The 115343-nt window shown below is 37.3% G+C and carries 127 protein-coding genes and 2 pseudogenes (1 of these 129 running past the window's edge); 108 read left to right on the top strand and 21 right to left on the bottom strand.

The genetic code is table 11. The features are described 5' to 3' along the window. From BAZO_RS09290 to fni, 13 genes are all read left to right on the top strand, one after another. Positions 1-674 carry the 3' portion of a D-alanine--D-alanine ligase family protein gene (locus tag BAZO_RS09290; protein ID WP_003331185.1) on the top strand. 241 nt of this gene lie to the left of the window's left edge, so the window shows 674 of its 915 coding nt (coding positions 242-915); its start codon lies beyond the left edge, outside the window; its stop codon occupies positions 672-674. Positions 675-739: 65 nt separating this feature from the next. After that, positions 740-2011 carry a Glu/Leu/Phe/Val family dehydrogenase gene (locus BAZO_RS09285; RefSeq protein ID WP_003331184.1) on the top strand — a complete coding sequence of 424 codons (1272 nt, stop codon included), beginning with the start codon at positions 740-742 and terminating at the stop codon, positions 2009-2011. A gap of 115 nt (positions 2012-2126) precedes the next feature. Then, the gene (locus BAZO_RS09280; RefSeq protein WP_003331183.1) at positions 2127-3113 is read left to right on the top strand and encodes a YpdA family putative bacillithiol disulfide reductase; all 987 of its coding nucleotides are present in this window, start codon (positions 2127-2129) and stop codon (positions 3111-3113) included. A gap of 12 nt (positions 3114-3125) precedes the next feature. Continuing rightward, on the top strand, positions 3126-4091 hold the full coding sequence (locus tag BAZO_RS09275) for an asparaginase (RefSeq protein ID WP_003331182.1): 966 nt from the start codon (positions 3126-3128) through the stop codon (positions 4089-4091). Positions 4092-4188: 97 nt separating this feature from the next. Next, positions 4189-4884 (top strand): glutamic-type intramembrane protease PrsW, encoded by a 696-nt coding sequence (gene prsW / locus BAZO_RS09270; protein WP_003331181.1) that lies wholly within the window; start codon positions 4189-4191, stop codon positions 4882-4884. Positions 4885-4996: 112 nt separating this feature from the next. Continuing rightward, complete coding sequence (sleB, locus tag BAZO_RS09265; RefSeq protein WP_003331179.1) at positions 4997-5830, top strand: spore cortex-lytic enzyme; 834 nt, start codon at positions 4997-4999, stop codon at positions 5828-5830. Between the two features lie 18 nt (positions 5831-5848). Then, positions 5849-7198, top strand: coding sequence for a germination protein YpeB (gene ypeB, locus BAZO_RS09260; RefSeq protein ID WP_003331178.1), 1350 nt, complete (start codon positions 5849-5851; stop codon positions 7196-7198). An 86-nt stretch (positions 7199-7284) separates the two neighbouring features. Beyond that, a complete protein-coding gene (locus BAZO_RS09255; protein ID WP_003331177.1) occupies positions 7285-7941 on the top strand; it encodes a flagellar brake protein in 657 nt (218 codons plus the stop codon). A 55-nt stretch (positions 7942-7996) separates the two neighbouring features. Beyond that, positions 7997-8173 carry a YpfB family protein gene (locus tag BAZO_RS22565; RefSeq protein WP_003331176.1) on the top strand — a complete coding sequence of 59 codons (177 nt, stop codon included), beginning with the start codon at positions 7997-7999 and terminating at the stop codon, positions 8171-8173. A 94-nt stretch (positions 8174-8267) separates the two neighbouring features. Then, positions 8268-8936, top strand: a complete 669-nt coding sequence (gene cmk, locus BAZO_RS09250; protein ID WP_003331175.1) for a (d)CMP kinase — start codon at positions 8268-8270, stop codon at positions 8934-8936. 4 nt (positions 8937-8940) lie between these two features. Beyond that, entirely contained in the window at positions 8941-9540 is a 600-nt protein-coding gene (locus BAZO_RS09245; protein WP_003331174.1) for a lysophospholipid acyltransferase family protein, read from the top strand. Positions 9541-9630: 90 nt separating this feature from the next. Next, positions 9631-10764, top strand: coding sequence for a 30S ribosomal protein S1 (gene rpsA / locus BAZO_RS09240; RefSeq protein WP_003331173.1), 1134 nt, complete (start codon positions 9631-9633; stop codon positions 10762-10764). A 17-nt stretch (positions 10765-10781) separates the two neighbouring features. Then, positions 10782-11840 carry a type 2 isopentenyl-diphosphate Delta-isomerase gene (gene fni, locus BAZO_RS09235; RefSeq protein WP_003331172.1) on the top strand — a complete coding sequence of 353 codons (1059 nt, stop codon included), beginning with the start codon at positions 10782-10784 and terminating at the stop codon, positions 11838-11840. Between the two features lie 45 nt (positions 11841-11885). Here the strand turns inward: fni and BAZO_RS21680 are convergent, their stop codons facing one another. Next, the gene (locus BAZO_RS21680; protein ID WP_003331171.1) at positions 11886-12017 is read right to left on the bottom strand and encodes a YpzI family protein; all 132 of its coding nucleotides are present in this window, start codon (positions 12015-12017) and stop codon (positions 11886-11888) included. 138 nt (positions 12018-12155) lie between these two features. Here BAZO_RS21680 and BAZO_RS09230 point away from each other — a divergent pair, with 138 nt between their 5' ends. From BAZO_RS09230 to BAZO_RS09050, 37 genes are all read left to right on the top strand, one after another. Next, complete coding sequence (locus BAZO_RS09230) at positions 12156-12758, top strand: YphA family membrane protein (RefSeq protein ID WP_003331170.1); 603 nt, start codon at positions 12156-12158, stop codon at positions 12756-12758. Further along, positions 12755-13651 carry a YIEGIA family protein gene (locus tag BAZO_RS09225; protein ID WP_003331168.1) on the top strand — a complete coding sequence of 299 codons (897 nt, stop codon included), beginning with the start codon at positions 12755-12757 and terminating at the stop codon, positions 13649-13651. Before BAZO_RS09230 ends, BAZO_RS09225 begins: the two co-directional genes overlap by 4 nt. After that, a complete protein-coding gene (locus BAZO_RS09220; RefSeq protein WP_003331167.1) occupies positions 13648-13833 on the top strand; it encodes a capping complex subunit for YIEGIA in 186 nt (61 codons plus the stop codon). The genes BAZO_RS09225 and BAZO_RS09220 overlap by 4 nt, the downstream gene beginning before the upstream one ends. A 165-nt stretch (positions 13834-13998) precedes the next feature. Beyond that, a complete protein-coding gene (gene der, locus BAZO_RS09215; protein WP_003331166.1) occupies positions 13999-15309 on the top strand; it encodes a ribosome biogenesis GTPase Der in 1311 nt (436 codons plus the stop codon). A 25-nt stretch (positions 15310-15334) separates the two neighbouring features. Beyond that, entirely contained in the window at positions 15335-16366 is a 1032-nt protein-coding gene (locus tag BAZO_RS09210) for an NAD(P)H-dependent glycerol-3-phosphate dehydrogenase (protein ID WP_003331165.1), read from the top strand. Between the two features lie 67 nt (positions 16367-16433). Beyond that, positions 16434-16700, top strand: a complete 267-nt coding sequence (locus BAZO_RS09205; RefSeq protein WP_003331164.1) for a stage VI sporulation protein F — start codon at positions 16434-16436, stop codon at positions 16698-16700. A gap of 245 nt (positions 16701-16945) precedes the next feature. After that, entirely contained in the window at positions 16946-17146 is a 201-nt protein-coding gene (locus BAZO_RS09200) for a DUF2768 domain-containing protein (protein ID WP_003331163.1), read from the top strand. Positions 17147-17158: 12 nt separating this feature from the next. Next, positions 17159-17887, top strand: coding sequence for a hypothetical protein (locus BAZO_RS09195; protein WP_003331162.1), 729 nt, complete (start codon positions 17159-17161; stop codon positions 17885-17887). Positions 17888-18090: 203 nt separating this feature from the next. Beyond that, entirely contained in the window at positions 18091-19569 is a 1479-nt protein-coding gene (gene spoIVA, locus BAZO_RS09190; protein ID WP_003331161.1) for a stage IV sporulation protein A, read from the top strand. Positions 19570-19932: 363 nt separating this feature from the next. Further along, the gene (locus BAZO_RS09185; protein ID WP_003331160.1) at positions 19933-20205 is read left to right on the top strand and encodes an HU family DNA-binding protein; all 273 of its coding nucleotides are present in this window, start codon (positions 19933-19935) and stop codon (positions 20203-20205) included. A 269-nt stretch (positions 20206-20474) separates the two neighbouring features. Continuing rightward, positions 20475-21038 (top strand): GTP cyclohydrolase I FolE, encoded by a 564-nt coding sequence (gene folE / locus BAZO_RS09180; RefSeq protein ID WP_003331159.1) that lies wholly within the window; start codon positions 20475-20477, stop codon positions 21036-21038. An 88-nt stretch (positions 21039-21126) separates the two neighbouring features. After that, on the top strand, positions 21127-21357 hold the full coding sequence (gene mtrB / locus BAZO_RS09175; protein WP_003331158.1) for a trp RNA-binding attenuation protein MtrB: 231 nt from the start codon (positions 21127-21129) through the stop codon (positions 21355-21357). Positions 21358-21404: 47 nt separating this feature from the next. Continuing rightward, positions 21405-22220, top strand: coding sequence for a heptaprenyl diphosphate synthase component 1 (locus BAZO_RS09170; RefSeq protein WP_003331157.1), 816 nt, complete (start codon positions 21405-21407; stop codon positions 22218-22220). A 3-nt stretch (positions 22221-22223) separates the two neighbouring features. After that, positions 22224-22937, top strand: a complete 714-nt coding sequence (locus BAZO_RS09165; RefSeq protein ID WP_003331155.1) for a demethylmenaquinone methyltransferase — start codon at positions 22224-22226, stop codon at positions 22935-22937. 22 nt (positions 22938-22959) lie between these two features. After that, complete coding sequence (hepT, locus tag BAZO_RS09160) at positions 22960-23922, top strand: heptaprenyl diphosphate synthase component II (RefSeq protein WP_003331154.1); 963 nt, start codon at positions 22960-22962, stop codon at positions 23920-23922. A gap of 212 nt (positions 23923-24134) precedes the next feature. Then, the gene (gene ndk, locus BAZO_RS09155; RefSeq protein ID WP_003331153.1) at positions 24135-24581 is read left to right on the top strand and encodes a nucleoside-diphosphate kinase; all 447 of its coding nucleotides are present in this window, start codon (positions 24135-24137) and stop codon (positions 24579-24581) included. A 209-nt stretch (positions 24582-24790) separates the two neighbouring features. Then, complete coding sequence (locus tag BAZO_RS09150) at positions 24791-25561, top strand: CheR family methyltransferase (protein ID WP_003331152.1); 771 nt, start codon at positions 24791-24793, stop codon at positions 25559-25561. A 110-nt stretch (positions 25562-25671) separates the two neighbouring features. Then, positions 25672-26847: a chorismate synthase gene (gene aroC / locus BAZO_RS09145; protein ID WP_003331151.1), complete on the top strand. Its 1176-nt coding sequence runs from the start codon at positions 25672-25674 to the stop codon at positions 26845-26847. A gap of 1 nt (position 26848) precedes the next feature. Next, positions 26849-27934 carry a 3-dehydroquinate synthase gene (aroB, locus tag BAZO_RS09140; RefSeq protein WP_003331150.1) on the top strand — a complete coding sequence of 362 codons (1086 nt, stop codon included), beginning with the start codon at positions 26849-26851 and terminating at the stop codon, positions 27932-27934. 1 nt (position 27935) lies between these two features. Then, the gene (aroH, locus tag BAZO_RS09135; RefSeq protein ID WP_003331149.1) at positions 27936-28304 is read left to right on the top strand and encodes a chorismate mutase; all 369 of its coding nucleotides are present in this window, start codon (positions 27936-27938) and stop codon (positions 28302-28304) included. 284 nt (positions 28305-28588) lie between these two features. Continuing rightward, entirely contained in the window at positions 28589-30109 is a 1521-nt protein-coding gene (gene trpE / locus BAZO_RS09130; protein ID WP_003331148.1) for an anthranilate synthase component I, read from the top strand. After that, the gene (gene trpD / locus BAZO_RS09125; RefSeq protein ID WP_003331147.1) at positions 30102-31139 is read left to right on the top strand and encodes an anthranilate phosphoribosyltransferase; all 1038 of its coding nucleotides are present in this window, start codon (positions 30102-30104) and stop codon (positions 31137-31139) included. Before trpE ends, trpD begins: the two co-directional genes overlap by 8 nt. After that, the gene (gene trpC, locus BAZO_RS09120; protein WP_003331145.1) at positions 31132-31896 is read left to right on the top strand and encodes an indole-3-glycerol phosphate synthase TrpC; all 765 of its coding nucleotides are present in this window, start codon (positions 31132-31134) and stop codon (positions 31894-31896) included. Before trpD ends, trpC begins: the two co-directional genes overlap by 8 nt. Further along, a complete protein-coding gene (locus BAZO_RS09115; protein ID WP_003331144.1) occupies positions 31893-32558 on the top strand; it encodes a phosphoribosylanthranilate isomerase in 666 nt (221 codons plus the stop codon). Before trpC ends, BAZO_RS09115 begins: the two co-directional genes overlap by 4 nt. A 99-nt stretch (positions 32559-32657) precedes the next feature. Further along, positions 32658-33749, top strand: coding sequence for a histidinol-phosphate transaminase (hisC, locus tag BAZO_RS09110; protein ID WP_039957291.1), 1092 nt, complete (start codon positions 32658-32660; stop codon positions 33747-33749). Between the two features lie 12 nt (positions 33750-33761). After that, positions 33762-34865: a prephenate dehydrogenase gene (locus BAZO_RS09105; protein ID WP_003331142.1), complete on the top strand. Its 1104-nt coding sequence runs from the start codon at positions 33762-33764 to the stop codon at positions 34863-34865. A 12-nt stretch (positions 34866-34877) separates the two neighbouring features. Further along, positions 34878-36173 (top strand): 3-phosphoshikimate 1-carboxyvinyltransferase, encoded by a 1296-nt coding sequence (gene aroA / locus BAZO_RS09100; RefSeq protein WP_003331141.1) that lies wholly within the window; start codon positions 34878-34880, stop codon positions 36171-36173. A 75-nt stretch (positions 36174-36248) separates the two neighbouring features. Further along, positions 36249-37142: a hypothetical protein gene (locus BAZO_RS09095; protein ID WP_003331140.1), complete on the top strand. Its 894-nt coding sequence runs from the start codon at positions 36249-36251 to the stop codon at positions 37140-37142. A gap of 73 nt (positions 37143-37215) precedes the next feature. After that, complete coding sequence (locus BAZO_RS09090; RefSeq protein WP_003331139.1) at positions 37216-38478, top strand: tetratricopeptide repeat protein; 1263 nt, start codon at positions 37216-37218, stop codon at positions 38476-38478. Positions 38479-38593: 115 nt separating this feature from the next. Beyond that, positions 38594-39157 carry a ReoY family proteolytic degradation factor gene (locus BAZO_RS09085; RefSeq protein WP_003331138.1) on the top strand — a complete coding sequence of 188 codons (564 nt, stop codon included), beginning with the start codon at positions 38594-38596 and terminating at the stop codon, positions 39155-39157. Between the two features lie 119 nt (positions 39158-39276). Then, positions 39277-39741 (top strand): YpiF family protein, encoded by a 465-nt coding sequence (locus tag BAZO_RS09080; RefSeq protein WP_003331136.1) that lies wholly within the window; start codon positions 39277-39279, stop codon positions 39739-39741. Positions 39742-39882: 141 nt separating this feature from the next. After that, a complete protein-coding gene (locus tag BAZO_RS09075; RefSeq protein WP_003331135.1) occupies positions 39883-40380 on the top strand; it encodes a Rieske (2Fe-2S) protein in 498 nt (165 codons plus the stop codon). 14 nt (positions 40381-40394) lie between these two features. Continuing rightward, entirely contained in the window at positions 40395-41069 is a 675-nt protein-coding gene (qcrB, locus tag BAZO_RS09070) for a menaquinol-cytochrome c reductase cytochrome b subunit (RefSeq protein WP_003331134.1), read from the top strand. Between the two features lie 31 nt (positions 41070-41100). Continuing rightward, positions 41101-41874: a menaquinol-cytochrome c reductase cytochrome b/c subunit gene (locus BAZO_RS09065; RefSeq protein WP_003331133.1), complete on the top strand. Its 774-nt coding sequence runs from the start codon at positions 41101-41103 to the stop codon at positions 41872-41874. A gap of 71 nt (positions 41875-41945) precedes the next feature. Continuing rightward, a complete protein-coding gene (gene lhaT, locus BAZO_RS09060) occupies positions 41946-42539 on the top strand; it encodes a lipoprotein heptaprenylglyceryl N-acetyltransferase LhaT (protein ID WP_003331132.1) in 594 nt (197 codons plus the stop codon). A gap of 58 nt (positions 42540-42597) precedes the next feature. Continuing rightward, the gene (gene ypjB, locus BAZO_RS09055) at positions 42598-43380 is read left to right on the top strand and encodes a sporulation protein YpjB (protein WP_003331131.1); all 783 of its coding nucleotides are present in this window, start codon (positions 42598-42600) and stop codon (positions 43378-43380) included. Positions 43381-43462: 82 nt separating this feature from the next. After that, complete coding sequence (locus tag BAZO_RS09050; RefSeq protein WP_003331130.1) at positions 43463-44143, top strand: zinc metallopeptidase; 681 nt, start codon at positions 43463-43465, stop codon at positions 44141-44143. A 31-nt stretch (positions 44144-44174) separates the two neighbouring features. On the opposite strand, the gene BAZO_RS09045 is transcribed toward BAZO_RS09050, so the two are convergent. After that, positions 44175-45050, bottom strand: a complete 876-nt coding sequence (locus BAZO_RS09045) for a YitT family protein (protein WP_003331129.1) — start codon at positions 45048-45050, stop codon at positions 44175-44177. Positions 45051-45227: 177 nt separating this feature from the next. Between BAZO_RS09045 and BAZO_RS09040 the strand changes: the two genes are divergently transcribed. The 17 genes from BAZO_RS09040 to BAZO_RS08965 all read left to right on the top strand — a co-directional run bounded on the left by BAZO_RS09040 (position 45228) and on the right by BAZO_RS08965 (position 60718). Then, on the top strand, positions 45228-45530 hold the full coding sequence (locus tag BAZO_RS09040; protein ID WP_407697166.1) for a nucleotide pyrophosphohydrolase: 303 nt from the start codon (positions 45228-45230) through the stop codon (positions 45528-45530). Positions 45531-45540: 10 nt separating this feature from the next. Continuing rightward, a complete protein-coding gene (gene dapB / locus BAZO_RS09035; protein WP_003331127.1) occupies positions 45541-46341 on the top strand; it encodes a 4-hydroxy-tetrahydrodipicolinate reductase in 801 nt (266 codons plus the stop codon). A gap of 12 nt (positions 46342-46353) precedes the next feature. Continuing rightward, positions 46354-46749: a methylglyoxal synthase gene (gene mgsA, locus BAZO_RS09030; RefSeq protein WP_003331126.1), complete on the top strand. Its 396-nt coding sequence runs from the start codon at positions 46354-46356 to the stop codon at positions 46747-46749. After that, a complete protein-coding gene (bshA, locus tag BAZO_RS09025; protein ID WP_003331124.1) occupies positions 46742-47881 on the top strand; it encodes an N-acetyl-alpha-D-glucosaminyl L-malate synthase BshA in 1140 nt (379 codons plus the stop codon). The genes mgsA and bshA overlap by 8 nt, the downstream gene beginning before the upstream one ends. 13 nt (positions 47882-47894) lie before the next feature. Next, positions 47895-49112 carry a CCA tRNA nucleotidyltransferase gene (locus tag BAZO_RS09020; RefSeq protein WP_003331123.1) on the top strand — a complete coding sequence of 406 codons (1218 nt, stop codon included), beginning with the start codon at positions 47895-47897 and terminating at the stop codon, positions 49110-49112. Continuing rightward, positions 49082-50059: a biotin--[acetyl-CoA-carboxylase] ligase gene (locus BAZO_RS09015; protein ID WP_003331122.1), complete on the top strand. Its 978-nt coding sequence runs from the start codon at positions 49082-49084 to the stop codon at positions 50057-50059. Before BAZO_RS09020 ends, BAZO_RS09015 begins: the two co-directional genes overlap by 31 nt. Before the next feature lie 289 nt (positions 50060-50348). Further along, positions 50349-51182: a 3-methyl-2-oxobutanoate hydroxymethyltransferase gene (panB, locus tag BAZO_RS09010; protein ID WP_003331121.1), complete on the top strand. Its 834-nt coding sequence runs from the start codon at positions 50349-50351 to the stop codon at positions 51180-51182. Positions 51183-51185: 3 nt separating this feature from the next. After that, the gene (gene panC / locus BAZO_RS09005) at positions 51186-52031 is read left to right on the top strand and encodes a pantoate--beta-alanine ligase (protein ID WP_003331120.1); all 846 of its coding nucleotides are present in this window, start codon (positions 51186-51188) and stop codon (positions 52029-52031) included. Positions 52032-52042: 11 nt separating this feature from the next. After that, complete coding sequence (panD, locus tag BAZO_RS09000) at positions 52043-52429, top strand: aspartate 1-decarboxylase (protein WP_003331119.1); 387 nt, start codon at positions 52043-52045, stop codon at positions 52427-52429. A 117-nt stretch (positions 52430-52546) separates the two neighbouring features. Beyond that, positions 52547-55327 (top strand): ATP-dependent DNA helicase DinG, encoded by a 2781-nt coding sequence (gene dinG / locus BAZO_RS08995; protein ID WP_003331118.1) that lies wholly within the window; start codon positions 52547-52549, stop codon positions 55325-55327. A 193-nt stretch (positions 55328-55520) separates the two neighbouring features. Next, positions 55521-55691: a YpmA family protein gene (locus BAZO_RS21675; protein ID WP_003331117.1), complete on the top strand. Its 171-nt coding sequence runs from the start codon at positions 55521-55523 to the stop codon at positions 55689-55691. A 9-nt stretch (positions 55692-55700) separates the two neighbouring features. Continuing rightward, complete coding sequence (locus tag BAZO_RS08990; protein WP_003331116.1) at positions 55701-56234, top strand: cell wall elongation regulator TseB-like domain-containing protein; 534 nt, start codon at positions 55701-55703, stop codon at positions 56232-56234. Between the two features lie 2 nt (positions 56235-56236). Further along, positions 56237-57421, top strand: coding sequence for a pyridoxal phosphate-dependent aminotransferase (locus BAZO_RS08985; protein WP_003331114.1), 1185 nt, complete (start codon positions 56237-56239; stop codon positions 57419-57421). 138 nt (positions 57422-57559) lie between these two features. Further along, a complete protein-coding gene (asnS, locus tag BAZO_RS08980) occupies positions 57560-58852 on the top strand; it encodes an asparagine--tRNA ligase (protein WP_003331113.1) in 1293 nt (430 codons plus the stop codon). Positions 58853-58938: 86 nt separating this feature from the next. After that, positions 58939-59637 carry a DnaD domain-containing protein gene (locus tag BAZO_RS08975; RefSeq protein ID WP_003331112.1) on the top strand — a complete coding sequence of 233 codons (699 nt, stop codon included), beginning with the start codon at positions 58939-58941 and terminating at the stop codon, positions 59635-59637. 53 nt (positions 59638-59690) lie between these two features. After that, positions 59691-60344: an endonuclease III gene (gene nth, locus BAZO_RS08970; RefSeq protein ID WP_003331111.1), complete on the top strand. Its 654-nt coding sequence runs from the start codon at positions 59691-59693 to the stop codon at positions 60342-60344. Then, complete coding sequence (locus BAZO_RS08965) at positions 60344-60718, top strand: YpoC family protein (protein ID WP_003331110.1); 375 nt, start codon at positions 60344-60346, stop codon at positions 60716-60718. Before nth ends, BAZO_RS08965 begins: the two co-directional genes overlap by 1 nt. A gap of 39 nt (positions 60719-60757) precedes the next feature. Here BAZO_RS08965 and BAZO_RS08960 read toward each other — a convergent pair whose 3' ends face one another. Together BAZO_RS08960 and recU are read right to left on the bottom strand one after the other, a co-directional pair. Next, positions 60758-63319: a transglycosylase domain-containing protein gene (locus tag BAZO_RS08960; RefSeq protein ID WP_003331109.1), complete on the bottom strand. Its 2562-nt coding sequence runs from the start codon at positions 63317-63319 to the stop codon at positions 60758-60760. A gap of 25 nt (positions 63320-63344) precedes the next feature. Next, the gene (gene recU, locus BAZO_RS08955) at positions 63345-63950 is read right to left on the bottom strand and encodes a Holliday junction resolvase RecU (RefSeq protein ID WP_003331108.1); all 606 of its coding nucleotides are present in this window, start codon (positions 63948-63950) and stop codon (positions 63345-63347) included. 120 nt (positions 63951-64070) lie between these two features. Here recU and BAZO_RS08950 point away from each other — a divergent pair, with 120 nt between their 5' ends. Next, complete coding sequence (locus tag BAZO_RS08950; protein ID WP_003331107.1) at positions 64071-65012, top strand: DUF2515 domain-containing protein; 942 nt, start codon at positions 64071-64073, stop codon at positions 65010-65012. Positions 65013-65382: 370 nt separating this feature from the next. Next, positions 65383-65685: a hypothetical protein gene (locus BAZO_RS08945; protein ID WP_003331106.1), complete on the top strand. Its 303-nt coding sequence runs from the start codon at positions 65383-65385 to the stop codon at positions 65683-65685. Positions 65686-65720: 35 nt separating this feature from the next. On the opposite strand, the gene BAZO_RS22040 is transcribed toward BAZO_RS08945, so the two are convergent. Together BAZO_RS22040 and BAZO_RS08940 are read right to left on the bottom strand one after the other, a co-directional pair. After that, positions 65721-65882, bottom strand: coding sequence for a hypothetical protein (locus BAZO_RS22040; RefSeq protein WP_087946156.1), 162 nt, complete (start codon positions 65880-65882; stop codon positions 65721-65723). Between the two features lie 73 nt (positions 65883-65955). After that, complete coding sequence (locus BAZO_RS08940; protein ID WP_003331105.1) at positions 65956-66318, bottom strand: hypothetical protein; 363 nt, start codon at positions 66316-66318, stop codon at positions 65956-65958. A gap of 159 nt (positions 66319-66477) precedes the next feature. Between BAZO_RS08940 and BAZO_RS08935 the strand changes: the two genes are divergently transcribed. Both BAZO_RS08935 and BAZO_RS22370 read left to right on the top strand, forming a co-directional pair. Then, positions 66478-66648 (top strand): hypothetical protein, encoded by a 171-nt coding sequence (locus BAZO_RS08935; protein WP_003331104.1) that lies wholly within the window; start codon positions 66478-66480, stop codon positions 66646-66648. Between the two features lie 67 nt (positions 66649-66715). After that, a complete protein-coding gene (locus tag BAZO_RS22370) occupies positions 66716-66877 on the top strand; it encodes a hypothetical protein (RefSeq protein ID WP_157382104.1) in 162 nt (53 codons plus the stop codon). A 32-nt stretch (positions 66878-66909) separates the two neighbouring features. Here the strand turns inward: BAZO_RS22370 and BAZO_RS22365 are convergent, their stop codons facing one another. Then, on the bottom strand, positions 66910-67071 hold the full coding sequence (locus tag BAZO_RS22365) for a hypothetical protein (protein ID WP_157382103.1): 162 nt from the start codon (positions 67069-67071) through the stop codon (positions 66910-66912). Between the two features lie 145 nt (positions 67072-67216). Here BAZO_RS22365 and BAZO_RS08930 point away from each other — a divergent pair, with 145 nt between their 5' ends. The 11 genes from BAZO_RS08930 (at position 67217) to BAZO_RS08880 (ending at position 79733) form a co-directional block, all read left to right on the top strand. After that, the gene (locus BAZO_RS08930; RefSeq protein ID WP_003331103.1) at positions 67217-69424 is read left to right on the top strand and encodes a helix-turn-helix domain-containing protein; all 2208 of its coding nucleotides are present in this window, start codon (positions 67217-67219) and stop codon (positions 69422-69424) included. Between the two features lie 99 nt (positions 69425-69523). Continuing rightward, positions 69524-70147, top strand: a complete 624-nt coding sequence (locus BAZO_RS08925) for an enoyl-CoA hydratase/isomerase family protein (protein ID WP_003331102.1) — start codon at positions 69524-69526, stop codon at positions 70145-70147. 306 nt (positions 70148-70453) lie between these two features. After that, on the top strand, positions 70454-72028 hold the full coding sequence (locus tag BAZO_RS08920; RefSeq protein ID WP_003331100.1) for a long-chain-fatty-acid--CoA ligase: 1575 nt from the start codon (positions 70454-70456) through the stop codon (positions 72026-72028). A 27-nt stretch (positions 72029-72055) separates the two neighbouring features. Continuing rightward, positions 72056-72913, top strand: a complete 858-nt coding sequence (locus BAZO_RS08915) for a 3-hydroxyacyl-CoA dehydrogenase family protein (RefSeq protein WP_003331099.1) — start codon at positions 72056-72058, stop codon at positions 72911-72913. Positions 72914-72933: 20 nt separating this feature from the next. Beyond that, positions 72934-73713, top strand: coding sequence for an enoyl-CoA hydratase-related protein (locus BAZO_RS08910; RefSeq protein ID WP_003331098.1), 780 nt, complete (start codon positions 72934-72936; stop codon positions 73711-73713). Positions 73714-73749: 36 nt separating this feature from the next. Continuing rightward, entirely contained in the window at positions 73750-74943 is a 1194-nt protein-coding gene (locus BAZO_RS08905) for an ABC transporter substrate-binding protein (RefSeq protein ID WP_003331097.1), read from the top strand. Positions 74944-75009: 66 nt separating this feature from the next. Continuing rightward, positions 75010-75882 carry a branched-chain amino acid ABC transporter permease gene (locus BAZO_RS08900; protein WP_003331096.1) on the top strand — a complete coding sequence of 291 codons (873 nt, stop codon included), beginning with the start codon at positions 75010-75012 and terminating at the stop codon, positions 75880-75882. A gap of 11 nt (positions 75883-75893) precedes the next feature. Further along, on the top strand, positions 75894-76952 hold the full coding sequence (locus tag BAZO_RS08895) for a branched-chain amino acid ABC transporter permease (RefSeq protein WP_003331095.1): 1059 nt from the start codon (positions 75894-75896) through the stop codon (positions 76950-76952). Between the two features lie 2 nt (positions 76953-76954). Then, positions 76955-77722 (top strand): ABC transporter ATP-binding protein, encoded by a 768-nt coding sequence (locus BAZO_RS22750; RefSeq protein ID WP_003331094.1) that lies wholly within the window; start codon positions 76955-76957, stop codon positions 77720-77722. Next, complete coding sequence (locus BAZO_RS22745; protein ID WP_003331093.1) at positions 77723-78445, top strand: ABC transporter ATP-binding protein; 723 nt, start codon at positions 77723-77725, stop codon at positions 78443-78445. It abuts the gene before it with no gap. Positions 78446-78584: 139 nt separating this feature from the next. Next, positions 78585-79733 (top strand): AbrB family transcriptional regulator, encoded by a 1149-nt coding sequence (locus BAZO_RS08880; protein WP_003331092.1) that lies wholly within the window; start codon positions 78585-78587, stop codon positions 79731-79733. Between the two features lie 5 nt (positions 79734-79738). Here the strand turns inward: BAZO_RS08880 and BAZO_RS08875 are convergent, their stop codons facing one another. Together BAZO_RS08875 and BAZO_RS08870 are read right to left on the bottom strand one after the other, a co-directional pair. Continuing rightward, positions 79739-80518, bottom strand: coding sequence for an IclR family transcriptional regulator (locus BAZO_RS08875; protein ID WP_003331091.1), 780 nt, complete (start codon positions 80516-80518; stop codon positions 79739-79741). Between the two features lie 151 nt (positions 80519-80669). Further along, on the bottom strand, positions 80670-81464 hold the full coding sequence (locus tag BAZO_RS08870; protein WP_003331090.1) for an IclR family transcriptional regulator: 795 nt from the start codon (positions 81462-81464) through the stop codon (positions 80670-80672). Positions 81465-81615: 151 nt separating this feature from the next. On the opposite strand from BAZO_RS08870, the gene BAZO_RS08865 reads away from it, so the two are divergent. The 7 genes from BAZO_RS08865 (at position 81616) to BAZO_RS08840 (ending at position 86365) form a co-directional block, all read left to right on the top strand. Next, positions 81616-82818, top strand: coding sequence for a 4-hydroxybenzoate 3-monooxygenase (locus BAZO_RS08865; RefSeq protein ID WP_003331089.1), 1203 nt, complete (start codon positions 81616-81618; stop codon positions 82816-82818). A gap of 133 nt (positions 82819-82951) precedes the next feature. Continuing rightward, positions 82952-83314 (top strand): GntR family transcriptional regulator, encoded by a 363-nt coding sequence (locus BAZO_RS08860; protein WP_003331087.1) that lies wholly within the window; start codon positions 82952-82954, stop codon positions 83312-83314. 2 nt (positions 83315-83316) lie between these two features. Next, a complete protein-coding gene (locus BAZO_RS08855) occupies positions 83317-84015 on the top strand; it encodes an ABC transporter ATP-binding protein (RefSeq protein ID WP_003331086.1) in 699 nt (232 codons plus the stop codon). A gap of 15 nt (positions 84016-84030) precedes the next feature. After that, positions 84031-84855, top strand: a complete 825-nt coding sequence (locus BAZO_RS08850; RefSeq protein WP_003331085.1) for a hypothetical protein — start codon at positions 84031-84033, stop codon at positions 84853-84855. A 136-nt stretch (positions 84856-84991) separates the two neighbouring features. Then, positions 84992-85699: a nucleotidyltransferase domain-containing protein gene (locus BAZO_RS08845; RefSeq protein ID WP_003331084.1), complete on the top strand. Its 708-nt coding sequence runs from the start codon at positions 84992-84994 to the stop codon at positions 85697-85699. A gap of 191 nt (positions 85700-85890) precedes the next feature. Further along, on the top strand, positions 85891-86034 hold the full coding sequence (locus BAZO_RS22360) for a hypothetical protein (RefSeq protein ID WP_157382100.1): 144 nt from the start codon (positions 85891-85893) through the stop codon (positions 86032-86034). Continuing rightward, complete coding sequence (locus BAZO_RS08840) at positions 86015-86365, top strand: calcium-binding protein (protein ID WP_081585672.1); 351 nt, start codon at positions 86015-86017, stop codon at positions 86363-86365. Before BAZO_RS22360 ends, BAZO_RS08840 begins: the two co-directional genes overlap by 20 nt. Positions 86366-86453: 88 nt before the next feature. On the opposite strand, the gene BAZO_RS08835 is transcribed toward BAZO_RS08840, so the two are convergent. After that, on the bottom strand, positions 86454-87869 hold the full coding sequence (locus tag BAZO_RS08835; RefSeq protein WP_003331082.1) for a hypothetical protein: 1416 nt from the start codon (positions 87867-87869) through the stop codon (positions 86454-86456). Between the two features lie 156 nt (positions 87870-88025). On the opposite strand from BAZO_RS08835, the gene BAZO_RS08830 reads away from it, so the two are divergent. Both BAZO_RS08830 and BAZO_RS23000 read left to right on the top strand, forming a co-directional pair. Continuing rightward, positions 88026-88217, top strand: a complete 192-nt coding sequence (locus tag BAZO_RS08830) for a hypothetical protein (protein WP_003331081.1) — start codon at positions 88026-88028, stop codon at positions 88215-88217. After that, a pseudogene (locus BAZO_RS23000) lies at positions 88217-88457 on the top strand (transcriptional regulator); the annotation flags it as partial. The gene BAZO_RS08830 and the pseudogene BAZO_RS23000, both read left to right, overlap by 1 nt. 351 nt (positions 88458-88808) lie before the next feature. Here the strand turns inward: BAZO_RS23000 and BAZO_RS21655 are convergent. Continuing rightward, a complete protein-coding gene (locus tag BAZO_RS21655) occupies positions 88809-88892 on the bottom strand; it encodes a YjcZ family sporulation protein (RefSeq protein ID WP_233276060.1) in 84 nt (27 codons plus the stop codon). Between the two features lie 375 nt (positions 88893-89267). Here BAZO_RS21655 and BAZO_RS08820 point away from each other — a divergent pair, with 375 nt between their 5' ends. The 7 genes from BAZO_RS08820 (at position 89268) to BAZO_RS08790 (ending at position 96759) form a co-directional block, all read left to right on the top strand. Beyond that, positions 89268-90890, top strand: coding sequence for an ATP-binding protein (locus tag BAZO_RS08820; RefSeq protein ID WP_003331079.1), 1623 nt, complete (start codon positions 89268-89270; stop codon positions 90888-90890). 2 nt (positions 90891-90892) lie between these two features. Beyond that, entirely contained in the window at positions 90893-92665 is a 1773-nt protein-coding gene (locus BAZO_RS22995; protein WP_003331078.1) for a thiamine pyrophosphate-binding protein, read from the top strand. Between the two features lie 261 nt (positions 92666-92926). Beyond that, a complete protein-coding gene (locus BAZO_RS08810) occupies positions 92927-93364 on the top strand; it encodes a hypothetical protein (protein ID WP_003331076.1) in 438 nt (145 codons plus the stop codon). A 29-nt stretch (positions 93365-93393) separates the two neighbouring features. Continuing rightward, positions 93394-94104, top strand: a complete 711-nt coding sequence (locus BAZO_RS08805; RefSeq protein WP_003331075.1) for a PspA/IM30 family protein — start codon at positions 93394-93396, stop codon at positions 94102-94104. A 99-nt stretch (positions 94105-94203) separates the two neighbouring features. Then, positions 94204-94971 (top strand): cell wall-active antibiotics response protein LiaF, encoded by a 768-nt coding sequence (gene liaF, locus BAZO_RS08800; protein ID WP_003331074.1) that lies wholly within the window; start codon positions 94204-94206, stop codon positions 94969-94971. A gap of 12 nt (positions 94972-94983) precedes the next feature. After that, positions 94984-96078: a HAMP domain-containing sensor histidine kinase gene (locus tag BAZO_RS08795; protein WP_003331073.1), complete on the top strand. Its 1095-nt coding sequence runs from the start codon at positions 94984-94986 to the stop codon at positions 96076-96078. Between the two features lie 36 nt (positions 96079-96114). Then, entirely contained in the window at positions 96115-96759 is a 645-nt protein-coding gene (locus BAZO_RS08790) for a response regulator (RefSeq protein WP_003331072.1), read from the top strand. A 64-nt stretch (positions 96760-96823) separates the two neighbouring features. Here BAZO_RS08790 and BAZO_RS08785 read toward each other — a convergent pair whose 3' ends face one another. Together BAZO_RS08785 and BAZO_RS08780 are read right to left on the bottom strand one after the other, a co-directional pair. Beyond that, on the bottom strand, positions 96824-97024 hold the full coding sequence (locus tag BAZO_RS08785; protein ID WP_003331071.1) for a hypothetical protein: 201 nt from the start codon (positions 97022-97024) through the stop codon (positions 96824-96826). Positions 97025-97040: 16 nt separating this feature from the next. Further along, entirely contained in the window at positions 97041-97289 is a 249-nt protein-coding gene (locus BAZO_RS08780; protein ID WP_003331070.1) for a hypothetical protein, read from the bottom strand. A gap of 107 nt (positions 97290-97396) precedes the next feature. Between BAZO_RS08780 and BAZO_RS08775 the strand changes: the two genes are divergently transcribed. Then, positions 97397-98266, top strand: coding sequence for a 5'-3' exonuclease (locus BAZO_RS08775; RefSeq protein WP_003331069.1), 870 nt, complete (start codon positions 97397-97399; stop codon positions 98264-98266). A gap of 69 nt (positions 98267-98335) precedes the next feature. Here the strand turns inward: BAZO_RS08775 and motB are convergent, their stop codons facing one another. Together motB and motA are read right to left on the bottom strand one after the other, a co-directional pair. Next, positions 98336-99106: a flagellar motor protein MotB gene (motB, locus tag BAZO_RS08770; protein WP_003331067.1), complete on the bottom strand. Its 771-nt coding sequence runs from the start codon at positions 99104-99106 to the stop codon at positions 98336-98338. Further along, on the bottom strand, positions 99093-99890 hold the full coding sequence (motA, locus tag BAZO_RS08765; protein ID WP_003331066.1) for a flagellar motor stator protein MotA: 798 nt from the start codon (positions 99888-99890) through the stop codon (positions 99093-99095). The genes motB and motA overlap by 14 nt, the downstream gene beginning before the upstream one ends. 139 nt (positions 99891-100029) lie before the next feature. On the opposite strand from motA, the gene BAZO_RS08760 reads away from it, so the two are divergent. After that, positions 100030-100233, top strand: coding sequence for a 2-hydroxymuconate tautomerase family protein (locus tag BAZO_RS08760; RefSeq protein ID WP_003331065.1), 204 nt, complete (start codon positions 100030-100032; stop codon positions 100231-100233). A gap of 63 nt (positions 100234-100296) precedes the next feature. On the opposite strand, the gene fdhF is transcribed toward BAZO_RS08760, so the two are convergent. Further along, positions 100297-102222 carry a formate dehydrogenase subunit alpha gene (gene fdhF / locus BAZO_RS23300; RefSeq protein WP_338054608.1) on the bottom strand — a complete coding sequence of 642 codons (1926 nt, stop codon included), beginning with the start codon at positions 102220-102222 and terminating at the stop codon, positions 100297-100299. After that, positions 102202-102360: pseudogene (locus BAZO_RS23295) on the bottom strand (hypothetical protein); the annotation flags it as partial. The gene fdhF and the pseudogene BAZO_RS23295, both read right to left, overlap by 21 nt. A gap of 242 nt (positions 102361-102602) precedes the next feature. On the opposite strand from BAZO_RS23295, the gene BAZO_RS08745 reads away from it, so the two are divergent. From BAZO_RS08745 to BAZO_RS08735, 3 genes are all read left to right on the top strand, one after another. After that, positions 102603-104966 (top strand): nitric-oxide reductase large subunit, encoded by a 2364-nt coding sequence (locus BAZO_RS08745; protein ID WP_003331062.1) that lies wholly within the window; start codon positions 102603-102605, stop codon positions 104964-104966. A 136-nt stretch (positions 104967-105102) separates the two neighbouring features. Beyond that, the gene (locus BAZO_RS08740; RefSeq protein WP_003331061.1) at positions 105103-105333 is read left to right on the top strand and encodes a DUF2249 domain-containing protein; all 231 of its coding nucleotides are present in this window, start codon (positions 105103-105105) and stop codon (positions 105331-105333) included. 64 nt (positions 105334-105397) lie between these two features. Further along, positions 105398-105880, top strand: coding sequence for a hypothetical protein (locus tag BAZO_RS08735; protein WP_003331060.1), 483 nt, complete (start codon positions 105398-105400; stop codon positions 105878-105880). Between the two features lie 43 nt (positions 105881-105923). Here BAZO_RS08735 and BAZO_RS22345 read toward each other — a convergent pair whose 3' ends face one another. Both BAZO_RS22345 and BAZO_RS08730 read right to left on the bottom strand, forming a co-directional pair. Beyond that, positions 105924-106205 (bottom strand): hypothetical protein, encoded by a 282-nt coding sequence (locus BAZO_RS22345; protein WP_003331059.1) that lies wholly within the window; start codon positions 106203-106205, stop codon positions 105924-105926. Beyond that, positions 106190-106450 (bottom strand): CGCGG family putative rSAM-modified RiPP protein, encoded by a 261-nt coding sequence (locus tag BAZO_RS08730; RefSeq protein ID WP_003331057.1) that lies wholly within the window; start codon positions 106448-106450, stop codon positions 106190-106192. The genes BAZO_RS22345 and BAZO_RS08730 overlap by 16 nt, the downstream gene beginning before the upstream one ends. A gap of 235 nt (positions 106451-106685) precedes the next feature. On the opposite strand from BAZO_RS08730, the gene BAZO_RS08725 reads away from it, so the two are divergent. Genes BAZO_RS08725 through narI form a run of 4 tightly spaced genes read left to right on the top strand, consistent with a single transcriptional unit; the run spans position 106686 to position 113204 of the window. After that, a complete protein-coding gene (locus BAZO_RS08725) occupies positions 106686-110369 on the top strand; it encodes a nitrate reductase subunit alpha (protein WP_003331056.1) in 3684 nt (1227 codons plus the stop codon). Further along, the gene (gene narH / locus BAZO_RS08720; protein ID WP_003331055.1) at positions 110359-111909 is read left to right on the top strand and encodes a nitrate reductase subunit beta; all 1551 of its coding nucleotides are present in this window, start codon (positions 110359-110361) and stop codon (positions 111907-111909) included. Before BAZO_RS08725 ends, narH begins: the two co-directional genes overlap by 11 nt. Beyond that, positions 111881-112444 carry a nitrate reductase molybdenum cofactor assembly chaperone gene (gene narJ, locus BAZO_RS08715; protein ID WP_003331054.1) on the top strand — a complete coding sequence of 188 codons (564 nt, stop codon included), beginning with the start codon at positions 111881-111883 and terminating at the stop codon, positions 112442-112444. Before narH ends, narJ begins: the two co-directional genes overlap by 29 nt. A 43-nt stretch (positions 112445-112487) precedes the next feature. Next, a complete protein-coding gene (gene narI, locus BAZO_RS08710) occupies positions 112488-113204 on the top strand; it encodes a respiratory nitrate reductase subunit gamma (protein ID WP_003331053.1) in 717 nt (238 codons plus the stop codon). A gap of 30 nt (positions 113205-113234) precedes the next feature. Here the strand turns inward: narI and BAZO_RS08705 are convergent, their stop codons facing one another. Then, positions 113235-113654 (bottom strand): hemerythrin domain-containing protein, encoded by a 420-nt coding sequence (locus BAZO_RS08705; protein ID WP_003331052.1) that lies wholly within the window; start codon positions 113652-113654, stop codon positions 113235-113237. Positions 113655-113786: 132 nt separating this feature from the next. Here BAZO_RS08705 and BAZO_RS08700 point away from each other — a divergent pair, with 132 nt between their 5' ends. Then, complete coding sequence (locus BAZO_RS08700) at positions 113787-114098, top strand: DUF3892 domain-containing protein (RefSeq protein ID WP_003331051.1); 312 nt, start codon at positions 113787-113789, stop codon at positions 114096-114098. 244 nt (positions 114099-114342) lie between these two features. Here the strand turns inward: BAZO_RS08700 and BAZO_RS08690 are convergent, their stop codons facing one another. Continuing rightward, positions 114343-114846, bottom strand: a complete 504-nt coding sequence (locus BAZO_RS08690) for a hypothetical protein (protein WP_003331049.1) — start codon at positions 114844-114846, stop codon at positions 114343-114345. Positions 114847-115343 lie beyond the last annotated feature (497 nt).

The raw sequence follows: 115343 nt of genomic DNA, 5'->3' as shown, positions 1-115343 counted from the left end.
ATGTTGGCTCCGGTGTTTTGGGATCAGCGCTAGCGATGAATAAAGTTAAAGCCAAAAGAATAATGGAAAGTGTTGGCATTCGTGTTGCTAAGGACCAAGCAATAAACGCTGAAACGTTTAGTCGTGAAAGTTTTGTTTTGGAAATCGATTATCCTGTTGTTGTCAAACCTGCTAGTGAAGGCTCAACAATCGGCATCACGATTGCAAATAATGAACAAGAATTACTAGCTGGAATTGAAGAAGCCTTCAAACATGATGAGGATGTATTAATTGAAGAGTTTATTGCCGGAATGGAAGTTACTGTATCTGTTTTAGGAAAAAAAGGTGTAGAACAGGCGCTACCAGTCATTGAAATTGTGCCAAAAAATAAATTTTACGACTATGAGGCTAAATATGCTCCAGGTGGTAGTGATCATATTATTCCTGCAAGAGTCAGCGATGAAATAACGGTATACCTTCAGAAAAATGCTGTTTTGGCACATCAATCATTAAACTGTAAAACATATTCACGGACCGACTTTATTGTCCCATTTGATGGCAGTTTACCAGTAGTATTAGAGGTCAATACCTTACCGGGAATGACTCCAACCAGTCTGTTTCCTGATGCAGCCAAGGAAATTGGCTTATCCTACGAGGATATGATTGAAAGGCTTATAGAATTATCGCTAAAATAAAAGAACACCCATTGCTTCATAGTAGGGTATGAATACTATAGTGAATCTTTAGGAGGTAAAATTCCATGGCAGCCGATAAACCAGGAATCGAAAATAATGATAAACTAGATATCCTGAAATCAACGCAAATTATTATAAAAAATGCATTGGATAAACTTGGTTATTCTGATGAAGTATATGAGTTGCTAAAAGAACCGTTACGAATCATGACCGTTCGTATCCCCGTACGGATGGATAACGGATCAATCAAAATATTTACAGGGTACCGTGCACAACATAATGATGCAGTAGGGCCTACTAAAGGCGGTGTTCGTTTCCACCCAAGTGTCACTGAAAAAGAAGTTAAAGCTCTTTCAATATGGATGAGTTTAAAGTGCGGAATTGTCGACTTGCCATATGGTGGCGGAAAAGGTGGGATCATTTGCGATCCACGTGATATGTCGTTTAGGGAACTGGAGAACTTAAGCCGTGGCTATGTTCGTGCAGTCAGTCAAATTGTCGGTCCTACAAAAGATATTCCGGCCCCGGATGTATTTACTAATTCACAAATTATGGCCTGGATGATGGATGAATACAGTCGTATGGATGAATTTAATAATCCGGGCTTTATTACGGGAAAACCGCTCGTGCTTGGAGGTTCCCATGGCCGTGAATCCGCAACTGCGAAAGGTGTAACCATTTGTATTTATGAGGCTTTAAAGAAACGGAATATTGATATTAAAGATGCAAAAGTCGTTGTTCAAGGGTTTGGCAACGCTGGCAGTTTTTTAGCTAAATTTATGCACGATGCTGGTGCAAAGGTGATTGGAATTTCTGATGCATACGGAGCATTGTTTGACCCGAACGGACTTGATATTGATTATCTACTAGATCGACGTGATAGCTTCGGTACAGTAACGAAGCTATTTAAAAACAAAATTACTAATAAAGATCTTCTTGAACTGGATTGCGATATTTTAGTCCCAGCAGCAATTGAAAATCAAATTACAGAAGAAAATGCAAATAAGATTAAAGCGAAGGTTATTGTGGAAGCAGCTAATGGCCCAACTACATTGGAAGCCACGAAAATATTAACGGACCGCGGAATATTACTTGTGCCTGATGTCCTTGCTAGTGCTGGTGGAGTCACTGTATCCTACTTTGAATGGGTTCAAAATAACCAAGGTTATTACTGGTCAGAAGAAGAAGTTGAAGAAAAGCTCCAAAAAGTAATGGTTAAGGCCTTTAATAATGTATATGAAACAGCACAAACCCGAAAAGTTGATATGAGATTAGCAGCTTACATGGTAGGTGTGCGTAAAATGGCAGAAGCATCAAGATTTAGAGGCTGGATATAACGAAAAGCGGAAGCGCCCGTTTAGCGAAGTTTACGAGTCGCTGGAGCTAGACATATAAAACACATGAGTCCTCGTAAAATCTACGGGGACTTCTGTATTTAAGGAGGAATATCAAATGAACAAAGAAGATGTCATCATTGTTGGTGGTGGACCTTGCGGTTTAGCGGCGGCAATTGCACTCGAAAACCAAGGATTTCAACCACTTGTTATAGAAAAAGGAAATATCGTTAATGCTGTTTATAGATATCCCACCCACCAAACATTTTTTAGTACAAGTGAAAAATTGGAAATTGGAGATGTTCCATTCGTATCTGAAAGTAGAAAGCCAACTAGAAATCAAGCATTATGTTATTACCGCGAGGTTGTGAAACGGAAACAGTTGCGCATTCATACATTTGAGCGTGTTCTTCGTGTCGAAAAGAAAAGTGAGCAACAATTTATTGTTTATACCCAATTGAAAAATGGGGAGAAAACTACATATGAAAGTAAACACATCGTTATTGCCACAGGATATTATGATAATCCGAACTATATGAATATTCCCGGCGAGAATTTGCATAAGGTAATGCATTATTTTAAGGAAGCACATCCATACTTTAATACAGAGGTTGCCATCATCGGTGGAAAAAATTCTGCAGTTGATGCGGCACTCGAACTACATAAAGCGGGAGCAAAAAGCATTACCGTATTATATCGCGGCAGTGAATTTTCTGGAAGCATCAAACCGTGGATTTTACCTGAGTTTGAGTCATTGATTCGCCATGGCCAGATCAATATGGAGTTTAATGCGATTGTAAACGAAATTACTGATGCCACGATTATCTATACTGTTAATGGACAGGAAAAAGTACTGCCAAATGATTTTGTCTTTGCAATGACTGGATATAAACCAGACCATGCTTTTTTAAGAGAAATGGGCGTGGGTGTCGATGTGGAAACAGGCCGTCCCTCATTTAATCCAGATACGATGGAAACGAATATCACCGGGATCTTTATTGCTGGAGTAATTGCAGCAGGAAACAATGCAAATGAAATTTTTATTGAAAACGGCCGTTTTCATGGCGGCCTTATAGCAAACTATCTTAGTGGACAACAGCAGTAAAGGGTGAAGATTTTGAAAAAAAAAGTTGCCTTAATCACAACTGGTGGAACGATTGCAAGTAAGGAAATTTCAAAAGGCCTATTAAATTCAGGAGCGATGTCCGGCGAAGAATTAGCAGAACTATGCCAACTGCCTGAAGATATAGAAGTGAAAATTATTGATGTTATGCAAAAACCAAGCATGCATATCGATTTTGGCCAAATGTTAAAAGTTCGTCGTGCAATTTTAACTGAATTAAACGATCCAACAGTTTGTGGTATTGTTGTAACACACGGAACCGATTCAATGGAAGAGACTGCCTACTTTCTTGATTTAACTATTAACGATTCGAGACCTATCGTTGTTACAGGGTCACAAAGGGCGCCACAGGATATAGGTACAGATGTATATTCCAATCTTCGAAATTCTATCTATGTTGCCGTTAATGAAGAACTAAAAAATGTTGGGGTTGTTGTCGTCTTTAATGAGCGGATCTATTCAGCAAAATATGTTAAAAAAGTTCATGCCTCCAACGTTCAAGGCTTTGAATCATTCGGATATGGCTATCTTGGCATCATTGACAATAATATCGTCAGTATTTATCAAAAACCAATAACAAAAGATAACTATCAAATTAAAAAACAAATACCAAGAGTGGATATAATTAAGTGCTATTCGGGGGCGGACGGGGTATTCATCGAAGCTGCCATTAAAGCAGGTGCCAAAGGAATTGTATTGGAAGGGGTTGGCAGAGGCCAGGTTTCACCCTATATGATGGATGCGATTAAAAAAGCAATTGCGGCAAAAATTACTGTAATGGTTACGACAAGTGCGGAAGAAGGCAAAGTCTACCCAGCCTATGGATATGTAGGAAGTGCCTATGATCTAAAGCAAAATGGGGTCCTGTTAGGAGAAGATTACGACAGTAAAAAAGCGAGAATAAAATTAGCGGTTCTATTAGCCTCAGTTGACAAAATTGTGCAAGCAAATTTCAAGTGAAAATTCCAAAATTTTTTAGTTCTTCCTCTATACCATGTCTCATGTTACCATTAAAGATGTAAAAATAATGGTATAAAGAAAGGATTATTTTATCCCAATGTTAGCTATTATATCAAGTGGAGTGGCACCTGGGCTTGCACTTTTAGCTTATTTTTATTTAAAAGATAAATTTGATGCGGAACCTATTAGTATGGTTTTTCGGACCTTTATATTTGGCGCTTTACTCGTTTTTCCAATTATGTTTATTCAATATGCCTTTTCGACTGAAGGGGTTTTACAAAGCAATTGGAATAATGCCTTTTTATTATCAGGATTTTTAGAAGAATTTTTTAAATGGTTTATTCTTTATTTCGCCGTGTTTCAACATACAGAATTTAATGAACGCTATGATGGAATTGTCTATGGGGTATCTGTATCCCTTGGTTTTGCAACGGTTGAAAATATTCTTTATTTATTTGCTAATGGAATCGAATTTGCTTTTGGCAGAGCCCTTTTGCCGGTTTCAAGTCACGCTTTATTCGGTGTTGTAATGGGTTTTTATTTAGGAAAAGGGAAATTTACCACGATCGAAAAAAAGAAACTGTGGATTGCCTTGTCTTTATTTCTACCCGTTTTTCTTCACGGAGCGTACGATTTTATTTTATTAACGGTTAAAGAATATTGGGGATACATTATCGGTCCATTTATGATCTTACTTTGGATCAATGCTTTAAGAAAGGTTAAGGAAGCAAATCAGCTTGATGAATCAAATGTGATCCAGTTATTCGAAGAAACAAATAATATTTCCAAATAAAAACACGACATCTGCCATAATTGGTAATTGTCGTGTTTTTTCATGCATAAAATGTCAATCTCTACAGAAAATACTTATAGGTAACATTCCTATAAGGAGGTTTCTTGGAAACATGTATTATAAACATTTAGTAAAATATTTGCTTATGCTTACACTGCTTGTCGGAATTGCTGCCTCTACTTCAAATGAAGAAAAGGCCAGCGCTTTTTCAAATCAGGTCATTCAAATAGGGGCGGTTGGTGATGATGTTATTGAATTGCAGGCTAGGCTTCAATACTTGGGATTTTACCATGGGAAAATAGATGGTGTATTTGGATGGGGGACTTACTGGGCATTGCGAAATTTTCAATCTGAATTTGGAATGCCAATCGATGGCTTGGCCGGAGCTGCTACAAAACAAAAACTAGTTAACGCTTCAAAATATGATAAAGCACTTGTTAAAAAAAATGTAGATCAAGGTAAAAGTTTTACATACTATGGTGGAACACCAAAGGAACAACAAGTAAAAAATGATCAACCTAAACAACAACAAACTGCACAAAAACAAGCATCTCCGTCAAAGCCATCAGCTGTTAATATGCCAAATGGATATTCCCAAAATGATATTCAGTTAATGGCAAACGCAGTATATGGTGAGGCAAGAGGCGAGCCGTATGTCGGGCAGGTTGCTGTTGCTGCGGTCATTTTGAATCGTGTCAATAGCCCCTCCTTTCCTAATACCATTTCGGGAGTTATTTTTGAACCAAGGGCTTTTACCGCTGTGGCGGATGGGCAAATCTGGTTGACACCAAATGAAACAGCCAAAAAGGCTGTTATTGACGCCATCAATGGATGGGATCCTACGGGAAATGCAATTTATTATTTTAATCCTAATACTGCCACTTCTGCGTGGATTTGGAGTAGGCCGCAAGTTAAACAAATTGGAAAACATATATTCTGTATGTGAAAATTGAGGTGATTGTCTTTGCTTCGAGTCATATTAATCATATTTTTCGCAATTATAGTCGTTGGTACAGGATTCTGGGGTTATCAAGAACACCAGGAAAAAAATGCGATTCTAATTCATGCGGAGAACAATTATCAACGGGCATTCCATGATTTAACTTATCAAATTGATTTATTACAAGATAAAATTGGGACAACTTTAGCGATGAACTCAAGGTCACAGCTATCACCGGCATTGGCTGATGTTTGGAGAATTACATCTGAAGCACATTCGGATGTGGGGCAATTGCCGCTAACGTTAATGCCATTTAATAAAACTGAGGAATTTTTATCTAATATTGGTGATTTCTCTTATAGAACTGCTGTTCGTGATTTGGGAAAGGAGCCGTTAACAGATGGTGAATATAAAACATTACAGCAATTATATTCTCATGCAACTGAAATTCAACAGGAGTTAAGAAAAGTACAGCATCAGGTTATTGAAAATAATTTAAGATGGATGGACGTTGAGCTTGCTCTAGCATCGGAAAAGGAAAATCTTGATAATACAATTATCGATGGTTTTAAAACTGTAGAAAAAAATGTTGAAGAATATTCAGAGAGTAATTTTGGTCCTGAATTTACCCAAATGAATGCAAAAAACGATAATAGCTTCAAATATTTAAGTGGAAAAGAAATAACAAAAGAAGAGGCAATGAATGAAGCAAGGAAGTTTTTGCAAATTGAAGAACCTGTAAATATGAATGTTACAGAAAATGGGGAAGGTTCGGATATCGGCTTTTACAGTATTACGATCAATAGTCCAAAACAAAATTCTGAAATATATATGGATATTACCAAAAAGGGCGGTTATCCCATTTGGGTATTAAACCATCGAGAGATAGGTCAATCGAATATTAGTTTAAATGAGGCTGCTGAAAAAGCTAAAAAATATTTAAATGATCAAAACTTTAAAGATTTACAGCTTTTTGAAAGTGCTCAATATGATCATGTCGGTGTCTTTACCTTTGTAGCAGTGCAGGATGGCGTGAGAGTCTATCCAGATTCGATTAGAGTAAAGGTTGCTCTTGATGAAGGAGATATTATCGGATTTTCGGCCAATGATTATTTAATCGCTCATCATAAGCGTAAGATTCCAAAGCCAGAAATATCATTGGAACAAGCCCGCGGGAAAGTGAATCCGTCTGTAAAAGTGATGGAACACCGATTAGCGATCATCAATGATGACTTAGGGAAAGAAGCATTATGCTATGAAATACTAGGGATCATCAATAATGATACGTATCGTATTTACGTTAATGCTATTGATGGTTCAGAGGAAAAGGTCGAAAAATTAAAGAATGCTGAACCAATATATGAACAGGTTTAAGGAAAAGTCACGATTAGACTTTTCCTTTTTTTTGTTCCATGAGATAATAATGGAATGAGTAGTGTTGGATATACGGAGGGACGAACATGCTGAATATTGGGGATACGTTAAATATAGAAATTAAATATTCAGATAGTCGTGAAAAATTCAAATGCAAGATTGTTGATAAAAGGGGGCATCAACTTCTAATCGATTACCCAGTCAGTGAAAAAACAGGAAGAACAGCCTTTTTTTTAGATGGTACACAAATTAAAGTTTCTTTTTTTGCAAAAGATAATGCTGCCTATATGTTTGAATCCGAGATTATCGGCCGAATAAAGGAAAATATTCCGATGATCATCATTAGTTATCCAGGTCAAGATAAATTGATCCGTGTACAAAGAAGAGAGTTTGTTCGAATTGATGCAACCGTTGATATTGCTGTCCATCCGATAAACGATGAATTTAAGCCTTTTACAACCGTTACAGTTGATCTAAGTGCGGGAGGAGCTGCTATCATCCTACCTCCAAATCATAATTTTAAACCGCAAACGCAAATATTTTGCTATTTGGTGCTACCTTTGTCTAATGGTGAATACAATTATATAAAAGCCCATAGTAAGATAATTAGAATTATTTATGGAACTAAGGGCACGAGAGATAAAGCACCAATTCAATTTATCGATTTAAAAGAAGCCCAAATTCAACAAATTATACGCTATTGTTTTGAGCGGCAATTAAGTGAAAGAAAAAGAGGAATGTAACGCATAGTTCCCGTAAACTGTGAAATACTAACCAAAAAATGGTTGGTGTTGGGAAATGAAAACAGTTGAAAAATACATATATAAATTCGTGATCCTGCATCTAATATTTTTAATTATTGGTCAATATTTGATTTCTAAAGAAACTCTGGCACCTTATTTAAACAAAATTGTTTATTATGAGGGTGTTATGAAAGATCAGTACTCAGAGATAATTGAAACGATGAATAGATAATAGCAGGGCTTACCTGCTTTTTTTTGTTTTAGATTACAAAGTAATAAACTTAACTTATACTTAATTACGACTACATCAACTTGGGGTGATTTTTTTGAAAAAGATTAATGTTGCAATTGACGGTCCCGCTGCGGCAGGAAAGAGTACTGTGGCCAAGCGTGTAGCTGAGAAGTGTTCTTTCATATACATAGATACTGGTGCAATGTACCGAGCCCTTACATATAAAGCTCTCGAACAAAAGATTGATTTAGAGGACGGTCCGAAACTTGTTGACCTATTGTTGCAGACGAAGATTGAGCTGGAACCGGCAGATAAAGGCGGAAAAGTATTGGTTAACGGTGAAGATGTTACAAAGGAAATACGCGAAAATGATGTAACCAATCATGTATCGATTGTTTCTAAGCATAGCGGGGTCAGAAAATTACTCGTTGAAAGGCAGCAACAGTTGAGCCGTCAAGGCGGCGTTGTGATGGATGGCCGTGATATTGGAACGCATGTCCTACCCAATGCAGAAGTAAAGGTTTTTATGGTTGCCTCTGTGGAAGAAAGGGCTAAAAGAAGGTTTGAAGAGAATTTACAAAAAGGAATTCAAACAGATTTAGAGAAATTAAAAGAAGAGATTTCTCTTAGAGATAAATTAGATTCAGAGAGAGAAGTGGCTCCTTTACAAAAAGCAATCGACGCTGTAGAGATTGATACGACTTCCTTATCAATTGATGAAGTCATTGCAAAGATTATTGAGTTAATAGAAGAGAGGAGTTGAGACCATGTGGCTATATAAGTTTGGGAAAGCTCTTTGCAGCATTTACTTTAAATCGCAATACAAAATAGAGGTAGTAGGTACAGAGAATATTCCTAAAGATGGGGGCGTTTTGCTCTGCAGCAATCATATATCTAATAATGATCCACCCCTTGTCGGCGTTACATGTCCGAGGGATATAAGCTTTATGGCTAAGGAAGAGCTTTTTAGAATGCCTGTCATAAAAACAATCATGCATGGAATCCGAGCTTTTCCAGTAAAGCGGGGGATGAGCGATCGAAATGCCCTGAAAGCGGGACTATCCTTATTGAAGGAAGGAAACGTTCTAGGGTTATTTCCGGAAGGAACAAGAAGCAAGACAGGTGAATTGGGGACAGGTCTTGCTGGGGCTGGTTTTTTCGCACTTAGATCAAATGCTGCTGTCGTCCCTTGTGCTGTTATTGGTCCTTATAAACGGTTTAACAAGATGAAGGTTGTATATGGAAAACCGATTGATTTTGAACCAATTCGCGCAGGTAAATTATCTGCACAGGATGCGACAGATATCATCATGAAAGAGATCGGACTATTGATTGAAAATAACACTCTCGATAGGCATTCTACTTGACAAATTGGTCCGTTTATTAGAAGTTAGAAAAAAGCACAAAAAATACATTGAAAAGCAGACTGTTGTTTGTGGATTGAGGAGGGTATTTTTATGTCAGAAGAAATGAATCAAAATTTGGAAGTTAAATCATTTGCCATAGGGGATACTGTTGGTGGCAAAGTAACAAAAGTTGAAGATAAGCATGTCTTAGTTGATATTGGTTTTAAAGTAGAGGGAATTGTTCCAATTAGTGAGCTATCTTCTTTACATATCGAGAAAGCTGGCGATGTTGTAAAGGTTAACGATGATTTAACATTAAAAGTAATAAAAGTGGAAGAAGAAGAAATCATCCTGTCTAAAAAAGCAGTAGATGCAGAAAATGCATGGGATGAGCTTGTGAATAAGTTTGAAACTGGGGAAGTTTTTGAAGCTGAAGTAAAGGATGTCGTTAAAGGCGGCTTAGTCGTTGATATTGGTGTACGCGGCTTTATTCCAGCTTCCTTAGTTGAAAGACATTTTGTAGAGGATTTTTCCGAATATAAAGGAAGAAATATAAGCCTAAAGGTCGTTGAGATTGACCGCGAAAAAAATCGTGTTATTCTTTCACATCGTGCTGTTCTTGATGATGAGATTGCGTCTCAAAAACAACAGACTATTGATGCTTTAAAAGTTGGCCAGGTTTTAGAAGGTACGGTTCAAAGATTAGCTGATTTTGGGGTTTTTGTTGATATCGGGGGAATTGATGGATTAGTACATATATCTCAACTTGCACACCAACATGTAGATAAGCCTGCTGATGTTGTAGCAGAAGGACAGAAAGTAAAAGTTAAAGTACTTTCCATTGATAAAGATAATGAAAGAATTTCATTGTCTATTAAGGAAACATTACCCGGACCATGGGATCTTATTGAATACAAACGAGGTGATGAAGTCTCGGGAACAGTGAAACGTTTAGTTAACTTTGGTGCATTCGTTGAGGTAGCTCCAAATGTTGAAGGGCTTGTTCATATTTCACAAATTTCTAATCGCCACATTGCAACTCCACACGAAGTATTAAAAGAAGGCGAAAAGGTAAAAGTAAAAATTCTTGATATTAATAAAGAGAATCAAAGAATCTCGCTTAGTATCAAAGAATTACTCGAAGAAGATCCAAAGGAAGATTATAAAGCCTATCAACCAACAGAAGAATCCTCTGGTTTCTCTTTAGGTGATAGACTAGGCGACCAATTAAAAAAATTAAAATAGTAAAGTAGTGATGTTACGTGAAGAGATCAGAACGAAAAATACAGCACCTTAATTCCGCCTTATCTCTTAACAGAGAATTCGATAATGGGTTAGACGACGTTCGATTTGTTCACCATAGCATTCCAGACCTTTCTATTGATGAAGTGTCGATAAACACTAAAATAGGCGAACTTAATTTAAGTTCGCCTATTTTTATCAATGCGATGACTGGAGGCGGCGGTGAGAGAACGGCTCAGATTAACCGACGGCTTGCAATGGTAGCCAAAGAATGTCATATTGCAATGGCAGTTGGCTCACAGATGGCCGCATTAAAGGACTGGGATGAAGAACATTCATATCGCGTTGTTCGCGAAGAAAACCCAGACGGAATTGTAATTGCCAATCTTGGTAGTGAGGCAAGCGTTGATCAGGCCAAAAAGGCGATTGAAATGATTAGAGCTGATGCGATTCAAATTCATTTGAACGTCATTCAAGAATTAACAATGCCAGAAGGAGATCGGAATTTTCGCGGTGCATTAACAAGAATCGAGAGAATCGTGACAGAGTTGAATGTACCGATCATCATTAAAGAAGTGGGATTTGGCATCAGCCGTGAAACGGCAAGGCAACTATCTGATATCGGTGTTTCGATCATAGATGTTGGTGGCGTTGGTGGAACAAATTTCGCTGAAATAGAAAATGACAGACGTGACCCAAAATTGCTCTTCTTTAATGATTGGGGGATCACTACGGCAGCTTCAATTATAGAAACCTCACAGGCACCAACAGTTTCTATTATTTCCTCTGGTGGATTAAGAGATTCTATTGATATCGCTAAATCAATTACATTAGGTGCATCTGCCACTGCATTTGCTGGTAGGTTTTTACAGATTTTAGTATCCGAAGGCGAAGAAGCTTTGATTAAAGAAATAGAGCAGCTCGAACATCATTTGAAATTCATTATGACGGCGCTTGGTGCTAAAACAATCAAGGACCTGCAAAAAGCCCCGGTTGTTATAAGTGGAAATACTCATCATTGGTTACATCAACGAGGGATTGAAACAAAGGCATTTAGTAACCGTACAATTAATAGTTGAAAAAAGAAGGATCGTGCTGATCCTTCTTTTTTATTTTCGCTTTTCTTATTTATTCAATTCTCTTGATGCATCAGGGCTTTCAAGAATTGTAGCACCTTTATTGTGGATTTCTTGGTCTCTGTCTGAACTAACTTTACCAGATTCCCTTAGTTTCTTTTCCTGGCGATCTCGTCCCATTCTAATTGCTCCTTTCTATGTATAATTCTTTATTAATATTTTCCTTTTCACAAACTTTATACTGAGGTAACTTGAAAAATTGGCAAAAGAATGAAATTCTCCCATTTGAGTCATAATGGTTAGTGGTGGTGATTTTTTGTGGAAGGAATATATTTTTATTGGTTTAGTTGGATTGGCTGGGTCATTACAACTTTTTTTATGAAAAAGGGCAAGGTTAGAACAACATTAAGCTTCTTTATATTATTCATGATTATTGGTGGCGATATTACCTATCATCTAACCGGGTATTCCATTCATGCCCCGTTTATCCTACTATTCTTTTTTTCTTTAGTTTTTATAGCGAAAACAAAAGGTTTTATGCAATTATACTATCTTATTTGCTCGCTTATTATTTCGATTGGCTATGTTTGTTTCCACTTATTTGAGTTATTCGACCCTGTTTGGCTTATATTTGACCGAAAGTGGATGCTCTCTTTTGTTATTCTTTATTTGATTTTGATGTTGGTAAAAGATCCTAACCATCGTCTTGCCGTAGCTTTGATGGGTATTTGCAACGGAGAATTATTGTATTCAATGATACTGACAAAATTTTTCGGCGGAATTGAAATTGGCAATTTTGTCTTTTTGGATGCGCTTGCCTTTAATATTCTTTTTATTTTAATTTGGAATTCATTTGAAAAAATTGTGCATGTATTTGAAGCAAACATTTATAAAGGAAAAGCAGGGAGGGTTCAGCGATGAGCGAGTATACATATCCAATTCTTTTTGGTGTTATTATTGGAACTTTTACAAGGCTTTATATGTTACGAACAGACTACCGCCAATATCCAACATATCTGCATGGAAAGGTGATCCATATTGCGTTAGGCTTTATTGCTGCCGCTTTAGGGACTGTAGCTATTCCGTCAATTATGGAGGAGGAGTTTACGGCGATTACATTTTTAACGCTTGCCGCTTCGCAATTCCGTGAAGTACGCAACATGGAGCGGAATACCTTAACTGAGCTTGATGAATTTGAACTTGTACCAAGGGGGAAGACGTATATTGAGGGGATTGCTGTTGCGTTTGAAGGTCGAAATTATCTTGTAATTTTTACATCCTTTATTACAACACTTGCTTATATCGTAGTCGGATGGTGGGCCGGTATTATAGCGGGGGTCATTTGCTTATTCATTTCGAAAAAATTAATGTCTGGGAACAAACTAAATGAGATTGTTGACATTGAACACCATGAACTTCATTTTGATGGTGCCGGTCTTTATATTGATAATATCTATATTATGAATATTGGTTTGCCTGCACGTCAGGAAGAAGTATTGAAATATGGGATGGGTTTTATCTTAAAACCAAAAAATTTTAATGTAAGATCAACGATTGCAAATCTTGGGCAACGTCAAGCCATATTGCACGATGTATCTGTTGCGTTGGGGGTGTTTCGCGACTCCGGAACACCTGCGTTAGTTCCACTTGCCAAAAGAGACCTCGATGATGGCCGGGTCGGTGTGTTTATATTGCCGCAGGAAAAAGATATTGAGAAAGCAATAACTGTAATTGGACAAGTTCCTGTATTGGAGAATGCGATCAGAATGCCAACTGAATCAAAAGCCCATAAGAAGGGACGGGAACTATCATGAATTTAGAAAAATATATATTGGCAATTATTACAACAAATCCCAAAAAGGCGACCGGTTCAACAGCTATATTTCCTTGCGAAACCAATGAGGAAATGGAGTTTGTTGCAGCTAACTTGGAAGCAATATTGGATGGAATTGCCCATCGGTTAACAGATGAGCTATATATAATTGTAAAACATTAACTGTACTGAACAGAAACTTGGTGGAATATTCCGCCTTTTGAAAAGGTTGTTTGAAATGTGTTTATTTGGTAGTATTATTTAGTTAATACGGTAAAATTATTTTCCCTTCTTAACATAGAAGGGTTTTTATACGTAATCAGTGATTTATTGGAAAGGAAGATAGATATGGCAAAACCGGTAGTAGCAATCGTCGGTCGTCCTAATGTTGGCAAGTCAACGATCTTTAATCGTATTGTTGGGGAAAGAATTTCAATTGTAGAGGATGTTCCAGGAGTAACGAGAGACCGTATTTATAGTTCAGGAGAATGGCTGAATGTAACATTTAATATTATTGATACAGGCGGTATTGAAGTGGGGGACGAGCCTTTATTAGTCCAAATGAGACAGCAGGCTGAAATCGCCATTGAGGAAGCGGATGTTATTGTTTTTATGGTTAATGGTCGGGAAGGGATTACGGCGGCCGATGAAGAGGTTGCCAAGCTTTTGTTCCGATCTCAAAAACCAATCGTTCTAGCTGTTAACAAAATTGATAATCATGAAATGAAAGATCAAATTTATGAGTTTTATTCATTAGGCTTTGGTGAACCATTTCCGATTTCTGGATCCCATGGCTTGGGATTGGGTGATTTATTGGATGAAGTGGTAAAAAATTTTCCGAAAAGCAGTGACGAAGAGTATGACGATTCCGTCATTCAATTTTGTTTAATTGGACGGCCGAATGTAGGGAAATCCTCATTAGTTAATGCTATTTTGGGCGAGGATCGAGTAATTGTAAGCGATATTGAAGGAACAACAAGAGATGCTATCGATACAAAACTGACACGCGAAGGTCAGGAATATGTCATCATCGATACGGCAGGAATGAGAAAAAGGGGGAAGGTCTACGAAAATTTAGAAAAGTACAGTGTATTACGTGCATTAAAAGCAATTGAGCGATCAGATGTTGTTTTAGTAGTTATAGATGGTGAAAAAGGAATTATCGAGCAGGATAAGAAAATTGCCGGATATGCCCATGAGGCCGGTCGTGCCGTTGTTATTGTCGTTAACAAATGGGATGCAGTAGAAAAAGATGAGAAAACGATGAAAGAATTTGAACAGAATATTCGTGACCATTTCCTATTTTTGGATTATGCTCCGATTGTATTCTTATCAGCTAAAACAAAAAAGCGAATCCATACGCTGTTGCCAATGATCAATTTAGCTTCGGATAGCCATAATATGCGTGTTCAAACGAATATTTTGAATGATGTGATTATGGATGCCGTAGCGATGAATCCTACACCGACTGATCGTGGAACAAGATTAAAAATTTATTATGCTACCCAAGTAGCGGTAAAACCACCGACATTTGTAATCTTTGTTAATGATCCTGAATTATTGCACTTTTCCTATGCACGTTTCTTAGAAAATAGAATTCGTGAGGCGTTTGAGTTTACGGGAACACCGATAAAAATTATTGCAAGAGCAAGAAATTAACTTTTGCATAAAGGAGTTGATTAATATGGGGAGATGTACTGTTATCGGTGCTGGAAGCTGGGGGACAGCATTGGCAATTGTTCTTGCTGATAACGGGCACGAAGTAAGGCTTTGGGGGCATCGGGAGGATCAGATCAATGAAATAAATTCTAGGCATACGAACGAAAAATATCTGCCTGATGTAGAACTACCAACTTCCATTGCCGGCTATTTTGATTTAGAAGCAGCAATCAAAGATATTGATACAGTTATATTAGCTGTTCCAACAAAAGCAATTCGCGAGGTATTAAGAAGCTTAGTTTCATTCCTAACAGGTAAGGTTTTAATTTGCCATGTTAGCAAAGGAATTGAACCTGATACATTAAAGCGTATTTCAGAAATGATCTTGGAAGAAGTCCCTGGTCATTTAGTAGAGGATGTAGTCGTTTTATCCGGACCTTCCCATGCGGAGGAAGTAAGCAGAAGACAGCCCACAACAGTAACCGCATCCTCAACTAATATCGAGGCAGCGGAAAAAATTCAAGATTTATTTATTAATCAACATTTTAGAGTTTACACAAACCCTGATATTATTGGCGTTGAAATTGGTGGGGCTTTAAAGAATATTATTGCCCTTGGTGCAGGAATTTCCGATGGATTAGGGTTCGGTGATAATGCTAAAGCAGCGTTAATTACGCGAGGTCTAGCAGAGATTTCCCGCCTCGGAATGAAAATGGGAGCAAACCCATTGACATTTGCTGGTTTAGCAGGAATTGGTGATCTTATAGTTACATGTACAAGCGTTCATAGTCGTAATTGGCGCGCTGGAAATTTGCTTGGAAAAGGACATAATCTTGATGAGGTTTTAAATAATATGGGAATGGTCGTTGAGGGCGTTAGGACGACAAAGGCTGCCTATCAACTCGCAAAGAAGGAAAATATTGAGATGCCGATCACAAATGCGATTTACGATATTCTTTTTAATAACTGTCCGCCTAAGGATGCGGTCGAAGGATTAATGGGGAGAGGTAAAACCCACGAAATGGAGGACTTTTACCTAACTTATAAAAAAGATTAGGGCAAACACCCATTTTGTACTCCTTGCATAGAGTATATTGAGTGCTATCGACAAGGAGGATTCTATAGTGGACGAATTCATTCATAAAGAGTTATTCGAAAAAATAGAAAATAAAACGAAAATAAAATCAGAAGATATTTTAGCTGTTGCAGATTCTGTAAAGGATGCAAATTTCAAAGATGAGGAAACCATTCGGTATCTTGTAAGACAGCTGTCATCTCTTGCGAATGTACCTGTGTCCGAGGGTATTGAAGATTCGATTGTAGATTCAATTATTAATCATAATGGAATATTAGACTTTCGCCATCTTGGTGAAATAACGGATAAAAAATAAAATAAAGCAGGATAGGCACTTTTAGGAGGCGTCCTGTCAATATTTTGCATAGTATAAAGTGTATCACATTTGTTGAGCTGTGATTTAAAGGAATATTTTAGTCATAAATTGCTAAAGCATTACCCCGTGCTTTAGCTTTTTTTAATTTTTGTCTAGTTCCAGCACCCAGCGCTTTCACTTTTCTACTAGGACCTGTGGGACAAGGTATGATATAATATCTCCGATTTGAAAAGGAGCGATTGACAATGACCCCAGGGATGTTAAAAATGTACATATCATTTTTCGGAATTGGTTTTATGTTTTTATCTGTTGTATTAATTTATTTAAGTCGATACAAGTTAAAAGGGATTTTTAAGATGATTACGGCAGTCATTGCTTATATATTAATGATCTTAGCTGGCCTCATCATCTTTTTTGTTGTATTTAGCGGCCCGGTTGCCGATTAAGGAGGACTTTCGTTGTTTAAGAAATTTTTATTGTTTTCAAGTTTATTCGTGATGATATCGTTCCTTTCCGGTTGTCTCTATCCGGAAGATAGATTGGCCCAGAATCGAGTACCGTATAAAGACCAAATCGCAATGGTCCAAAGTGCGGTTGATCAGTTTCAAGAAGCAGAGGGTGGTATCCTTCCCCTTAAAACAAAAGAAAATGAAACACCTATTTTTCAAAAATATTTAATTGATTTTAAAAAACTGAGCCCCCGCTTTATCGCTGAACCTCCCGGCAGTGCCTTTGAAAGCGGCGGAATTTTCCAATATGTATTAGTTGATGTCGAAACAGATCCAACTGTTAAATTAATAGATTTAACGATGGTGGATGCCATTCGTGATCTGAAACTCCGTATTAAATTTTTTGCTGAAAGGAATGGGTATCCTCCTTACAAAGAACCATTAGATCAGGAAAAAGGTTATTTTTCACTAGATTATGACAAATTAGGTTACAATAATACATCGCCATTTGTCGTAAGTCCTTATAGCGGAAAAAATTTATCTTTATTCATAGATACGAAAGGGGAAATATTGGTTGATTACAGCCCGGATTTGTATGATGCCTTAAAAAAATTCAAACATAATTATAAAACCGGCGATGATATCCGCTATTTATTGGTCGAAAATTATGATTTTGTTCCTGCTTTTTCCGTGCCCTACACAGTTAAAGATAATGACCCAATTTTTTTAAAAGAATAACAGAAAATTAGTCATGAACCCTGCTCTTATTTAATACTTTTTTATAGAGCAGGGTTTTTTTTGATGATCCAGTTCTTCTTTCTTTAATAAAAATAAAAATTCATAAAAATTTATTTTTGGTCATAATTAATTGGGACAACATCATACATTAATACTGTCTAACATAGTATGGTACCCAGAACCAAAGAGCGGGAGGGGTTCAAATGGAAAAAGTAGATATTTTTAAGGATATTGCAGAACGCACAGGCGGCGATATTTACCTAGGAGTCGTAGGTGCAGTTAGAACTGGGAAGTCTACCTTTATTAAGAAATTCATGGAATTAGTAGTTTTACCAAGTATCAAAAATGAAGCAGATAAGGTTCGTGCACAGGATGAACTGCCGCAAAGTGCTGCAGGCCGTACAATAATGACAACTGAACCAAAATTCGTCCCGAATCAAGCTGTGGCAGTGGCAGTTGATGAAGGATTAGAAGTTAATATTAGATTAGTTGATTGCGTGGGTTACACTGTACCTGGTGCAAAGGGTTATGAGGATGAGAACGGCCCAAGGATGATTAATACACCTTGGTATGAAGAACCAATTCCATTCCATGAAGCAGCTGAAATTGGAACAAGAAAGGTCATTCAGGAACACTCAACACTTGGTGTTGTAATCACTACAGATGGATCAATTGGTGAAATTCCGCGCTCAGATTATATTAACTCGGAAGAACGCGTTATTGAAGAACTTAAAGAGGTTGGTAAACCGTTTATTATGATTATTAATACGGTTCACCCGCATCATCCGGAAACAGAGCGTTTACGGCTGGAATTAAATGAAAAGTATGATATTCCAGTGTTGGCGATGAGTGTTGAGAGCATGCGAGAACAGGATGTAATCAATGTTCTGCGTGAAACATTATATGAATTCCCAGTCTTGGAAGTGAACGTTAATTTGCCTAGCTGGGTGATGGTTTTGAAAGAGGATCATTGGCTGCGCCAAAGCTATCAAGAGGCTGTAAAAGAAACGGTGAAGGATATTAAGCGGTTAAGAGACGTTGATCGTGTTGTCGGTCATTTCGGGGAATATGATTTTATCGACCAGGCAAGTTTGGCGGGAATTGAAATGGGCCAAGGGATTGCGGAAATTGATTTATATGCTCCGGATGATCTGTATGATCAAATCTTAAAAGAGGTTGTAGGTGTTGAAATCAGAGGTAAAGACCATCTTTTACAGCTTATGCAGGAATTTGCGCATGCTAAATCTGAATATGATCAGGTTGCTGATGCATTAAAGATGGTTAAGCAAACGGGGTACGGTATCGCAGCTCCTTCCTTGCAAGATATGAGCCTGGATGAACCTGAAATCATACGTCAAGGTTCTCGATTTGGTGTCCGTTTAAAGGCAGTTGCTCCATCCATTCATATGGTGAAGGTAGATGTTGAGTCCGAGTTTGCTCCAATCATCGGTACGGAAAAGCAAAGTGAGGAACTTGTTCGATACTTAATGCAAGATTTTGAAGATGATCCGCTTTCTATTTGGAATTCTGATATTTTTGGTCGCTCATTAAGTTCAATCGTTAGAGAAGGGATCCAGGCAAAATTATCATTAATGCCAGAAAATGCACGCTATAAGCTTAAAGAAACATTGGAAAGAATTATCAATGAGGGTTCCGGTGGGCTAATAGCAATAATACTATAAAAAAAAGCCAATTTACTTGGCTTTTTTTTATTGCCAATAAATAATCATTATGATATTATTTTCCCACTATAAGTATTGTGAATTTCGTAAATTTACCATAATTATATGAAAAACTACTGAAAAATATTGAATTATCTTCAATTGTCGGTTAATATTAGCATGTTAATAAATAGTTGTTAATATGTATAGAATCTGGCAATACTGTAAACATTGGTAATAACAGCTATTTATTTCTATCAAAAACTATTTATAATAGTAGTCATGATAGTTTTCTTTTCTTTATTGAAATGGAATTTACAACTCAGGTAATCTATTTTTAAGAAAGTATTACCTAAACCTTTAATTTGGGAGGAGGTGAATAGCATGAACAAAACAGATTTAATTAATGCAGTAGCTGAAGGTACTGAATTATCAAAGAAAGATGCTACTAAAGCTGTTGATGCTGTTTTCGACGCTATTATGGGCGCACTACAACAAGGTGACAAGGTTCAATTAATCGGATTTGGTAACTTTGAAGTACGTGAGCGTGCAGCACGTAAAGGACGCAATCCACAAACAGGCGATGAAATTGAAATCCCAGCAAGTAAAGTACCTGCTTTCAAACCAGGTAAAGCCCTTAAAGACGCTGTTAAGTAATTATACATAGGAAAGCGTAAGCCGATTGGTCAGCCCCGACAAGCAAATGTTCTTCCGACGAAGAAGTCGTAGACTTCCCGAGGAGGAAGGTTATTTGACCTCGAGGGGCTATCGGCTGAAGCTGGACATATGGGCTTTTGGAGGGTCGCACAATTGTTGTGCGACCCTTCTTTTTCGCTGAAATTTTTATCTACGAATTACAATTAAAGTTCGGGATAAACTATCTTCATGAACCCCTATGAGGTGTTTTGTCATTAGGAGGAAAAATTGTGAACATAAACCATGAACAGATCGAACATGCGGTTCGTTTAATACTAGAGGCTGTTGGAGAAGACCCGAATAGGGAAGGGCTTTTAGATACGCCGAAAAGAGTTGCTAAAATGTATGCGGAAGTATTCGCCGGACTTAGAAAAGACCCGAAGGAGTACTTTGATACAATTTTCAGTGAGAATCATGAAGAATTAGTGCTTGTAAAGGATATTCCATTTTATTCGATGTGCGAGCACCATCTAGTTCCTTTCTTTGGTAAAGCTCATGTTGCCTACATACCTAAAGGCGGGAAAGTGGTAGGTTTAAGTAAATTAGCTCGTTCGGTCGAAGCGGTAGCTGGCAGGCCACAACTGCAAGAACGGATTACTACTACTGTCGCGGAGACAATAGTCGATAAGCTTACGCCATACGGTGTAATGGTGGTTGTTGAAGCTGAACATATGTGTATGACAATGCGAGGGGTTAAAAAACCAGGCTCGAAAACTGTTACATCTGCTGTAAGAGGGATTTTTGAAAAGGATGCAGCAGCAAGGGCAGAGGTTTTATCTTTAATAAAAGAATAACGGCTGTTTCTAATTTTGGATTGACAATACAAGGTAGTGAATGAGATATTATTATGAGATATGGATTGGAGTTTAGGAGGATTTGCAGGTGAAAAGTCAATCTTCTACAAATAATGATTTTATAGTAATCAAAGCAAAAAGTGATGGAGTCACAGTAATTGGTCTTACACGTGGAACGGACACAAAATTCCACCATACAGAGAAATTGGATAAAGGTGAGGTTATGATTGCTCAGTTTACAGAGCATACATCTGCGATCAAAATTCGCGGAAAAGCCGTTATTCAAACAGCGCATGGTGAAATGGATACTGAGGTTTAACAGAGAGAAGGCTAACCTCTCATTTTAGAAAGACAAGGGTGATGAGCGTGAAAGGCATCTATGATGAAATTAAACAGATTAAAGCGGACATAGACGAGCGGGCCAAACATCCTTACCTAATGAAGTTTATTGATGTCCCTGTTATAGATGAACAGAAATTATTATTATTGTACAGTATTTTAAGTGAATCAAAAATTTCATCCGACAAAATAAAGCAATCTATTATTGCCACGATGCTCATTCAAATCGCATTGGATACACATGAACTTGTAGGAATCAATCAAATTGAAGAAGATCATCCATATATGAAAAAACGACAATTAACGGTGTTGGGCGGAGATTATTATAGCGGTCTTTATTATTATTTATTAGCACAGATTGATAATATACCAATGCTAGAAGTATTATCAATTGCTATTAAAGAGATTAATGAATACAAAGTTGCTATCTATCAGAGGGACCAAAATAATATCGGAGATTTTATAGAAAGTGTTGCTATGATTGAATCTCTTCTAGTACAAAAGATTGCACAATACGTTGGAAAAAGTGACATGCTAGATCTGTCAAAACAATTATTGCTACTAAACAAGTTGAATAACGAAAAAAGAAGCTACTTATCAAGTGGGTATTCAGCTTTTTTTGATGGAATCTATACGATTCAAGAAAAAACTCGTGGATTGTCAAAAAATATTGATCGAAAACAAGCACTCATTTTAGTTGATAATCAAATCATAACATCAATTCACTATATAGAAGCGTTCCTGCAAAAGCATTCCGGAACTTATCGGTTTCTTTGTGAAAAAATAAGAGGTTTTATTAACAATATCGATATTGCGATGGAAAAAGCTGTGAAAGAAGGGTGAAGAGTGGGGTATTCAAAAGAAGAACGTGTCCACAACGTATTTGAAAAAATCTCAGACAAGTATGATGTTATGAACTCTATTATTAGTTTTCAACGTCATAAAGCTTGGCGTAAAGACACAATGAAAAGGATGAACGTTCAGCCCGGTTCAGCAGCCCTTGATGTTTGTTGCGGAACAGCTGATTGGACGGTTGCGTTATCTCATGCTGTTGGCTCAAAAGGCAAAGTAGTCGGACTTGATTTTAGTAGAAATATGCTGAAAATCGGCGAACAAAAGGTTGCCAATCTACAGCTTAAAAATATAGAGCTTGTCCATGGGAATGCCATGGAATTACCATTTGCGGATAACACATTTGATTATGTTACGATCGGATTTGGATTACGAAATGTACCGGACTATTTGCAAGTATTGCGCGAAATGTGTCGAGTTGTGAAGCCTGGAGGAAAGGTTGTCTGCCTTGAAACCTCGCAACCAACGATGTTTGGATTCAGGCAAATTTATTACTTGTATTTCCAATATATAATGCCTTTCTTAGGTAAACTATTTGCTAAAAGCTATAAGGAATATTCTTGGTTACAAGAGTCTGCGAAAGATTTTCCGGGCCGAAAAGAATTGGTGCAAATGTTTGAACAAGCAGGGCTCGAAAATATCAAAGTGAAGGCCTATACTGGCGGCGTAGCTGCAATGCATCTAGGCTATAAACCCATTTCTAAATAAGCTGTTAATTAAGGTGAAATAAATGAAACTTAAAAGGCTCTACACATTTATCAACTCTGATTTAGATATAATTGAAAAAGCATTGGAAGAGACAATTCAGGCTGAGCATCCAGTGCTGAAAGAAGCCTCTATGCATTTATTACAGGCTGGTGGGAAACGAATTCGACCAGTCTTTGTTTTATTGTCTGGAAAATTTGGGAATTATAATATAGACGAAATAAAAAATGTAGCTGTAGCCCTGGAATTAATACATACTGCTTCCTTAGTACATGATGATGTCATTGACAATGCTGAACTGCGTAGGGGAGGACTCACGGTTAAGGCGAAATGGGATAATCGAATTGCTATGTATACAGGCGATTATATCTTTGCAAGAGCCGTTGAATTAATGACTAATATAAACAAGATAGAGGCTCATCAGGTCTTATCGAAAACAATGGTAGAGCTTGTCATTGGTGAAATTGAACAAATTAAAGATAAGTATGACTGGGACCAAAATCTTCGTACATATTTTAGAAGAATTAAGCGGAAAACTGCTATTCTCATAGCCGTCAGTTGTGGGCTTGGTGCAATCGTATCCGAAGCACCTATTCAGGTTCAGAGGCAATTGTATCGATTTGGATATAATGTCGGAATGGCCTTTCAAATAACAGATGACATTTTGGATTTCACGGGGACTGAAAAAGAATTAGGGAAACCTGCTGGAAGTGATTTGCAGCAAGGAAACATAACCTTACCAGCCCTTTATGCTTTACGAAATGAAAATTTGAGAAAAGAAATAGTGACTACTTTTGATCCGAATAACGAGGAAAAAATGCGTTATATTATCTCATTGGTGAAAACATCAGGTGGAATTGAGTATTCTAAGGAAATCAGCGAACGCTACTTGAAAAAAGCGCATGGGATCATTAAAGAGTTGCCGAACTGCAAAGAAAAAACGGCTCTTCTAAATATTGCGAAATATATTGGAAAACGGAAATTCTAACTTTATACAGCATCCTGCTGAATAAAGTTAAAGCCTCCGGCGGATGCCTCAGATTTTCAATGGTAGTTTTTCGAGCAAACTCGAAAAAATCTGGGCACAAATACGCCAAGGCGTATTTGATTATGATTGCCATTGATTACATATTTTGATAAAATTTGAAATGATTTTAACTTTAAAAGTGATACTATACATAATGACTGGAGAGATGAAACATGGAAAGATCTTTTATCATGGTTAAGCCTGACGGCGTACAACGAAATTTAGTAGGGGAGATCGTATCTCGCTTTGAAAACAAAGGCTTCAAATTAGTTGGTGCAAAGTTAATGACTGTATCAAAGGAATTAGCTGAAGAGCATTACGGCGAGCATAAAGAACGCCCATTTTTCGGTGAACTAGTTGACTTCATTACATCAAGCCCTGTATTTGCAATGGTTTGGGAAGGCGAAAATGTAATCGCAACTGCACGTCAAATGATGGGTAAAACCAATCCTGCTGACGCTCTTCCTGGAACTATCCGTGGCGATTTCGGTGTAACAATGGGTAAAAACGTTATTCACGGATCAGATTCACCAGAAAGCGCTGGGCGTGAAATCAGCCTATGGTTTAAAGAAGATGAAGTTAGTGAATACAATAAGCAAGTTGACGAGTGGGTATACTAATTGTAAATCTACGAAAACAACCAGCCATATCTGGCTGGTTGTTTTTTTCTAATAGAAATACATGGGACCATTTGTTATACTTTAAGAAGTTTAAACTTTATAGGATTAAAGTATAAGAAAAGACATCGTAATTTGCCATTATGGGCAAACTACGTGTTTTTCTAATGATAAAAATCAAGGGAGTCTAGTAGAAGAGGAGAAAGATAATGATGAATGACTACCAGGATTTTATAACAAAAGTACATAGAAAAACCGGTATCGATTTGTCTTGCTACAAAGAAGCGCAAATGAAGCGGAGATTAACCTCTCTTTATGAAAAAAAAGGATTCAAGAGCTTTCAGGAATTTTTTAATGTCATGTCTACGGATAAAGATCTATTAGATGAATTTTTAGACCGAATGACAATTAACGTCTCTGAATTTTATCGGAATGCAAAACGATGGGAGGTTTTGCAAAAAAAAATAATTCCTAAATTGCTAGAGAAGAACAAACAGTTAAAAGTATGGAGTGCGGCTTGTTCTACAGGGGAGGAGCCGTACACGATCGCTATGATTTTGTCTCACTTTATGCCACTTTCTCAAATTCAGATTCTAGCAACTGATTTAGATGAAACAGTCATTGCACGTGCTGAAAATGGTATTTACCCGGATCGCTCTTTAGTTGAGGTACCAGACGATATCAAAAGGAAGTTCTTTACGAAAGATGGTATTTTCTATAAAGTGAATGATGATATTAAAAGGACAGTTACTTTCAAAAAACATAATTTATTAGCAGATCCATTCGACAATAATTTTGATTTAATTGTATGTCGGAATGTGTTGATTTACTTTACAGAAGATGCAAAGGAAGTTCTGTATCGGAAGTTTAGTGCAGCTTTAAAAAACGGTGGTATTCTTTTTGTAGGCAGTACTGAACAAATATTTAATCCGCAAAGCTTTGGATTTGAAACAGAAGATACATTTTTTTATCGAAAAGTCTAACTTTATTACGCCAAGGCGCATTTGATAAATAAGAATTCAAAATATACTGACGACAAATAGTCACTATTATGATATATTAATACATAAAAGCTTTAAAGAGGTGAAGAGTGATGAGATATATAACTGCTGGAGAATCACATGGACCACAATTAACAACAATTTTAGAAGGAATACCTGCACAATTATCATTAGTCGCTGAGGATATAAATGAGGAACTTGCCCGTCGTCAAAAAGGACACGGTAGAGGCCGTCGGATGCAAATTGAAAAGGACCAGGTTCAAATTTTAAGCGGGGTCCGTCATGGGAAAACATTAGGTTCTCCTGTAACACTTGTAGTAAAGAATGATGATTGGACACATTGGACGAAAGTAATGGGAATTGAGCCGCTTGAAAGTGAACAAGATGAGGAAGATATCAAGCGCAAAATCACACGCCCACGTCCAGGCCATGCTGATCTTGTAGGGGCTATTAAATATGGACATCGCGATATGAGAAACGTACTTGAACGCTCTTCCGCAAGGGAGACAACTGTACGTGTAGCAGCAGGGGCTGTAGCGAAAAAGCTATTGTCTGAATTGGGAATTACTGTTGCAGGTCATGTATTGGAAATAGGCGGGGTAAAAGCCGAGAATATTTCTTATAATAGCTTAGAAGAACTAAAAGAACGCAGCGAAAACTCACCTGTTCGTTGTCTGGATGAAGCTGCAGCACAAAAAATGATGGCAGCGATTGATCAAGCAAAAGAAGACGGAGATTCCATCGGTGGTGTTGTTGAGGTTATTGTTGATGGACTTCCTGCCGGTATAGGTAGCTATACCCATTACGATCTAAAACTGGATGCCAAAATTGCGGCAGCGATTGTAAGCATCAACGCTTTCAAGGGTGTGGAATTTGGGATTGGTTTTGAAGCCGCAAGAAGACCGGGCAGCCAGGTTCACGATGAAATCATTTGGAACGAAGAAGATGGATATTCAAGAAAAACAAATAATTTAGGTGGTTTTGAAGGCGGTATGACCACAGGTATGCCAATTGTCGTCCGCGGTGTGATGAAGCCAATTCCTACTTTATATAAACCATTACAAAGTGTTGATATTGATACGAAAGAAGTATTTGAGGCGAGCATCGAGCGTTCTGATAGCTGTGCTGTTCCGGCAGCAAGTGTTGTTGCGGAGGCTGTTGTTGCATGGGAAATTGCGCAGGCGATTGTTGACCAGTTTGGAAAGGATCGCATTGATCAAATTAAAGAGAATATCGCTAGCTGGAACGAAAGAGCGAGGAATTATTAAGATGGAGACGTTAACGATATCAACTGCATCGAAGACGTACCCTCTATACATTGGTGACCGTATCCGTTTTGAAATTCAATCGTTTCTTAATAATCTTAATGGTAATTTTTCAAGCATTTTGATTATTACGGATTCAAATGTTGAACCGCTCTTTTTAAATGATATTAAAACTTCATTGACTGACTTTGAAAATATTTATTCTTATGTAGTTCCCGGTGGAGAAGGAGCAAAGTCATTCTCTGTATTTTACGATCTCTTAACCTATGCTCTCGAGAATGAACTTGATCGTAAATCCCTTGTGATTGCTTTAGGCGGAGGGGTGATTGGCGATTTAGCAGGATTTGTTGCGGCGACCTATATGAGAGGAATTCCTTTTATTCAAATGCCAACAACCTTGCTTGCCCATGATAGTTCTGTTGGCGGCAAGGTAGCCATTAACCATCCACTTGGGAAAAATATGATCGGTGCTTTTTATCAGCCTGAAGCCGTTATTTACGATACAGATATGCTACTAACCCTTCCGGAGGAACAGTGGCGTTCAGGTTTTGCAGAAGTTATTAAGCATGCTTTAATTTGGGATGCAGATTTTTACAATTGGCTACATTCTGAAATTCATACATTGGCAGATTTACGTGCTGAAAAACTCCAATATGCCTTGGCAAAAGGGATCTCTGTAAAAGCGCAGGTTGTTGCACAGGATGAAAAGGAAAGCGGTATTCGTGCCTATTTGAATTTTGGCCACACACTTGCACACGCGATTGAAGCAGGCTTGGGCTATGGCAAAATGAGCCATGGTGATGCTGTTGCTATTGGAATGCTATTTGCCATTAGAGTAAGTGAAGAATATTACGGAATAAATTTAAATCTATCTAAATTTAAAGAGTGGTTTAAGCAATACAATTTTCCTCAAATACCAAAGGAATTAGGAGCAGATCTTCTACTTCAATTAATGAAAAAAGATAAAAAAGCACAAAACGGCTCACTGCGAATGGTATTAATGAAAACTATCGGTGAGGTTGAAACCGTAAAGGTAAACGATGAATTTATCTTAAATACTTTAATAAAGGAATTAGAGGAGGTGCAATAGGTTGATTCGTGGGATTAGAGGAGCAATAACAGTAAAAGAAAATAATGCAAATGAAATGGTTGCCAATACAAAAATTCTTCTTGATGAGATGATTGAGAAAAATGAAATCGTTCCAGAAAATGTGGTGCAAGTGCTAATAACTACAACAGAAGATTTGGATGCTGTTTTTCCGGCGAGGGCGATGCGTATGTTAGATGGCTGGACTTACGTTCCTGTCATGTGTATGCGTGAAATTCCGGTTGTGAATTCACTTGAAAAATGTATCCGCATTATGATGACTGTTGAAACGGATATTCCGCAGGATCAAATCGACCATATTTATTTAGAAGGTGCCATTGTACTTAGACCTGATTTATCAATGAATAAATAATTTTTGAAATTTATTGACAAAAAAAGCTGGTTTGTAATAAAATGACATATAAGTTTAGTTTAACTTTTAGAGTTGAGTTTTTAGAGCAGAGTTGAGAATGACAAATTAATTTGTCAAGGGTAGAATGAGTAGAGCAGAGTTGAGACGAGATCTTTTAAATTAAAATTTTAAACCACTACCCTAAGAAAAGTGTGCCTATTTTTTATCAGGCCTCTTCTTAGGGTTGTTTTTTTCTCATCAATTTACTCCTCATTCTCCATTACTAAAAGAATGGAGAGGTGTTTATGAATAATTATAATTTTTCCTCGTTTTGTGAAGATACAAAAGAGTATCTGACTATTCCGATCGTCAAACGATATTTCGTTGATACGATTACTCCCATCCAAATTTTTCGAAATTTAAAAGAAGAAGCGAGCTTTCTCTTAGAAAGTAAGGATGATGCATCACCATGGTCTCGTTATTCATTTATTGGTTTAAATCCATTTTTATATGTTGAGGAATGTGAAGGGTCTTTTTATTTAAAAAATGAAAATAAGGAAACTATTATGTCGGCCCGACATTTTCGCGAAGCGTTCCGTCTTTGTATGGAAATGCTGAAGGTAAAAAACCCGGATGTGTCACTCCCTTTTTGGGGTGGTGCTGTTGGAGTTATGGGTTATGATTCAATTACGGCTTTTGAGAAGGTTCCTGAACATACAACGAATGATTTAAATCTTAAACGGTTTTCATTCATGTTTTGTGAAACGATGATCGCGTTTGACCATGAGCAAAAGGAATTAGATATCATTCAGCTTGTTCGTCTCGAGGGGAATGAATCGAGAAATATACTGGAGTTATTATATAAAGAGGTTCATAAAAAAATAGATTTAATTTTTGACCAAATCTTTAATTCGAAAATAAAGAATGAAGGATTACAAGCGATGGAGCAAATGTCTGAAGTTGATTTTAGTGATGTTGCCTCCAACTATAAAAAGCATGAATTCATAAGAGACGTTAACAAAATAAAAGATTATATAAAGGCTGGGGACATTTTCCAAGCAGTATTATCGCAACGATTTGAAATCCCAATAACCATAAAAGGATTCGATTTATATCGAGTACTCAGGATGGTCAATCCTTCACCATATTTATTTTATTTAAAGCTTGATGACTATGAATTAATCGGGAGCTCTCCAGAGCGGTTAATTCAGATCGAAAATGGTCATCTTGAAATTCATCCGATTGCCGGAACGAGAAGAAGAGGTCGATCGAAGGAAGAGGATCAGACTCTAGCTGAAGAATTATTGGCGGATGAAAAGGAGCGCGCCGAGCATTATATGCTTGTAGATCTGGCGCGAAATGATATCGGCAGGGTTGCTGAATTTGGTTCTGTCCAAACACCGGTGTTGATGGAATTAAGTAAGTTCTCGCATGTCATGCATTTAATCTCGAAAGTTACCGGACAACTAAAAAATGACGTTGATCCGATTGATGCGTTAATATCTGCCTTTCCGGCCGGGACAGTATCTGGTGCACCGAAAATCCGTGCTATGCAAATCTTGCAGGAAATGGAGCCGACAGCACGTAATGTATATGCCGGGACAGTGGCCTATCTTGGATTTGACGGAAATATAGATTCTTGTATTGCGATTCGAACTATTTTAGTAAAAGACAACAAAGCGTATGTTCAAGCTGGTGCTGGAATTGTGGCAGATTCAGTTCCTGAACTTGAATATAAAGAAACGATAAATAAAGCGAGTGCGCTAATCAAGAGTATCAAGCTTGCTGAAAAGATGTTCCAAAGGGAGGAAATTTCATATGTTTAAAGAAATTTTAAATAAATGTGTACTAGGAGAAACATTAACGGAGCAGGAAGCAGAAATGATTATGGATGATATTATGTCCGGGATTGCCTCGCAAAGCCAAATTGCCAGTCTTATATCCATTTTGCGTTTTAGAGGAGAAACAGCTGATGAATTGGTAGGTTTTACAAGAGCGATGCGTTCTCATATGACGCAGCTAGATTACGAGGATGAGGCAGTGATTGATACATGCGGTACTGGCGGTGATGGTGCGTCAACTTTTAATATATCAACAACAGCTTCTATTATTCTCTCGGGACTTGGTGTAAAAGTTGCAAAACATGGAAATCGTGCCTTTACGTCTAAAAGCGGGAGCGCAGATGTGCTTGAGCAGTTAGGAATTAATATTCAAAGTACACCTGAGGAGGCTAAGGACTCGCTTAATAAATATAATATGAGTTTTTTATTTGCGCCTGCGTACCATTCATCCATGAAACACGCCGCTGTACCGCGTAAAGATGTAGGCTTTCGGACCATTTTTAATTTGTTAGGTCCGATTTCAAATCCTGCCAATTGTAAATATCAATTGATCGGTGTGTACGATACTAGACTGGCTGAAAAAATGGCGGAAACTTTAAAGCGCCTTGGCTCTAAAAAAGTTTTGCTTGTGACAGGCAGGGATGGATTGGATGAATGTTCAATTACAACTGAAACAGATGTTGTGGAATTAAATAATGGTACCATTACAAGAAAGACAATTTCTCCTGAAGAATTTGGACTGGAACGGGGAACGCTAGATGAAATTCGTGTTTCCTCAGTTGAAGAAAGCGCCGCTGTCCTTGAAAATGTTCTAGCAGGAAGCGGCAACCGCTCTCAAACGAACATTGTTTTATTAAATGCGGGGGCAGGCCTTTATGCTGCTGAAAAATGCACGTCAATTAAAGAAGGAATAGAAATGGCTAAGGCGGCAATAGAAGAAGGTGTCGCAATAGCCCAACTAAACAAGCTACGAACTAAGAATTTTGTAATAAAGGAGAAACAGCAGTATGCTTAATAAAATTATCGAAACAAAAAAGGAAGAGGTAGCACAGTTAGTGTTGCCTCCTAAAGAATCTGTAAAGCCAGTATCTTTTTTTAATGCATTACAAAATACAAAAAATGAAGTGGCCTTAATAGCCGAAGTAAAAAAAGCGTCACCTTCAAAAGGAATTATAAAAGGAAACTTTGATCCAATTCAGATCGCAAAAGAATACGAAAGCGGCGGTGCCGATGCGATTTCCGTTTTAACAGACAGCCGCTATTTTCAAGGAAAGCGGGAGTATATCCCGGCCATAAAAAAGGCGGTCTCGTTACCTATCCTTCGTAAAGATTTTATTATCGATGAAAACCAGGTATTAGAAAGTAAACTAATTGGTGCTGATGCCATTTTATTAATAGCGGAGGTATTAGAAGCTAGTAAACTATATGAATTCTATCAATTTGCAACTGAATTAGGGTTGGATTGTTTAGTAGAGATTCATTCCAGCGAAGCATTAGAAGGGATTCTATCCATTTTTACTCCGAAAATTATTGGTGTGAACAATCGTAATCTAAAAACCTTCGAAGTTACTCTCGAACAAACGGAGACTATCACATCGTATATACCGGAAGAAAGCTTGTTTATAAGTGAGAGCGGTATTTTTACCCATGATGATATTCTAAGAGTAAAAAAAGCAGGTGCAAAGGCCGTACTAGTCGGAGAGTCACTTATGAGGGCTGAAACACCTGCACAAGGAATTTTAACGTTATTCGGAGCGGGAGCGGCGCAATGAAAGCAACAGTCTTAAAACTATGTGGAAATCATTCTTTACAAGATTTACAACTATCGGTTAATAGTGGTGCACCTTATATCGGCATTGTGTTCGCTGAAAGCAAGCGTAAGGTAGACCCCGCCCTATGCGGAGAGTGGCTTAAACAAATCGAAAAAGGCGAAGAACAAAAATATGTCGGAGTTTTTGTAAATCCAACTTTACAAGAAATTTCACATGTACTCTCCCATGTGCCGCTTGATATTATCCAGTTTCATGGAAACGAGTCGCCTGAAGAAATAATTGAAATTAAACTCTCAACAGGCCTGACCGTTTGGAAAGCGATCCATCATAATCAAAATGGGTTAAAGAAAATGAAAAGCTATAACCGCGTAGCAGATGGCTATGTGATCGATTCCACAGTGAAAGGTGCATGGGGAGGAACTGGCACAAGCTTTGACTGGGAGTCTATACCAGCCTACAATAAAGAAGCGGAAGCTCAGGGGGGGCAGTGTCTCATTGCTGGGGGGATTACTCCTCTTAATATAGACGAAATTTTGGTCTATTCACCAGAAGGGATTGATATTTCAAGCGGCATTGAAACGAATGGTAGTAAAGATGGAAACAAAATCCAGGTGATTATGGAAAGGTTAAAAAAATCCGGTCATAGTCTTTACCAATTCTAATCCTGTGATACAATGAAAAGAAGAATCCTTTTTCGCTTTAATGCGAGAAAATAAACTAATCATACTAAAAGATACAGGAATGGTGGGTCTGAGATGAAAATTAAAGTAAATGAGCAGCTCATTGGGTTAACACCGTATCAGCCTGGTAAGCCAATCGAAGATGTAAAAAGGGAGCTTGGGTTAGATAAAATCACGAAGCTTGCTTCTAATGAAAATCCATTTGGTAGCTCCGAAAAAGCTAAAGAAGCAATCCGAAACAGTTTAGATGAACTGGCACTTTATCCTGATGGATACGCACGAAATATGCGTGAAAAAGTGGCTCAGTTTATTGGTGTTGATGAAAACCAACTAATTTTCGGAAATGGTTCGGACGAATTGATTGCCATCCTTTGTACAGCACTTTTATCACCTGCAAAAAATACGGTAATGGCCAATCCATCGTTTTCCCAATATAGCCATAATGCAACGCTTCAAGGAGCAGAAATTCGTATGGTTGAAAATATTAATGGAGAACATGATTTAGATGGAATGCTAAAAGCAATTGATGAAAATACAGCAATCGTATGGGTATGCAATCCAAATAATCCAACAGGAACATATATTAGCGAAGAAAAAATCGTTAACTTTATTAAAAACGTTCCTGAACATATTCTGATCGTAATGGATGAAGCCTATAATGAATATTCTGTCGCGGAGGATTACCCAAATACATTATCATACTTAAAAGATTATCCAAATATGATTATTCTTCGTACATTTTCGAAAGCATATGGACTTGCCGCTCTTCGTGTTGGTTATGGGGTTGGTGATCCTGAACTAATCACGGCACTTGATCCGGCAAGAGGACCTTTTAACACTTCCCGAATTGCCCATGCAGCTATTGTAGCAGCAGTGGATGACCAAGAGTTCATTCAAACATGTGTAAAAGCAAATCGTGAAGGATTAGAGCAATTTTATCAATTTTGTAAAGAAAACAGATTAGATTATTTCCCTTCTCAAGCGAATTTTATTTTGATTGATTTTAATCGCTCTGGACAAGAAGTATTTGATTATTTATTAAGAAAAGGCTTTATTGTTCGTTCAGGCACTGCTCTAGGTTATCCAACCTCTGTAAGAATTACAGTTGGTAGCAAAGAACAAAATGAGGAAATCATTCAAGCTTTAACTGAAATGCTTGGGGAGTCTCGTTAGGGGGACATTTCCTTGGAAAAAAGAGTTTTTGTAATCGGGCTTGGTCTAATCGGTGGTTCGATTGCGTTAGCGATTAGACGTGCTCAAGAGGATGTAACGATTGTAGGTTTTGAGATCAATGAAGAACGGCTCGGTTTGGCGAAAACGCTAAATGTTATTGACGAAGGTGCTGTATCAATTGAGCAAGGGGCAAAAGACGCTGACCTGATCATCATCTCTGCTCCTGTCGGGCAAGCCGAGGAAATAATGGAGACGCTTGTGAATATTGAGATGAAACCTACTGTAATCATCACTGATGTTGGGAGCACGAAACAACAAATTATGAGTAAGGCAATTCATTTACACAAAAAGGGTGTTACTTTTATTGGTGGTCATCCAATGGCGGGCTCCCACAAAAGTGGTGTAAGTGCTGCAAGACCTCATCTGTTCGAAAATGCGTTTTATATTTTAACACCGGAAAAAAACACTCCGGCTGCCAAAATCGAAGAATTAAAAGATTGGCTCAGTGGGACAAAAGCAAACTTTTTAATTATGTCTCCAAAAGAGCATGATGAACTGACTGGGGCGGTCAGTCATTTTCCGCATATCGTTGCGGCAAGCCTTGTTCATCAGGTTGCTGCTATCGATGAGAAAAATTCGACGATATCAAGTATTGCGGCTGGTGGTTTTAGGGATATCACAAGAATTGCATCGAGCAGCCCTACAATGTGGCGGGATATTCTTCTTCATAATAAAGATACTCTGCTTGCCCTTCTAGAGAAGTGGCGGATAGAGATGGACCGCGTTAAAGATATGATTGATACGATGGATAGTGATGCGATTTACTCCTATTTTAATTCAGCAAAAGAGTTCCGTGATGGATTACCGGTTAAGCAAAAGGGTGCGATTCCGTCTTTTTATGATTTATATGTTGATGTACCGGACCATCCGGGTAGTATTTCCGAGGTTACTAGTATACTTGCTAAAGAGGAAATTAGCATCACCAATATTAGAATCATTGAGGTTCGGGAAGATATAATGGGGGTCTTAAGACTAAGCTTCCGCAATGAGGATGATCGCAAGAGGGCACAAATCTGTCTTGCCAAACATCAATTTGAATCATTTATTGAAATGTAAGGATGTGGTTATTTGTCATCTAAACAATTAGTAACGAACGTATCAAGTCTTAAAGGAACAATTCAAGTACCAGGCGATAAATCAATATCACATCGTGCTGTCATGTTCGGATCGATTGCAAAAGGAAAAACTACGGTTACCGGCTTTTTGCCAGGTGAGGATTGCTTAAGCACCATCAACTGCTTTCGAAAAATGGGTGTGAGGATCACACAAACGGGTGAATATGTTGAAATTGAATCAGATGGTATTAATGGCCTAAAAGAACCTAAGGATATTCTGGATGTTGGTAATTCGGGAACAACAACAAGATTAATGCTTGGTATTTTAGCAACTAGACCGTTTCATTCTGTATTAATTGGCGACGAATCGATCGCGAAACGACCGATGGGCAGGGTAACAAATCCGTTAAGACAAATGGGGGCGGTTATCGATGGACGTGAAAACGGCATGTACACTCCCCTATCTATTAGAGGTGGAGATACAGTTGGAATACAGTATCATTCCCCAGTAGCAAGCGCCCAAGTCAAATCTGCGATATTACTTGCTGGCCTTGGCTCAAAAGGAGTAACAACTGTTACGGAACCAGCATTATCAAGGGATCATACTGAAAGGATGCTTGAAGCATTTGGTGCTGCAGTTATACGTGACGGTTTATCCGTCTCGATTGAAGGCGGCCAAACACTAACTGCAACGGAAATTAAGGTACCTGGAGACATATCCTCTGCTGCGTTTTTCTTAGCAGCTGGGGCGATTGTTCCGAATAGTCGAATCATCCTTAAAAATGTAGGGATGAATCCAACCCGAACAGGTATTGTAACAGTTTTACAAAAAATGGGTGCGGAATTAGAGATCACAAATGAACGAATTGTCAACGGCGAACCAGTTGCTGATTTAACGATTTCAACTTCAAATCTTACAGCAACGGAAATAAGCGGTGATATTATCCCTGCATTAATTGACGAAATCCCTATTATTGCGCTTCTAGCGACACAGGCTGATGGCCAAACGGTGATCCGTAATGCTGAGGAGTTAAAAGTAAAAGAAACGAACCGGATTGACACGGTAGTAACAGAGCTTAAAAAAATGGGTGCGATGATTGAAGCTACAGACGATGGAATGATTATTCATGGAAAATCGCCTTTACATGGGGCAGAAGTTAATAGCTATGGTGACCATCGAATCGGAATGATGTTAGCCATTGCTGCCCTTCTGTCAAAATCTGACACAATCCTTCAGGATGCAGATGCGATTGCAGTATCCTATCCGAATTTCTTTGATCATTTAACTGAACTTGTTAAAGAAGACTAGTTCTAATATGTCCTTTCCTATCATAACTTGTGTTAAGAAAAATTGTACAAGCATGATAAGGAGGGGCATTTTATTTTGAGCTATATTATTGAAGATGCGAATGTCGTTTCAGACCAGGGCATCCTGAATCGATCCTTTTTAATTCAGGAAAATAAAATCAGTCATTTTGGCAGATCATTAAGAAAATATCAAGGTATGAGGATGAATGTTTCTACTTATTTTATGACACCTGGTCACACTTTCATTGATTTTGATTTAATCAAGTGTGATAACTTGAAGGATTTCAAACAAAGGTTAATAAACTTAATTTCTAAAGGCTGTACAACAGTTTTAGCTCCTTGCTATATTCCTTATGAACTTGATTTTGAAAAAAATATTCGCGGAGCAAGGCATAGAATGATAAATAGTACAATTGATTTTACTATTGGTGTGCACATGACAGCTGAAAAATTGACCCCATCCCTTGTTAGGTTGTGTAAACGTCATAAACTCCCCTACATTATTGCTGAGATAAGTGAGCATACCGATATCCATTCAATTCCATGGGGGTGGATTAGGGATGCCGGGTTTCAATTTCAAGTCCCAATCTATCCTTTATGGAAAGTAGAGGACGAAAAAGTGTTAAAAACGCAGATGGATAGATGGGAATACGTAACATCCCTCAACAAAATCCCAACATATCTTCAGTTTCCGATAGATTTAAGACCAATACCAAGAGTTATTCGTAAGCAAATCGGACTTTTTCCGAAAAAAGGAGAGCTCTTAATCGGGAATGATCTCGATTATAATTTATATCAATATCCAGAGTTTGTGTTGAAAGTTGAAGATACAACCAAACTTGATTATGATAAAATTGATCCGATTATTACAGTTCATAAGGGCAGATTATTAAAGACCAAGCTTGAGACGAATTTTTTTCCGGGATATGGGGAAGAATTAAAAATTAAAGCACCAGGTCTTTTTAGTTGAATCAAGTGGCTATAGCCCCACCTTTAGCGCTGGCTGTGGTGGGTTTTTATTTTTAAATTTAAGGAGTTTGGATATGGACGAAAAGTTACTTAAAGCCATTCAATTAGTTGAAAATGGAAATATAAATGAAGGTCTTCAGTATTTACATAGTCTCATAGATATATCAAATCATGAGGAAAAATTAATGATTGCCGATCTTTATTTACAATGGGGTTTTTTAGACGAAGCTAAAGAAATTGTGAATGAACTACTGGAATTGTATCCTGATGAAGGTCAATTATATATTTATGCTGCGGAAATAGCGATTGAACAGGATTACGAAGGCGATGCACTGGACTACTTGGAAGAAATAAAAGAAGATGATCCGGCCTATCTTCAAGCTCTGATTTTGATGGCTGATATGTTTCAAATGCAGGGCCTTGATGAGGCGGCTGAACAAAAGCTTTTAAAAGCGAAACGATTAGCGCCTGAGGAAGCATTGATTGACCTTGGATTGGGCCAATTTTATTCAGATATTGGCGAATATCAAAAGGCGATTCCATTTTTTCGAAATTTAATAGATACAAATGTAGAGATTGAACATGCAAATGTCCATTTATTGTTAGCGGATGCTTTTGTTCATACAGGGTGTTTCGAGGAGGCTCTTGCAAGCTATGAAAAAGGGCTTACGAATAAAATTGAAATTAATGGGCTTTTTAACTACGGTTTAATGGCTTATCAACTTGAACGATATGAGCTTGCTGTAGCAAAATGGAATGAACTTAAACTGATGGATCCAGACTATGTACCAGTATACCTTTATTTGGCGAAAGCCTACGAACAAATGGGGGCATTAAATGAAAGCTATCAAACGACGCAAGAAGGACTGCAAATAGATCCGGAGTATAAGGAACTGCTTGTGTTTGCTGCAAAGATCGCTATGAAGATACAAAATGATAAAGACGTGGAGGCCCACCTTGTAAAGGCAATCGAGATTGATTCTGGTTTTGTTGAGGCCATTCATTTATTATCAAGCTATTATCTTTTTCATGAGCAATATGAAGAAGTTGTTAGTCTCCTTGAAACAGCAGTTGCAGGGGACGAATATGACCCACAATTTGACTGGGATTTAGCCGTTGCAAAAAATAATTTAGATAGATATAAAGATGCATTAAACCACTATGAGAATGCATATACTTCTTTTAAAGACAATATACAGTTTCTTCAGGATTTTGGTTATTTTCTTCTAGAAGATGGAGACCAGAAAAGAGCGAAGGATATGTTTGAACGAATTCTTGAAATTGACCCGCAGTGTATGGAAATTGAAGAAGAGTTGTTGCGTTTGGAAGGAAAGTAGTTTTTTGTAGAAAACGTGTAGAAATTTGTCATGAATTTTAAGCAGGATTTTGTATATTTCTTAAAGAATTATATTATTAAAACGGAGAGAAGAAAACGCAGAGGAGGGATTTTTTTTGGCAACCCCTGTATCTGTCAATGAAAAGAAAGAATTCGTGCGCTGGTTTTTAAATCATTATCAGTTAAAAAGACGGGAATGTGTTTGGATTTTGAATTATTTAATGAGCCATGACCAATTGATGAAGAATGTTCATTTCGTCGAACAGGCTGCATATTGTCCAAGAGGAATTATCATGTCAACCCATTGTGTGGATGATGTACCGTTTCGATTTTATAAAGATAATGTAATGACAACCGATGCAGAAAAATCCTTTCATGACATTCGCTTAAATCGTGATCAAGACATCTACATGCAACTAAATTTCAAATCATCTTTTTCTTGCTCAAATTATGTTGCAGTACTGGAGGAAAATAAGTTTATCCCAAACCATCTTCAGATTAATGAAAAAGATCAGCAACTAGCTCAAAAATTTCTGGATGAATCTTTACGATCTTTCCAAAGAGATAAGCTTCTCGCGCAAATCGATGAGGCTTTAGACAAATTAGATTTTGATAAGTTTATGCATCTTTCCGCACGTTTAAATTCATTGCTGGAATGCCAAAATACTTCCTCGATTTAGAGGAAGGTTTTTTTTTGCCTAAAAAAATGTTTTAATATAAGAAAAGCGGAAGCGACCGGTTAGCGAAGTCAACTAGCCGCTGGGAGCTGGAGCTAGACATTTAAAAGGGGAGAATATGCATGAAATGGGTTAGTGCAGATATTGAAATGTACATGAAAGCAAGAGAATATGTAGATACTGTTATTGTACCACTTATACCGATTACCTTTAAGGGAGACATGATTCCAACTGTCGAGATGGGTGAATTTATTTCAATTCTAGCTTCAGAGCTTGAAAGAGAATATAAAGGCAGACTCATTGTCCTACCTGCTTTTACATATTTAAGAGAAGAGGAGCCATCCACTTTAATTAACAGAGTCAATCTATGGAATAATAATCTACTTCAAGATGGTATTAAAAATGTAGTGTTATTAACTTCAGATTCTGATTGGAAGCTCAATGAAAAAGATGTACAAGCTACCTTGCTTTGGGTGCCTTCCATATCCTTTAAAGATCTAGATAAAAAATACATAGAGCAAATGGTAAAATCACAGATGAAGTCAATCCATTCACTGGTTATCAATCTGTGGAAAAAAGAGAGTTGATGCTAATTTTACCCTTGTTTTTTCGACAGATTTTATTGACCAAAGGACAAGTTTGCGCTATCATGAGTATGTCCTAGTAATATGTGTGTTTATTAATGATTTGTCCGGATGGACTATCCTGTTAATAGAGGGGGGAAAAGAATGAGTAAGGGAAATAAAGTAACTAGACGTCAATTTCTTAGCTACACACTAACAGGTGTTGGTGGATTTATGGCAGCGGGCATGCTTACTCCAATGGTACGTTTTGCGATTGATCCGGTGTTAAAGCCAGCTACTAAAGGTGAATTTGTTGCAGTAGTTGAGGAATCTAAGCTTACATCTGAACCACAACGTTTTGACTTTACAGTACATCAGGTTGATGCTTGGTATGAGTCAGATGTAACAATGTCAGCATGGGTTTATAAGAAAGATGATGGCAGCATTCAAGCAATGTCACCAGTATGTAAACATTTGGGCTGTACTGTAACTTGGAATGATCCAAAGTTTGCAAACGAATTCTACTGTCCATGTCATGATGGAAGGTATGAAAAGGATGGCACTAATATACCTGGTACACCACCGCTTGCACCATTAGACCTTTATGACCACAAACTTGAAGGCGGAACTTTATATCTTGGTAAAGCTAGACCACGAGCATAGGAGGGGCGTAATAAATGCTTAATAAAATTTATGATTGGGTAGATGAGCGTTTAGATATTACGCCGGTATGGCGTGATATTGCTGACCATGAAGTACCTGAGCATGTTAACCCTGAACATCACTTTTCAGCATTTGTATACTGTTTTGGCGGACTTACATTCTTCATAACTGTCATCCAAGTTTTATCTGGAATGTTTTTAACAATGTACTATGTTCCAGATATTAAAAATGCTTGGGAATCAGTATACTATTTGCAAAATGAAGTGGCATTTGGTGTAATTGTGCGCGGAATGCATCACTGGGGAGCAAGTTTAGTTATTGTTATGTTATTTTTACACGTTTTACGTGTGTTTTTCCAAGGAGCTTATAAAAAGCCACGTGAATTAAACTGGGTAGTAGGCGTATTAATTTTCTTCATTATGTTAGGACTTGGTTTTACAGGATACCTATTACCATGGGATATGAAAGCATTATTTGCAACAAAGGTAGGTTTACAGATTGCAGAGGCTGTTCCATTACTTGGACCTTCAATTAAAACATTATTAGCAGGTAGCCCTGAAATTGTTGGTGCACAAACATTAACGCGTTTCTTCGCAATCCATGTATTCTTCCTGCCAGCAGCATTATTTGGTTTACTGGCTGCCCATTTCATTATGATTCGAAAACAAGGTATTTCGGGTCCATTGTAAAATACATATGTAACATAAGGGAGGGAAGACGATGCATCGCGGAAAAGGTATGAAATTCGTTGGGGATTCTCGTATATCTGCTGAAAGAAAACCCAATGTACCGAAGGATTATTCCGAATATCCAGGAAAAACGGAGGCATTTTGGCCGAATTTCCTTTTAAAAGAATGGTTGATCGGGTCTGTATTCTTAGTTGGATACCTTTGTTTAACCATTGCGCATCCATCACCATTAGAGCGTATAGCTGATCCGACTGATACAAGCTATATTCCATTACCAGACTGGTATTTCTTATTCTTATATCAATTACTTAAATATGAGTATGCATCAGGTCCATATACAGTAATCGGTGCGATGATCATTCCTGGTCTTGCATTTGGTTCGTTACTATTAGCACCTTGGTTAGACAGAGGTCCTGAGCGCCGCCCATCAAAACGACCAATTGCAACTGGTTTAATGTTATTGGCACTAGCTGCAACAATCTTCTTAACTTGGCAATCAGTAGTTAACCATGACTGGGAAGCTGCTGCAAAACAAGGTGAAATCAAGCAAACTGTTGAATTTGATAAAGAAGATCCAGGCTACAAAGCACTTGAAGCTAGCGGCTGTTTAAACTGTCACGGTACAGATTTGACTGGTGGACCAGCAGCACCTGCTTTAACAGAGACTGGCGCAACTTTATCCGCTGAGGAAATTGCTGATATCGCTGTTAACGGCCGTGCAACAATGCCACCAGGTATGTTCAAAGGTTCTGATGAGGAACTAAAAGCACTTTCTGAGTTTATACACGGTCTTAGTGCAAAATAATTTTACAAATTAAAAGCTGACTTTCAGTAGAAGGTCAGCTTTTTTATTAATTTTAATCCGGAGTTGAGTAGATGAAGCTATTAATCCACTTTTTAGGTATGCGCCCAATTTTATGGCTACTGCTAGTTATTAATATATTTGGTACGATTTGGGGTTACATCTGGTACGGTTGGCAATTAGCGGAAACACCTCCCCGATTTCTACTCTTTGTTCCAGATAGCCCTACGGCAAGTTTATTTTTCGTGATTGTTTTAATTGCATTTTTATTAAGGAAAAATTGGCCAATAATAGAAGCATTAGCAATTGTAACCCTCTTTAAGTATGGGATTTGGGCCGTTGTGATGAATTTATTAGTTTTAAAAGTTGAAGGTAGCCTGCCATGGGAGGGATACATGTTAATCGCCTCTCATTTTGCGATGGCTGCCCAGGGTCTGTTATACGCACCATATTACCGCCTAAAAGCTTGGCATTTAATAGTCGCAGCTGTTTGGACTTTACATAATGATGTAATCGATTATGTGTTTGGAATGATGCCAAGATACGGTGTACTCAGTGATTTTACCCCGCAAATCGGTTATTTTACATTTTGGTTAAGTATCGCATCAATTTTAATTACATATTGGCTATGTATCCGCGATAAACATTATCAAGCTGAGTTGCAATAAAGTTCTACTCTTGTCCCTTCTTTCATACACTCATACAAAGTATATGGGGGGACAAGTGATGACTAAAAAGATTGTAATGGTTTTTGTATTTTTGTTATTTGTAATTCCTCAACAAATGATATACGCCAACAATAATAATAGTTGGACATACTTAGATAATATGGCTGACAAAGCACTTATACTTACGAAACAAGAAAAATTCGATCAGGCTAAACAGGTATTGGAACAATTTTCGGAACAGTTTTTGAAAACCTACCCGAAAGAAGATCATATTACCATGAATGCTTTACGTGTTATTTCTATAAGTAATGATGAGGCTGTTAAGGCGTTAACAGCGGTGTCATTAGAACATAAAGAGAGAGTTCGAAAAGTTACGCAGCTCAGGCTTGCTTTAGATGCATTGCATTCCGAACATCAGCCTTTATGGATGGAGATGGAAAAGCCGGTTTTGGATAGTTTTAAACAAATGAAAGAAGCTGCTTTAGATGAAGACAAAGGAAAATTCAAGCTGCAATTTAATGTTTTTACTACAAATATAGATACGATCTACCCTAGTTTAGTAATCAGTCTTGACCCAGAAGCTATTTCACGCTTAGACTCCCATATCCGCTTTCTTAGTGATTATGAACGTGTAGATGAAAAAAACAAAGAGAATCACCTTAAAATAATGGAAAAGGATATGTATAAACTATTTGGCAAAACTATTACAGACGAGACTGACCCATCTTTAATTTGGGTTATGATGACAACAGGCAGTATTATTCTTTCTGTTCTATTATATGTCGGCTTAAAAAAATTCAAGGCTGAGCATATTACAACGATTAAATACAGAAATCGGTAAGGAAAAAGGGTTATTAATTGACTAAATATTAAGCATTCAATAAAATTAAAGTATAAAAAATTTTCATGGAGGAATCGAAAGAATGGGCTTTTTAGTTTATTTTGCAATCATCATCCTCATCCCATTATGGGCACAAATGAAAGTGAAGGGTGCATATCGCAAATATTCTCAAGTTCCTGCATCTTCTGGGATGACTGGTGCTCAAGTAGCGAGGACAATTTTGGATAATAACGGTTTATACAATGTAAGAGTTGAAGAGACACATGGGGTTTTGTCAGATCATTATGATCCTCGTTCTAAAACCGTCCGCTTATCTTCTGGAAATTACCATGGGGTTTCCGTTGCTGGTGCAGCAGTTGCCGCCCATGAAGTCGGGCATGCGATTCAGGATGCACAAGACTATGCATTTTTACGTTTTAGACATGCTTTAGTGCCAGTAGCAAATCTTGGTTCAAATCTTTCTTGGATTCTCATTATGATTGGGATTTTTGCTCAAATATCAGGATTCTTGTTGTTAGGTATTGGCTGTATGGCAGCTGCAGTTCTTTTCCAAATTGTAACATTACCGGTTGAATTCAATGCATCAAGCCGGGCGATGGATGAAATTGTTTCCGCCGGTGTAATTCGCAATGATGAAGAAAGAGAAACTAGAAAGGTATTAAATGCGGCGGCATTAACCTACGTAGCAGCTGCACTTGTAGCTGTTCTAGAACTTGTACGTTTATTGTTAGTTTACACAGGTATGGTTGGAAATGAAGATTAAGATAGGGGGCTGATCATGTTCAGCCCCTTTTCTAACGTTCTATTGGTTTTTTGTTTTCATCTAATGTAAAACCTTCACCTAACACATCATGTACATCAGTGACAGTTACAAAGGCGTGGGGGTCAACGGAATGAATTAGGCTTTTTAGTTTTACAATTTCATTTCGCCCAACAACACAATATAGAACATTACGTTCTTGACCTGTAAAACTGCCCATTCCTTTTAAGATCGTTACACCACGGTCCATATCTTGCATTATTAGTTTTGCAATTTCGTTGCTTTTCTCAGATATAATAGTGGCACCTCTGGCAGAATAGGCCCCCTCTTGCATGAAATCAATAACCCTAGCACCAACAAAAACGAGAACAAGGGTATACATAGCTTCCCGGTATGACAAATAGAAAATTAAAGAAGCGGTGATCACACAAGCATCAAACAAAAACATCGTCCTTCCCATACTCCAGCCGATATATTTGTTAACCAATCTCGCAATGATATCGACACCACCTGTTGTACCCCCATATCGAAAAATGATTCCCAATCCAACCCCAATAAAGACACCTGAGAATAAGGCAGCAAGAAGTAAGTCCTCATGGAGAGGAATATGGAAAGGGCTAAAACGTTGGAATATCCATAAAAATATCGATACAGATACCGTTCCAATTATGGTATAAATAAAGGTTGTTCGACCCAAATACTTCCAGCCAATAAAAAACAGCGGAATATTAAGAACAAGGTTGGTGATGGAAGGATCAAGCCTAAATAAGAAATATAAAAGCAAGGTTATACCGGTAAAGCCGCCCTCTGCTAAATTATTTTCCATATTAAAATGGACTAATCCAAAGGAAAAAATAGCAGCCCCAAAAAGAATAAAGAGAATATTTGTTAGTTTTATACCTATCTTCATAACGAGGCCTCCTAATTAAGAAAAACAATATCATTATAAATTAGTTTGGAAAAAATGTTAAGAATTACTCTAAAAAGAAAAGGAATGGTTTGTCAAAAGACCTAAATTTAGCTAACATTAATATCAACAGACGAAATAGAGGTGAAGAATTAATTGAGTCAAAAGTCAATCGATGAGATGCAGAAAGAAGTTCATGAATATATAAATCAATTTAAAGAAGGTTATTTCAGCCCATTAGCAATGTTAGCGAGAATGACGGAGGAACTTGGTGAACTTGCCAGGGAAATCAATCACTTTTACGGAGAAAAACCAAAAAAAAGTGATGAAGAAGAAAAAACGGTAGAACAAGAGCTTGGGGATCTTCTTTTTGTGTTAATTTGCTTTGCAAATTCATTAAATATCAGCTTAGAGGAATCGTTTAATTTAGTTATGAATAAATTTAATACTCGAGATAAGGACCGCTGGACAAGGAAGGAATAGGAGGAGAACAATGGAGAAAATTACAATTATTTTAGCAGGACCACGTGGAAAGATGGGGATGGAGGCTTTAAAGCTCATTAAAGAAACGGAACATTTTGAACTAGCCGCGGCAATTGACCGAAAAAATGGGGGTAAACTAATTTCAAATATCGAGGGTTTGCCAGCCCTGGATGCTCCAATCTATGAGGATGTTGAACAATGCTTCCGAGAGATCAAAGCAGATGTATTATTAGACTTAACAACTCCGGAAATCGGCAGAAAACATACTGAGGCGGCCTTAAGGCATGGAATTCGACCTGTAGTTGGGACAACGGGCTTCAATGAGGAAGAATTGGAGGATTTAGCAAAAACAGCTGAGGAAAAAGGGGTTGGGGTTATTATTGCACCGAACTTTGCGGTTGGTGCTGTATTAATGATGAAATTTGCACAGATGGCAGCGAAGTATTTCCCGGATGTTGAAATTATTGAACAGCACCATGACCAAAAGCTCGATGCTCCTTCAGGTACAGCCATTAAAACAGCTGAATTAATTTCAAAAAGCCGAAAAGAAAAACAGCAAGGTCATCCAAATGAAAAAGAAACGTTACAAGGTGCAAGAGGGGCAAATATGAACGGCATGCGTATTCATAGCGTTCGACTTCCTGGTTTAGTTGCTCATCAAGAAGTTCTTTTTGGGGGAAATGGACAAATCTTAACGCTTCGCCACGATTCATTGCACCGCTCTTCCTTTATGTCGGGTGTTAAACTAGCTATAGAGACCGTAATGAATATTGATATTTTAGTTTACGGGTTAGAAAACATCATTGAGTAGGGGGGGATTGTGATGAATATTGCTTTAATTGCTCATGACAGAAAAAAAGAAGCGTTGATTCAATTTGTTTCAGCGTATACTCCAATTTTTGAAGACCATATATTATTTGCAACAGGTACAACAGGGAAAAAAATAATAGAGGCAACCGGGCTCCCTGTGCATCGCTTTCAATCAGGACCACTAGGTGGAGATCAGCAAATCGGGGCTATGATTGCCAATAATGAGATTGACTTAGTTATCTTTTTTAGGGATCCGTTAACGGCACAGCCGCATGAACCGGATGTCAGTGCACTACTCCGGCTATGTGATGTATATGATATTCCGCTTGCATCCAATATGGGGACTGCTGAAGTGTTGATCCACGGATTGGAACGCGGCGATTTTAATTGGAGAACTCTAGATGAATGAAAAACTAAAAATTGGCATAACATGTTATCCAACGGTTGGCGGTTCAGGTGTTGTTGCGACAGAACTAGGAATGTTGTTAGCTGAAAGGGGTCATGAAATTCATTTTATTGCATCAAGCATCCCTTTTCGGTTAAATAAATGGTATCCGAATCTGTATTTTCATGAGGTTGATGTGAATCAATACTCAGTTTTTAAATACCCGCCTTATGATTTATCTTTAGCAAGCAAAATGGCCGAGGTGGCAAGGCGGGAAAATTTAGATTTGCTTCACGTACATTATGCAATTCCACATGCGATAAGTGCCTACTTGGCAAAGCAGATGGTCGGAGGTGATCGTCTGAAAATTATCACGACCTTACATGGAACTGATATTACAGTGTTAGGGCATGATCCTTCCCTGCAGGAGTTAATTCGTTTTGGAATTGAACAGTCAGATAGAGTAACAGCCGTATCAAAAAATCTTGCCCGGGAAACTTATCAATTAGTAGAAACGAATAAAGAGATAGAAACAGTTTATAATTTTATAGATGATCGTGTTTATTATCGACGTGAGCGCCCTACTATTAGACATAGCTATGGGATTCAAGAGGATGAAAAGGTCATCATTCATATATCAAATTTCCGGCAGGTCAAACGAGTTCCGGATGTAATTGAGGCCTTTGCCCTTATTGAAAAGCATGTGAAGGCAAAACTACTTTTGGTAGGAGATGGCCCTGAATTTACAGTTGTTTGTAAAAAGGTAAAACAGCTTGGACTGCAAAATCGTGTTCATTTTCTTGGGAAGCAGGAAAATGTAGAAGAGATTCTATCATGCAGTGATCTCTTGCTATTACTTTCGGAAAAAGAAAGCTTTGGGCTTACTCTCTTAGAAGCAATGGCCTGCCGTGTACCTTGTATTGGCACAAACATTGGAGGAATTCCAGAAGTGATCGAAGATGGGATTAGTGGCTTTATTTGTGAATTAGGAGATACGAGTGCAGTGGCTGACAAAGCTATAACACTCCTATCTGACCGTGAATTACATAATAAGATGAGTCGACAAGCGTTTTTACGCACGAAAAATATTTTTAACCCGAAAAAAATAGTAGATCAATATGAAAAAATTTACTACGAAACCGTTTGTCCGGTATAAAGAGAGGGATAACATGGAAGAACCGTTTATAAAAGCAAAACCAATTATTGAAACTTTAATAGAGGCTGGATTTGAAGCCTATTTTGTCGGCGGTTCTGTCCGTGATCATCTTTTAGGGCGTTCAAGAGGTGATATTGATATCGCAACCTCTGCATTACCAGAAGATGTTCAAGCGTTATTTGATAGAACGATACCAGTAGGAATAAAACATGGAACGGTTGTCGTTTTACATAATCAAGAAATGTATGAAGTAACAACATTTAGAATAGATGGTGATTATCAAGATTTTAGACGCCCCTCGAAAGTTGAGTTTGTTACCTCACTTGAAGAGGATTTAAGTCGCCGTGATTTTACCATTAATGCCATTGCAATGGATATTCATGGCACCATTATCGATCCATTCGAAGGACAAAAGGATTTAAAAAATAAATTGATCCAAACAGTGGGAAATCCGGATGATCGTTTCTTAGAAGATCCGTTAAGAATAATGCGAGCGATTCGTTTTGTGAGCCAATTAGATTTTGAACTCAGTCCGGAAACGAAGAAATCGATTAAGAGGCATGCTCATTTACTAACTAAAATCTCAGTGGAACGGGTACTAGTCGAATTTGAAAAGCTTTTAACAGGGCAAACGGCAAATAAAAAGGCAATCATGCTCATCGCTGAACTGCAAATACAAAATTACCTGCCACTGTTAGACAATAAAGCGGAGGAATTAAGACAATTTGCAGTCCTTTGTTCGCAACAAGCACTAACCTTAGAGGAACAGTGGGCATTATTAATTCATATTCTTAAGATAGAGGACATTGAGTTCTTTTTTAGACAATGGAAAAGTTCAAATGAAAGAATAAAAACATGTAGGCTTTATTTAAATGTGATTGCAGAGCTTAAGAATTGCACGAACCTTTCGCGTTATACAGTGTATACATATGGGCCGGAAGCAGTAAAATCCGGCATCAGGTTATATTGTTTACTAGAAAATAAACAGTCTGATGCAGTGTTAACAGAATTGCAGACCATCACCCAAAGCCTCCCAATAGTAGCTAGAAAAGAAATGGCAATCACTGGAAATGATTTAATCGAATGGTATAGCAAAAAGGGAGGACCTTGGCTTTCGAAAACTATTGAGATTGTTGAAAGAGCCGTTGTTAACGGAGAGGTAGAAAATAATAAAGAAAACATAAAGGAGTGGCTTCTTACATGCAATCCTCCATCCGAAAACAATTATTAAAATTATTCTCAGATCATGAAGGGGAATTTTTATCGGGACAATTGATTAGTGACAAACTAGGTTGCTCTAGAACTGCAGTTTGGAAACATATTGAGGATTTACGGAAGGACGGCTTTGAGTTGGAGGCTGTTCAACGTAAGGGCTATCGTATCATAAAAAAACCTGATAGGATCAGCGGAAATGAAATACAGCTAGGTCTACAAACAAACTTTATTGGTCGTGAAGTTCATTATGAAGAATCGGTTACTTCAACGAATACACTGGCATTAAAGGATGCTTATGATGGTGCCCCGGAAGGCGCTATTGTTGTCAGCGAAGAACAAGTATCCGGTAAAGGGAGGCTTGGCCGTTCTTGGTATTCTCCTAAATTTACGGGGATATGGTTCAGTGTAATCCTAAAGCCCAATATTCCACCGCAACAAGCACCCCAGCTTACGCTTCTAGCGGCTGTAAGTGTCGTAAGGGGGATTGAAGCGGCCATCGGGTGTAAATGTGAGATAAAATGGCCGAATGATATCTTAATAAATGGAAAGAAAACCGTAGGGATATTAACCGAACTACAAGCGGAAGCAGATCGGATTAATGCGGTTATAATCGGCATTGGCATTAACGTGAATCAGCAGCTTGAACATTTCCCGGACGACCTAAAAGAAACAGCTACGTCTTTATCCATTGAGACAGGAAAAAAGCTAAATCGTTCAATGGTTTTGCAAGCAATTTTAAAAGAGCTAGAAGACTTATATGTGGATTATTTGGAAAATGGGTTTCAAGTTGTAAAAGTACTATGGGAAAACTATGCTGTTAGCATTGGAAAACAAATCAAAGCCAGAACTTTAACAGAAACTATCGAAGGAAAAGCAATAGGGATTACCGATGATGGTGTTTTATTACTAGAAGATAAAAATGGCACTATTCACCATATATATTCAGCAGATATTGAAATTTAGGAGAAAGATTAATTAATATAATATTCCGACTAGTTGAAAATATCCCCTGTTTTCTGTTATACTTGCAATGTTACATGGGTAGTATCTGTAAGAACTACACCGCTGAATGCAAGTACTGCAGATTAATTGAAATTTATACTGCCTTGATCCATAAAACGGACTAGGACAGGGGATGAATTAGCCACATTGCTTACCCGTCTTTCCGTATGGAAAGACTTTTTTGTTTTATTTCTATTTGGGTAAAAAAATGGCGGTCTTCATTCCCTCATCTACTTGAGGAGGGAAACAATTGAAAACAACTACTGATTTCCAAAAAATGAAAACAAATGGCGAACCGATCGTGATGCTGACGGCCTATGATTTTCCATCAGCAAAGCTTGCTGAAGAAGCAAATGTTGATGTAATCCTTGTTGGGGATTCACTTGGAATGGTCGTACTAGGGTATGAGTCAACCATTCCAGTAACGGTGGAGGATATGGTTCATCATACAAAAGCAGTGCGGCGGGGCGCAAAAAATACATTCATCGTAACGGATATGCCATTTATGAGCTATCATACATCAATAGAAGACACAATGAAAAATGCAATGAAATTAATGCAGGATGGCGGAGCACATGCCCTAAAGCTTGAAGGGGCTGGGGATGTTTGTTTCACTATTTCACGGTTGGTGGCTGCGGGAGTGCCTGTTGTCGCTCATCTTGGACTGACACCGCAATCCGTCGGGGTATTAGGCGGCTATAAAGTGCAAGGCAAGGATTCAGAAACAGCTAAAAAATTGATTGAGGATGCCAAGGAAGCTGAAAAAGCCGGAGCGATGATGCTTGTCCTAGAATGTGTGCCCAAACAATTGGCAGAGGTAATTACCTCGGAGATTTCAATTCCAACGATCGGAATTGGAGCGGGAAACAAAACAGATGGACAAGTATTGGTTTATCATGATGTCATTCAAAATGGTTTTGGCCATATTCCTAAATTTGTTAAACCATATGCCGATGCAAATTCAGTTATTCAAAATGCGATTCAACAATATAGAAGTGAAGTAAAGACACGTGAATTTCCAGATGATCTTCATTCTTTTACGATGAAAGAAGAACAACTTGTGTCTTTATACGGAGGAAAATAAGACATGCAGGTAATACGTTCTATTAAAGAAATGCAACAAATGGCAAAAGAGCTTCACAGGGAAGGAAACAGAATAGGTTATGTTCCCACAATGGGCTTTCTGCATGAGGGCCACTTAACATTAATTAACGAAGCAAAAAAGAATAACGACAAAGTCGTTATCAGTATTTTTGTCAATCCATTGCAATTTGGACCAAATGAAGATTTTGATGCTTATCCCCGTGACATTGAACGCGACGAAACTTTAGCTAATAATGCCGGTGTAGATTTTATTTTTTACCCAGAAGTTGGAGAAATGTACCCGGTTGATCTTTCCACTAAAATAAACGTTACTAAACGTGTAAACGTCCTTTGCGGAAAATCAAGAGAAGGTCATTTTGATGGTGTCGCTACAGTTTTAATGAAACTATTTAATATTATCATGCCTGACCGTGCCTATTTTGGTTTGAAGGATGCCCAACAGGTTGCTGTAGTTGATGGGTTAATAAATGATTATAATATTCCGGTTGAACTTGTCGCTGTTGGAACCGTTCGGGAGGAAGACGGTTTGGCGAAAAGCTCTCGAAATGTTTATCTAACTGAACAAGAGCGTAGTGTTGCGCCTGAACTGTATAGAAGTTTACAAAAAGCAGTTCAACGTATTTTAGATGGAGAAAAAAATCTTGATCAAGTTAAAACTGAAGTCATAAATGCTGTTCATGAAAAAACGTCCGGGATCATTGACTATGTAGAAATTTATTCTTATCCGGATTTAGTGGAATTAAATGAACCTAATGGCAAGATGATTATTGCACTTGCTGTGAAATTTTCAAAGGCACGTTTAATAGATAATATTACGTTTTCGATTTAGGGGGAAATATTTTGTTTAGAACATTAATGAATGCCAAAATACATCGGGCAAGAGTAACAGAAGCGAACTTAAATTATGTTGGCAGTATTACGATTGATGAAGATCTCTTGGATGCAGTTGGAATCGTTGAAAATGAAAAAGTCGCGATCGTCAACAACAACAATGGTGCAAGACTCGAAACCTACGTCATTGCAGGTCCACGAGGCAGCGGTGTTATTTGTTTAAATGGTGCTGCTGCACGTTTAGTTCAACCAAATGATATTGTCATTATTATTTCGTATGCGATTGTCCCAGAAGATAAAATTGCTCAGCATAAACCAAGAGTGGCCATTATGGATGAAAAAGATAACTCAATTAAACAATTAATTTATGCTGAACCTGCTTCAACTGTATTATAATGATATAGAGACGAATAAAAAGGCTTTCGCTTAATTTTAGCGAAAGCCTTTTTATACTATCAAAGTTTATACTATAATTTGTAGATAGTAAAAGAAAACGGGTTTGAGGGTGTAAGGATGAAAAATCGTTTTTTTGTTATAGATGTGGAGACGACCGGAAATAAAATTGGTACAGATAAAATCATTCAAATTGGTGCTATTCTAATTGAAAATGGTGAGATTATTGAGCAATTTGCCAGTTTTGTCAATCCAAATATGAAACTTTCTTCTTTCATTAAACAATTTACCGGGATTGAAGATGAAATGCTCAGCAAGGCCCCTACCTTCGATTTAATTGCACCAATGCTATCAGAAATGCTGGAAGACTCTTATTTTGTTGCTCATAATGTTCCGTTTGACATTGCTTTTTTAAAGGCTGAGTTTCGAAAATGTGGGGCAAAATGGAGGAATTGCCCGACTTTAGATACGGTTGAACTTTCAAGATTATTGTTTCCAACTTTAAATAGTTACAAATTAAATCAGCTTGCTACCGAATTGTCGATTGAACATGATCAGCCCCATCGTGCAGATAGCGATGCTGAGGCAACCGCACAATTATTGGTGAATTTATTAATAAAGCTTAAAAGCCTGCCATTAGTTACATTGAAAAAAATGCAATCCTATGCAGCTTCTTTCCAAAGCAGCCTAAAGAACCTGCTTAAAGATATAATCAATGAAAAAAAACAATTATTACTGACCGATACAGAAGATTATGATATTCACCGTAATATTGCATTGAAAGTACAGAGAAGACAAAGCCAAATTGAAAATGAAAGACTTAATTTTGATGACTTTGAAACCAAATCAATCATCCCCCTGCTTAAAAAAGTAGATCCAAAATTTGAGATTCGGGATGGCCAAATTGAAATGATTGAAACGATTGAAGAGGCATTTAAAACCCGAGTGCATGGATTGCTTGAAGCGGGAACCGGAACCGGTAAAACAATTGGCTACCTACTTCCATCAATTCTTCACGCCAAAAAAACAGGAAAGAGAATTGTGATTAGCACGTATACCACCCATCTGCAGGAACAAATAATGGGGCAGGAGATCAAAATCCTTAAAAAAGCTCTTCCATTTTCATTCGAAGCCACTATATTAAAGGGGAGGCATCATTATCTTTGTTTAAGGAAATTTGAAGAGTGCATGGAAACGGATAGTGATGATACGTATGATACTATATTTACAAAATCCCAAATACTAGTATGGCTAACAGAAACAAGTAATGGGGACGTTGATGAAATTAACTTATCATCTGGGGGAAGACTTTTTTGGAATAAAGTAAAAAGTGATTCTTCCTGTTGTAGCAGCAAAGAATGCCCATGGTTTTCAAGATGTTATTACCGTCAAAAACGGAACGCAGCTGAAGTTTCCGATCTTATCATTACGAATCATGCCCTTCTTCTTTCAGATATGAAAAGTGACTTTTCATTAATACCAGCTTACAGTGAGCTTGTGATTGATGAGGCCCATCATCTTGATGATGTTGCCAGTGACCATTTAGGGATAAAGTTGGATTATACATCTATTCAAATATTGCTAAATCAAATTGGTCTTTCTGATGGAATAGAGCTGCTTCATAAAATTAAGTTGGCAACAAAAAGCATGAACATTGGCCTTTCATCCGAAATTGATAAGGTTGAGGAGCAATATATTGAAACTAAAAATATGATTGACGAGTTATTTAGAACAATCCGAACTTATACTTTAGCCCAGAAACAGCAAAGCAAGAATGAGATAGGCCGGATCACATATCGTTTTGATTCATCAAGTGAAGAAGGTCCATTATGGAAGAGTGTGAAAAGCTATGCATTTTTAGCAATTGAAATGCTCGAGGATATAAAATTTAATATTTTATCGATAGGTGAAAAGCTTGAAGCTCCATTCGGACTAATAACGGACATTAAATCGCTTGGAAAGGCTTTGGGGGATATTAGCAATGGTCTTTCCAAACTGTTATTTGAACATGAATCTAATAATGTAACATGGGTCGAAATTGAACCTAAGGGTGCACAGAACTCTGCCTTCCTATATTGTCAACCGATCGATATAAGTGAATTATTGGCTGACCGCTTGTTCGCTAAAAAGGAAAGCGTAATACTGACATCGGCAACCCTAGCAATAAATGATTCTTTTCAATATATAAAATCCAGCTTAGGTCTTTTGGATTTTGAAGTAATTACAAAAAAAATAGCTTCTCCTTTTTCTTATAAGGATCAGGTTCAGCTTATGCTACCTATTGATGTTCCGGAAATTAAGGATGTAGAGCAAACGGAATTTACCTGTGAAATCGCAAGTAAGATTATTGAAATTGCCAGGGTAACCCGAGGAAGAATGCTCGTTTTATTTACATCCTATGATATGCTTGAAAAAACTTTTTACAATGTTAAGGCTGCTGCTGGATTAGACGGATTTGTTTTAATTGGCCAAGGGATTTCAAGTGGAAGCCGCGACCGATTAACAAAAAGCTTTAAACAGCATGAACAGGCAATCCTTTTTGGAACAAGCAGCTTTTGGGAGGGGATCGATATCCCCGGGGAGGATTTAAGCTGTATTGTCATTGTAAGACTGCCATTTTCTTCGCCAGATAATGCAATCATGGCAAGAAAGTCAGAATTGATGAAACAGGAAGGAAAAAATGCTTTCATGGATCTGTTCTTACCTCAAGCCATATTAAGATTTAAACAAGGTTTTGGACGCCTGATTCGTGCGAAAAATGATCGTGGGGTTGTTTTTGTACTAGATCGCCGCCTCTCAACAAAAAGCTATGGAAAAAAATTCATTCATGCGTTGCCTCCGATTGAAATATATGAAGAAAAAACCGACGTATTATTAAAAAAGTTATCCGATTGGCTATGAGACATTTTTTCAAAAGAAAAAAGGGGCTACCTTAAGCCCCAAATTATGGTGTTGGAAGGAGATAGTTTTTATTAAATATTGTATAATGGGAAAAGAGACGAAGTAAAAAACTTATTTCTTAATACTATATTTCACTTTTACGGTTAACGATATGTGTAACAAAATTTGTTTATCTTGATCTTAGGGGGAGCGTATGAATAGTAAAGTGGAGGTCTTGGCGACAGTACGGATTCAAAATTCACCGGATCTTTATAAAATTGTTGATATTTTGAATCGAACACTGAAGGAAAGGGATGTAATGTTTGGGTTGGCTCTTGACCAAGAAGACCCGAATAAAGCAATTTTTACTATATATCAAACTTAGAGGTTTACTATGAAAAAATGGTTGTATATAATACCCTTATTAATGATTATCATAATTTGGCAGGCTTCCCACATTTATCATGAAAGTATGAGCTTCCAAAAAAAAGGTGAGAAAAAAGCAATTGCTTTTGCTGAAGAAAATGTAAAAGGATTGTCATCTATTTATGATGCAGAGTACTACCATGGAAGATTGGCTTATACCGTACTTTATGGAACAAACGATAAAGATGAGGATATCATCGTTTGGGTACCAGATTCAAAACAGGGGAAGTTGATTACAAAAAAGGCCAGTGAAGGGTGGTCAATAGAAAAAGTAAAAAAATATGTGATTGCGAATCAAAATCCTTTAAAATTAATTGATATAAGACTTGGTGCTGAAGTAATGAAGGATAATCGGACAAATAGAACTGAGACAACGCCGCTTTGGGAAGTCACTTATTTAGACCAAGAAAAGCGTTATACATATTATTTTATGAAATTTGAAGATGGATCATTTGTGAAAAGGTACAGTCTTAAAAAAGACCGCTTTGAGGAGGAAATTTAGCAATGGAATTAGCAAATCGTGTATCATCCTTAACACCATCTACAACACTTGAAATTACTGCAAAGGCTAAAGCATTAAAGGATGCGGGCCATGATGTTATAGGTCTTGGTGCTGGGGAACCAGATTTTAACACACCACAGCACATTATTGAGGCCGCCGTTAAAGCAATGAATGAAGGTCAAACAAAATACACACCTTCTGGTGGTTTAGTGGCATTAAAGGATGCAATTATTGAGAAGTTTAAAAAAGATCAAAACCTTACTTATGCCGGGAATGAGATTATTGTTTGTGTGGGAGCAAAGCACGCCTTATATACATTATTCCAAGTTATTCTTAACCAAGGTGATGAAGTAATTATCCCAACACCATATTGGGTTAGCTATCCTGAATTCGTAAAATTAGCTGAAGGTACTCCTGTCTTAGTTGAAGGTAAAGAAGCAAATGATTTTAAAATTACACCAGAACAATTTAAGGCTGCGATTACACCAAAGACAAAAGCTGTTGTAATTAACTCTCCTAGTAACCCTACGGGGATGATCTATACTGCTGAGGAGTTAAAAGCATTAGGTGAAATTGCCCTTGAACATAATATTCTCATTGTTTCCGATGAAATATATGAGAAGTTAGTTTATGGTGATAATGTGCATGTATCAATTGCAACGCTATCACCTGAGCTTAAGAAACAAACCATCATTATTAACGGAGTTTCAAAGTCACATTCCATGACAGGCTGGCGTATTGGATATGCAGCTGGTGACAGCACAATCATAAAAGCGATGACTAACTTAGCAAGTCACAGTACATCCAATCCAACATCAATTTCACAATATGCTGCCATCGCTGCCTATACTGGACCGCAAGAGCCCGTTCATGAAATGAAAAAGGCATTTGAAGAGCGCTTAAATAAAATCTATGAACAGCTAATGGAAATTCCAGGATTCCAATGTGTGAAGCCGCAAGGTGCTTTCTATTTATTCCCGAATGCAAGTGAGGCAGCTAGATTGGCTGGTTACGACGATGTTGATTCATTAGTAAAAGCGTTATTAGATGAAGAAAAGGTTGCTATAATTCCTGGTTCTGGATTCGGTGCACCTGAAAACGTACGTCTATCTTATGCAACATCATTAGATCTTCTTGAAAAAGCGGTAGCTAGAATTAAACGTTTTATGGAAAACAAAATCAAATAAAATCGGGAGAGTAAGGCGGTGTAAGTTTACCCCGCCTCTTTTCTGTATAAAATGAATAGGTAAATAATACAATGATAACCAAGTACTATTAACTATTACTTTAACTTTATTGCTTCGGTATAGTAGGAGGTAAAAAGAATGAAAACAACGATTTCAAAAGTAAGCAATTTTGTTGGACAAGAGGTAACGATTGGAGCTTGGCTGGCAAATAAACGCTCGAGCGGGAAAATTGCCTTTCTACAACTTCGCGATGGAACAGGGTTCATCCAAGGAGTTGTTGTTAAAGAAGAAGTGGAAGAAGACGTTTTTGCAAAAGCAAGAGCAATTACCCAAGAAACATCACTGTGGGTAACAGGGACAGTTCGAGAAGATGACCGCTCGCCATTTGGCTATGAGCTAGCTGTGAAAAATATTGAAGTCATACATGAATCTGTAGATTATCCGATTACTCCAAAAGAGCATGGCGTTGAATTTTTAATGGATCATCGTCATCTTTGGCTTCGTTCAAAGCGCCAGCATGCCATTATGAAAATTAGAAATGAAATTATCCGCTCTACGTATCAATTTTTTAATGATAACGGATTTGTTAAGGTTGACCCACCAATTTTAACCGGTACTTCTGCAGAAGGTGGCAGTGAATTATTCCATACTAAGTATTTTGATGATGATGCCTATTTATCGCAAAGCGGACAACTTTATTTGGAAGCGGCAGCGATGGCTTTAGGTAGAGTATTCTCTTTTGGTCCAACATTTCGTGCCGAGAAATCAAAGACAAAAAGACATTTAATTGAATTTTGGATGATTGAACCGGAGGCGGCTTTTGTTGAACATGATGAAAGCTTAGAAATTCAAGAGCAATATGTCAGCTTTATCGTTCAGTCTGTTTTAAAGAATTGTAAATTAGAGTTGAACACATTGGGACGTGACTTATCTAAGCTTGAGAATATTAAGGCTCCTTTTCCTCGGATTACTTATGATGAGGCAATTGAAATATTAAAGAAAAAGGGAATAAATGATATCGAGTGGGGAGAAGATTTTGGTGCTCCACACGAAGTTGCGATTGCGGAAGAATTTGATAAACCAGTATTTATTACACATTATCCGGCAAAAATAAAGGCCTTCTATATGAAACCAGACCCGAAACGTCCTGAGGTCGTATTATGTGCTGATTTAATTGCACCTGAAGGTTATGGTGAAATCATTGGCGGTTCACAAAGAATTGATGATTTAGAATTGATGCAAAAACGCTATGAAGAGCATCATTTAACAGGTGGCTCCTATGAATGGTACTTAGACCTGCGTAAATATGGTTCCGTTCCTCATTCCGGCTTTGGACTAGGACTAGAGCGGACTGTAGCCTGGATTACAGGGGCCGAGCATGTTCGGGAAACTATTCCATTCCCACGACTTTTGAATCGTTTGTATCCGTAAATAGCAAATTATATGAAAAGGCTGACCGCTTTTTGGTCAGCCTTTTTCGACAGTACATGTTATAATATCCTAGAGGTGTTAGCCAGATGAAAAAAGAAACAGTGATTGATTGGTTGGCTGAAGGGAGCGTTGCAATACCAAAGCTTCTGTTGAAATATTATAAAAGCATTGGCTTAAATGAAGAGGAGTTTGTACTGCTCCTGCACGTTTATTCATCAATTGAAAGCGGAAATTCATTTCCAACTCCTGACGAGCTATCAGAAAGAATGAGCTGTCATAAGGAGCACTGTATGGAAATTATTAAATATTTAATTCAACACAGTTTCTTGCAAATTGAGGGTGCAACCGGCATGGACGGTATAATACATGAAAGTTATACATTACGTCCATTATGGGAGAAACTTCTGCATTTTTTATCAGAGCTTGAGAACAAACAGGTTAAGCGTGAAAATGAGCAAGTTGAAATTAATGTTTATACTATGTTTGAGCAGGAATTTGGACGTCCATTATCACCAATGGAATGTGAATCGTTGACGATGTGGCTTGATCAAGAAAATCATAGCCCTTTATTAATAAAAGCTGCCTTACGAGAAGCTGTAATGAGTGGGAAGTTAAACTTCCGTTATATTGACCGGATTTTATTTGAATGGAAAAAGAAAGGAATTGAAACACTTGAACAAGCACAGGATCAAGGGATGAAATTTAGAAGCCATCAACGGGTCAAATCCCAGCAAATAAAGCAAGAAACAACTTCGATTCCTTTCTATAATTGGTTAGAATCTTAAAGCGGGAATCTATAGTCTCGCTTTTTTTTGAGGGGAAGGGAGGAGCTATATCCATGCTCAATAAAAAACAAATTGGACTAGTGTTAGATACGATGGGAGAAATGTTTCCGGATGCCCATTGTGAATTAAACTATTCTAACCCATTTGAACTTGTAATCGCTGTTTCTTTATCGGCGCAATGTACGGATGCACTTGTCAATAAAGTAACAAAATCATTATTTGAAAAATACAAAAAACCGGAAGACTATTTAGCTGTATCGTTAGAAGAGCTGCAAAATGATATTCGCTCGATCGGTTTATTTCGTAATAAAGCTAAAAATATCCAAAAGTTATGTAACATGCTACTTGAAGAATATGGTGGGGTAGTTCCAAAAGATCGCCTGTCATTAATGAAGCTTCCTGGAGTTGGCAGAAAAACAGCTAATGTCGTGATGTCAGTTGCCTATGGAATTCCGGCTATTGCTGTTGATACACATGTTGAACGAGTTTCCAAAAGGCTGGGTATTTGCAGGTGGAAGGATTCTGTTTTAGAGGTAGAAGAAACACTTATGAAGAAAGTACCGGAGGAGCTATGGAGCCAAACTCATCATCGACTAATTTTCTTCGGTCGTTATCATTGTAAAGCGCAAAGACCACAATGTGAGATTTGTCCTTTATTGGATATTTGTCGTGAAGGGCACAAGCGAATGAAAGGAAGTAAAAAATAATGTCTGAAAGACATTTCCCATTAGATACAGTCTTTAATCAATGGTATAGTGAAAAGGATGGGATTGCAAAGTTTTTTAGAGATCGCAATACACAAGCAGCACGAGCTCCGATGAAAAAACATATAGCGAATTTCTTTGCTGTTTTGTTTGAAATCAATAATCTTCAATTAAATAACAGTGACGAGGTTATTGAGCAAGTTGACAAACTAAAGATTAAACCTATTAACAGTAAAGAAAGATTATCATTTTTGATAGAAAGTCCAACTCATTATCATTCTTTTATACAGTTATCTGAGATGTTTGAGGAACTTGAGAAGCAATATAGAAAACTTCTTGCGATAGAACAAAATAAAACCCGCATCACCGATCAGTAATTGGGATGCGGGTTTTATCATAAACTTTACTTTCACTTACTATTGTCTAATAAGGTTAATTAGCTCCTCAATATCTTCTTCGCTGATTCCATTATTATTTCCGGTGTCACCATTACCCGGATTAGGTTTTTTGTTATTATTTTGGCCATTTCCGTTACTATTGCCGTTACTAGGTGAACCTGGCTCCGTTGGTTCTGTCGGGTTTTCAGGATCAGTTGGATTGACAGGAGCCAATGGGTCAAAGATACTTGTCTCTATATTCGCTACCACAGGTTCACTTACATTTTCTCCGTTAGTATCATCAACAACAACGATTTTAAAGGCATATAAGCTTTCAGGATATGGGTCAGTAATTGTGACAGTCATTTCTTTTCCGGACCAATATGGGATAAAGTTACTGTTATTTATTGCTGTACTAACAACAAAGGAAACGCGTTCTAGCAATTTCTCATCATACTGCCATTTAAGGACAATTTTATTTGCTTCATTATCATAATTAACTTCAACATTTTGAACCGGTGGAATTGTATCAAACTGATCCGATGTTTCCGTCGGTTCTGTCCCTTTAACAAAGTATTCGTATACTACCTGGTCGCTAGGGGTAAAAACACTTGGCAGTTTAGGAGGGTTTGATCCTTTTACAACCGGTGATTTGACAACACTATTAGGAACTGTAAAATCCCTTTGTTTTTCACCTTTTGTGATTTCACTCATAACAACTTTGAATACTTGCTTAGCGATGCCTGAAGACTTGCTGGAAATATAATTTCCCTTTCCATGTTCACTATATCCGGTCCAAACCGAAATTGTATAGTCGGGGGAATAACCCGTAAACCATACATCCGGAATACCACCTTTAGGTATATCGTATTTTTTCTTTGTTTCATCATCAAAGTTTGTTGAACCTGTTTTTCCGGCAATATGGACTCCTGATACATTGGCAGAACGTCCTGTTCCAGATTTAACAACTGATTTAAGCATATCTGTGACCATAAACGCTGTATAGTCTTTCATGACAACCTCTTGTTTCGGCTGCATATCAATTTCACGGCCATCAGGGAAGACAACTTTTCTAATCGTATGCGGCTTCGTATAGATCCCGTTGTTTCCAAAAGCACTATAGGCACCGGCCTGGTCCATCGGTGACATACCGTTAAAACCACCGATACTATATGCTTCATTGATTCGGTCCTCTACTCTAACCCCAAGTTTTGCTGCAAACTCACGCGATTTTGAAGGTCCAATCTCCTGAAACGTTTTAAGAGCCGGAATATTCCTTGAATCAGCCAAAGCGTCGCGAATAGACATTTGTCCTTTGTAACGGCCATCCCAGTTTTTAACGGCTGGGCCATTTGTGTAGGTATGCGGTTCATCCACGATTTGGTGATAGGTCGACCATTGTAAATGTTCAATTGCCGGACCGTAATCAAAAATTGGTTTTGCCGTAGATCCAGGCTGACGTTTCATATCTGTGGCGAAATAGGATGTACTTTGATGTCTGCCGCCACCAATCGCTAACAATTCACCTGTTTTTGTATCTAGAACAACAAGCCCAGCTTGGAAGCGATCATCAGGATATTTAATATATTCATTCGTATCCAACACTTTTTCCACGAACTTTTGAGCATTAGGATCTAATGTTGTATAAATACTGACACCACTTGATAAAACATCTAGATCTTTCACCTGTTCTATTTCCTCTAAAACTTGATCAATAAAGGCATCATGTGGGTTTGTTTTTTCTTCTTTTTTAACAATGTAGTCGGTAACATGGGTTGCCTTTGCTGCGTCCGCTTGTTCTTTTGTTATTTTTCCATGCATTTCCATGTAGGATAGAACGGTATTGCGTCTTTTTTCAGCCAAGTCAGGATATTTATATGGGTCATACCCGGATGGTCTTTGCGGTAATCCGGCTAATAACGCTGCCTCCGGTAGTTCAAGGTCCTTAAGATCCTTTCCAAAGTAGGTTTCGGCTGCTTTTGCAACACCATACGATTTATTCCCATAATTAATTTTATTTAAATACATTGTAAGAATTTGCTGTTTTGAATATTTTGCATCAAGCTGAATGGCCAACCACTGTTCTTGAACCTTCCGCTTAACTGTTTTTTCCGGTGATAAAAATGAAAGCTTAACGACTTGCTGTGTGATTGTACTTGCCCCTTGTGAACCGAAGCCGTTTTTTACGTTCGCGATAATGGCACCGCCGATTCGGAATAAATCAATTCCAAAATGATCGTAAAAGCGCACATCCTCTGTGGCGAGGACAGCATCCTCCAACACTTTAGGAATCTCATCATAGGTAATATTCGTTCGCTTTTCATTACCAAGTTCAGCAATTAAATTTTTATCACGGTCATAAACCTTCGTTGATTGAGGAATTTCCAAAGCCGCTGCATCTAATTTTGGAGCATCCAAAATAAAGGCCACAGCCGTGATTCCTCCTGCAACTACTCCAATGACACCAATCATAAAGATAATAAATACGATACGTTTAAATAATTTGCGAGCACTTGATTTACTTTTTACATTCACTTTCTTTTCAGTTTTATTTTCTTTTAAGGCTCGCCTTTCTTGTCGTGTACGATAGTTTTCAGACACCGTAATAACCTGCCTTTCAAACTTCCTATAGATTAAAATAGATGCAATCAATGACTTTTAAATAATCAATTCTTGGATTGAGACTGATTGAAATCGGGTACCCACGTTCTTCAATATATTTTTTAGGAATTGATTTTCTGCCTCCTTTTGATTGTTCATCCCAATAAGAAAAAAGATGCTGTGCTTCCAAAAAAAACACTTCATCAGTAATGGAGAACCGTAAAAGAATAAAGCAAATCCCATTTTGCTTATACACAGCCTTCATGTGATTAATCTGATGTTCATGGAAATTATGCAAAGGAAATGACGTTTTATTTTGTGTTTCCTTTGCTTCGAAGTCAACATATTTTCCTCGGTAAACACCATTATAATCTGTAGTCGATTGCTGTTTGAAATATGCTTCTTTTATTACGGCTGCACTTCTTTTTGGATAATCAACAGATACAATTTGTACGGGTGTGGGTTTTTTATGAATGACAGCCAAACCCTGGACTAAGTAATACTGATTGCTTGCGTTAATATCCTCTTCAAGAGTCATACCGCGATTACTATAAGTCAATTTTTTTATATCTGTTGTTAGCTTTTTTTGTGGTGGCACAAAAGCTTGTCCATTCGGATATCGAATCGTCATCTTTTTCAGACCCTCTCAGGAAATTGCTCCTCTAAAATACTAAATATAGCATATTTTGTTGAATTTCGCACATGTTATTTGTGTACTCTAAACGTTAATACAATAAAGGAGATAATTATTTTGAATTTGATTTCCTACATCAATCGGATTGTCGCTAAGGGCAATGTAGATAACATCTCACGGACTCAGTATTATTATAGATATTATGTTCGAAATCCTGAAATAGAATGGTCCTTTTTAGCTAGTATCGTTTCAAGAAATGCCGGTTGGAATATGACTGATCTTAAGGGCATCTACCTCCCGCAGGTACTGCCCAAAAGCTTGCGAGAGCAAATGTTTCATACCTATGAACGGGCAAATTGGCTCATTTTTTTAGACGCATTTCCGCAATTAATGTTACATGAATTATCAAAACGATATAATACCTCGTTTTTTCATTTGTTAAAATACTTTCATGTTTCAGAGTTTATGCAAAAGGAATGGCGAACTTTTTGGGAGACGAAGGACCGGAAGCGGTTAATGGCTGCTCTAATTATTAATGAACAAAATGTTATTCAAAAGCCTGTTATTTCCCACCCATATTATAAAAGAAAGGTCTTTCATTCTTTCCCATTTTTAGTTCAGGATTGGCTACATTATAGTTCGGTTTTGTTTCCGACGATAGCAGGAAAATTGTATGGATTTTCTGTTCATGATTTTACAGATGTCGATGAAAGAATTCGATTAGGGAAAAAATTAGCATGGCTATTGTTCCATCCGGACTATTATCATGATTTCAAACAGTTTTCTGAGCGAACAGAGCATACGGGCTCGAGGCAGGATTATGAACAGTATATCGGTATGGGAAAAAGAAGGGACACCCCGTTTTTAAGAATGGCTTTTCCAATTATTCAACATCATCGTGGTGATTTTTCAGATTGGTACAAACCTATCAAAAGAACAGAGAAATGGTTTAAGCCGATTCGAACCCCAAAAAAATATCAGATTACAAATTGGTATTTAAACAAACAAAATCATCTACATAATGCGATTTCTATTTTAACTACAAAAAACGCTTGGTGATCCAAGCGTTTGATTGCACTTTTCTATTGTCTAGCTCGCCCCCGATTTTCCTATTCAGCCGGTCTGTTTGGCCCCTCAAGTTTTTTATTTCCATAGCCTGTTTTTGTTTCTTCATGTATAGCGCCGGAATTTTTCTTTTGCTTTTGTTCTTTAGCCATGATTTGATTATTCCTCCTTTTGTAGATAAGCCTCCTCTTTATTATTGATTTAGATGAAAAATATATACAAACTGATAGTGGTTGTCGAATCTATACTATTTTTAAGGATTTGCACTTCTTTTGCCGAATAAAAACTAGTTTTGTCAACCGTGAAGGGACTTTGAAAAATTTCTAGAATTAAACTAAAAACAAGGAAATCGGGAGGGATTTAAATGGGTGTTAACGGTCAATTTGATAATGCAGCCCAGAAAGCATGGGAGGAACGGTTTGATAAGCTTTTATCAAGATTAGATGATATCGAAAGGCAGCTATCTCTAAAAGCGGATGATGTTGTTTCGATGCAGGTCTTGCAGCATCGAAATGAATTGGAACAACTGGAATCTCGCCTAGAATTAATCGAAATGAGAATGGAACTCTTAGCGCAAATTGATGAAACGAAAATAGAAGTTGTTGAAAGTTATAAATTAAAAAAGCAACCATTTATGAATAAAATAGCAAGTATTTTTACTCTATAGGAAAAGAGAAAAGAGGCTGCATGACAGCCTCTTTTCTAATACTCAATTTCATCATAATCCTTTGGTTGTGGAACTGGCTGCATATTTGCAAAATCTAAATTCGTTTCTGTTAATTCCTCAGAAAACTCCAATTCACTGTGTATTTTGCGTGGATGCAGCCTCTTTTTTTGCTGCTTTTGATACCGTGGATATGGCATTAACAATGCACCTCTTAGTTATAATCTTCGTACATTATTAATATTTGATTTTGCAATGATTTCATTCATCGATTTATCGCATTGTTGTTGAAGCCCCTTGTAAAGTAAAACGGATGATTGTGCGTAATACACGTCTCATTTGATTCGTCGAAAAACGATAGGCTCTGAAAAGATAAGTTAACCATTGAATTTGTTGGATCATGCTTTCGTATATATTATTTGTTTTATTGTTTATAGTTCCGCTGACTTGATGTGCATGGGACAGTGTGAATTGAATAACAGTCCAAATGATGTATGTGATCATTTCTTGATCCATCCCAGCAGTTTCAAGTTCATGTATTAGGTGGGCATGTTCCTGCCGAAAGGCATTGTAAATATGATTAGCTGTATTTTGTTGGCGGTAAAAATAGTCGTAATCTATTTGATAATAGTACATCCTTAATTCCTCCAATAAACAAAAGTCATTACTTTATTCTATGAGGGAATCAGAATTATGTTATTTGTACTAAAAAATATCCCTTTTTTGTTTGTGTGAATGAAATGTAATAAGGAAATTCAAACTATGAAGGAATAACGAAAAAGGAGTGGGTCAAAAATGACGACAAATCGAAATAGTAAACATGGTAGTAAAAATCAAAGTTCCCCGGAGCTTGGAACAAATGATGTAATGCATGGGGTCGAGATGGAAAGCGGGAATAATAATAAAGGCAAGGAATATCGTTCAAGAATTGGAAGTAAGTCAAAGAAACTCCATCATGAATCGTAACGTGTATGAATGAATAATTTAATGCCTAAGCTATAAAGAAATTGTCTTTAAAGGGGAGTGGTGATATATGGATGATAAATTATTAGCTTGGCAAACACAGCTCGAAAGCGAAAGAACGTCACTTTTACAACTTCAAAGTAGTGGTAATTTTACCGATGAACAGGCCGGAAGATTATTGAATATTGAATCTATGCTTGAGCAAATCGCAATTAATCAATTTTTAAGTTAAGAAAAGCCGCCCATTATCCAGGCGGCTTTTCTTTATTGATCGTAACGCTCTCGTGCAGCATGCTCGGAAGCATCGACTTCTTTGCTGAAGGTTGCCTCAGCATACTCATTGCCAAATTCCTCTGCCAAAACATCTAATGGAGCAGCACTTTTCTTTTTATCAAATACTTCACGTTTCTTTTTTTGATTCGTCATTCATAAAACCTCCTAAAACTATAATTCATTACTTCATATCATATCGTCACCAAAAAAAGATAAAAAAATGTAAAAGATTAAAAGGTGTAAAATTTCAAATATTATAAAAAGTTGTTAAAATATGTTATGGAAGGGAGAGATTAAAGTGAAGCTTTCTAAACGAGATATTTTAGTAAAAAGAATTGAAAATCATCTTCGGCTTACATCAAGACAACTGGTGAAATTCGACACAGAGGAAGAGACTTTACAATATTTAATTAATTCATTTAGATCAGAACTTCATTGTGATTTTGTTGGTATTTTTTTGAAAGAGGAACATCAGTTATTTCCTAAGGCGATAAGTGGTGGTTCGGAGTCATTCGCAAATTCATTTCCGTTAAAAATTTCAGATTGTTCAAATGAGTTATTGATAAAAAGCTTGACGATAGAAAATTCTAACATTCCAGATTGTCAATTTTCAAGGTTATTGATGATGGAAAGAATTACAACCTGGTTCACTCTCCCTTTAAAAGAAGCGAATCATATTTCGGGATTTTGTGTTATAGGTTTTACGACAGCCGTCCCTTTATTTGTTGAGATGGATGATATATTTAATGAGTTTAGTAAAGATGTGGCCGTCGCTATCTCACTTGCTAAAGGGAAGGAAAAACAAAAAGAAAAAATTATTGGTATCGAGTGGTTTAGCCAAAATCTCCTGATTGATTCCACAATAGAACAGTTAGTAGAGAGAATTGTTGAACGTGCTGCCAAAGGCACTAAAGCAAAAGTAGCATGCATTTATCTATTTGATGAGAAAGAAGATTGTTTTGTTTTGCAATCACCTGCATATGGTGTCGTCAAACAACCGGAAATCATTGCAATTGCAGATGATTATATTTTAAAGCATCATTTTCCATGTTTAGAAACACCAGGCGGTGGACAGCTTACAGTTCCTTTAGTTATCAATTTGAAAACAATCGGTGTTTTACATGTAGAGGACAAGCGTAAAGGTGTTTTTACAAGTGATGATTTTGAAGTCTTGGAATTAATGTCCACCCATGTTGCTTCAATGCTCGAGAATGCAAGATTATATAAGAATGAAAAAGAACATAAACAACAGCTCCATTCCTTATTGGACTACCACCAGGAGCTTATTAAAAAAACAGTGGACCAAGAAGGGTTTGAAGGAATTACAGATGCTTTAAGCAAGCTGTTATTAAAATCAGTAATATTATTTGATCGGTTTTTGCGTCCGCTCAGCTTTAACTTAATGAATCTAAAGGAAAGCGACTTACAGATAATTGGTGAATTTGCTGAGAAAATAATATTGAATAATAGAAAAAATGAAATGATGATTCCGATTGCTAATGACCGAAGTGAAAATTTTCATTTTTGGCCAGTGAACGGCGCGGGAGATTTATTAGGCTATTTAGCTGTCAACATACCATCTGATGAGTTTGATGATATAGCCAGAATAAGTATTGAACTAGCATTGAATGTTTATTCTGTTCAATTTGTTAAGCAAAAGATCGTTTTAGATACAAAAGAACAGGTCAAGGATAGCTTTATTAATAAATTATTAGCAAAAAAGGTGGAAGATCCGAAAAGTATTATGCAATACGCAAATCTATTTAATTGGGATTTGCGGAAGGAATATAGAATTTCTGTGTTATCTATCATTCTTGATGACGATGAAATAAAAAAAGGTAATTTACTAGAACAACAAGCAAAGAAGTCATCCATCTGGGAACGATTAAGAGCAAGTTTGCAGCTGTTTGATCCGGATTTTATCTTTTCAAATAAAGGTGATGATTTTATTTTATTTGTTGAATCGGCAAAAGAGCGGAAAAATCCTGAGAAATATTGGGATACTCTATATGAATATTTAAACAATAGAATGAAAAGGGAGAAAATATCAGGTCAGTTATTTATTGGTGTTGGCGGAAAAACAAATGATATACATGAATATTACAATTGTTATCTACAGGGACTACAAGCTATCCATGTAATTAATCAGCGTATTCCCAGGACCGGATTTGCATTATTTGAAAAGCTCGGTGCCTATACTTTACTTTATCATTTAAAGAATAACGACTTTGCCTCAGATTTTATTAATCGACATTTAAAGCCCTTATTACAATATTCAGATCAAAAAAATGTGGATTTGTTTCAAACGCTCCGAGTTTATCTTTTTCAAAATGGTAATTTAAAAGAAACGGCAGATACTCTTTTTATACACAGAAGTACATTACAATATCGAATCGAAAAGATCCAAACCTTATTGAAGGTTGATATTAATGATTCAGAAGAGCGTTTGAATTTAATGATGGCTTATAAACTTTATGACTTACAACGGGTTGCTCCTAATAATTAAGGAAATTGAATGGGATGTTTCGTACACGGCATACATATGAAAATATGAAAATCGGTCTTACAATGTAGAAAATATACTTTGTTGTTTGGAGGAACAGACATGGTTGATTCATTAAAATATGAAATTATGAATAATGTGGCATATGTTTCTATTGATCTTATTCCTTATAGTCCATTAAACAATGAATTATATAAAGAACTTGCTTTTGTGATGATGGAAATAGATAGAGATGATGACGTTAATGTTGCAGTAATTTCGATTGAAAATGATAAGATATTTGATTCAAAAGAGAAAATAAGAAGGATAATTAATTTCAATGAAAATAGAAGCATTAACCCCTCACAAATATCTAACTATGCTTATCGTGTTATAAAAAAAATGACCAAGCCCGTTTTGGGAGCTATTAATGGGTTGGCCATTGGGGGAGTGTTTGAATTAGCCCTATCATGTGATCTCCTTATTTGTTCTGATCGGGCTAAATTTGCATTTCCAGAAGTCAACTTGGCCATTCTGCCAAGTGGCGGAGGTACACAACGTTTACAACAAATAGTCGGACAATCAAAAGCGAAGGAACTTCTCTACTTTGGTACGATGATTGATGCCCAAAAGGCAATGGAGATTAACCTGGTAAATTCAGTTGTCCCATATGAACAATTAATGCGAACAACAAAAGAATGGGCTGAAAAGTTAGCTAAAAAAACAATCCATGGTGGAAAGTATTAACATCAATATATATATAGGCAGTCCCAAACATAGGGGAGTGCTTTTTTTTTATTTCTATACTTTTTAAATCTATTAATATAATAAATCCGTATAATTGCTGAAAAAGAGGTGTGCTTTTCATATACCGTGTAGGTGTTTTTATAAAGTGTAATTATTTATAATCAAGTTACAGAAAATAGAAAAATATCTGAATTATCAATCGCTGTTTATCTTTGTACTAGAGTTACAACTTTGCTAGATACATACGGATATCATTTGGAAGCGGTTGCAATGTGTGAATTTTTTCGATTGAGGGGGAAAGAGAACTTGTTTAAATTACGCTATGAAATGTCAGTTTCACAATTGTTACGGACTGCCATTGAAAAATGCCCTGACAGTGAAGTCATTGTTGATGAGATTAGAAGAATGAAATATTCCGAACTTGATAAGGAGTCAACTGAATTAGCGGCCGGATTAACTACTTTAGGCGTAAAAAAGGGTGATCGTGTTGCGGTTAGCCTGCCCAATTGGCATGAATTTATCGTAATTAAATTTGCGCTAGGAAAGATTGGAGCTATTCTAGTCCCGTTTAACACGCGCTTTAAAATTGGTGAAGTGGCCTACATTCTTCAAAAATCGGGAGCAAAAGCGGTTTTCTTCCCACGTGAGTTTGACGATATCAATCATTATGGACAGTACCTTGAATTGAAAGAAAGCATCCCCACCCTCCAACATTTAATTGGGGTCCGTTTCAAAGCCGAATCAGTTCAAAGTTTTGAAGATTTGCTTGAATTAGGAAAGGGAGTTCCATTTACAGAAGTAGAAATTGACTCCAAGGAAGATGTTTCCGCAATCTTATTTACTTCTGGAACGACAGGAAAACCGAAGGGCGCCATGCTTACCCATAAAAATTTAGTACATACAGCGGTAGCTGGCGGGGAGTGGATGAGATGTACACCAGATGATGTATTTTTAATGCCTACACCAGTTTTTCATGTTATGGGGCTTATGTTTATTCTTAGAACGGTCGCTTCAGAAGCACGAATGGTGTTAATGGAGGTATTTAAGCCAGAAAAAGCGCTTGCCCTGATAGAAAAGGAAAAGGTAACCATCCATCCTGGTGTTCCAACGATGTTTATTCTTGAATTAAATCACCCTAATTTTAAGAAGTACGATCTTTCATCATTAAGAACTGGAGAAATGGCGGCGGCACCTTGTCCAGTAGAAATCATTCATCGTATTCGAAAAGAAATGGGAATGAATGTACTGGTAGGTTATGGAATGACCGAAACATCACCGACCTTAACAGCAACAGGATTTGACGACGACAATATCACACGGGCTGAAACAGTTGGACGTCCATTGCCAGGTGTAGAAATTAAGATCGTGGATGAGAACAGAAATGTGGTCGAACTAAATACAATTGGTGAATTAGCTTGTCGCAGCTTTGGCCTAATGAAAGGCTATTATAAGGATCCAGAAAAAACAGCGGAGGCAATGGATGAAAATGGTTGGTATTATAGCGGTGATCTAGCCACTCAAGATGAAAAAGGCTATATTCGCATCGTTGGGCGCAAGAAGGAAATGATCATACGCGGTGGATACAATATTTATCCAAGGGAGGTAGAAGAATATTTCTATACCCATCCAGGGGTAATGGAAGTGGCGATTGTCGGATTGCCAGATTCAGTTTTGGGTGAGGTCTCGTGTGCATGTATAAAACCGAAGCCCAATGTAGTTCTCACGGAGGCTGAAATGAAAGATTTTATTAGTGAGAGAGTGGCAGATTATAAGGTTCCAGACCGAATTGTATTTGTTGATAGCTTTCCAATGACCGCATCTGGAAAAATTAGAAAGCTAGATCTCAAAAGTCAATTACAGTCTGAGTACCAAGCAAAATAATAGATCATAAAAATATGGAGGTTTGTAATGAATATCAAAACAGTTGGAGTCGTCGGCGCAGGTTCAATGGGCGGAGGTATCGCTAATTTAGCAGCAATCAATGGCTATAATGTGATTTTAAGAGATATTAGTGATGAATATCTCCAAAGAGCATTAAATAATATGGATAAGTTCATGAGTAAAAGTGTTGAACGAGGGAAAATGACGCCTGAACAAAAAACAGAGGCATTAGCTCGAATTCAAACGACAACAAATCTTGAAGATATGAAGGATGCCGATATCGTTATCGAAGCAGTTATTGAAGATTTAGATTTGAAAAAAGAGGTTTTTACACAGCTTGATGAGATCGTCCGAGAAGGAGTAATTTTGGCAACAAATACATCATCAATGTCAATTACACTTATTGCTGAAGCAACAAAGCGCCCAGAACGTGTTGCAGGAATGCACTTCTTTAATCCTGCTCAAATTATGAAGCTTGTTGAGGTTGTTAGAGGCTATAAAACTAGTGATGAAACAGTAGCAGAGCTTAAAGAATTTTCATTAAGTTTGAAAAAAGAGCCGATCGAAGTGAAGAAGGATGTACCCGGTTTTATTGTGAACCGGATTATGACACCGCAATTTATTGAAGCAATTAAGCTATTAGAAGAAGGTGTTGCATCAGCCGAAGACATCGATAAGGCTGTTACTTTAGGTTTAAATTACCCAATGGGGCCATTCACACTACAAGACTATGCCGGTGTTGATATTGGTTATTACGTCATGGAATACTTTGCTAAGGAATTTAACGATAATAAATGGGCACCGCCATTATTATTAAAACAATTAGTACGAGCTGGCAGATTAGGTAAAAAGACAGGCGCTGGCTTTTACGATTACAATAACTAAAAATTTGGAGGAATTACAAAATGAATTACGATTTTTTACAATGTGAAATTGAAGATAATATTGCGATTGTTACGATCAATCGACCACCGCTAAATCCTTTAAATACGGCTGTTTTTAATGAGTTGGGTTCCTTAATGTCAGAATTGGATATGGACCCTGAAGTGAAGGTTGTGATTATCACTGGCAGTGGCGAAAAAGCGTTTGTTGCAGGGGCGGATTTACATCAAATGATGAACCTCTCCCATGTCGGTATGATGGAAATGAATAAAATTTCTAGAAATGTATTTAGTCAAATCGAAAATATATCAAAACCTGTTATTGCAGCCATTAATGGCTTGGCTCTAGGTGGAGGTTTGGAGCTTGCATTAGTTTGTGATTTCCGCATCAGTTCTGAAAAAGCAAAATACGCCTTCCCAGAAGTTGGACTAGGAATTATTCCTGGTGGCGGGGGTACTCAGCGTCTGCAAAGAATCGTTGGACAGGGAGTAGCAAAAGAACTTCTTTACTTTGGAGACATGTTTAATGCCGATAAAGCCTTGGATATTCATTTAGTTCATAAGGTAGTGCCAGCCGATGAAGTATTACAAACAGCAAAGGAATGGGCAGGAAGATTAGCGGAAAAGCCGATCATGGCTTTGCGCATGATTAAAACAGCGGTGAATACTGGTGCGAATGTTGACATTGAATCTGGGTTAACAATCGAAAGCGCCTGCTTCAGTAATGCCTTTGCGACAGAGGACCGTAAAGAAGGCATGCAAGCGTTTGTTGAGAAAAGAAAGCCTGTCTATACTGGCCAATAATCATCTATCTAGGGTAAAAATAGGAGGAATTAGGATATGAAAAAGCTGTTTAAAAGGAAGTCTTTACTCATAACTTTAATGTTATCTTTGCTATTAGTTTTTACAGCTTGTGGAAATACACAAACGAATTCTAGCAGTAGTACTGGTGAAAGCAGTCAAGGAGAAGCAGGTGGCGCGGGTGATGTGATCAAGATTGGGGCTATCTTTTCTGAAACTGGACCAGCATCAACATTAGGTAAAACACAGGCTAATCTAGTGAAGCTATTACAAAAACAGCTTGATGAGCAAGGTGGAATTGATGGTAAGAAGATCCAAATTATTATGCAAGACTATGAAACGGATGATACAAAAGCCGTCGTCGCAGCGGATAAGTTAATTTCCGAAGGTGTTGTCGCAATTGTAGGAGCAACACAATCTAGTACAACAATGGCAATTGTTCCCAAAATTACAGGTGCAGGTATTCCATTGATGACAACTGCACCAATTAACCCAGATACTAAAGGTGTTTTCCAAATGGCACCAAGCAATGTAACCGCAGGTGAATTAATTAAAGACTTCCTACAAGAAAGAAATATTTCAAAAATAGCTTGGATTAATGCACGTGATGGGTATGGTGTTGATGGATTGCCATCATTTGAAAAAGTAGCTGCAGAAAATAATATTGAAATTGTTGCTCATGAAGAATTTGATGCCAATGCTACGGATATGACTATTCAATTAACAAATATTCGTAAAGCCAATCCAGAGGCGATTATCGTTTGGTCAAGAACACCTGGAGCAGGTATTGTTGCAAGAAACTTCAAGTCTTTAGGTTTTGATATCCCAATGATTCAAGCAAATGCAGCAGCAAACCAAGGATTTTTAGACCAAGTGAAAGATGATAATGAAGAAATCTTTATTGTAGGTGCCAAATTAAGTGTTGTTGATCAATTACCAGCTGGTCCGCAAAAAGACAACTTAATGAAATTGCGCGATGATTACAAAGCAATGTTCAATAGTGAGCCGGATAACTTTACTGCACATGCAGCCGATGGATTTAATTTAATTTTTGAAGCGATTAAGGCTGGAAATACAACGTCTGAACAAATTGCAGAATACCTGCAAAACAATGTTAACGATTACCTCGGCCTATCAGGCACATTTAATACAAAGTCTTATGTTGGACCAAACGAAGATGGATTCTCAATGTTAGCCATTGAGAACAACACTTGGAAATTTAGTGAGCAATAAATAGAAAAAAGCACAATGGCAGAATAATTTTTCTGCCATTGCCTTTTAAGAAGGGAGTTAATTGATATGGATTTAATCATGCAATATATTGTAACCGGGTTAACGGTTGGTAGTATCTACGCCCTTATTGCGATCGGATTTGTAACGATTTATAACATCACCGGTGTTTTAAATTTTGCCCAAGGTGAATTCGCAATGATCGGCGCTTTAACATGTATTACTTTTGTTAATGCCGGATTACCGATGTTTATTTCTATTGTTTTGGCCATTGTCGCAACCGCTATCATTGGATTCGCCATCGAAAGAACAGCTATTTCCCAGGCTCGTAACAGCTCAGTCATGAACCTCATCGTAATCACTGTAGGATTGTCTATCTTTTTAAAAGGGCTAGGGCTAATCATTTGGGGTACTTATCCAAAACAATTGGCTCCCATTATTAGGATGGACCCTATTAATTTTATGGGGGCGGTTATCAATCCACAAAGTATCGTCATTTTTATTGTTTTAGCTATTCTTCTATTTGTATTATATGTCTTTTTTGATAAAACCTATATTGGTTCTGCCTTAAAGGCGAGTGAAAAAAATCCTCGTGCAGCAAGACTAATGGGGATTAATACGAAAACAATGTCGGCTTTAGCCTTTACTTTAGCCGCTGCATTAGGTGCGATTGCCGGTATCATGATTTCTCCATTAACAGATGCAACTTATGAAATGGGATTTTTAATTGGTATTAAAGGATTTGTTGGCATGGTGATTGGCGGGATGAATAATATTTCTGGTGCTGTCATGGGTGCATTATTAGTAGGGTTATTAGAAGCATTTTCCGGTGGGTTTGTTTCAACCTTTTATAGTGATGCGATCACATTCTTAGTTTTAATCGTCGTTCTTTTCCTTAAGCCAAATGGCCTATTTGCAAGAGCAACCGGAGAAAGAGTATAGGAGGGAGCCAGATGACAAAGCTTGAAAATATATTATACGGGAATCGTCTAAAGCCTCTTCTTGTACTAGCAGCGATTATATTACTATTACCGACCTTTGTTAAGTCACAATATATTTTTACAATCCTTATTTTAATTGGGATTTATGCGATCGTTACGGTTGGTTTAAGCTTATTGATTGGGTATGCCGGACAGATATCCCTCGGTCATGCTGCTTTCTTTGGCATTGGCGCGTATGCTTCAGCGATTTTAAGTGGTACCCACCAAATGTCTCCTTGGCTTGCAATGCTAATTGGAATGGTGGCGACGTTTATTCTTGCCTATATCATTGGTATTCCAATCCTAAAGCTTAAAGGTCATTTTCTTGCACTTGCTACAATCGGGATCAATATTATCGTCTATATCTTATTGTTAGGGCTTAATAATATTACCGGGGGAGCAGCCGGGTTTGTTGGTATTCCAATCTTAACCTTATTTGGTTTCTCGTTAAACGATAAATTATTTTTCTATTTTTTCGTTTGGATTGTCGCTTTCCTTATTATCATTTTATCCACGAACATCGTTCGTTCCCATGTTGGGAGATTGTTAAGAAGTATCCATGATAGTGAAATTGCAACGGAAACATTAGGTGTGCAAGTTTCAAAATATAAAGTAGCGATTTTTGCATTGAGTGCGGCATTTGCTTCGATTGCAGGAAGTATTTACGCCCATTATATTACCTTCATTTCGCCACCGACCTTTTATATTACAAAATCCATTTTGTTCTTGATTATGGTCATGGTTGGAGGAGCAAGTTCTGTATGGGGTGCTGTTTTAGGTACAGCCATCATCATGTTTTTAAATGAGTTGATTCGTTTTGTTGGTCATACGTATTTTGGCATTAGCGGTGAAGTTGAAATCGTTGTATATGGGTTAATCATTATTTTAATCATGATGTATTTGCCCAAGGGACTACTGCCATTATTTTCGCAAATATTTCAGAAAAAACGAAAAAATGAGCCAATCCCAGCAATCGATGAAAACCATGTGACTAGCTCTACATCAAAAGTATCGTCACAGGAAGGAGTCTAATTATGTCAAATTTACTAACTGTAAACGGTTTAACGAAGCAATTTGGTGGTGTTCTGGCAGTATCAGACGTCAGCTTTGAGGTTAATAAAGGGGAAATTGTCGCTGTTATTGGGCCAAATGGTGCCGGCAAAACAACATTATTTAATATGATCTCCTGCTTCATGCCACCTACAAAAGGTGAAGTACATTATAAAGGTACAAGATTAACGGGACAAAAAATACCTAATTTAGCACCTCTCGGGATATCGAGGACATTTCAAAATCTACAAATCTTTGAGAATATGACTGTCCTTGAAAATGTGATGATGGGTACGCATGTAAAATTGAAAACGAATGTTTTAAGTGCAGCTTTTAAGCTTCCAAGGGTAAAAAAAGATGAAAAAATGGCCTTTGAAATGGCGATGGAAGTATTGAAGTTCGTTGAACTGGAAGACTTGATGTTTGAAAAGGCAGGACAGCTTTCCTACGGTATGCAGAAGCAATTGGAATTTGCTAGAGCGATTGTTTATAACCCAGAGTTTATCATGCTCGACGAACCGATGGCAGGATTAAACGATACCGAGACAAATAGAATGGCAGGATACATTCAAAGATTGAAAAATAAAGGTACATCCTTCTTATTCGTTGAGCACAAAATGGCAACCGTCATGGAACTGGCAGATCGCATCGTTGTGATTGATTTTGGAAAGAAAATTGCCGAAGGAACACCAGATGAAATACAAAGAAATGAAAAGGTAATTGCAGCATACTTGGGAGAGGAGGCGGTCTAAATGCTCAATGTTCAAGGACTAAGCACTCACATTGGTAAAATACAAATCCTCCACGATATTGATTTTCATGTCAATAAAGGGGAAATAGTTGCGATTATTGGTGCCAATGGGGCAGGGAAAAGCACGCTGTTAAATACATTGGCGGGTTTAATTCAACCATCGGCAGGTACTGTCACACTGGAGGATGAAGTTATTAGCGGCTTCCCTGCTAATAAGGTTGTTGGTAAAGGTTTAAGCCTTGTACCTGAGGGACGCCAAGTCTTTTCGAATTTAACTGTAAAAGAAAATCTATTATTAGGGATGTTTTCTAAATACTATAAGAATAAAAATCTAGCTTATGAAAACTTAAATAAAATGATTGAAATGTTTCCTAACTTGAATAAGCATCTTCACAACTTAGGCGGTAATCTTAGTGGAGGAGAACAGCAAATGCTAGCAGTTGCCAGAGGGTTAATGTCAAACCCAAAAATTATTTTGCTTGATGAACCTTCCATGGGACTTGCACCTTTAGTTGTTAAAGAAATATTAGATGCCTTGGTAGTTATTAAAGAGCAGCTTGGAACGATGGTGATTTTAGTCGAACAAAATGTTAAAGCTGCACTTAAAGTTGCCGACCGTGCCTATGTCATTGACCAAGGCAGGATTCTTTTAAATGGAACTAGAGAAGAAATTAGTTCAAATCCACAAGTGATGTCAGCCTACTTGGGAGTGAAAATGGCTTAAACATAATCATGTAGAAGCCAAAGGCAAAATTACTGAAATTTTCTGTGAAAAGGAATATAATCATTTTTAGGAACTGTCCTTCTGGGGCAGTTTCTTTTAAATTTGTTATATGAATTGATGGTAAAAGGAAGGAAAAAGTATGAAAGCAACGACATCTGATTTATTATATCAAATCTGGTTTATCATATTATGTGGATTGGGAGGACTATTGCTTTCGTTAATGGGTCTACCAATTGGGTGGATGATTGGTTCATTAATATTTGCCTGCTTACTATCTTTATGGCCACCAAAAAAGTCGGGGGTAAATGTAAAAAAAGGACTTAACCGATTTTGGTTTCTAATCGGACAATATTTGCTTGGAATTGAATTGGGGAGAAATGTCAACACGTCTGTTATGACGATCTTCCAAGAAAATTGGATTACGGTTATTCTTGTCATTTCAACTTCGATCCTTTTTTCATTCGGTACGGGTCTTTTCTTATACCGCTTTAGCAGGGCCGATAAGCTAACGGGCTTATTAGCGACATCTCCAGGTGGAATTGCAACAATGCCTACGATCGCTGAAGAAGTAGGGGCCAATATCGGAGTTGTTACCGCTGTTCAGGCTATGCGAGTATTCTTGGTTGTTACGATAATCCCAGTCGTTTTGTTTTGCATTGTTAATGGCAGTGGGACAGAAGGTCTTACAAGCAATCCTGTTGTTGAAAGCCCGATTCAAGCTGCCGGATATCCGCTGTTCGTTTGGACAATTCCAATCATGCTTGCGGCGTTTGCTGGTGCCTTTATTGGGAAACGCATTAAATTACCGGCACCATGGTTAATCGGAAGCTTGCTTGGCGTGATTATTTTTGAATCAGCTTCTACTACTTTTGTTGACAGCACTCTAACATTCTTTTGGCCACACTCAATCGTTGTGATTGGCCAAATTTTAATAGGAACAAGCATTGGTTCACGGTTCCGGAAAAGTATGTTTATTGGTTTGAAACGTATCATGATCGTGAGTACGTTAGGGACCTTATTATTAATTGGCGCCATGTATTTCTGTGCTTATATTGTCTCAAGCTTCACTGGAATTTCACTAATTACTTCTGTTCTGGCATTTGCACCAGGTGGTGTAGTTGAAATGTCAACAGCGGCGGTATCTTTACATGCTGATTCGACCTTTGTTGTTGCTGTCCAAACATTGAGAATTATTATGGTTATTTTACTGCTGCCATCCTTTATTAAGTTCATTCACAAAAGAGAAGTAGCGAAAAAAGAAAATGCCGGCACAAGTATTGTTGGCTAAGGGAATTATCTTTTGGAGAAAATGAGTTGTTCCGAAACCTTGTCAGCGGCCTGTTTTACAATTTTCACCAATCTAGGTAAAGTATCTTGATTAATGCGTGAAATGGGTCCCGCAATGCTGATCGAGGCAATGACATGACCGCTGATATCTTTCACTGGAACTGCAATCGAAGAGACGCCTTCATGGAGTTCCTCTTCACTGATTGAATAGCCTTGACTCTGAATTTTGAGTAACAGCTGTTTGAATTTATCTGCGGTTGTTATTGTATTGGCTGTATATTGCTGCAATCCACAAGCAATCACCTGCTCAATCATGGTTTCAGATTGAAAAGCAAGAATGACCTGCCCTGAACTTGTACAGTGGATTGGATTTTGTTTACCGGCATGTGAAAGCAGGTGGACAGGGTGTTTGCTGTCCATTCTGATAAGATAGATAGCTTGATAATCTTTTAGAATCGCAATATGGGCAGATTCTCCTGTATTGATGGCGAGGTTTTCCAATACAGGAATGGAAATACGACAAAGCTGATTTTGCGTAATGATCGTATTTCCCATTCCTAATATGGAAGCACCGAGTCGAAATTTCTTTGATTGCGAATCTTTTGTAAGGAAACCTTCAACTATTAAAGTATAGGTTAAGCGGTGGGCTGTGCTTATGCCAACTTGTAATTTATCAGCTATTTGACTTAATGAGAGCTCAGGCTCATCCATCGTGAATAAATTTAAAAGTTGTAGTGCGTTTCTCAGTGATGATCTGGATTCTTTATTAATAGAAGGGTATCTCATCTTAAATTCCCCATTCTTTTATCGTGTCTAGCTTCAGCGCCCAGCGACTCGTAAACTTCACACGCCTCCCTACGATAAGTCAACATCGTCTCGCTTCACTCGTCGCCGGATATCCTTTATCTCAGTCACCGTGCTCCAGTTTATACGTCGCTTAACGGGCGCTTCCGCTTTTCTCGTCTAATGCTTTTATATATCCTAGTTTTTCGGATATTTCCTCAGCAGCTTTGATGACCTCGGCAATGTAGTGTAATCTGTCCCTGCCTATTCCACGTTCCTTGGGCCCGACAATACTTACTGCCGCCACTACTTCATTTGTGTAATCACGAATTGCTGCTCCGATGCTGATAATCCCCTCCTGCATTTCATCAATACATAAGGAATATCCATTTTTCCGAACGTTTTGTAATTCCGTCATTAATTTTTGAGGGTCTGTTATGCTTTTTGGTCCCATCATCGGTAAACCTCTGTCAATCAGTTCTCGTAAGGCAGTTTCGGGCTGATAGGCTAATAATATTTTTCCGCAACCCGTACATGTTGGCGGATTCTTTTTACCGATATTCGTGAATAGCCGAACTGGGTTTTGGCATTCAATTTTATGTAAATAGGTGATCTCTAAATCTTCAAGAATAGCAATGTGAGCAGTTTCTCCTAATTTATGGACAAGTGACTTCAATGTATCGCTTGACTCTTTATGAATTTCTAAGTGGGATGTAATGACACCGCTCAGGGCTAAAAGCGAAAAGCCTAATCGGTATTTGTTGCGAGTTTTTTCCAAATAGCCTTCCTCCACTAAATCGCTGGTGATGCGGCTAACTGTACTTTTACTTAATTTTAGAGTAGTTGCAATATCCGTAATGCCCCAAACTGGCTTGGCTGGGGAGAATAATTTAAGAATTTGCAAACCTCTTTGGACGGACTGAAGAATCGAATTATTTGGTTCCGACAAATTCAAAAAAATCACCTCGAAAATTTCAATTTGTTCCGTATATAAGAAAGATAGCATAATATTCTAAATATTTCTATTATATTATTCTAATTAAAAGAAGTAAACGTTTACAAATAGGTTTATCAAATAATGAGAAAAGGAATGATTGAATATGCGTACACAAGTAGGAATTATTGGAGCAGGACCAGCTGGATTAATGCTAGCTCAACTTTTACATTTACAAGGAATTGATTCTATCATCATAGAACGTAAACCAAGAGAAGATATTGAGGGAACTGTTAAGGCTGGAGTACTAGAGCAATTCACAGTTGATTTATTAAATGAAATCGGTGTTGGCGACCGAATGATGCGGGAAGGCCACTTCCATGATGGCATTGAGCTGCAATTTAGCGGCAAAAGACACCGCATCGATTTAAGAGGATTAACGGGGGGCCAAAGAATTACAGTCTACCCGCAGCATGAAGTAATCATCGATTTAGTAAATGCTCGCTTTAATACAGGTCGCGACATCATTTTCAATGTATCGGAAGTTAGTCTACATGATGTTGATACAAAAGAGCCAAAAATTCGTTTTAAACAAAATGGAGAAACACATGAAATTCAATGTGATTTCATTGCAGGTTGTGACGGCTTCCATGGACCTAGTAGACTGGCTATCCCTGACAGCATCAGAAAGGAACATTTACATTTATATGCTCATGGCTGGCTTGGCATTTTAACAGATGCCAAACAAGCAAACCCGGAGTTAATTTACTCAAACCATGACCGCGGTTTCGCATTGTTAAGTACGCGAACATCAACATTACAACGTCATTATATTTCAGTAGACTATCATGATGATATTGCCAATTGGTCAGATGATCGAATCTGGAGCGAGCTGCATGCTAGAACGGCAATGGACGGCTGGACATTACCGGACGGCCCTATTAATTCAAAAAATATTGTACAAATGCGCAGCTATGTTCTAGAAACAATGAATTATGGTAGACTATTTATCGCTGGAGATGCGGCCCATACAGTACCGCCAACGGGTGCTAAAGGCTTGAATCTAGCAGCCTCTGACATCAAGATTCTAGCAACAGGGCTTGCTGAATTCTATAAATCTGGTTCAGAGGATATCTTGGACCGCTATGCTGAGATAGCACTTCGTCGCATTTGGAAGGCAGAGCGCTTCTCTTATTGGATGACAAGCATGCTTCATCGTAACCCGAACCATGATTCATTTGAACGCAACATCCAATTAACAGAATTGGATTATGTATGTACTTCCGTTGCTGGATCAAAAACATTGGCAGAAAACTATGTAGGTTTGCCAATTCAGTGGGAAAACAAATCGTTGATTGAGACGAAATAATTGACTATCAATACCGGACGTGCTTTTAGAGGTAAATCTAAAAGTACGTTCTTTTTTGTTAGTTGACAGTATTTGGGTATTAGTGTACTATACAACTAGTACACAGATACATATTGCTGCTGGAGGTGAGAAGATGAATTTCGAAAGCAATCTTCCAATCTATATACAAATCATGAATTTAATTAAAACGAAAATTGTTTCAGGAGAACTTAAAAGAGGTGATAAATTGCCATCGGTAAGAGAACTTTCTAAAGAATTAAAAGTAAATCCCAACACAATTCAAAGAGCATATCAAGAATTAGAACGTGAAGAATTTGTGTACACACAAAGAGGAATGGGTACATTCGTAACAGAAAATACTGATACGATACAAAATGTGAAAAAAAGTATGGCAACTGGTTTAATTGATCAGTTTTTCAGCGAGATGAAAAATCTCGGGTTCAAGAATGATGAAATTAAAGAAATGGTATCACACTGGTTGGCGAAGGAGGAATGAAAATGAACCACATTTTGGAAGTGAAAAATCTCACGAAGAAGTATTTAAATAAAACCGTTTTAGATCAATTAAGTTTGAACATAGAAGAGGGGAAAATAGTTGGAATACTTGGCTCTAACGGTAGTGGAAAAACTACGCTAATCAAGATATTAACAGGACTATTAAGACAAACAAGCGGTGAAGTTCTTATTGACGGTCGTAGTGTTGGAGTAGGTACAAAAGCTGTTGTTTCCTATTTGCCTGATCGTAATTTTTTATACAAATGGATGAAGATCGATGATGCTTGTAATTTGTATAAAGATTTCTATTCTGACTTTGATGAAAATAAGTTCGGAGAATTACTTGATTTCATGAAATTGGAAAAAATCATGAAAATAGACACTCTTTCAAAGGGTATGCACGAAAAGCTGAACCTATCTCTTGTCCTATCTAGAAATGCCAAACTATATATTTTAGATGAACCGATAGCAGGTGTAGATCCAGTTGCTAGAGATCAAATCTTAAATGCGATTATAAACAATTTTAATGAAAAAAGTTCGATGATAATCACAACCCATTTAGTAAGGGACATGGAAAATATGCTTGATGATGTTGTCTTTTTAAAGGATGGCAATATTGTTTTAACTGGAAACGCAGAGGCCTTAAGGGAAGAAAAAGGAATGCAAATAGATGATATTTACAAAGTAGTTTTTGGTGAATAGGAGGGATTTTCGGATATGCTGAAATATATGAAATATGAGGTTAAAGGCACCTATAAATATATATTGAGCGTTTTAACGCTGGTGCTAATACTGATTACAGGTTTATATGCCTCGCAGGAGCAAATAGCAAGAGGTTCTTTTGGTGGCGGCCTTTTTATGGGGCTATCGATAATGATTCTTTTTGGAACAGCTTTGGTAACATTCTTATATATAGTAGGCTCTTTTAGAAAAGAACTATATGAAGATAGAGGCTTTTTAACTTTTACATTGCCTTTAAAAGGAATTGAAATTGTCGGTGCGAAATTAATAGTAGCTTTAATGTGGTTTTTCATTTTAGGTATTGCTATTGCCTTCTACAATTTAGTAATGGCGTTAAGTTTTACTCCATTTGAATTGAATATTTCTGAACTTTTCGCTGAGATCATAAATTTGGTGTCGATAAAAATTGCGCTTTTTAGCATAATCGCTACCGTTTATAGTGGAGTATATATGTTGATTCTTATTTACTTCTCAATGGCACTTGGAAAGGTTACGTTTCGGAATAAACGGATCGGTGGTTTGTGGTTTATCATTTTCTTAATCCTAAACGGAGTACTCTCTTTTGGTCAGTTCGGATTAGAGGTATTTTTCCCATATTATTTAGATATTGAATCATTTACAGTGGGAACGAAAGAGATCTTGAATTCGGGATATAATTTTGTATTGGGAAGTGGCGGCTTTCATGGCCAAGGTACAGGAATGTTTAATATAAATATAATTTCTAGCGTCTATAGCATCATAACAGTGGTAGCTCTTTTCTTAGGAACAGGCTATTTAATCGAAAAGAAAATTGATTTATAAATATAACAAATGTATTTAATGAAACCCATGTGTGGCCACACACTCAATACATTATGTTCCCTCGGACTAACGGTTCGGGGGATTTTTTGGAACACTTATCATTTACGTTAATATCCTAATATGGGAGGTGTTCCATATGAGACACTCGATCAAGCGAATAGCTCAACAGTTTATCGTTTCCCACTATCCTGAATCAGATATAGTCTGGATAGGTGGAAGTGCTGTTTATGGAAATTTAACAACAGAATCTGATATTGACTTAATTATTATTGATGAAACAGAAACACCAAGACTGGAGTGTTATCACTTTCTTGGATGGAAAATTGAAGCATTTATTTATACGGCTTTGTCTCTAGAGTTTGAATTTCAAACAGCTAGATATAGAGGGATGCCCACCATCATTAAAATGTGTGCCGAAGGTCTACTTATAGAAGATAAGCAAGGGGATGGAAGGGAATTCCAAAGAGAGGCAAAAATACTTTATGAGCAGGGTCCACAACTTTGGAATGAGGACAAAATAAATGAAGCAAGGTATCAAATTACAGATCTTTTGTCAGACTTTAGGAGTTCAGAAGACTTTGAAGAAAGTTTATTTATTTTAAATAAGTTAATAGATACGTTAACTGAACTGATTTTAAGGGCAGATGGAAAGTGGGTTGGTGTAGGAAAGTGGGTTGCTAGAAACCTTAAATCATATGATATAGATATGTGTGATAAACTAGTTAAATATACAAAAAAATACATGATTACAAAAGATAAAACTGAACTAATTTCATTCATTCAATCTACTCTAGATAATTATGGTGGAGAATTGTTTGTTGGTTATAAAGAATTCTTTCTGTAGATAAAAAATTACTTATGTACGAAGCTATTAAGAAAGAGATTATTAATACCCAAAAATGCATCAGCAGAGTACTAAACTCTAATCTGATGCATTTTTCAATGTTTAATCTTTTATAGATGACTCGAACAATGTAAAATTAATGTGAAGGCAGGTCACTAAAATTGAGGGACATATATTAAAGGATGTGTACTATGACTGGAACAAAAGAAAAAGTAGAGGAAAAGAAAGCGGAATTACTAAAGTTAACAATTGAGTTTAGTAAGAAATTTTTGAATGAAGAATATGAGTTTGTCATTGAAAAATTAACTCGGAGTAATGGGGTTAGAGAGAGGTAAAAAATATACAGAAGGTTATCTGTACGAATTACTCAAAGTAAAAGAGGAAAGTTTAATGAGTTTTTATGAATATCTATTACAACATATAACATTTCCTTTTTCTGCGTTATATACAGAGGAAATTGGTCCTTTAGAAATCGCAGAATTTGAAGTATACTGTATTCGATTAGATCAAGAGATGAAAGTAGACGAATATTATGGAATTCTTGTCGAGTGTAAGGTAGGGAGAAAAAAAGTAATACTGCCATTAGCTGGCATCAATTTGGATGAAGGACATAAAAATTTTAAATGGATAGATTTATATCAAGGTTGGTTTTGGTCATACCATTAATGTTAAAGCAAAAATATTACAAAAAATGCATCAGTTGAGTTAAAATCACTCATCTGATGCATTTTTGATTTTATAAATTCAAATAAAGTTATATCAAAAACATCGCTACAATAGTAGTAACAACCAAGCCAATCACTACCGGTACCAAATTCCGCCTCGCCAGCTCAAACGGATCGACACCACAAATCGCGGCGGCTGGAATTAATGCCCAGGGGACTAAAGTTCCCCCTCCAACCCAAATTGCTGCAATTTGCCCAAGAGCTGTTAAGGTTGCCGCACCTGCACCAATCGCTGTAGCAAACAAATTAGCAAGCGATCCCGCCAATGATATCCCCGAGAAACCGGAACCATCCAAGCCAGTGATGGTACCAACTGTAGTTAATGTGATTGCGGCAATTTGTCCATTTAACGGTACGGTATGGGCAAGTGCTACCCCTAAATCATTGACTATTCCTGAAGAATGAGCAGGGAGAAATTCTCCAATAATCTTTATAAAACCTGAATCACCAAGGTAGAAAAAGGCGGCAATAGGAATAACAGGCCCAAATACTCTAAAACCAAATTGGAATCCTTCGATTAAATATGAAGTTGTTTCTTCTAATCCGTTGTTTTTGTGCGCGAGTAGACTGATAAGAAGCAGAATGAAAATGGCTGTACCTCCAATTAATGCGGTTGCGTCCCCACCAGAAAGATTTAATACCGACATAGCAACTACGTCTAAAATAAATAGAATTGGAATAAGGAAGGCTATTAATTTTTTTGCTCCGGGAGTAAGAAGATTTTTTAATTGATCCATTTCTTTTTTAGAGAAATGCTTTTCAGAATGATCACCTACCACTGTTGTTTCAACTTTAAGCATGCCATTTTTCATATCACGTTTTAAAAAGATAAAGGCCACAATCGTTGTCACAATACCCATTACGAAAACTAGAGGTATACTCGCTTGGACAACATCCAGCACGGGAATTCCGGCTGCATCCGCGGTTAGTTTCGGTGCACCTTGAATGATGAAATCCCCAGAAAGGGCAATCCCATGCCCAAATAAGTTCATGGCCATGGCAGCTCCCAAAGCTGGCAAACCGACACGAAGTGCAACCGGCAAAAGTACAGCCCCTAATAATGCCACTGCTGGTGAAGGCCAGAAGAACCACGAAATAACCATCATGAGAATACCAATGGTCCAATAGGCTAAAGCCGGAGTTCTTATTAATTTAGTAAAAGGTGAGATCATGACATCATTGACACCCGTTCTTGTTAGCGCTTTAGACATTGAAACAATAATGGAGATGATTAGGATAGTACCAAGGAGTTCCGTAATCGCGAAAATAAAGCTATTAAAAATGCTGCTAATGGAGGCACTTAAAGATTGTGTTGACGTAAAAGCCAGTAAGAATATCCCGATGATACAAACTAACGATGTATCCCTTCGCATGACCATGAAGCCAATTATTATCAAAATAAAAGCGACATATATCCAATGAAGGGCAGTTAATTCAACTACCATTGTCTTTCCCCCTAAATTAAGCTAATACCTAAAACCGTAATATAGGATATGGCGAAGCCGTTAAGGTGTGATTTGAAAATTTTGTAAAAGTATTTCCAATTTCATATACACTAGTGATAATATTTAAATCGTCAACTAAATCAAAAGGGGGATTTTATGGAGACTTCTGAAAAAGATATTTTTTTAGAAAAAAATGCCTTGCTAAAAAATATATATAAAATTAAATCTGTTATTTCTTATAGTGATTTATCTATCGTATATTTAGTAGATAATCAAAAAAATAATAAAGTTCAAGTAATGAAAGAATATTACCCAAAATTGTTGGCTATACGTGATTTAGATCAATAGATGGGAATACGATGAAATCACTTTTGATGCTCCTCGATGTTATGAAGGATGGCAAGTTTCAAATATTCTTCAGTTTCATGGCTATCGAAGAGACAACCTTTAATAGTTGCTACATCAGGAACCGATAAGTTTATTGATAAATGTACAATACTAACAAGAAAAGATTATAGTGAGTTCGCAATACCATATGTACCGAATTTTACAATTATTCAAAAAGATAAATCTGGTGTTGTTATTGATATGAACATATATCTTGAAATAATCGAAGATGCCATACTTAATTTAGTATGGCATTCAGGAAATTCAGCAATAAAAAGGACGTCTATGCTCAACAATAACATTTTTTCTAATAGGTTTAAAAATGTGTCGAGGCACATTTACTACATTTAAACGATTTACATGAACTACTGGATGGACAATAGGATGAACACACGGAACAAAACGATCTCGAACTACGTATTTTGGTGGACAAAAAATGGGTCGTGTATACATGACTTTACACCTCCGGTAATGAGCTTTAATAATAGGAAGCACGTTTAGAAAAGTACTTCCTATTATGGGAATAGAGGTTGGATTAGCCTTTAAATAGTACTAATAACCTCCGCCAACAAAAGCTGTTCCAACAATAATCAATAAAATGAAAAGAACAACAATTAAAACAAAGCTGTTACCCATTCCACCACCGCAATAAGCTTCCATCAGTATCACCACCTTTTTATAAGATAGTACATGTTATGAAATTCTCGTCTTACCAGATTCGGACAAATACGGAAAATATTTTAGACTAAAAATTCATTTTTGCTGTTCCGCATTTCGAAAATTAAGCGCAAGAGACTTATTGTGCAGCAAGTGAGGTGAAAAGCTATTTGTTGCATATAAAATGGATTTATCACTCCTGTTGTAGTGTATACCTCCTATAAATATACAAAAAGCGAAATATTTCCACCTTATTTAATAAATTATTCATTTTTCGACAGTATTTTTGGGAAAATTCTGTTAATCTTGGTTTTGCATGGCAATATTTAGTAAAAAAGGAGGCTGTGGGAAGTTATGATTACGGAATCTTGGTATACTCTGCATTCAAAATACAATTGTGAACATCATTATGGTTTTGACCCCAAAACTTTACCTAAGTTAATACAAACGATTACTCCAGATGAACTTGAAAAGAAGAACGACAAATACAGTGAGTTCATCTATCTAACTAAATACTTTGTAAAAAAATTATTTTACTTTTTAAATGATATTCCAGCAATGATTATTATTACTGATGATAGCTGCAATGTTTTAAAAGTTATGGGGAATGAGGATCTACAATACAAAATGGGAATTAAGGAAGGAGATTCTTTTGATGAGAAATACGCCGGTACAAATTCAATTTATCTTTGTCTAAATCACAATCTACCTATTCAGGTAAAAGGAAATGAGCATTTCCATAAGGTATTTTATGATATGTCCTGTTCAAGCTGTAAGTTTACATTGAATAATGGGTTGAAAGGCACGATAACACTTGCAACTACACTAGACAAATCCTCTTCCTTTCATTTAGGACTCGTTTCGTCAGCGGTTGATTCAATTGAACGAGAGATTGAATTGAATAAAATGAATAAGCAATTAAATCTTTTTAATCAAATCATTATAAAGTCAACAAAAAATGGAATTATTATTACGGATCAAAATGGTATGATAACCGATTATAATGTAGCAGCCGAAAAATACACAGGAATTAAAAAGACTGACATTATTGGGCGAAACATTAATACCTTTAATGATGAGTTAAAAGTTTTTTCGAGATACATTGAAAGGACTTTGAGTTTGAACGAGAAGTTTGAAAATATTGAGATTCATTTTTCAAATAATAAATTAGAGAAAATATTCTTATTTGACACTATTCCCATTTATGATGGTGTTCAATTTATCGGTACATACTCCCAATTTAGGGATATCACCGACCGTTATGATTTAGAACAACAAGTTATTACCAACGAAAAACTTTCTATTATTGGGAAAATGAGTACTAGTCTTGCTCATGAGATTAGAAATCCATTAACGCCAATTAGCGGATTTTTGAAATTATTAGAAAACAACTTTGATAAAGCAAAATCAAAGGAATACTTTAAAATCATCAACGATGAATTACATAGAATGAAAGATTTAATAAATAATTTTGTTATGATTTCTAAACCCGAGGCTCCTCGCAAGAAAGATGTCAATATTCAAACATTACTACTAGAAACCATTCACCTAATGAACAGTCATGGAAATTTGCATAACATATCGATAGAATTTACTGACAATATCAAGCATGATTTATCCATCTATGTCGATAAAAATCAAATAAAGCAAGTATTAATTAACTTAATTCAAAATGCAATTGAAGAAATGAATGCTGGTGGAGAAATAAATGTTGTTTTAAATAAAAATCGTGAACTTAATCAAATAGAAATTTCCGTGATTGATCAGGGCTGTGGGATTGATCCCAAAATATTGAGTGATTTATTTACACCATTTGTTACAACAAAACCAGATGGAACTGGTTTAGGATTATCAATAAGTCAACGTATTGTTAAAAATCATTATGGTGAGATTGTCGTTGATTCCAATAAAAATAGGGGGACAACTATTACAGTTACATTACCCATTTCTATAAAAAATGATAGGAGAGATGATTAAAAATGACAACGGTATTAACTTTGCTAATGAGTAATTTAAAAAAATGGAACGTTACCCATATTTTTGGAATACCTGGTCGGCCAATAGCTCCATTAATTAAGGAAATGATAGAACAAGATATAACCTATGTACTAACCCGTCATGAAACTGGTGCAGGCTATGCTGCAGGAGGATTTGCATTGCAAAAGAAAAATTTAGGTGTCGCATTTGCTACAGCTGGTCCGGGAGGAGTAAACATGTTAACTGCAGCTGGACAAGCCCAGGCACATAATGTGCCGGTGTTATTTATAACGGGGCAAACTTCTGCAGGGAAAATAGGTAAATCTTATAGCCAAGATTCCTCTTCATTCGGTGCAGATTTAGTTAAAATGTTTGAACCTGTTACAAAATACAGTGCAAGAGTCGAACGAGGCGATTCTTTTGAGAGTCATTTTAGACATGCGATTGAACGTGCTTTTTCAGGGGTGATGGGTCCTGTACACCTTTCGATACCTCTAGATGTATTATATGAAGAAATTACGCCATTTGAATTCGAACTTCCACAAATACAGCATACAATTGCCGCAAATATTGAAGAGGCCTTCATGCTTATAAAAGATGCAAAAAGACCTGTATTTCTATTGGGCAAAGGTGTTCGCTCCTCAAATAGCTATGAAGAAGTTTTTGAGATTGCAACGAAGTGGAATATTCCTGTAATAACAACAGGTGGAGGTAAAGGCACATTTCCTACAAACCATCCGATTTCATTGGGGGTATATGGCTTAGGAGGTACGATTGAAGCCGATCAATATCTGCAGTCAGGAATTGATGTCATGATTGTAGCAGGCTCGTCATTAAACGATATGGCTTTGGCTGGATTCAAACAAGACTTTTACCCTGAAAAGGTTATTCATTTTGACTATGATCCAACCTTTGTTGGCAAAACAATTTCAAGACCTACCCTATTTGTTCCAGGGGATCTAAAAAGAAATTTGGGTAAGATTTTAGAGCTAACATTGGAACAAGGGGTTGTGGGACATGATGAAAGACTTATTGTACGTGAACTAGTAGCAGCGTCAAGTGAATATACTTCCCTTAACCAGGAACGAACAGAAAATGTTTATGAAAACCTGTTGTTTTCCTCGGATTTTGTAGCGACGGCACTAGATGACAAAACTATTATGCTAAAAGAAATGGAAGACTTTCATAATCAAAGGTCAAAAAGCCTTGTTATATCTTCTGCTTCAGCAATTCGTACGATCCGTAGGAATTTACCTGAGTATACGAAAGTTTTTGCGGATGTAGGAAGTCATGCTTATTATGCTGTAAAGCACTTTGATGTTTATCAACCTGAAACATTTTTCTTTGACGACCGCTTTATAGCCATGGGAAACGGAATTGGTTATGCGATTGGTGCCAAAATTGCGATGAATGAAGACAGCCAACCTGTTGCTTGTATTACGGGAGATGGTTGCATGCTAATGCATGGAACTGAAATAGCAACAGCGGTTGAGCATCAAGCTCCAATTCTTTTCTTTGTATTCAATAATGGAAGCCTGGATATGGTTGAAACGGGAATGAAGATTTGGCAGGACTGCCCGGGACATAACGTATATAAGAAACCAGTTGATTTTGTTTCGTTTGCAGAAGCACTAGGCTGTAAAGGATTTCGTTGTTTAAGTGAAGATGACATTCAAATGGCAATCCAATTTGGTTTGCAAAGTAATCAACCTACCATAATTGAAATTATGGTTGATCCTGAAGAAATACCTCCAACCTTAAAAAGAGATGAGTAGAGAATTAATCAACCTGTTAGAAGTTAATAAACATGGTAAATTGAATATAAAAAAATATGGAATCAGCTTTAGTAAAACCCTACTTAATAATATAAGTAGGGTTTTTAAGCGTATGTGACCTACAACAGTTCTAAATTCTCCATTCAGCCTAAAGTCTGAATTCAAAATCAACCCTAGGCTGGTTATGGGAGGATTGTATTTAGGATAAGATTAGGACAAGCAAGAAAACAACAAAAAATACTTGAAAAGGAGGATATAAAATTGAAAAAGAAAGGCTCATATAAACTAGGTATAGCTGTGATGGCTATAGGAATATTAATGCTCCTTGGTTTCTTAGGAATTAACATTGGCTGGATCATCGCCTTAGTCATTCCATCCTATTTTGTATATCAAGGTTGGAAGCTATTCACGACACGTGATAGCAAATGCAAGAAGGGCTTTGGTATAGCTTTGATGATCGTTGGCTTGCTTTGGTTAACAGGGATGCTTCATGTACTGATTGGATTAGCTATAGCTGCACTATTAATCTACTATGGTATGAAAATAATTCAAAATAATAAGATGCTATCAATTGCTCCGGAAATTGAGGCAGCAATGGGTGAAAGTTCTAACGCTAGTCCATTCGCGAATGAGTTTTCTTATAAAGATTATGATTTCCTTGATGAATGGGAAAACGAAATGAATAAAAATCAAAAATAATAATATGGATTATTTAGGAGGAATTAAATATGGCAATTTTTAAAAGAGTTAGAGATATTACAGTAGCATCAATTCACGAGATGTTAGACAAGGTTGAAGATCCAGTTGCAATGCTGAATCAATATTTAAGAGATTTGGAAAGTGAGATTTCAAAGGCTGAACTTGCTGTTTCACGCCAAGTAGCAATCGAGAAGAAATGGAAAGCATTAGTAGAGGAATTCGAACTACGTGTAGCAAAACGAGGTCGCCAGGCAGAATTAGCCATTGATCACGGTGACGAAAAAATTGCTAGACAAGCGATTGAAGATAAACAATTTTCAGAGGCAAAAGTTCAAGAATATCGCGCTTTATATGAGAGTACAAAAGAACAAGTAGCTGTTCTTTTAGGCCAATTAAAAGAATTAAAGGACAAATTCTATGAGCTTCGTAATAAAAAATTTCATTTAGTTTCTAGGGCGAATGTTGCAAAAGCTGTAAAAGACATTAATCAAGCATTAGTAACGATTGATACGGAAAGTGCAGCAAAAGGTTTTGCTCGAATTGAGGAAAAATTAATGATGATGGAAGCTGATTCACAAGCTCTTCAACATATTCGCAGAGTATACGGAGAAACAAACTTTGAAAATCTCCATAATGCTGAGAAAAATGAAAAGGTAGAACTAGAGTTGGAAAAACTAAAAGCGGCCCGAAATAACGACCTGACTGTAGAACAAGAAACAAGGATTGCGAATGAAAATTAAACAATATATGATAAGAAAGACACGGGGATGTAGAACTTCTACATGCCCAACGTCTTTCTTTTCTTTATATATTACAATGGAAAGGCAGGAGGTGGGAATATGAAAAATGTGCGAATTTTTCCACTTATATTTGGAGTCTTTATCCTTTTTATTGGCGTCATTATTTTATTAAACATTGTAGGAATTCATGTTCATGGCGGCGGTATATTTGCGGTATTTATTCTTTTTATTGGTTATTATTTGTTGAAGAGGCAAAAGAAGGTCATTGGATATATTTTTATTGCTTTCGGAAGTTTAATTCTTTTAAGTATTTTTGATGTAATTGGTTTTATTATTTCTATTGCACTTATTTATTATGGGTATCGGATCATTCGCAGTAAGCAAAAAGAAGAGCCAAACTTTGAAAGCGATATTGATAACGAAGGAATAACGAACACAGACCAAGGTGCTGAAGAAGGCAGCACGGAAGAAATAAGTTATTCGTATCGTATTCTTACTCCTCAAAAAAAACATACATTAATAGGCAGCTGTCTATTAACGGGATCGCGATGGGAATTAAGAGATTTAGATATATGGCATGGCATTGGTGAAGTGAAAATTGACTTGTCACGAGCCAATATTCCGGATAATAAATCCACAATTATCATTAATGGCTGGATTGGGGATGTTGATATTTTTGTTCCTTATGATTTAGATGTTTCTATCATTGCGCGCGTTGGCGTGGGGGAAATAAAAATATTTGGCAATAAGGAAAGCGGTGTGAACCAAAGCACAGCTGTTGAAACAAACGGATATCGTAAGGAAATAAAACGCGTTGAAATAGTGATTAATCTTTTTGTAGGTGATATAGATGTTAATTATTTGTAAAGGATGTCGATCATGCCAGATCGTAAATTGACAAATCTACAATGGCAATTTATCAGGCAATATTCGCAAGCGTCTGTAGCTGCCATTTTTTTTAGCTCGATTGTTTTCTTTATATTATGGAATTTCGTATATACACTTGATCGATTACAAAGCTGGTCACAACAATATTTAAATTTTACAATCCCTGCCTACCCGGGTTTATTGTTTGCCATTTTTATGATTACAGCGATGTGTCTGGTTGCCGCATTAGTTGGATTGGTTTGGGGTTATATCCAAGGGAACGCGCTGAAAAAGAGAATGGAAGTATTACTGCAGTCGATAATTAAGCTTGAGCGGGGGAATTTGGCAGTTCGTATTCCAGATTTAGGGGAGGATGAACTTGGTCAGTTGGCTACCCATTTAAATGAAATGACAAAAAGATTTCAGGACCAGGTCAGTTCACTTCAACGATTATCCACACATAATGCAGAATTAACAGATCAAGTAAAAGAAACAGCCATAATCGAAGAAAGACAAAGACTTGCGAGAGAATTACATGATGCAGTCAGTCAACAATTGTTTGCGATTTCAATGACAATGGCGGCACTTAAAAGAACAATTGAATTAGATCCGTTAAAAGCATCGCGTCAAGCGGAGTTAGTAGAAGAAATGGCTGCTGCCGCACAATCAGAAATGCGGGCATTATTACTGCATTTACGGCCTGCACATTTAGAAGGGAAGACCTTAAATGAAGGCATTGAGGATTTGTTAGCCGAATTCTCGAAAAAGCATTATCAAATTGATTTTAATTGGAAGCTTGATAAACTTCCTGTTTCCATTTCTAAAGCGATTGAGGATCATTTATTTCGTATTGTTCAAGAGGCATTGTCCAATATTTTACGGCATGCAAAGGCTTCATTAGTTGAACTTCGATTAACAGTTACTACCGAACATATTCGATTGAAAATCACTGATAATGGAGTTGGTTTTAATGAGGAGGAAACGAAAACATCTTCCTACGGGATGTCCTTAATGCGGGAAAGGGTAGCTGAAATTGGCGGTGTGATGACATTGTCGACGGCTCCAGGACAAGGAACAATGATTGAGGTTACGGTTCCTATTATTTAATTTTGTCCTAGAGCATTTTAAAGTGAGGTGACAGTAATGGAAGAAATCATTAAAGTGCTGCTCGTAGATGACCACGAGATGGTCAGAATGGGGTTAGCGGCATACTTATCGACTGAAGCAAATATTGAGGTTGTAGGAGAAGCTTCAAATGGAGAAGAAGGAGTTAGACTCGCTGAGCAATTTAAACCTGACGTGATATTAATGGATTTAGTAATGGCAGGAATGGACGGGATTGAAGCAACAAGGAGAATACGAAAAGTCCAGCCAGAAGCTAAAGTGATTGTGTTAACGAGCTTTATTGATGATGAGAAGGTATACCCTGTGATCGAAGCAGGGGCATTCAGTTATTTGTTAAAAACATCAAGAGCACCGGAAATTGTCCAAGCCATTCAGCAAGCTTATAGGGGCCAAGCGGTCTTTGAATCACAAATCACGGATAAGATCATGTCAAGGATGAAGGGAGTAAATAAAGAAGGGCTGCCCCATTTACAATGTACACCAAGAGAGATGGAGGTATTAAAGCTGATTGCTGAAGGGAAATCGAATCAAGATATTGCAGATGAATTATTCATTGGCATCAAAACGGTAAAAACGCATGTAAGTAATGTACTCAGTAAGCTAGATGTTGACGATCGCACACAAGCGGCTATTTATGCTTATAAACATGGGATTTGTAAGTAATGTATAGCCCCAACAAGTCAAACAGTGACATGTTGGGGCTGAATGCTGCACTTTATTTTTCTATTTAACGAGGCCCATTTACATTTTTGCTACGTGCGTCTCTTGGTTCATCGGCACGTTCACGGCCTTGTTTGGCTCGTTTTTTAGCAATTTGATTTTCCTCTTTGACATCTGTTACAAATTCCGAAGCGATCTCCTGCTTCGTGTTACGAGCCATTTGTTGCTGGGCATTATGGTGGCTTTCTGAATTATGAGTTCTGGCCATTTCTTAATATCCTCCTTTAACGACGAGAGTTTTTTGCAAAGCTTTCAAATCGAATTTCATCCTCGATTAAACCGCACACACCACATTGCACCTTTGTCGAAGGTCCGCGATATGGAGTATGAAAAGGATCTAGAGCTTGATTTGAATATTCTTGAACGATTTCGCCTGATTGTGGATCCATTTTCACAGATTTAGGGACTTGCTCAATAAGATTAAACCTTGAGCGGTTTGTACCACAATTTGGACAACAATATGGACCTGCCATGCTTCATCCCTCCAAAATTTGTTCCCTTTTATATCCTGTGCAGTTTTCGGAAAAATATGAGAGACTTTATGCTATAATAGAAGTTGTTTTTGAAGGGAGAGAAAAAAGTGGACAATAATCATAAAGTTCTACTTGTTGATGGCATGGCCTTATTATTTCGTGCTTTCTATTCAACTGCGATGAGCGGTTATTTTATGATAAATAGTAAAGGGGTTCCAACAAATGGCGTCCATGGATTTGTTCGCCATCTATTAACAGCAGTAAATCATTTTGAACCTAGTCATGTTGTCTGCTGCTGGGATATGGGCAGTAAGACATTTAGAACAGATTTATACCCTGATTATAAAGGGAATCGCGGGGAGCCGCCAATTGAACTGATTCCACAATTTGATCTAGTAAAGGATGTTGTTGCTTCTTTTGACATTCCCAATATCGGTTTAAAAGGCTTTGAGGCCGATGATTGTATTGGGACATTAGCAAATCAATATAAGAATGAGCAAGAGGTTATTATTTTAACCGGTGATCAGGATATTCTACAGTTGGTTGATCCGGCTATAAAAGTTGTGATTTTACGAAATGGGTACGGCAATTATGAAATCTATCATCCTGAAATGTTATTGGAGCGAAAAGGTATTAGACCAGAGCAAATGGTCGATTTAAAAGCATTGATGGGGGATAGCAGTGATAATTATCCGGGAGTAAAAGGTATCGGTGAAAAAACGGCCGTTAAGCTTTTAAGTCAGTTCGAGTCGATTGAAGGAATTTTAGCGAATTTAGATTCATTATCAAAGGGACACCGCTCTAAAATCGAACAAGATTTAGCGATGCTTCACCTCTCACGCAAATTGGCCAAAATACATTGTGAAGTGCCTGTAAGTTGTTCTCTTGAAGAGGCGTTATTTACCATTGACCGTGCAAAGGTTCTTGGTAAATTCAGAGAATTAGAGTTTAAAGGTCTAGAGAAATTGATAGGATGACCTTTTCAAAAGGGCTGACATTAAATGATGTCAGCCCCTTGTATTTTTAGTACTATCAGAATTTATATTCTAATTTTGAACCTCGCCTGAGGTTGGCTCCGGATCGACAGACTTGATTAATATTTCTACACGACGATTAGAGAGACGGCCTTCTGGAGTATCGTTTGTTGCTACAGGTTTAAACTCTCCAAAGCCTTTTGCACTAAAATTTTGTGCATCTAAATTTTGATTTTCTAATAAGATTTTCATAAAGTTAACGGCCCGCATAACACTTAAGTGCCAATTCGAGTCAAATTGTGCATTATGGATAGGTACGTTATCAGTATGACCACTTATCACAACTTCCCTAGGGTGGTCCATCACAAGTAATTGCGAAATTTCTTTAGCCATCTCATAATCCTGCGCGCGGACTTGCGCTGTTCCAGAATCAAATAGAATATCATTTCTTAATGTTAGCATTAAACCTTCAGGAGTAAGGGATGTCATCAATTGAACATTAAGATTATTAGCATTAATGTATGAATCCATTTTATCTTTTATTTCCAGCATTTCTTGTTTTTCTTGCTCAGCTTGGCTATTTTGCTTATTTTTAACCCTATCGGTTGTTACTCCTTCATTGGTAGTCTGTTGGAATGGGCTTGGGTATTTCATAACCCCGGTTCCCCCTTGGAAGGTGCTGTTAAACGAACGGGCCATTTGTGAAAATTTAACAGCATCAATAGAACTCATCGCAAAAAGTACAATAAAAAGCGCTAAAAGTAAAGTCAACAAATCAGAATATGGAACAAGCCAAGTTTCATCTGCATGCTCTTCTTCGTGCTTCTTTTTATTTTTCCGCATCTTGTTTTTCTCCTTGTGCTAGAAACTGAATTCTTTGATTTATAGGTAAATAGGATGCTAGTTTTTGCTGAATAATTCCTGGAGCTTGTCCCTCTTGCACGGAAAGTACCCCTTCAACAATTAACTGTTTGATTTTCACTTCTTGTTTTGACTTCCTTTTCAATTTGTTAGAAAATGGATGCCAAAGAACATAACCAGTGAAGATACCAAATAGTGTTGCAACGAAGGCAGCGGCAATGGCGTGTCCTAAAGCTTCGATATCCTCCATATTTCCCAATGCTGCTATTAGTCCTAGAACGGCTCCGAGTACCCCAAGTGTGGGAGCATACATTCCAGCTTGAGAGAAAATCCCTGCATTTGCCAGATGTCTTTCTTCCATTGCTTCTATTTCTTCCATCATGACATCACGGATGAATTCAGGACTTTGACCATCGATTGCTAAATTTAAGCCATTTTTTAAAAAAAGATCATCAATTTCATTAACTTTAGCCTCCAATGATAACAAGCCTTCTTTGCGGGCTAATGTTGCAAATTCAACAAACATTTTAATATACTCTTCCTGCGATTGTAGCTTTTGTTCAGTGAAAAGTACTTTAAACAATTTGGGTACATTTTTTATTTCATTTGTAGGGAAGGCAATTGTTACCGCTGCTGCAGTTCCGGCAAAGATAATTAAAAGCGCTGCTGGATTAAGAAGTACGCTTGGATCCACTCCCTTAAAGTACATACCAACTCCAACTGCTACTATACCCAAAATAATACCGATTATTGAGGTTTTGTCCATTATTGTTCCTCCTAATACGAAGTGTAGCGTGACATAAACTACGAAATGTACTATTATATGAGTTAATCATAATTGTACAATATATTAACTATTCATCTAAATATGATATCAATTTATTGATAGGAAAGGAAGACGTTTTATGCCTTATGTAAATATTAAAATAACAAATGAGGGAGTAACCTCAGAACAAAAGAAGCAACTAATTGAAGGTGCTACTAATTTATTAAGAGATGTGTTGGGAAAAAATCCACAAACAACAGTTGTCGTTATTGATGAGGTGGAAACAGATAATTGGGGAATTGGGGGAGAACAAGTTACTGATCGTAGAAAAAGAGGACAGTAATAAATGACTTTTTTATAAACATAAGAAAACCGCTAAAAGACAAACTTTTAGCGGTTTTTCAAATTAATGCAAGGCTTTTATTTTTACTGCACAAGCTTTAAATTCTGCTGTACCTGAGATAGGGTCAAATTCATTGATGGTAAGGATGTTTGTTGGAACATCACTCCAATGGAAGCTCATAAACACTAAGCCGGGTACGACTTGTTCGGTAATTTTAGCTTTTACCGTTAAAGAGCCGCGACGGGAAGAAACTTCGACAACTTCACCATCAACAATGCCCAGTTTAGCAGCATCCTCCGGATGGATATCCACCGTTTCTTCGGTTTGCTTAATTTTTACATTATCAGGATAATATCTAGTCTGTGTATGTGTATTGTAAGATTCATAACGGCGTCCAGTTGTTAGTGTAAATGGATAGTCCTCATCTGGAATTTCAATAGGTGCTGTATAACCAACTGGAACAAATGGTGCTTTTTTGGCATCCGTAATATTTTCATCATGTAAATGCTCGTGTAAAATGAATGTTCCCGGATGGTCCTCTGTCGGACAAGGATAGTGCAAGAAATATTCCCGATCAAGGCGGGCGTAGGACATGCCGCCATATTTCTCATGGGCTAAAATCCGCAATTCATCCCAAATTTGTTCGCTGGATTCATAGCTCATTTCGTATCCCATTAAAGTCGATAATTCACAAAGAATCTGCCAATCTTCCTTAACATTTGGATGAGATTCCACGGCTGTTCGAACTCTTTGAATACGGCGGTCCGTATTCGTATAAGTGCCGTCAACCTCCCCCCATGACCGCGCAGGAAGTACAACATCTGCTAACTGAGCTGTTTCAGTAAGGAAAATATCCTGAACAACTAATAAATCTAATTTCTTTAAGAGCTTTTCTGTGTGTGACATATGAACATCAGCCATTAATGGGTTTTCACCGATCACATATAATGCTTTTACATCGCCATTTTCCATTCTTTCAAATGTACGTGTCTGCGTATCACCTGACTTCCCATCAATCGTAACATTCCAAGCTTCTTCATAACGTCTGCGGTATTCATCATTTGTAATCGGAAATGGTCCAGGAAGCTGATTTGGCAAGCAACCCATGTCACCTGCTCCTTGGACATTATTTTGTCCGCGAAGCGGCATAATGCCATTTCCTTTCTTACCGATGTGACCTGTTAAAAGGGCCAAGTTGGCAATATCAAATACGTTATTGACCCCACAATGATGCTCTGTTATTCCTAATGTATACGCTATCATTGCATTCCCAGCAGTCGCATAAATTCTGGCTGTTTCCTCAATTTCCTCTGGTGTAAGACCTGTTATCGCTGCAGCATATGCAGGGGTATACAGCTCGACTTGTTTTTGTAATTTATCTAGATCAAGTGTAACTCTCTTGATATAAGCCTCATCGAATAGCTTTTCTTTTAAAATGATATGAATCATGGCGTTCATTAAGGCGATATCTGATCCAACATTGATTTGCAAGTGACGGTCTGCCACTTTCGCCATGTCAATTTTTCGAGGGTCGATCACAATAATTTTTAATCCATTTTTAGCTGCTTTTTTCATCCGGTTTGAAATAATAGGATGGGCTTCGGTAGTGTTAGAGCCCATTAGTAGCAATACATCTGCTTCCTCAAAATCTTCCAATGTACTTGTTGGAGATCCGTCACCAAATACAGTTGCCAGACCGGCAACGCTCGGAGCGTGTCAAGTACGGTTGCAGCCATCGATATTATTGCTGCCAATCACTGCTCTCATAAATTTCTGTGTTACATAATTTGATTCATTTGTTGTGCGTGCACAAGCAAACATAGATACAGCTGTTGGTCCAAATTGCTTTTTAATACTTGAGAGTTTATCAGCGATAAATTGAAGTGCTTCCTCCCATGTTGCCTCTACTAGTTTACCAGCTTTACGAATGAGAGGAGTAGTTAGTCTATCTTCCGCATGTACATATTTATAGGCAAAAGCTCCCTTCACGCATGTTTGCCCTTTATTTACCGGGGCATCTTTGTCACCGCGTACTTTAATGATTTGATTATCCTTAACTTCAAGAATTAATCCACATCCTGTTCCACAGTAACCGCAAATCGAACGGACTTCTTTTACATTCTCCATGATTTCCCTCCTATTCTCTTATGTTAATTTAATCTTAACAGATTGTGGAACAGGCTACGAGAGTATATTTGTGCAAAATTTTAAAAGGTTTTTACAATTAACACTATGTGTATAGTGCTAAGTGATTAAAAACACACCCTACTGTTGTTTTAAATCACACCTTAATATTATTTAAGATTGTATGATGTTCATTGTGAAAGGCGCGCCGTAGGACTAATATCGAAAAAATGGAGTGAAAATAAATGGGTGTAAGAAAACTAGATACAGATTCGGCATCTAAACCAACTTCAAAGAATGCCCTTATGAAATCAATTTTAGTTTTCACATTATTAATTAGTTTTACAGTTTTATTAGTAGGGGGCTATGGGATTTTTAAAGGCAATGCACCTAGACCTACTGAGATTACGAGCCCTAGTGGTGATGTTGTAATTACAAAGGCATCCATTATGGGTGGTCAGGCTGTATTCCAAAAGTACGGCTTAATGGATTATGGTACTGTATTAGGTCATGGTTCTTATATGGGCCCTGATTATACAGCTCAAGCATTAAAAGTGTATACAGAAGGTATGCAGGATTTTCGAGCTGAAGAAAAATTTGGAGCACCGTATAAAGAGTTATCAGCTGATGAACAAGCAGCTATTAAAGATCAAGTCATCAAAGAAATGCGTGAAAATCGCTATGATGCAGAGTCTGATACATTACCTTTAACAGATGCGCAAGTATATGGTTTAGAACAAGTTAGAGCTTATTACCAAGATGTATTTACAAATGGCGATAATTGGGGATTAAAACCAGGTTTAATTAAAGAAGAGCATATGCCTGCTACAGACCGTGCTTATGTAGCTGAAGGTGATCAAATCACACAAATTTCCGATTTCTTCTTCTGGACTGCTTGGTTATCAAGTACATTGCGCCAAGGCGACGAAATTACTTATACAAACAACTGGCCTTATTATGAAGATGCTGGCAATACACTGGGACTATCCGCTGTTTGGTGGTCTGGTGTTAGTGTAACTTTATTAATTCTATTTATTGGTATCATTTTATTCGTATTCTATCGCTATCATTTAGATATGCATCCGGCTTATGAGGATGGTAAGTTTCCGAAAATTGATTTACGTAAACAACCAGTAACAAATTCACAAGTTAAAGTAGGTAAATATTTCGCAGTTGTGGCTGTTCTTTTCTTTGTGCAGTCCATGTTTGGTGCGCTTCTTGCTCACTATTATATTGAACCAGATAGCTTCTTTGGAATTACTTGGATTCATGATATTTTACCTTTCTCAATTACTAAAGGATACCACCTTCAATTGGCAATTTTCTGGATTGCCACAGCATGGTTAGGTATGGGTCTGTATATCGCTCCATTAGTTGGCGGACATGAACCAAAGAAACAAGGTTTATTAGTGGACGTTTTATTCTGGGCACTAGTTGTTCTAGTATTCGGTTCAATGATCGGTGAATGGTTAGGTGCAAACGGTAAATTAGGTAACCTTTGGTTCTTATTAGGACATAATGGTTGGGAATATATCGAACTTGGCCGTATTTGGCAGCTTATTTTAATCGCAGGTATGGGTATTTGGTTATTCCTTGTATTTAGAGGGATTAAGGCTGGCTTGAAACGTGAAACTGATAAGGGTGGATTGATTCACTTATTATTCTATTCAGCAATCGCTGTTCCAGCTTTCTACGTATTCGCATTATTAATTAACCCTGATACACATTTTACAATGGCCGATTACTGGCGTTGGTGGATTATCCACTTATGGGTAGAAGGTATCTTTGAAGTATTTGCTGTAGTCGTTATTGGTTTCTTATTAGTACAGCTTGGATTAGTTACAAAAAATTCAACGATCAAAGCGTTATATTTCCAAATTACATTATTATTAGGCAGCGGTGTGATTGGCATCGGTCACCACTTCTACTATAATGGTTCTGCTGAAGTTTGGATTGCCTTAGGTGCTGTTTTCTCAGCATTAGAAGTAATTCCACTAACACTATTGATTTTAGAAGCATATGAGCATTATAAAATCGTCAAAGATGGCGGGATTGATTTCCCTTACAAATCAACTTTCTGGTTCTTAATTTCAGTAGGTATTTGGAACTTAGTTGGTGCAGGGGTATTAGGATTCCTAATCAACTTACCGGCAGTAAGCTATTTTGAACACGGTCAATTCTTAACACCAGCACATGGTCATGGATCAATGATGGGTGTTTATGGATTCTTCGCACTTGCTGTTCTAGTGTTCTCTTTACGTAATATTGTTAAACCAGAAAAATGGGATGATAAAATTATTAAAATTTCTTGCTGGTTAATGAACATCGGTTTAGCAGGAATGATTGCTATTTCATTACTTCCAGTTGGTTGGTTACAATTAAAAGAGGCATTCATGAAAGGTTACTGGGTGTCACGTTCACCAGAGTTTTTACAGCAAGATGTTGTAGTAAACTTAATTACTATTCGTGCGATTCCAGATACAATTTTCTTAATTGGTGTACTATTAATTATGTATGTGGCTGTAAAAGCAATCTTCAACCTACGTAAGCCAACACATCAAGAAGGCGAGCCATTACCAGTTAAAGATTTAGCAATTGACGAAGATTAATAAATTTCAAGGGATACTTTTATAAAAAAAGTGACAAAATAGTGTCGAATTAGTGACATAAAACACACCCTATGTTTAATTAATCAGACATAATGGAATTATAATAAAAATAAACCATCAATAGGGGGAACACAAAATGGAATTTGCAGCAAAAGTAAATGCACCTGATTATCCACCAAGAGAGAAGCATCCAGTAATTTTCAAAACATTTGATGGCCTACAACCTGGTGAATTTATGGAGTTAACGAATGACCATGATCCACGTCCATTACAATATCAATTTATGATGGAAAGACCCGAGCAATTTACTTGGGAATACCTTGAAGAAGGTCCTGATGTATGGCGTGTAGCTATCGGTAAAAAATAATAGAATTAAAGGCTGGCATCCAAAATGTCAGCCTTTTTTATACTATAAGAAAAGGGGGGATTTGGTGAAAGGGTGGTTAATCAGTAATGCACTCTTTATTTTACTTGTTATCTTTTGGAGTTTTTGGCATAGAGAATATTCCTCACCAGCTATTGTTGTTGGGAAAACCTTTGCTGTAATCGCGGTAATTTTATTTATTATTAATGTCAATATGTATTTTATCTTTTTAATTATTCGTAAAAGTAAAACAAAGGGGATTAAGAAGACTTTAGCGCTTTTCTCAAGAAAAATGATGAAGTTTCATGTTCCGATTGCCATTACAGCAACGGCGTTAATATGTATTCACGCGATTATTATGATTTCTTTTCATCCGCTAGAAATAATCGATATCAAAAAACTGAGTGGAATATTGGCGATTCTGATATTATCGGTTCATTTATTTAGTGGGTGGCTAAGGAGAAAAAAAGCATCTGGTTTTAGGCGATTGTTTCATCTGCGGATGGCATTTATATTTTTAACATTCTTTCTAATTCATATTTTTATATAAGAAGGAAGTGAGGAAAACAGGAAGTGGGTGTCTTCCTGTTTTTTTATGGGAAATAAATGCGAAGAATATTGACTCCGTTTTTAAGTTCGAAATAATTCTTGAAAAACTCATTGGAGCGCTCAAACGTTTTATATTTTGATAAATCAATAGCTTCCTTAATTTTGTCGCCAATTAAAAATTGTATTTCAGCGTCAGTTACATGAATGATTTCAAAATCAAGCCCATCTCTTTGAACTAACTCTTCATCCTCATAATAATTTAGAACAGCTTGACGATTCTTGTATTGATTTAAACTCTCTTGAATAATCTTTATTTCAGTTTCCATACTCGTAAAACATACCCTCCACAACCACATTGATCGATAAATTTTGTTTTAATAGCATCACCAAATTTTTCGTGTAATAGTGGCGTAAGATATTCTTCAGGATCTCCAAAATTGTTAGAAGTTACTAAATTGACATAATATCCTGGTGCTGTCTCTTCCACAGCTTTTATACCATCTTCGATAATGAGGTCTTTATCAAATTCATATTCATTATGCTCCAAATCCATTGACCAGTCTTTTTCCATCGTTACATTTTCCTCCTCTACAACAAAATCGAAAAATTATTTCTAAATTTATTTTATTCAATACCATTCTATCGAAACCTTAATACTTAAAAAGTGAGTCTTATCACTTTTTCCAATAAAAATTCCTTCTTCATTAGTATAAATTGTTTTTTTGGAAACACTATGATTATTGTCTAAAAATTGCCAAGCATCCTTTTTGTAAAAAATAGACAAAAATAATGAAGGGAGTAAAGAGATGAAGAAAAAAGTTCCTCCGTTACTAAAAAAGATGACCTTTTTTGGTAAAACAACCGATATAACGAATCATAGTACATTGTCTCACGCCGACCGTGAGTCAGAAAAATATTATCGAAGGCGATGGCAGCATGATAAGGTCGTACGCACGACACATGGTGTCAATTGTACGGGTTCTTGCAGCTGGAAAGTTCATGTAAAAGATGGAATTATTACATGGGAAACTCAGCAAACGGACTATCCTACAACAGGACCCAATATGCCTGAATACGAACCTAGGGGTTGCCCTCGTGGTGCAACTTTTTCTTGGTATACATATAGCCCATTACGAGTTCGTTTCCCATATATTAGAAGTGCATTGTTAAAGGTATGGAAGGAAGCACTTGGAAAAACAGGTGATCCTGTAGAGGCATGGGGGTTAATTTCAGAAAACCCGGATACAAAGAAATCCTATAAATCTGCCCGCGGAAAAGGGGGATTTGTACGTGCATCCTGGGATGAGATCAATACCTTGATTGCATCCCAACTCATTTATACCCTAAAGAAATATGGACCGGACCGGATCTTTGGGTTTTCCCCGATTCCTGCGATGTCGATGGTCAGTTATGCATCGGGTGCACGCTTTTTAAATTTAATTGGAGCTCCCCTTTTAAGCTTTTATGATTGGTATGCTGATCTTCCAGCTGCTTCACCGCAAATTTGGGGAGAGCAGACAGATGTTCCGGAAAGCTCTGACTGGTATAACTCAAGCTATATTATTGCTTGGGGTTCCAATATTCCACAAACGAGAACACCAGATGCCCATTTCTATGCTGAAGGGCGTTATAACGGAACGAAGGTTGTAGCGGTTAGTCCTGATTATGCTATTTTTGTTAAGTTTGCTGACAATTGGATGGCAGTGAATCCAGGTACTGATGCAGCGCTTGCGATGGCAATGACCCATGTTGTGTTAAAGGAGTTTTATGTTGATAAACAGACTCCATATTTCGAGGATTATGTAAAACAATACACTGATTTACCATTTTTAGTGAAACTAAAAAAACGTGGAGAATATTATACAGCTGACCGTTTCGTTCGCGCCTCTGATCTTAGCATGAATATTAATAAGGCCGAATGGAAAACGATTGTTTTTGATAAAAAATCAAATAATTATGCAGCTCCACACGGTTCAATTGGCCATCGTTGGTCAGAGGGCGGAAATTGGAATTTGCACTTAAAAGATACCGACAATCAGCTTGGTGATATTGATCCAGTGTTAACGATGTTAGGGATTGAGGATAAACAGGTCATCTGTCAGTTTCCTTATTTTAGTCAAGATGAAAGATATATTATCGAACGCGGCGTGCCTGTCAAAGAAATTGAACAAAATGGTGAAACCATATACGTAACAACAGTTCTTGATTTAATGCTGGCGCAATCTGGGGTTCATCGTGGGGACTTACCAGGCGATTTTCCTAAAGATTATGATGATCCAAAACCATTCACACCTGCCTGGCAAGAGGGGATTACCAGTGTTGATCGAAAATTGGCAGCCCAAATTGCTAGAGAGTTTGCCCAAAATGCGATCGATAGTAAAGGTCGTTCGATGATTATTATGGGTTCAGGAATTAATCACTGGTTCCACTCAGATGTCATCTATCGTGCGATCATAAATCTAGTGTTATTAACGGGTTGTGAAGGTGTCAATGGCGGCGGTTGGGCCCATTATGTCGGACAGGAAAAAGTTCGACCTCTGGAAGGCTGGCAAACGCTTGCGATGGCCCGTGACTGGGGAGGTCCACCAAGGTTACAAAATGGAACTTCTTTCTTTTATTTTATAACAGAGCAGTGGCGCTATGATGAGCAAAAGACGGATAACCTCATATCACCTTTGGTAGATAAACCAAGATATAGCCATATGGGAGATTATAATGTGATGGCGGCCCGTCTAGGCTGGTTGCCTTCATATCCGCAGTTTAATAAAAATTCTATTAACATCTATGAAGAATCGAAGGCAACATCGAATGAGGAAGCCGTTAAATATGTCGTTGACCAAGTGAAAAACGGGAAAATGAAATTTGCAATCGAAGAACCGGGGAACCCTGTTAATTTTCCAAAATCAATGTTCGTATGGCGGGCGAATTTAATTGGAAGTTCGGCGAAAGGACATGAATATTTCCTAAGACATTTACTTGGAACACACTCTTATATATTAGGTAGCCAGGAAGAAACACAAATGCCTGTAGAAATCGAGGCGCCAGCTGAAGCAGCTGAAGGAAAATTGGATTTACTAGTTACATTGGACTTTAGAATGTCTGGTTCGGCACTATATTCCGATGTCGTCCTACCTGCAGCCACATGGTATGAGAAATATGATGTCAGTTCTACTGATATGCATCCATTCATCCATCCTTTTAATCCTGCGATTACATCACCATGGGAAAGCAGATCCGATTGGGATATTTTCAAAAAGCTCGCTCAAACATTCCAGGAGCTTGCCAAAAATCATTTTCCAAATCCGGTCAAGGATATCGTGGCAACTGCTTTATTACACGACACACCGGATGAAACGTCACAAGCGTTAGGATTAATACCAGACTGGAAAAAGGATGGTGCTGAGCCTGTACCAGGTGAAAATTTCCCACGAATCCATGTAGTCGAGAGGGATCTCACAAAAGTTTACGAGAAATTTATTTCCTTAGGTACAAATGTCCGCGAATCAATTGGAGCAAAAGGTCTATCATGGGATGCAAAAGAGGAATATGACGAATTGAAGGATATTTTAGGGGCATCCAAAAGTAAAGAGTATCACGACTGCCCAGACCTATCATTTGATCGTCATGCTGCAGAAACTATTCTTACACTTTCAAGTACAACGAATGGCTCACTTGCGATAAAGGCCTGGGATGCGATGGAAAAGAAAACAGGCCAGAAATTAAAGGATTTGGCAGAGGAACGGGCAGAAGAGCATATGTCATTTGATGAGATCACAGCTCAACCAAAGAAAGTAATCTCATCGCCTGTTTTTAGTGGAACAGAAACAGGAAATCGTCGCTATAGCCCGTTTACAACAAATGTTGAAAGATTGATACCGTTCCGTACGCTAACAGGCAGGCAGCATTTCTACCTTGATCATGAAATGATGCTTGAATTTGGGGAAGAGTTGCCGACATTTAAGGCACCACTCCGAAAGGCAGCTTTTTATGATAAGGATGGCAGACCTGCATCAAAGGGGAAGGAAATAGAATTACGATATTTAACACCGCATTTTAAATGGTCATTCCATAGTACATATCAGGATACTCTGCATATGTTGACGTTGTTCCGTGGTGGACCATGTGTTTGGATGAATATCGAAGACGCAGAATCGGTAGGGATTAGTGATAATGATTGGCTTGAAATGTTCAACCGCAATGGTGTTGTTGCTGCACGAGCTATCGTTACACACCGCTTACCGAAAGGAATGGCGATTATGTACCATGTACAAGACCGGTTAATTAATGTTCCTGGGACAACGATCACAAATGATCGCGGAGGTACTTTTAATAGTCCAACAAGAATCTATGTTAAACCAACACAAATGATTGGAGGCTATGCGCAGTTAAGCTACGGTTTCAATTATTACGGACCAACCGGCACCCAAAGGGATGAGAAGGTGATTATCCGGAAACTAGAACGTGATGAGGTGGATTGGCTTGAAGATTAAAGCACAATTTGGGATGGTCATGAATTTAGATAAATGTATTGGTTGCCATACGTGCAGTGTTACATGTAAAAATACATGGACAAATCGCCAAGGTGCAGAGTATATGTGGTGGAACAATGTAGAAACGAAGCCCGGGATTGGGTATCCGAAGGAATGGGAAAACCAGGAAACCCATAAAGGCGGCTGGGAGTTGAAAAATGGCAGGATTGAATTGAAAGCTGGAGGAAGAGTAAGCAAATTACTGAATATCTTTTACAATCCGAACCTTACAAAGCTTGAAGATTACTACGAACCATGGACGTACGATTATGAAAACTTAATTAAAAGCCCTGAGAAAAAACATCAACCCGTTGCCCGGCCAAAATCACAGATAACAGGTGAATATATGGATTTACAATGGGGACCGAACTGGGAAGATGACTTAGCCGGTGTATATCAAACAGGAAAAAGAGATTACAACATGAAAGGCGTTGATGAAGGGATCATTCAAGAATTTGAGCAGGCCTTCATGATGTATTTGCCGAGGATTTGCGAGCATTGTATGAACCCTTCCTGTCTGGCCTCCTGTCCTTCGGGGGCCATTTATAAACGGGATGAAGACGGTATCGTTTTAGTTGACCAAGATGCATGCCGAAGCTGGAGATTCTGTATGTCAGGATGCCCGTATAAAAAAGTTTATTTCAATTGGAAAACAAACAAAGCAGATAAATGTACATTCTGTTTTCCACGGATTGAAAATGGACAACCAACTGTTTGTTCTGAAACCTGTGTTGGCCGGCTACGCTATATTGGTATTGTTTTATATGATGCGGATGAAGTGGAAAGAGCGGCATCAGTCAATGATCCGAAAGATTTATACGAAGCTCAATTAAAGTTATTTCTTGACCCCAATGATCCAGACGTCATTAAACAAGCTAAAAAAGATGGGATTCCAGAGGATTGGATTGAAGCGGCTCAAGAATCACCAGTTTATAAACTTGCTGTAAAGTATAAGGTTGCACTGCCATTACATCCAGAGTATCGAACATTACCGATGGTTTGGTATATTCCGCCATTAAGCCCAATTACAAGTGCATTGGGTGGACAAATCGATGATTTGAGCCCGAATGTGATTTTTCCAACAATTAAGCAATTTAGAATACCCATACAATATTTAGCTAACTTAATGTCTGCCGGTGATACAAAAGTGATTGAACGCGTATTGAAGAAGTTGGTTGCGATGAGAAGCTATATGCGGAGTATGAACCTAAATAAAGATTTTGATAAATCAATATTAGAGGAAGCCGGTTTAACTGAAAAAAGTACGATTGAGTTGTACGAGCTATCAGCGATCGCGAAGTATGACGACCGCTATGTAATACCGAAATCTCATCGTGAGGAAGCTGGAAATATGTATCAGGGTCAAGGCTCGGTTGGCTATGAGTTTATGGAAAGCTGCAATGGCTGTAGCCTTGGTACTGAGAATTACGATAACCTGTATGCGTTCAGTGAAGAATATTGGGGTGATTTAGGTGGAACAGCAATGGACGGAAGAATGTAAATATACTTTTAAGTTGTGTTCCTTATTTTTACGATATCCACAAAGTGAATGGGGAGCAAACGAGGAAATAAACGAATTTGTTCGATCAATTGAAAATAAGGGAATTCGATTTTGTTTTGAACAATTTCTTGATTATGTGCAACGGACACCCTATAAAGAGCTGACTGAAAACTATGTTAGGTGGTTTGATTTTAGTGAACGTACAACCCTGTATTTAACGCATAGTACTTTTGGAGAGCAGAGAGAGCGGGGGCTAGCCTTTGTCAAACTTAAAATGGAGTTTGCAAAAGCGGGTTTCTACATTACCGGTGACGAACTTCCTGATTATTTGCCGCTTGTTTTGGAATTTGCGTCGGAAGCAGATACAGCCTCCGTTCAAAAAGTGTTTTTGATTCATAAAAAACCGATTGATGAGCTATTGTCTGAGTTAGAAAAAGATGATAATCCTTATGGGTATTTGCTGAAAGCTTGCGTAACGGCAATGGCAGCATACTTGCCAGCCCAGAAAGTAAACGTTAACCATAATGCCGGCTAACATGTAAGCCGGCATCAACCCGCAGATTGAATGGAGGTACTTTATGACAGCATTTGATTATTTTTTGTGGGTCTTAATCCCATATTTATCGCTTACGATTTTCGTAGTCGGCCATATTCATCGCTATAATTATGATCAATATGGTTGGGGAGCAAAATCAAGTGAATTTTTGCAAAAAGATAATCTCCTAAAATGGGGCAGCATCCTTTTTCACTATGGTGTAATCTTTGTTTTCTTTGGTCATGTTGCCGGGGTTCTCATTCCTAAAGGTTTTTATGATGTAATCGGAGTCTCTGAGCACATGTATCATTTCGGAGCGTTGTGGTTTGGTGGGGCAGCAGGGTTAGCCATGGTCATCGGTGGTGCCTTATTAACGATTCGTCGAGTTAATAGTACGCGCTTAAAGAAACAAAGTTCCGTTATGGATGTTGTTGTACTGTTAATTCTTGGATTAGTTACAGTTATAGGATTTAGTAATACAGTTGGTTACACAGCATCAGGAGGGATGTTTGATTATCGAGCAGTCATCGGTCCATGGTTTAGAGGGATTTTAACCTTCCGTCCATATCCTGAATTAATGGCTGCTGCACCGCTTGGATTTCAGCTTCATATTTTAGCAGCATTTGTTTTATTTGCAGTATGGCCATATACGAGATTAGTCCATGTATGGAGCCTGCCTTTGGAATATTTATCTCGAAAATATATCGTTTATCGTAAAATGAATCCGAAAAAAGCCGTTAAGTATGAAGAAAGAAATTAAGCCACTTTAAAGTGGCTTTTTCAATCTTTATCAATGTTCATCTAATAAATGTGTTTCTTCATCATAATTATGAATTTGACCAAGTATTGAAATTGTTTTAAAACGGTCAATTACGTCATTGTTTACGCCATGTTCATCAACTATTTGTTTAATTTCGTTAATAATTCTTCTAAACAATTGATGGTCCCTTTTAAGCATGATGATTAGTTCCTCTAAATCAGGATTTTCCTCCAGCTTTTTTTGATAGAAACCATCCTCCTCAGAATCTGCATGGGCAATTGTCCTAGTTTCCCAATGTTCACAAAGAGTGCGAGCGGCAAGGATTGCGTGATCTTCTTTCCCTTCTTCGTAAACCTGTTCAAGTATTTCCAATATATCTCTTGCTTCTGTTAAAGCACCATTATGAATGGAACGGTGTGCTGTTAGTTTATGTAAAGATGGTCCTGACATTTCTTATTTTCCTCCTATTATGTTCTATCTAGTAGCCATTATTAACAGTTACTTTACTTTGTAACCTTAAATAATAGTGTATTACACATATAACCAAATATAAAGTACATAATAAATTATGGAGGTGTTCTAGTGGACACAAAAAATTATGAACAAAAATATAATGATTACAAAAAAGAAAGCAAGGAACAGGCGAATGTAGTAACAAATATGGACAATAATGGAAAAGACGTAATTAAGGCTGTTAAGAAAAATGATGACGGAGATATCATTGCCTTTCGAATGGAAAGCGGTCGGGATTTAGATTATGTAACAGCATTAAATGAGGCTAAAGAAGGGAAAATTGCACACATTGATGTTTTCCATAAATATGGCCGAGATATTATTCGAAGTGAACCAGACGGTATAAAAGAAAACAATCTTGATAATTTGCCTACCTTTTAAGAAGTGAGGTGTTTATATGGGCTTTTTTAGTAATTGGCAAATGTCTAGAATGGCAAAATATGAAGAAAGAAATATGTGTCCAGATTGCAAGGGGAAAGGGATTCACTACTTTGCTGGTACAGAATTCTATTTTGGTGAACCCCTTCAATGTTGTGGTTGTAACGGTACCGGTTTGTATAGTGAATGGGTTAATAATAGTTAGTAATAATTTCAGGCTGTCTTAAATTTTAGAAGACAGCCATTTTTATTTGAATTGGTTTTTTATTTTTTCGTGATATTGTTTCAAATTATTTTTAGCAAGTTCAGTTTGTTTAAAGCCTTCCGTTGTTTTTTGACCATCCCAATTTTCCATTCCATCTATTTGGAGTTTTAGGCCATTGGTATACTCGTTCAACGATTCTTCATACATATCTTTAAATTCAGTTAAACTCTTATTTTCAGTTTGTAAAGTTTTCAAGTCCTTGAGAATTTTTTTGGCTTCACTCGTTGCCGTCTCCATCATTTCAATAGCTTCAGGTAATTCATCCGTTTTTTGAAGCTTGATTATTAATAGGTCTAGTTCTTCAATTAACTGATTTACTTCTAGAATTTGTTTGAATAGAGATTCAGCTATTTCTTTATCAGCAGCGGTGTTTATTTCAATCCTATGGTTAGAATCAGCATTGCTTACAGGCATTTCAGTTGAACTTGTTTGTTGGTTGCACCCTAGCAGAAATATAAATAAACAAAAAATGAAAACAAATCTCATCCCAAGTACCGCCTTTACGATGTAGTAACAGTATATTATATGAGACTTGTCCAGAAAAATATTCATTAGAAAAACTGTAATTTGCCAATAGTGGTAAATTACAGTTTCTTACTGCACCACTATAGTGCGCAAGGCCTACATCACAATATTAAGATGAAGGAGTCCCTACTATGTGAGATGTGTTCATAATGGTCTCGTACATGATGATTGGTGAACCTGTCAAGGAATTTAATGTTAACACATCCACAAATTTTATAAAGCAGCCATAAAGGGAATTTTCCTAATAAACATATGAAATATATGCCATTACTTAATATCTTGTAGCTGGCCCTATATTTATACACTTGTCTACCAGAATATGGACATTAACACGTTGCCAAAGTTCTTTGATGTTTTTAGTGAATAATATCGGGCGTAATGTGCATTTGATTTCCATTAAAATTTTTAGGATTGGAAAAATGTGAAACCATAGAGGGGGGGAATTCCCGGAGTCTAAG

This window comes from Schinkia azotoformans LMG 9581, from assembly GCF_000307855.1.
In the GTDB taxonomy this organism is placed as follows: domain Bacteria; phylum Bacillota; class Bacilli; order Bacillales; family Bacillaceae_J; genus Schinkia; species Schinkia azotoformans.
Note: the sequence above shows the minus strand (reverse complement) of the source record. Positions and strands in the feature narration are given on the sequence as shown.

Bases quoted from the DNA above. Each gene is read 5' to 3' on its own strand.
- BAZO_RS09285 (WP_003331184.1), top strand. From the start codon at position 740: ATGGCAGCCGATAAACCAGGAATCGAAAATAATGATAAACTAGATATC.
- BAZO_RS09280 (WP_003331183.1), top strand. From the start codon at position 2,127: ATGAACAAAGAAGATGTCATCATTGTTGGTGGTGGACCTTGCGGTTTA.
- prsW (WP_003331181.1), top strand. From the start codon at position 4,189: ATGTTAGCTATTATATCAAGTGGAGTGGCACCTGGGCTTGCACTTTTA.
- sleB (WP_003331179.1), top strand. From the start codon at position 4,997: ATGTATTATAAACATTTAGTAAAATATTTGCTTATGCTTACACTGCTT.
- BAZO_RS09255 (WP_003331177.1), top strand. From the start codon at position 7,285: ATGCTGAATATTGGGGATACGTTAAATATAGAAATTAAATATTCAGAT.
- BAZO_RS22565 (WP_003331176.1), top strand. From the start codon at position 7,997: ATGAAAACAGTTGAAAAATACATATATAAATTCGTGATCCTGCATCTA.
- BAZO_RS09245 (WP_003331174.1), top strand. From the start codon at position 8,941: ATGTGGCTATATAAGTTTGGGAAAGCTCTTTGCAGCATTTACTTTAAA.
- rpsA (WP_003331173.1), top strand. From the start codon at position 9,631: ATGTCAGAAGAAATGAATCAAAATTTGGAAGTTAAATCATTTGCCATA.
- BAZO_RS21680 (WP_003331171.1), bottom strand. From the start codon at position 12,017: ATGGGACGAGATCGCCAGGAAAAGAAACTAAGGGAATCTGGTAAAGTT.
- BAZO_RS09225 (WP_003331168.1), top strand. From the start codon at position 12,755: ATGAGCGAGTATACATATCCAATTCTTTTTGGTGTTATTATTGGAACT.
- BAZO_RS09220 (WP_003331167.1), top strand. From the start codon at position 13,648: ATGAATTTAGAAAAATATATATTGGCAATTATTACAACAAATCCCAAA.
- der (WP_003331166.1), top strand. From the start codon at position 13,999: ATGGCAAAACCGGTAGTAGCAATCGTCGGTCGTCCTAATGTTGGCAAG.
- BAZO_RS09210 (WP_003331165.1), top strand. From the start codon at position 15,335: ATGGGGAGATGTACTGTTATCGGTGCTGGAAGCTGGGGGACAGCATTG.
- BAZO_RS09200 (WP_003331163.1), top strand. From the start codon at position 16,946: ATGACCCCAGGGATGTTAAAAATGTACATATCATTTTTCGGAATTGGT.
- spoIVA (WP_003331161.1), top strand. From the start codon at position 18,091: ATGGAAAAAGTAGATATTTTTAAGGATATTGCAGAACGCACAGGCGGC.
- BAZO_RS09185 (WP_003331160.1), top strand. From the start codon at position 19,933: ATGAACAAAACAGATTTAATTAATGCAGTAGCTGAAGGTACTGAATTA.
- hepT (WP_003331154.1), top strand. From the start codon at position 22,960: ATGAAACTTAAAAGGCTCTACACATTTATCAACTCTGATTTAGATATA.
- ndk (WP_003331153.1), top strand. From the start codon at position 24,135: ATGGAAAGATCTTTTATCATGGTTAAGCCTGACGGCGTACAACGAAAT.
- BAZO_RS09150 (WP_003331152.1), top strand. From the start codon at position 24,791: ATGAATGACTACCAGGATTTTATAACAAAAGTACATAGAAAAACCGGT.
- aroC (WP_003331151.1), top strand. From the start codon at position 25,672: ATGAGATATATAACTGCTGGAGAATCACATGGACCACAATTAACAACA.
- aroB (WP_003331150.1), top strand. From the start codon at position 26,849: ATGGAGACGTTAACGATATCAACTGCATCGAAGACGTACCCTCTATAC.
- trpE (WP_003331148.1), top strand. From the start codon at position 28,589: ATGAATAATTATAATTTTTCCTCGTTTTGTGAAGATACAAAAGAGTAT.
- trpD (WP_003331147.1), top strand. From the start codon at position 30,102: ATGTTTAAAGAAATTTTAAATAAATGTGTACTAGGAGAAACATTAACG.
- trpC (WP_003331145.1), top strand. From the start codon at position 31,132: ATGCTTAATAAAATTATCGAAACAAAAAAGGAAGAGGTAGCACAGTTA.
- BAZO_RS09115 (WP_003331144.1), top strand. From the start codon at position 31,893: ATGAAAGCAACAGTCTTAAAACTATGTGGAAATCATTCTTTACAAGAT.
- BAZO_RS09090 (WP_003331139.1), top strand. From the start codon at position 37,216: ATGGACGAAAAGTTACTTAAAGCCATTCAATTAGTTGAAAATGGAAAT.
- BAZO_RS09080 (WP_003331136.1), top strand. From the start codon at position 39,277: ATGAAATGGGTTAGTGCAGATATTGAAATGTACATGAAAGCAAGAGAA.
- BAZO_RS09075 (WP_003331135.1), top strand. From the start codon at position 39,883: ATGAGTAAGGGAAATAAAGTAACTAGACGTCAATTTCTTAGCTACACA.
- qcrB (WP_003331134.1), top strand. From the start codon at position 40,395: ATGCTTAATAAAATTTATGATTGGGTAGATGAGCGTTTAGATATTACG.
- BAZO_RS09065 (WP_003331133.1), top strand. From the start codon at position 41,101: ATGCATCGCGGAAAAGGTATGAAATTCGTTGGGGATTCTCGTATATCT.
- lhaT (WP_003331132.1), top strand. From the start codon at position 41,946: ATGAAGCTATTAATCCACTTTTTAGGTATGCGCCCAATTTTATGGCTA.
- ypjB (WP_003331131.1), top strand. From the start codon at position 42,598: ATGACTAAAAAGATTGTAATGGTTTTTGTATTTTTGTTATTTGTAATT.
- BAZO_RS09050 (WP_003331130.1), top strand. From the start codon at position 43,463: ATGGGCTTTTTAGTTTATTTTGCAATCATCATCCTCATCCCATTATGG.
- BAZO_RS09045 (WP_003331129.1), bottom strand. From the start codon at position 45,050: ATGAAGATAGGTATAAAACTAACAAATATTCTCTTTATTCTTTTTGGG.
- BAZO_RS09040 (WP_407697166.1), top strand. From the start codon at position 45,228: ATGCAGAAAGAAGTTCATGAATATATAAATCAATTTAAAGAAGGTTAT.
- dapB (WP_003331127.1), top strand. From the start codon at position 45,541: ATGGAGAAAATTACAATTATTTTAGCAGGACCACGTGGAAAGATGGGG.
- mgsA (WP_003331126.1), top strand. From the start codon at position 46,354: ATGAATATTGCTTTAATTGCTCATGACAGAAAAAAAGAAGCGTTGATT.
- bshA (WP_003331124.1), top strand. From the start codon at position 46,742: ATGAATGAAAAACTAAAAATTGGCATAACATGTTATCCAACGGTTGGC.
- BAZO_RS09020 (WP_003331123.1), top strand. From the start codon at position 47,895: ATGGAAGAACCGTTTATAAAAGCAAAACCAATTATTGAAACTTTAATA.
- BAZO_RS09015 (WP_003331122.1), top strand. From the start codon at position 49,082: ATGCAATCCTCCATCCGAAAACAATTATTAAAATTATTCTCAGATCAT.
- panC (WP_003331120.1), top strand. From the start codon at position 51,186: ATGCAGGTAATACGTTCTATTAAAGAAATGCAACAAATGGCAAAAGAG.
- dinG (WP_003331118.1), top strand. From the start codon at position 52,547: ATGAAAAATCGTTTTTTTGTTATAGATGTGGAGACGACCGGAAATAAA.
- BAZO_RS21675 (WP_003331117.1), top strand. From the start codon at position 55,521: ATGAATAGTAAAGTGGAGGTCTTGGCGACAGTACGGATTCAAAATTCA.
- BAZO_RS08990 (WP_003331116.1), top strand. From the start codon at position 55,701: ATGAAAAAATGGTTGTATATAATACCCTTATTAATGATTATCATAATT.
- BAZO_RS08985 (WP_003331114.1), top strand. From the start codon at position 56,237: ATGGAATTAGCAAATCGTGTATCATCCTTAACACCATCTACAACACTT.
- asnS (WP_003331113.1), top strand. From the start codon at position 57,560: ATGAAAACAACGATTTCAAAAGTAAGCAATTTTGTTGGACAAGAGGTA.
- BAZO_RS08975 (WP_003331112.1), top strand. From the start codon at position 58,939: ATGAAAAAAGAAACAGTGATTGATTGGTTGGCTGAAGGGAGCGTTGCA.
- nth (WP_003331111.1), top strand. From the start codon at position 59,691: ATGCTCAATAAAAAACAAATTGGACTAGTGTTAGATACGATGGGAGAA.
- BAZO_RS08965 (WP_003331110.1), top strand. From the start codon at position 60,344: ATGTCTGAAAGACATTTCCCATTAGATACAGTCTTTAATCAATGGTAT.
- recU (WP_003331108.1), bottom strand. From the start codon at position 63,950: ATGACGATTCGATATCCGAATGGACAAGCTTTTGTGCCACCACAAAAA.
- BAZO_RS08945 (WP_003331106.1), top strand. From the start codon at position 65,383: ATGGGTGTTAACGGTCAATTTGATAATGCAGCCCAGAAAGCATGGGAG.
- BAZO_RS22040 (WP_087946156.1), bottom strand. From the start codon at position 65,882: ATGCCATATCCACGGTATCAAAAGCAGCAAAAAAAGAGGCTGCATCCA.
- BAZO_RS08940 (WP_003331105.1), bottom strand. From the start codon at position 66,318: ATGTACTATTATCAAATAGATTACGACTATTTTTACCGCCAACAAAAT.
- BAZO_RS08935 (WP_003331104.1), top strand. From the start codon at position 66,478: ATGACGACAAATCGAAATAGTAAACATGGTAGTAAAAATCAAAGTTCC.
- BAZO_RS22370 (WP_157382104.1), top strand. From the start codon at position 66,716: ATGGATGATAAATTATTAGCTTGGCAAACACAGCTCGAAAGCGAAAGA.
- BAZO_RS22365 (WP_157382103.1), bottom strand. From the start codon at position 67,071: ATGACGAATCAAAAAAAGAAACGTGAAGTATTTGATAAAAAGAAAAGT.
- BAZO_RS08925 (WP_003331102.1), top strand. From the start codon at position 69,524: ATGGTTGATTCATTAAAATATGAAATTATGAATAATGTGGCATATGTT.
- BAZO_RS08915 (WP_003331099.1), top strand. From the start codon at position 72,056: ATGAATATCAAAACAGTTGGAGTCGTCGGCGCAGGTTCAATGGGCGGA.
- BAZO_RS08910 (WP_003331098.1), top strand. From the start codon at position 72,934: ATGAATTACGATTTTTTACAATGTGAAATTGAAGATAATATTGCGATT.
- BAZO_RS08905 (WP_003331097.1), top strand. From the start codon at position 73,750: ATGAAAAAGCTGTTTAAAAGGAAGTCTTTACTCATAACTTTAATGTTA.
- BAZO_RS08900 (WP_003331096.1), top strand. From the start codon at position 75,010: ATGGATTTAATCATGCAATATATTGTAACCGGGTTAACGGTTGGTAGT.
- BAZO_RS08895 (WP_003331095.1), top strand. From the start codon at position 75,894: ATGACAAAGCTTGAAAATATATTATACGGGAATCGTCTAAAGCCTCTT.
- BAZO_RS22750 (WP_003331094.1), top strand. From the start codon at position 76,955: ATGTCAAATTTACTAACTGTAAACGGTTTAACGAAGCAATTTGGTGGT.
- BAZO_RS22745 (WP_003331093.1), top strand. From the start codon at position 77,723: ATGCTCAATGTTCAAGGACTAAGCACTCACATTGGTAAAATACAAATC.
- BAZO_RS08880 (WP_003331092.1), top strand. From the start codon at position 78,585: ATGAAAGCAACGACATCTGATTTATTATATCAAATCTGGTTTATCATA.
- BAZO_RS08875 (WP_003331091.1), bottom strand. From the start codon at position 80,518: ATGAGATACCCTTCTATTAATAAAGAATCCAGATCATCACTGAGAAAC.
- BAZO_RS08865 (WP_003331089.1), top strand. From the start codon at position 81,616: ATGCGTACACAAGTAGGAATTATTGGAGCAGGACCAGCTGGATTAATG.
- BAZO_RS08860 (WP_003331087.1), top strand. From the start codon at position 82,952: ATGAATTTCGAAAGCAATCTTCCAATCTATATACAAATCATGAATTTA.
- BAZO_RS08855 (WP_003331086.1), top strand. From the start codon at position 83,317: ATGAACCACATTTTGGAAGTGAAAAATCTCACGAAGAAGTATTTAAAT.
- BAZO_RS08850 (WP_003331085.1), top strand. From the start codon at position 84,031: ATGCTGAAATATATGAAATATGAGGTTAAAGGCACCTATAAATATATA.
- BAZO_RS08845 (WP_003331084.1), top strand. From the start codon at position 84,992: ATGAGACACTCGATCAAGCGAATAGCTCAACAGTTTATCGTTTCCCAC.
- BAZO_RS22360 (WP_157382100.1), top strand. From the start codon at position 85,891: ATGACTGGAACAAAAGAAAAAGTAGAGGAAAAGAAAGCGGAATTACTA.
- BAZO_RS08840 (WP_081585672.1), top strand. From the start codon at position 86,015: ATGGGGTTAGAGAGAGGTAAAAAATATACAGAAGGTTATCTGTACGAA.
- BAZO_RS08835 (WP_003331082.1), bottom strand. From the start codon at position 87,869: ATGGTAGTTGAATTAACTGCCCTTCATTGGATATATGTCGCTTTTATT.
- BAZO_RS08830 (WP_003331081.1), top strand. From the start codon at position 88,026: ATGGAGACTTCTGAAAAAGATATTTTTTTAGAAAAAAATGCCTTGCTA.
- BAZO_RS21655 (WP_233276060.1), bottom strand. From the start codon at position 88,892: ATGGGTAACAGCTTTGTTTTAATTGTTGTTCTTTTCATTTTATTGATT.
- BAZO_RS08820 (WP_003331079.1), top strand. From the start codon at position 89,268: ATGATTACGGAATCTTGGTATACTCTGCATTCAAAATACAATTGTGAA.
- BAZO_RS22995 (WP_003331078.1), top strand. From the start codon at position 90,893: ATGACAACGGTATTAACTTTGCTAATGAGTAATTTAAAAAAATGGAAC.
- BAZO_RS08805 (WP_003331075.1), top strand. From the start codon at position 93,394: ATGGCAATTTTTAAAAGAGTTAGAGATATTACAGTAGCATCAATTCAC.
- liaF (WP_003331074.1), top strand. From the start codon at position 94,204: ATGAAAAATGTGCGAATTTTTCCACTTATATTTGGAGTCTTTATCCTT.
- BAZO_RS08795 (WP_003331073.1), top strand. From the start codon at position 94,984: ATGCCAGATCGTAAATTGACAAATCTACAATGGCAATTTATCAGGCAA.
- BAZO_RS08790 (WP_003331072.1), top strand. From the start codon at position 96,115: ATGGAAGAAATCATTAAAGTGCTGCTCGTAGATGACCACGAGATGGTC.
- BAZO_RS08785 (WP_003331071.1), bottom strand. From the start codon at position 97,024: ATGGCCAGAACTCATAATTCAGAAAGCCACCATAATGCCCAGCAACAA.
- BAZO_RS08780 (WP_003331070.1), bottom strand. From the start codon at position 97,289: ATGGCAGGTCCATATTGTTGTCCAAATTGTGGTACAAACCGCTCAAGG.
- motB (WP_003331067.1), bottom strand. From the start codon at position 99,106: ATGCGGAAAAATAAAAAGAAGCACGAAGAAGAGCATGCAGATGAAACT.
- motA (WP_003331066.1), bottom strand. From the start codon at position 99,890: ATGGACAAAACCTCAATAATCGGTATTATTTTGGGTATAGTAGCAGTT.
- BAZO_RS08760 (WP_003331065.1), top strand. From the start codon at position 100,030: ATGCCTTATGTAAATATTAAAATAACAAATGAGGGAGTAACCTCAGAA.
- BAZO_RS08745 (WP_003331062.1), top strand. From the start codon at position 102,603: ATGGGTGTAAGAAAACTAGATACAGATTCGGCATCTAAACCAACTTCA.
- BAZO_RS08740 (WP_003331061.1), top strand. From the start codon at position 105,103: ATGGAATTTGCAGCAAAAGTAAATGCACCTGATTATCCACCAAGAGAG.
- BAZO_RS22345 (WP_003331059.1), bottom strand. From the start codon at position 106,205: ATGGAAACTGAAATAAAGATTATTCAAGAGAGTTTAAATCAATACAAG.
- BAZO_RS08730 (WP_003331057.1), bottom strand. From the start codon at position 106,450: ATGGAAAAAGACTGGTCAATGGATTTGGAGCATAATGAATATGAATTT.
- BAZO_RS08725 (WP_003331056.1), top strand. From the start codon at position 106,686: ATGAAGAAAAAAGTTCCTCCGTTACTAAAAAAGATGACCTTTTTTGGT.
- narI (WP_003331053.1), top strand. From the start codon at position 112,488: ATGACAGCATTTGATTATTTTTTGTGGGTCTTAATCCCATATTTATCG.
- BAZO_RS08705 (WP_003331052.1), bottom strand. From the start codon at position 113,654: ATGTCAGGACCATCTTTACATAAACTAACAGCACACCGTTCCATTCAT.
- BAZO_RS08690 (WP_003331049.1), bottom strand. From the start codon at position 114,846: ATGAGATTTGTTTTCATTTTTTGTTTATTTATATTTCTGCTAGGGTGC.